At 70.5% G+C, this 114,051-nt stretch carries 101 protein-coding genes and 1 riboswitch (1 of these 102 cut by a window edge); of the genes, 51 read left to right on the top strand and 50 right to left on the bottom strand.

Annotation, left to right across the window (positions count from 1 at the left end; translation table 11 throughout):
• Positions 1-209 precede the first annotated feature (209 nt).
• The gene (gene ubiM, locus WQ53_RS14635; RefSeq protein ID WP_052633439.1) at positions 210-1,436 is read left to right on the top strand and encodes a 5-demethoxyubiquinol-8 5-hydroxylase UbiM; all 1,227 of its coding nucleotides are present in this window, start codon (positions 210-212) and stop codon (positions 1,434-1,436) included.
• A 10-nt stretch (positions 1,437-1,446) separates the two neighbouring features.
• Here the strand turns inward: ubiM and WQ53_RS14630 are convergent, their stop codons facing one another.
• From WQ53_RS14630 to WQ53_RS14605, 6 genes are all read right to left on the bottom strand, one after another.
• A complete protein-coding gene (locus tag WQ53_RS14630; protein WP_052633438.1) occupies positions 1,447-2,001 on the bottom strand; it encodes an NADPH-dependent FMN reductase in 555 nt (184 codons plus the stop codon).
• A gap of 232 nt (positions 2,002-2,233) precedes the next feature.
• Positions 2,234-4,543: a thiamine pyrophosphate-dependent enzyme gene (locus WQ53_RS14625; protein ID WP_052633437.1), complete on the bottom strand. Its 2,310-nt coding sequence runs from the start codon at positions 4,541-4,543 to the stop codon at positions 2,234-2,236.
• A 6-nt stretch (positions 4,544-4,549) separates the two neighbouring features.
• Positions 4,550-5,206, bottom strand: coding sequence for a glutathione S-transferase family protein (locus WQ53_RS14620; RefSeq protein ID WP_052634114.1), 657 nt, complete (start codon positions 5,204-5,206; stop codon positions 4,550-4,552).
• On the bottom strand, positions 5,203-5,751 hold the full coding sequence (locus WQ53_RS14615) for a GNAT family N-acetyltransferase (RefSeq protein WP_052633436.1): 549 nt from the start codon (positions 5,749-5,751) through the stop codon (positions 5,203-5,205). The genes WQ53_RS14620 and WQ53_RS14615 overlap by 4 nt, the downstream gene beginning before the upstream one ends.
• Positions 5,752-5,759: 8 nt before the next feature.
• Entirely contained in the window at positions 5,760-6,923 is a 1,164-nt protein-coding gene (locus WQ53_RS14610; RefSeq protein WP_052633435.1) for an acyl-CoA dehydrogenase family protein, read from the bottom strand.
• A 777-nt stretch (positions 6,924-7,700) separates the two neighbouring features.
• Entirely contained in the window at positions 7,701-8,525 is an 825-nt protein-coding gene (locus WQ53_RS14605) for a glycine zipper 2TM domain-containing protein (RefSeq protein ID WP_052633434.1), read from the bottom strand.
• Positions 8,526-8,678: 153 nt separating this feature from the next.
• Between WQ53_RS14605 and WQ53_RS14600 the strand changes: the two genes are divergently transcribed.
• Both WQ53_RS14600 and WQ53_RS14595 read left to right on the top strand, forming a co-directional pair.
• A complete protein-coding gene (locus WQ53_RS14600; protein ID WP_052633433.1) occupies positions 8,679-8,900 on the top strand; it encodes a DUF6116 family protein in 222 nt (73 codons plus the stop codon).
• 37 nt (positions 8,901-8,937) lie between these two features.
• A complete protein-coding gene (locus WQ53_RS14595; protein ID WP_052633432.1) occupies positions 8,938-9,723 on the top strand; it encodes a TatD family hydrolase in 786 nt (261 codons plus the stop codon).
• Between the two features lie 182 nt (positions 9,724-9,905).
• Here WQ53_RS14595 and WQ53_RS14590 read toward each other — a convergent pair whose 3' ends face one another.
• Positions 9,906-10,703, bottom strand: coding sequence for a tRNA threonylcarbamoyladenosine dehydratase (locus tag WQ53_RS14590; protein WP_052633431.1), 798 nt, complete (start codon positions 10,701-10,703; stop codon positions 9,906-9,908).
• A 93-nt stretch (positions 10,704-10,796) separates the two neighbouring features.
• On the opposite strand from WQ53_RS14590, the gene WQ53_RS14585 reads away from it, so the two are divergent.
• Entirely contained in the window at positions 10,797-11,231 is a 435-nt protein-coding gene (locus tag WQ53_RS14585; protein WP_052633430.1) for a hypothetical protein, read from the top strand.
• A gap of 167 nt (positions 11,232-11,398) precedes the next feature.
• Positions 11,399-11,902, top strand: a complete 504-nt coding sequence (locus WQ53_RS14580; protein ID WP_052633429.1) for a glycine zipper 2TM domain-containing protein — start codon at positions 11,399-11,401, stop codon at positions 11,900-11,902.
• Between the two features lie 123 nt (positions 11,903-12,025).
• On the opposite strand, the gene WQ53_RS14575 is transcribed toward WQ53_RS14580, so the two are convergent.
• A complete protein-coding gene (locus WQ53_RS14575; protein WP_052633428.1) occupies positions 12,026-12,235 on the bottom strand; it encodes a cold-shock protein in 210 nt (69 codons plus the stop codon).
• A 258-nt stretch (positions 12,236-12,493) separates the two neighbouring features.
• Here WQ53_RS14575 and WQ53_RS14570 point away from each other — a divergent pair, with 258 nt between their 5' ends.
• From WQ53_RS14570 to WQ53_RS14555, 4 genes are all read left to right on the top strand, one after another.
• Entirely contained in the window at positions 12,494-12,979 is a 486-nt protein-coding gene (locus WQ53_RS14570) for a DUF456 domain-containing protein (RefSeq protein ID WP_052633427.1), read from the top strand.
• Between the two features lie 34 nt (positions 12,980-13,013).
• The gene (locus WQ53_RS14565) at positions 13,014-14,204 is read left to right on the top strand and encodes a phospholipase A (protein WP_428992253.1); all 1,191 of its coding nucleotides are present in this window, start codon (positions 13,014-13,016) and stop codon (positions 14,202-14,204) included.
• Positions 14,204-14,554: an arsenate reductase (glutaredoxin) gene (gene arsC / locus WQ53_RS14560; protein WP_052633425.1), complete on the top strand. Its 351-nt coding sequence runs from the start codon at positions 14,204-14,206 to the stop codon at positions 14,552-14,554. The genes WQ53_RS14565 and arsC overlap by 1 nt, the downstream gene beginning before the upstream one ends.
• 166 nt (positions 14,555-14,720) lie before the next feature.
• Positions 14,721-15,830 carry a sterol desaturase family protein gene (locus tag WQ53_RS14555; RefSeq protein ID WP_236685866.1) on the top strand — a complete coding sequence of 370 codons (1,110 nt, stop codon included), beginning with the start codon at positions 14,721-14,723 and terminating at the stop codon, positions 15,828-15,830.
• Between the two features lie 34 nt (positions 15,831-15,864).
• On the opposite strand, the gene WQ53_RS14550 is transcribed toward WQ53_RS14555, so the two are convergent.
• The 3 genes from WQ53_RS14550 to WQ53_RS14540 all read right to left on the bottom strand — a co-directional run bounded on the left by WQ53_RS14550 (position 15,865) and on the right by WQ53_RS14540 (position 19,492).
• On the bottom strand, positions 15,865-16,500 hold the full coding sequence (locus tag WQ53_RS14550; RefSeq protein ID WP_052633423.1) for a glutathione S-transferase family protein: 636 nt from the start codon (positions 16,498-16,500) through the stop codon (positions 15,865-15,867).
• Between the two features lie 452 nt (positions 16,501-16,952).
• A complete protein-coding gene (locus WQ53_RS14545) occupies positions 16,953-18,482 on the bottom strand; it encodes a fumarate hydratase (RefSeq protein WP_052633422.1) in 1,530 nt (509 codons plus the stop codon).
• A gap of 125 nt (positions 18,483-18,607) precedes the next feature.
• Entirely contained in the window at positions 18,608-19,492 is an 885-nt protein-coding gene (locus WQ53_RS14540; RefSeq protein ID WP_052633421.1) for a LytTR family DNA-binding domain-containing protein, read from the bottom strand.
• A 153-nt stretch (positions 19,493-19,645) separates the two neighbouring features.
• On the opposite strand from WQ53_RS14540, the gene WQ53_RS14535 reads away from it, so the two are divergent.
• From WQ53_RS14535 to WQ53_RS14525, 3 genes are all read left to right on the top strand, one after another.
• Positions 19,646-20,857 (top strand): acyltransferase family protein, encoded by a 1,212-nt coding sequence (locus tag WQ53_RS14535; protein WP_082113058.1) that lies wholly within the window; start codon positions 19,646-19,648, stop codon positions 20,855-20,857.
• Positions 20,844-21,842: a phosphatase PAP2 family protein gene (locus tag WQ53_RS14530; protein ID WP_052633420.1), complete on the top strand. Its 999-nt coding sequence runs from the start codon at positions 20,844-20,846 to the stop codon at positions 21,840-21,842. The genes WQ53_RS14535 and WQ53_RS14530 overlap by 14 nt, the downstream gene beginning before the upstream one ends.
• A gap of 124 nt (positions 21,843-21,966) precedes the next feature.
• Positions 21,967-23,916, top strand: a complete 1,950-nt coding sequence (locus WQ53_RS14525; protein WP_144409339.1) for a diguanylate cyclase domain-containing protein — start codon at positions 21,967-21,969, stop codon at positions 23,914-23,916.
• 27 nt (positions 23,917-23,943) lie between these two features.
• On the opposite strand, the gene recJ is transcribed toward WQ53_RS14525, so the two are convergent.
• The 12 genes from recJ to WQ53_RS14465 all read right to left on the bottom strand — a co-directional run bounded on the left by recJ (position 23,944) and on the right by WQ53_RS14465 (position 38,664).
• Positions 23,944-25,743: a single-stranded-DNA-specific exonuclease RecJ gene (gene recJ / locus WQ53_RS14520; RefSeq protein WP_052633418.1), complete on the bottom strand. Its 1,800-nt coding sequence runs from the start codon at positions 25,741-25,743 to the stop codon at positions 23,944-23,946.
• 1 nt (position 25,744) lies between these two features.
• A complete protein-coding gene (locus WQ53_RS14515; protein WP_052633417.1) occupies positions 25,745-26,719 on the bottom strand; it encodes a phosphoglycerate mutase in 975 nt (324 codons plus the stop codon).
• A 1-nt stretch (position 26,720) separates the two neighbouring features.
• Positions 26,721-27,197 carry a transcription elongation factor GreA gene (gene greA, locus WQ53_RS14510; RefSeq protein WP_052633416.1) on the bottom strand — a complete coding sequence of 159 codons (477 nt, stop codon included), beginning with the start codon at positions 27,195-27,197 and terminating at the stop codon, positions 26,721-26,723.
• On the bottom strand, positions 27,194-30,436 hold the full coding sequence (carB, locus tag WQ53_RS14505) for a carbamoyl-phosphate synthase large subunit (protein ID WP_052633415.1): 3,243 nt from the start codon (positions 30,434-30,436) through the stop codon (positions 27,194-27,196). Before carB ends, greA begins: the two co-directional genes overlap by 4 nt.
• A gap of 23 nt (positions 30,437-30,459) precedes the next feature.
• Complete coding sequence (locus WQ53_RS14500) at positions 30,460-32,367, bottom strand: alpha/beta hydrolase family protein (RefSeq protein WP_052633414.1); 1,908 nt, start codon at positions 32,365-32,367, stop codon at positions 30,460-30,462.
• A gap of 49 nt (positions 32,368-32,416) precedes the next feature.
• Complete coding sequence (gene carA, locus WQ53_RS14495) at positions 32,417-33,538, bottom strand: glutamine-hydrolyzing carbamoyl-phosphate synthase small subunit (RefSeq protein WP_052634113.1); 1,122 nt, start codon at positions 33,536-33,538, stop codon at positions 32,417-32,419.
• A gap of 188 nt (positions 33,539-33,726) precedes the next feature.
• A complete protein-coding gene (locus WQ53_RS14490; RefSeq protein WP_052633413.1) occupies positions 33,727-34,407 on the bottom strand; it encodes a 4-hydroxy-tetrahydrodipicolinate reductase in 681 nt (226 codons plus the stop codon).
• 332 nt (positions 34,408-34,739) lie between these two features.
• Positions 34,740-35,402: a DUF2058 domain-containing protein gene (locus WQ53_RS14485; protein WP_052633412.1), complete on the bottom strand. Its 663-nt coding sequence runs from the start codon at positions 35,400-35,402 to the stop codon at positions 34,740-34,742.
• A 55-nt stretch (positions 35,403-35,457) separates the two neighbouring features.
• Positions 35,458-35,706 (bottom strand): SlyX family protein, encoded by a 249-nt coding sequence (locus WQ53_RS14480; protein WP_052633411.1) that lies wholly within the window; start codon positions 35,704-35,706, stop codon positions 35,458-35,460.
• Entirely contained in the window at positions 35,703-37,070 is a 1,368-nt protein-coding gene (locus WQ53_RS14475) for a UDP-glucose dehydrogenase family protein (RefSeq protein ID WP_052633410.1), read from the bottom strand. Before WQ53_RS14475 ends, WQ53_RS14480 begins: the two co-directional genes overlap by 4 nt.
• A 9-nt stretch (positions 37,071-37,079) precedes the next feature.
• The gene (locus tag WQ53_RS14470) at positions 37,080-38,012 is read right to left on the bottom strand and encodes an FKBP-type peptidyl-prolyl cis-trans isomerase (protein WP_052633409.1); all 933 of its coding nucleotides are present in this window, start codon (positions 38,010-38,012) and stop codon (positions 37,080-37,082) included.
• 88 nt (positions 38,013-38,100) lie between these two features.
• Positions 38,101-38,664, bottom strand: coding sequence for a glutathione peroxidase (locus WQ53_RS14465; protein ID WP_052633408.1), 564 nt, complete (start codon positions 38,662-38,664; stop codon positions 38,101-38,103).
• A 124-nt stretch (positions 38,665-38,788) separates the two neighbouring features.
• Here WQ53_RS14465 and WQ53_RS14460 point away from each other — a divergent pair, with 124 nt between their 5' ends.
• The 8 genes from WQ53_RS14460 (at position 38,789) to WQ53_RS14425 (ending at position 44,175) form a co-directional block, all read left to right on the top strand.
• A complete protein-coding gene (locus tag WQ53_RS14460; RefSeq protein ID WP_052633407.1) occupies positions 38,789-39,037 on the top strand; it encodes a hypothetical protein in 249 nt (82 codons plus the stop codon).
• Between the two features lie 2 nt (positions 39,038-39,039).
• The gene (locus WQ53_RS14455; RefSeq protein WP_052633406.1) at positions 39,040-39,402 is read left to right on the top strand and encodes a GntR family transcriptional regulator; all 363 of its coding nucleotides are present in this window, start codon (positions 39,040-39,042) and stop codon (positions 39,400-39,402) included.
• The gene (locus WQ53_RS14450) at positions 39,402-40,304 is read left to right on the top strand and encodes an ABC transporter ATP-binding protein (RefSeq protein WP_052633405.1); all 903 of its coding nucleotides are present in this window, start codon (positions 39,402-39,404) and stop codon (positions 40,302-40,304) included. Before WQ53_RS14455 ends, WQ53_RS14450 begins: the two co-directional genes overlap by 1 nt.
• 5 nt (positions 40,305-40,309) lie before the next feature.
• Positions 40,310-41,308 carry a hypothetical protein gene (locus tag WQ53_RS14445; RefSeq protein WP_052634112.1) on the top strand — a complete coding sequence of 333 codons (999 nt, stop codon included), beginning with the start codon at positions 40,310-40,312 and terminating at the stop codon, positions 41,306-41,308.
• 21 nt (positions 41,309-41,329) lie between these two features.
• Positions 41,330-42,157: a DUF4097 family beta strand repeat-containing protein gene (locus tag WQ53_RS14440; RefSeq protein ID WP_052633404.1), complete on the top strand. Its 828-nt coding sequence runs from the start codon at positions 41,330-41,332 to the stop codon at positions 42,155-42,157.
• A gap of 20 nt (positions 42,158-42,177) precedes the next feature.
• On the top strand, positions 42,178-42,852 hold the full coding sequence (locus WQ53_RS14435; RefSeq protein ID WP_052633403.1) for a hypothetical protein: 675 nt from the start codon (positions 42,178-42,180) through the stop codon (positions 42,850-42,852).
• A 12-nt stretch (positions 42,853-42,864) separates the two neighbouring features.
• A complete protein-coding gene (locus WQ53_RS14430; protein WP_052633402.1) occupies positions 42,865-43,647 on the top strand; it encodes a hypothetical protein in 783 nt (260 codons plus the stop codon).
• Between the two features lie 108 nt (positions 43,648-43,755).
• The gene (locus WQ53_RS14425) at positions 43,756-44,175 is read left to right on the top strand and encodes a hypothetical protein (RefSeq protein WP_052633401.1); all 420 of its coding nucleotides are present in this window, start codon (positions 43,756-43,758) and stop codon (positions 44,173-44,175) included.
• Between the two features lie 154 nt (positions 44,176-44,329).
• Here WQ53_RS14425 and WQ53_RS14420 read toward each other — a convergent pair whose 3' ends face one another.
• Positions 44,330-45,712 (bottom strand): class II fumarate hydratase, encoded by a 1,383-nt coding sequence (locus WQ53_RS14420; protein ID WP_144409463.1) that lies wholly within the window; start codon positions 45,710-45,712, stop codon positions 44,330-44,332.
• A 248-nt stretch (positions 45,713-45,960) separates the two neighbouring features.
• Here WQ53_RS14420 and purB point away from each other — a divergent pair, with 248 nt between their 5' ends.
• The 13 genes from purB (at position 45,961) to crcB (ending at position 60,991) form a co-directional block, all read left to right on the top strand.
• The gene (purB, locus tag WQ53_RS14415; RefSeq protein ID WP_052633399.1) at positions 45,961-47,331 is read left to right on the top strand and encodes an adenylosuccinate lyase; all 1,371 of its coding nucleotides are present in this window, start codon (positions 45,961-45,963) and stop codon (positions 47,329-47,331) included.
• A gap of 294 nt (positions 47,332-47,625) precedes the next feature.
• Positions 47,626-48,519, top strand: a complete 894-nt coding sequence (bla, locus tag WQ53_RS14410) for a subclass B3 metallo-beta-lactamase (protein WP_052633398.1) — start codon at positions 47,626-47,628, stop codon at positions 48,517-48,519.
• A gap of 28 nt (positions 48,520-48,547) precedes the next feature.
• Positions 48,548-48,946 (top strand): VOC family protein, encoded by a 399-nt coding sequence (locus WQ53_RS14405; protein ID WP_052633397.1) that lies wholly within the window; start codon positions 48,548-48,550, stop codon positions 48,944-48,946.
• A complete protein-coding gene (locus WQ53_RS14400) occupies positions 48,943-50,244 on the top strand; it encodes a cupin domain-containing protein (protein WP_082113055.1) in 1,302 nt (433 codons plus the stop codon). Before WQ53_RS14405 ends, WQ53_RS14400 begins: the two co-directional genes overlap by 4 nt.
• Positions 50,241-51,140 carry a GNAT family N-acetyltransferase gene (locus WQ53_RS14395; RefSeq protein WP_082113054.1) on the top strand — a complete coding sequence of 300 codons (900 nt, stop codon included), beginning with the start codon at positions 50,241-50,243 and terminating at the stop codon, positions 51,138-51,140. The genes WQ53_RS14400 and WQ53_RS14395 overlap by 4 nt, the downstream gene beginning before the upstream one ends.
• 776 nt (positions 51,141-51,916) lie before the next feature.
• Positions 51,917-54,751, top strand: coding sequence for a 2-oxoglutarate dehydrogenase E1 component (locus WQ53_RS14390; protein ID WP_052633396.1), 2,835 nt, complete (start codon positions 51,917-51,919; stop codon positions 54,749-54,751).
• A gap of 49 nt (positions 54,752-54,800) precedes the next feature.
• Complete coding sequence (sucB, locus tag WQ53_RS14385; protein ID WP_052633395.1) at positions 54,801-56,015, top strand: dihydrolipoyllysine-residue succinyltransferase; 1,215 nt, start codon at positions 54,801-54,803, stop codon at positions 56,013-56,015.
• Between the two features lie 156 nt (positions 56,016-56,171).
• Positions 56,172-57,608, top strand: coding sequence for a dihydrolipoyl dehydrogenase (gene lpdA, locus WQ53_RS14380; protein ID WP_052633394.1), 1,437 nt, complete (start codon positions 56,172-56,174; stop codon positions 57,606-57,608).
• 185 nt (positions 57,609-57,793) lie between these two features.
• Positions 57,794-57,967 (top strand): MFS transporter, encoded by a 174-nt coding sequence (locus WQ53_RS16885; RefSeq protein ID WP_144409338.1) that lies wholly within the window; start codon positions 57,794-57,796, stop codon positions 57,965-57,967.
• A gap of 157 nt (positions 57,968-58,124) precedes the next feature.
• Positions 58,125-58,535, top strand: coding sequence for a hypothetical protein (locus WQ53_RS17120; protein WP_052633393.1), 411 nt, complete (start codon positions 58,125-58,127; stop codon positions 58,533-58,535).
• A gap of 3 nt (positions 58,536-58,538) precedes the next feature.
• On the top strand, positions 58,539-59,132 hold the full coding sequence (locus tag WQ53_RS14370; RefSeq protein WP_052633392.1) for a TIGR00730 family Rossman fold protein: 594 nt from the start codon (positions 58,539-58,541) through the stop codon (positions 59,130-59,132).
• A 279-nt stretch (positions 59,133-59,411) separates the two neighbouring features.
• Positions 59,412-60,410: a YhdH/YhfP family quinone oxidoreductase gene (locus WQ53_RS14360; protein ID WP_052633390.1), complete on the top strand. Its 999-nt coding sequence runs from the start codon at positions 59,412-59,414 to the stop codon at positions 60,408-60,410.
• Positions 60,411-60,487: 77 nt separating this feature from the next.
• A riboswitch (Fluoride riboswitch) is annotated at positions 60,488-60,548 on the top strand.
• 77 nt (positions 60,549-60,625) lie between these two features.
• Positions 60,626-60,991, top strand: coding sequence for a fluoride efflux transporter CrcB (crcB, locus tag WQ53_RS14355; protein WP_052634109.1), 366 nt, complete (start codon positions 60,626-60,628; stop codon positions 60,989-60,991).
• Between the two features lie 51 nt (positions 60,992-61,042).
• Here crcB and WQ53_RS14350 read toward each other — a convergent pair whose 3' ends face one another.
• A complete protein-coding gene (locus tag WQ53_RS14350; RefSeq protein WP_052633389.1) occupies positions 61,043-61,903 on the bottom strand; it encodes a glycoside hydrolase family 16 protein in 861 nt (286 codons plus the stop codon).
• 151 nt (positions 61,904-62,054) lie between these two features.
• On the opposite strand from WQ53_RS14350, the gene WQ53_RS14345 reads away from it, so the two are divergent.
• Together WQ53_RS14345 and pilH are read left to right on the top strand one after the other, a co-directional pair.
• Positions 62,055-62,849, top strand: a complete 795-nt coding sequence (locus tag WQ53_RS14345; protein WP_082113053.1) for a ThuA domain-containing protein — start codon at positions 62,055-62,057, stop codon at positions 62,847-62,849.
• 129 nt (positions 62,850-62,978) lie between these two features.
• The gene (pilH, locus tag WQ53_RS14340; protein ID WP_052633388.1) at positions 62,979-63,368 is read left to right on the top strand and encodes a twitching motility response regulator PilH; all 390 of its coding nucleotides are present in this window, start codon (positions 62,979-62,981) and stop codon (positions 63,366-63,368) included.
• 78 nt (positions 63,369-63,446) lie between these two features.
• Here the strand turns inward: pilH and WQ53_RS14335 are convergent, their stop codons facing one another.
• Both WQ53_RS14335 and WQ53_RS14330 read right to left on the bottom strand, forming a co-directional pair.
• Positions 63,447-64,340 (bottom strand): DnaJ C-terminal domain-containing protein, encoded by an 894-nt coding sequence (locus WQ53_RS14335; protein ID WP_052633387.1) that lies wholly within the window; start codon positions 64,338-64,340, stop codon positions 63,447-63,449.
• Positions 64,341-64,521: 181 nt separating this feature from the next.
• Entirely contained in the window at positions 64,522-64,962 is a 441-nt protein-coding gene (locus WQ53_RS14330) for an Hsp20/alpha crystallin family protein (RefSeq protein WP_052633386.1), read from the bottom strand.
• A gap of 162 nt (positions 64,963-65,124) precedes the next feature.
• On the opposite strand from WQ53_RS14330, the gene WQ53_RS14325 reads away from it, so the two are divergent.
• On the top strand, positions 65,125-65,607 hold the full coding sequence (locus WQ53_RS14325) for a peroxiredoxin (protein ID WP_052633385.1): 483 nt from the start codon (positions 65,125-65,127) through the stop codon (positions 65,605-65,607).
• Positions 65,608-66,066: 459 nt separating this feature from the next.
• On the opposite strand, the gene WQ53_RS14320 is transcribed toward WQ53_RS14325, so the two are convergent.
• From WQ53_RS14320 to WQ53_RS14310, 3 genes are all read right to left on the bottom strand, one after another.
• Positions 66,067-67,095 carry a cysteine synthase A gene (locus tag WQ53_RS14320; RefSeq protein ID WP_052633384.1) on the bottom strand — a complete coding sequence of 343 codons (1,029 nt, stop codon included), beginning with the start codon at positions 67,093-67,095 and terminating at the stop codon, positions 66,067-66,069.
• 76 nt (positions 67,096-67,171) lie between these two features.
• Positions 67,172-69,637 carry a penicillin-binding protein 1C gene (gene pbpC, locus WQ53_RS14315; protein WP_082113052.1) on the bottom strand — a complete coding sequence of 822 codons (2,466 nt, stop codon included), beginning with the start codon at positions 69,635-69,637 and terminating at the stop codon, positions 67,172-67,174.
• Between the two features lie 830 nt (positions 69,638-70,467).
• Positions 70,468-71,616 carry an acyl-CoA dehydrogenase family protein gene (locus tag WQ53_RS14310; protein ID WP_052633383.1) on the bottom strand — a complete coding sequence of 383 codons (1,149 nt, stop codon included), beginning with the start codon at positions 71,614-71,616 and terminating at the stop codon, positions 70,468-70,470.
• A 136-nt stretch (positions 71,617-71,752) separates the two neighbouring features.
• On the opposite strand from WQ53_RS14310, the gene WQ53_RS14305 reads away from it, so the two are divergent.
• The 6 genes from WQ53_RS14305 (at position 71,753) to yeiP (ending at position 78,743) form a co-directional block, all read left to right on the top strand.
• The gene (locus WQ53_RS14305; protein ID WP_052633382.1) at positions 71,753-72,682 is read left to right on the top strand and encodes an ArsR/SmtB family transcription factor; all 930 of its coding nucleotides are present in this window, start codon (positions 71,753-71,755) and stop codon (positions 72,680-72,682) included.
• A 10-nt stretch (positions 72,683-72,692) separates the two neighbouring features.
• On the top strand, positions 72,693-73,787 hold the full coding sequence (locus tag WQ53_RS14300; RefSeq protein WP_052633381.1) for a homocysteine S-methyltransferase family protein: 1,095 nt from the start codon (positions 72,693-72,695) through the stop codon (positions 73,785-73,787).
• Positions 73,788-73,919: 132 nt separating this feature from the next.
• Entirely contained in the window at positions 73,920-76,739 is a 2,820-nt protein-coding gene (metH, locus tag WQ53_RS14295) for a methionine synthase (protein WP_052633380.1), read from the top strand.
• Between the two features lie 151 nt (positions 76,740-76,890).
• Positions 76,891-77,298 carry a DUF4189 domain-containing protein gene (locus tag WQ53_RS14290; protein WP_052633379.1) on the top strand — a complete coding sequence of 136 codons (408 nt, stop codon included), beginning with the start codon at positions 76,891-76,893 and terminating at the stop codon, positions 77,296-77,298.
• A gap of 58 nt (positions 77,299-77,356) precedes the next feature.
• Entirely contained in the window at positions 77,357-78,127 is a 771-nt protein-coding gene (locus tag WQ53_RS14285) for an SDR family oxidoreductase (RefSeq protein WP_052633378.1), read from the top strand.
• 49 nt (positions 78,128-78,176) lie between these two features.
• Positions 78,177-78,743 (top strand): elongation factor P-like protein YeiP, encoded by a 567-nt coding sequence (gene yeiP / locus WQ53_RS14280; RefSeq protein ID WP_052633377.1) that lies wholly within the window; start codon positions 78,177-78,179, stop codon positions 78,741-78,743.
• Between the two features lie 627 nt (positions 78,744-79,370).
• Here yeiP and WQ53_RS14275 read toward each other — a convergent pair.
• From WQ53_RS14275 to WQ53_RS14265, 3 genes are all read right to left on the bottom strand, one after another.
• Complete coding sequence (locus WQ53_RS14275) at positions 79,371-81,218, bottom strand: DUF4105 domain-containing protein (protein WP_052633376.1); 1,848 nt, start codon at positions 81,216-81,218, stop codon at positions 79,371-79,373.
• A gap of 30 nt (positions 81,219-81,248) precedes the next feature.
• Complete coding sequence (locus WQ53_RS14270) at positions 81,249-81,572, bottom strand: DUF2388 domain-containing protein (protein WP_052633375.1); 324 nt, start codon at positions 81,570-81,572, stop codon at positions 81,249-81,251.
• A 91-nt stretch (positions 81,573-81,663) separates the two neighbouring features.
• Positions 81,664-83,052 (bottom strand): FAD-binding oxidoreductase, encoded by a 1,389-nt coding sequence (locus tag WQ53_RS14265; RefSeq protein ID WP_052633374.1) that lies wholly within the window; start codon positions 83,050-83,052, stop codon positions 81,664-81,666.
• Positions 83,053-83,918: 866 nt separating this feature from the next.
• On the opposite strand from WQ53_RS14265, the gene serA reads away from it, so the two are divergent.
• The gene (gene serA / locus WQ53_RS14260) at positions 83,919-85,160 is read left to right on the top strand and encodes a phosphoglycerate dehydrogenase (protein ID WP_052633373.1); all 1,242 of its coding nucleotides are present in this window, start codon (positions 83,919-83,921) and stop codon (positions 85,158-85,160) included.
• Positions 85,161-85,305: 145 nt separating this feature from the next.
• Here serA and WQ53_RS14255 read toward each other — a convergent pair whose 3' ends face one another.
• A complete protein-coding gene (locus tag WQ53_RS14255) occupies positions 85,306-85,851 on the bottom strand; it encodes an NUDIX hydrolase (protein ID WP_052633372.1) in 546 nt (181 codons plus the stop codon).
• Positions 85,852-86,037: 186 nt separating this feature from the next.
• On the opposite strand from WQ53_RS14255, the gene WQ53_RS14250 reads away from it, so the two are divergent.
• The 6 genes from WQ53_RS14250 (at position 86,038) to yddG (ending at position 91,848) form a co-directional block, all read left to right on the top strand.
• Complete coding sequence (locus tag WQ53_RS14250; protein WP_052633371.1) at positions 86,038-87,507, top strand: amino acid permease; 1,470 nt, start codon at positions 86,038-86,040, stop codon at positions 87,505-87,507.
• Between the two features lie 69 nt (positions 87,508-87,576).
• Positions 87,577-88,878 (top strand): amino acid permease, encoded by a 1,302-nt coding sequence (locus WQ53_RS14245; protein WP_052633370.1) that lies wholly within the window; start codon positions 87,577-87,579, stop codon positions 88,876-88,878.
• A 10-nt stretch (positions 88,879-88,888) separates the two neighbouring features.
• Positions 88,889-89,533, top strand: a complete 645-nt coding sequence (locus WQ53_RS14240) for a methylthioribulose 1-phosphate dehydratase (protein ID WP_052634107.1) — start codon at positions 88,889-88,891, stop codon at positions 89,531-89,533.
• Positions 89,534-89,661: 128 nt separating this feature from the next.
• Entirely contained in the window at positions 89,662-90,216 is a 555-nt protein-coding gene (locus WQ53_RS14235; protein ID WP_052633369.1) for a 1,2-dihydroxy-3-keto-5-methylthiopentene dioxygenase, read from the top strand.
• A 58-nt stretch (positions 90,217-90,274) separates the two neighbouring features.
• Complete coding sequence (gene mtnC, locus WQ53_RS14230) at positions 90,275-90,973, top strand: acireductone synthase (protein WP_052633368.1); 699 nt, start codon at positions 90,275-90,277, stop codon at positions 90,971-90,973.
• An 11-nt stretch (positions 90,974-90,984) separates the two neighbouring features.
• Positions 90,985-91,848, top strand: a complete 864-nt coding sequence (gene yddG / locus WQ53_RS14225) for an aromatic amino acid exporter YddG (protein WP_052633367.1) — start codon at positions 90,985-90,987, stop codon at positions 91,846-91,848.
• A 303-nt stretch (positions 91,849-92,151) separates the two neighbouring features.
• On the opposite strand, the gene WQ53_RS14220 is transcribed toward yddG, so the two are convergent.
• From WQ53_RS14220 to WQ53_RS14175, 10 genes are all read right to left on the bottom strand, one after another.
• Positions 92,152-93,756 (bottom strand): calcineurin-like phosphoesterase C-terminal domain-containing protein, encoded by a 1,605-nt coding sequence (locus tag WQ53_RS14220; protein ID WP_052633366.1) that lies wholly within the window; start codon positions 93,754-93,756, stop codon positions 92,152-92,154.
• Between the two features lie 256 nt (positions 93,757-94,012).
• Complete coding sequence (gene hisIE / locus WQ53_RS14215; protein ID WP_052633365.1) at positions 94,013-94,693, bottom strand: bifunctional phosphoribosyl-AMP cyclohydrolase/phosphoribosyl-ATP diphosphatase HisIE; 681 nt, start codon at positions 94,691-94,693, stop codon at positions 94,013-94,015.
• Entirely contained in the window at positions 94,686-95,459 is a 774-nt protein-coding gene (gene hisF / locus WQ53_RS14210; protein WP_052633364.1) for an imidazole glycerol phosphate synthase subunit HisF, read from the bottom strand. Before hisF ends, hisIE begins: the two co-directional genes overlap by 8 nt.
• On the bottom strand, positions 95,453-96,202 hold the full coding sequence (hisA, locus tag WQ53_RS14205) for a 1-(5-phosphoribosyl)-5-[(5-phosphoribosylamino)methylideneamino]imidazole-4-carboxamide isomerase (RefSeq protein ID WP_052633363.1): 750 nt from the start codon (positions 96,200-96,202) through the stop codon (positions 95,453-95,455). Before hisA ends, hisF begins: the two co-directional genes overlap by 7 nt.
• Positions 96,202-96,801, bottom strand: coding sequence for an imidazole glycerol phosphate synthase subunit HisH (hisH, locus tag WQ53_RS14200; protein ID WP_144409336.1), 600 nt, complete (start codon positions 96,799-96,801; stop codon positions 96,202-96,204). Before hisH ends, hisA begins: the two co-directional genes overlap by 1 nt.
• Positions 96,798-97,871, bottom strand: a complete 1,074-nt coding sequence (gene hisB / locus WQ53_RS14195; RefSeq protein ID WP_052633361.1) for a bifunctional histidinol-phosphatase/imidazoleglycerol-phosphate dehydratase HisB — start codon at positions 97,869-97,871, stop codon at positions 96,798-96,800. Before hisB ends, hisH begins: the two co-directional genes overlap by 4 nt.
• A complete protein-coding gene (hisC, locus tag WQ53_RS14190) occupies positions 97,868-98,974 on the bottom strand; it encodes a histidinol-phosphate transaminase (RefSeq protein ID WP_052633360.1) in 1,107 nt (368 codons plus the stop codon). The genes hisB and hisC overlap by 4 nt, the downstream gene beginning before the upstream one ends.
• Positions 98,971-100,317: a histidinol dehydrogenase gene (hisD, locus tag WQ53_RS14185; protein WP_052633359.1), complete on the bottom strand. Its 1,347-nt coding sequence runs from the start codon at positions 100,315-100,317 to the stop codon at positions 98,971-98,973. The genes hisC and hisD overlap by 4 nt, the downstream gene beginning before the upstream one ends.
• A complete protein-coding gene (gene hisG / locus WQ53_RS14180) occupies positions 100,314-101,255 on the bottom strand; it encodes an ATP phosphoribosyltransferase (protein WP_052633358.1) in 942 nt (313 codons plus the stop codon). Before hisG ends, hisD begins: the two co-directional genes overlap by 4 nt.
• Positions 101,252-101,581 (bottom strand): YerC/YecD family TrpR-related protein, encoded by a 330-nt coding sequence (locus WQ53_RS14175; protein WP_052633357.1) that lies wholly within the window; start codon positions 101,579-101,581, stop codon positions 101,252-101,254. Before WQ53_RS14175 ends, hisG begins: the two co-directional genes overlap by 4 nt.
• A gap of 186 nt (positions 101,582-101,767) precedes the next feature.
• On the opposite strand from WQ53_RS14175, the gene WQ53_RS14170 reads away from it, so the two are divergent.
• Positions 101,768-103,555: a sensor domain-containing diguanylate cyclase gene (locus tag WQ53_RS14170; protein WP_052633356.1), complete on the top strand. Its 1,788-nt coding sequence runs from the start codon at positions 101,768-101,770 to the stop codon at positions 103,553-103,555.
• Here WQ53_RS14170 and WQ53_RS14165 read toward each other — a convergent pair.
• Positions 103,552-105,447: an HAL/PAL/TAL family ammonia-lyase gene (locus WQ53_RS14165; protein ID WP_052633355.1), complete on the bottom strand. Its 1,896-nt coding sequence runs from the start codon at positions 105,445-105,447 to the stop codon at positions 103,552-103,554. The two genes, WQ53_RS14170 and WQ53_RS14165, sit on opposite strands and share 4 nt — an antisense overlap.
• Before the next feature lie 39 nt (positions 105,448-105,486).
• Positions 105,487-106,911, bottom strand: coding sequence for a histidine--tRNA ligase (gene hisS / locus WQ53_RS14160; RefSeq protein ID WP_052633354.1), 1,425 nt, complete (start codon positions 106,909-106,911; stop codon positions 105,487-105,489).
• Positions 106,912-107,022: 111 nt separating this feature from the next.
• Between hisS and WQ53_RS14155 the strand changes: the two genes are divergently transcribed.
• On the top strand, positions 107,023-107,766 hold the full coding sequence (locus WQ53_RS14155; protein ID WP_082113048.1) for a Crp/Fnr family transcriptional regulator: 744 nt from the start codon (positions 107,023-107,025) through the stop codon (positions 107,764-107,766).
• A 254-nt stretch (positions 107,767-108,020) separates the two neighbouring features.
• Here WQ53_RS14155 and WQ53_RS14150 read toward each other — a convergent pair whose 3' ends face one another.
• From WQ53_RS14150 to truB, 4 genes are all read right to left on the bottom strand, one after another.
• Positions 108,021-110,987, bottom strand: coding sequence for a TonB-dependent receptor plug domain-containing protein (locus WQ53_RS14150; protein WP_052633353.1), 2,967 nt, complete (start codon positions 110,985-110,987; stop codon positions 108,021-108,023).
• Between the two features lie 310 nt (positions 110,988-111,297).
• The gene (gene pnp / locus WQ53_RS14145) at positions 111,298-113,403 is read right to left on the bottom strand and encodes a polyribonucleotide nucleotidyltransferase (RefSeq protein WP_052633352.1); all 2,106 of its coding nucleotides are present in this window, start codon (positions 113,401-113,403) and stop codon (positions 111,298-111,300) included.
• 184 nt (positions 113,404-113,587) lie between these two features.
• Positions 113,588-113,848, bottom strand: a complete 261-nt coding sequence (gene rpsO, locus WQ53_RS14140; protein WP_052633351.1) for a 30S ribosomal protein S15 — start codon at positions 113,846-113,848, stop codon at positions 113,588-113,590.
• 196 nt (positions 113,849-114,044) lie between these two features.
• Positions 114,045-114,051, bottom strand: the end of a protein-coding gene (truB, locus tag WQ53_RS14135; RefSeq protein ID WP_052633350.1) for a tRNA pseudouridine(55) synthase TruB. 911 nt of this gene lie beyond the right edge of the window; only the last 7 of its 918 coding nucleotides appear in the window; its start codon lies off the right edge, out of view; it ends in the stop codon at positions 114,045-114,047.

The following is a 114,051-nucleotide window of genomic DNA, read 5'->3' as shown; positions in this document are numbered from 1 at the left end:
TATTCGAAATTCGCCGCAAGTGATTGATTCACAAGCAAGGCGAAGTCCGTCATTGGAGTTCGGACCGTGCAGTATAGCCGGCCGGATGCGGGTCTCCGCAGGGCCTCGATGCGTTCCGCTGCGGTCGGGCTTGACCTCGATCAGGGCGCGCGGCGGCGGCGCGCCTAGACTGGCCCGGCCACCCCGAAGGAACGCACAGGAGGATGCAGATGAACCACGACGTCGCCATCGTCGGCGCCGGCCCGGTCGGGCTGTGCCTGGCCCGGGCCTTCGGTCTGCAGGGCCTGCGGGTCGCGCTGGTCGAGCGGCAGCCGCAAGCCGCGCTGGCCGATCCGGCCTTCGACGGCCGCGAGATCGCCCTCACCCACGCCTCGGTCCGGCTGCTGCGCGAACTTGGCGTGTGGCGCCACCTCCCGGCCGGCGAGGCCTACCCGCTGCGCTCCGCGCGGGTGATGGACCGCGACCTGCCGCAGGAGCTGCGGGTCGCCCCGGCCGACGGCGACCGGCTCGGCGAACTGGTCGCCAACCACCTGATCCGCCGCGCGGCCTGGCTGGCCGTGCAGGAGGCGCCCGGGATCGACCTGTACGCCGCGGCCACGCTGCGCTCGATCCACACCGGCGCCGACGCGGCCCGGCTGGAGCTGGACGACGGCACCCGCCTGCAGGCACGCCTGCTGGTCGCCGCCGACAGCCGCTACTCCGAGACCCGGCGCGCGCTGGGCATCGGCGCCGACCTGCACGACTTCGGCCGCAGCATGCTGGTGTGCCGGATCCGCCACGAACTGCCGCACGACCACGCGGCCTGGGAATGGTTCGGCCTCGGCCAGACCCTGGCCCTGCTGCCGCTGTCCGAGCACCTGGCCGGCGCGGTGGTCACCCTGCCCGGCGAGCAGGCCCGCGCCCTGGCCGGCGCCGGCGAGGCCGCCTTCGCCGCCGAACTGCAGCGCCGCTATGGCGGCCGCCTCGGCCGCATCGAACTGGCCGGCAGCCGCCACGTCTATCCGCTGGTGGCGACCTGGGCGCACCGCTTCGCCGGGACGCGCCTGGCCCTGGCCGGCGACGCGGCGGTGGGCATGCACCCGGTCACCGCGCACGGCTTCAACCTGGGCCTGGCCAGCGTGGAGAGATTGTCCGACCTGGCCGCCACCGCGATCGCCCGCGGCCGCGACCTGGGCGATGCGGCGCTGCTGGCCCGCTACGAGCGCCGCCACCGGCGCGGCAGCTGGCCGCTGTTCCAGGCCACCCGCGCCATCGTCGGCCTGTACACCGACGAACGCCTGCCGGCGCGCTGGCTGCGCAGCGCGGCCCTGCGCGCCGGCGCCGGCCTGCCGCCGTTCCGGCGCGCGCTGGCCGCGGCCCTGACCGATGCCAGCCCGGTCGACCCGACCCCGCTGCAGCGGCTGCGCACCGGGCTGGCGCAGCTGCGGCCCGGCTGACGGCGCAGGCTCAGCCGCGCTGGCGGTCGATCCACTCCACGAAGCCGTCGACGAAGTCCTCCAGGAACTCGCGGGTGTCCTGATTGGTCACCCGGCCTTCGTCGTCGATCAATCCGTCCTTGAACTGGAGGTAGGCCTCCGGCTGCGGCAGCACCGCCATGTCCAGGTAGGAGAGGATGTTGCGCAGGTGTTGCTGGGCCATCGCGGTGCCGATCGCGCCGGGCGAGGCGCCGATCACCGCCGCCGGCAGGCCGGCGAAGGCGCTGTCGCCGTAGGGGCGCGAGGCCAGGTCGATGGCGTTCTTCAGCACCCCGGGCACCGAGCGGTTGTATTCCGGGGTGACGAACAGCACCGCGTCTGCGGCGCGGACCTGCTGCTTCAGGGCCACGCCCTCGGCCGGGTAGTCCTCGTCGAAGTCCTGGTCGTAGAACGGCAGGCCACCGATCTCGACATGGTCGAATTCGAGCCGGTCCTCGCCCAGCCGCTCCAGCGCCCGGGCCAGTTGCCGGTTGAACGAGTCCTTGCGGAGGCTGCCGACGAAAACCGCGACCTTGCGAGTGTCCATGGCTGTGCTCCTGTGGGGAGGGTCCATGGATGCTAGGCAGGCGGGTGCGGGCGGCAGGTGAAGATGCGGAAACCCGGCAAATCGAATCTGCCCGTCGTCCCGGCGTGATCAGCCATGACCAGCCATTCGGCTGTTGTGAAGCACCTCGGCTGCTGTAAAGCGCTTCGCGGGGACGACGGCGGCAGGGCGACGCGGAGCCACGATGGGCAATTCCGCATCGCCCGTCCTCGACTCAGCCGGCAAGCTCCGCCGCCGCGGCGACGATGTCGTCCTCGCCCGGGATCACCAGGAACGCGGCGCCGGCCAGCGGCGTGTAGGTGTCGGCGCCGACCACGCGGCGGAACGGCCGCGCGCCGAAGCCGCCCTCGATGATCGCGGTGACCACGCCCTCGCCCACCCCGGCGCTGCGCCGGCCCTCGTCGACGACCAGTATCCGCTTGGCACTGCTCGCCTGGCCGACGATGAAGGCCGCATCGAGCGGCACCAGCCAGCGCAGGTCGACCACGCGCACCTTCCAGCCGTGCGCGGCCTCGATCCGGCGCGCGGCGCGCAGGCTCATCGGCACGCCGTTGCCGTAGGTGAACACCACCAGGTCGTCGGCCCCGTCTTCCGACCCGGACGCGTACACCCGGCCCTCGCCCAGCGCGATTGCCTGGCTGCCCTGCTCCGGGTAGGGGAACAGCCACTGGCCATCGCCGGGCTCGTACAGGTCCTTGGCCATGTACAGCGCGATCGGCTCCAGGAACACCGCCACGCGCCCGTCGACCTTGGCCAGCGCCGCCAGCGCGCGCAGCATGGCGACCGCATCGTCGCCGCGCGAGGGGCAGCCGACCACGATCCCCGGGATGTCGCGCAGCGCCGTGATCGAGTTGTCGTTGTGGAAATGACCGCCGAAACCGCGCTGGTAGCCCAGCCCGGCGATCCGCACGACCATCGGATTGCGGTACTGGTCGTTGCTGAAGAACTGCAGGCTGGCCGCCTCGCCGCGGATCTGGTCGCAGGCGTTGTGGAAGTAGGCCAGGTACTGGATCTCCGGCAGCGGCAGCATGCCCATGTTGGCGTAGCCCTGGGCCAGGCCGAGGATCATGGTTTCGTCCAGCAGGGTGTTGAACACCCGCGCGCCCTTGAACGCCTTCTGCAGGCCCTTGGTCACGGTGTAGACGCCGCCCTTCTGCGCCACGTCCTCGCCGAACAGCAGCGACTCGGGGTACTTGGCCAGCAGCTCGTGCAGGGCCTGGTTGATCTGGATCGCCAGGTGGCGCGGGGCCTGCTTCTCCGGCAGTTTGTCCTCGCCGCCGAAGGCGGCCACCCGCGCCTCGTCCGGCGCGGCGCGCCGCGCCTCGGCCTGCACCGCGTCCGGCGTGTACGGCGCCAGCGGCGCGATCACCTCGGCCAGCGAACCCAGCTTCGGCCGGCGGTCGGCCTCCTCGGCCGCGGCGAAGCAGCGCTGGCGGGTGGATTCGTACAGCGCGAGCAGTTCCCCGGCCGTCATCAGCCCGGATTCCAAGGCGATGGCCGCGCTGCGAAGCAGCGGGTCGGTCGCCTCCACCGCGCACAGTTCCTCGATGCTGCGCCATTCGATCTCGAAGTCGGTGCCGGCGTGGCCCATGATCCGGGTCGTGCGCAGGTGCAGGAAGGTGGGCCGCCGGGTGCGCCGGCAGTGCTCGACCGCCGCCTGGACCTGGCCGTAGCCCGCGGCCAGGTCCAGGCCGTCGGCGGCGAAGTAGTCCAGCCCCGGCATCGCGCGGAAACGGGTGCCGATCCAGCCGTCCGGGGTCTTCACCGAGATGCCGATGCCGTTGTCCTCGCACACGAACAGCACCGGCGCCGGCAGCTTCTGGTAGGCGGTCCAGGCTGCGGCGTTGAACGCGGTCTGCGCGGTGGCGTGGTTGGCGCTGGCGTCGCCGAAGGAACAGATCGCGATGCTGTCGGCCGGCACCGGCAGTTCGTGGCCGATCCGGCGCGCCTGCTCGATCGCCACCGCCGTGCCCAGCGCCTTGGGCAGGTGCGAGGCGATCGTCGAAGTCTGCGGCAGCACCCACAGCGGCCTGCTGCCCCAGACCTTGTGCCGGCCACCGGAGGCCGGGTCCTCGGCGCTGGCGGCGAAGCTCAGCGCCGAGTCCATCACCGGGTCCATCCCCGGCAGCTTGCCGAAGCGCTCGGCCATGAAGCCGCCGCTGCGGTAGTGCAGGAACGCCGGGTCGGTGTGGCGGGTGAGCCGCGCCACCATCGCATTGCCCTCGTGGCCACTGCTGCCGATGGTGTAGAAGACCTTGTTCTGCACGCGCAGCACGCGCGCCATCAGGTCCAGGTGGCGGCTGACCAGCTGCGATTCGAGCAACTCGCGGAAACCGCGCGCGTCCAGCGCGCTGCCCGGCAGGACCGGGTCGCCGTCGCGCGGCCTCGGCGCCGGCGTGCCGCGCCAGGCGCGCACGAACTCGCCGAAGTTGCGGTCGCAGATCTCGGCACGGTTGATGCCCCGTTTCCAGGCAGGAAGGGTCGAGGCCGGAATGGGGCTGCGCTCGTTGCTGGAACCGTTCATGCGAAGTCAGTCCGGAAGGGCGAGCCGCGCCACCGCCTCGTCGTCGAGGTCCGGCATCGGCACGAAACCCGGCGTCGCGCGCACGCGGGCGAGCCAGTCGCCGATGCGCGGGTACGCGGCCAGGTCGAAGCCGCCGTCGGCGGCGCAATGGGTGTAGGCGAACAGGGCGATGTCGGCAATGCCGTAGCCCTGACCGCTGAACCAGTCGGCCGACTGCAGGTGCCGTTCCATCACCGCCAGCGCCTGGTGGCCACGCTCGCGCAGCCGCGGCAGGTCGGCGCGGCGCGGCGAATCGGCCGGGGTCCAGCCGCGGATGAAGCGGGCCACGGCGATGTACGGCTCGTGGCTGTACTGCTCGAAGAACAGCCAGGACAGGGCCTGCGCCTTCAGCCAGGCGTCGTCGGGCAGGAAATTCCCGTGCGGACCCTGGGCACCCTCGGCCAGCCAGCACAGGATCGCGTTGGATTCGGCCAGGACGCGGCCGTCCTCCAGCTCCATGACCGGCACCTTGCCGTTCGGGTTCTTCGCCAGGAACTCCGGGGTGCAGGTGCCGCCGCGCGCGCTGTCGATCTCGACCCAGCGGTAGTCGCGGCCCAGCTGCTCCAGCAGCAGCCGCAGCTTGTAGCAGTTGCCGGACATGGACATGCCGTAGACGGTGATCATCCGCCGCGTTCCCTTCGCGCGGACCACTCCTGGCGCGTCTGGCCCCAGATGTCGATCGTCGCGTCCTCGTACGGCGGCGGCACGCGACCCGGCCCGCGGTTGCGCGAACCCAGGCGCATGGCCAGCCGCCACGACGGCGCGTTGGCCGGGTCGATGCAGTGGATCACCTCGTCCCAGCCCAACTGCGCGAAAGCCCAGTCGATGGCTGCCTCCGCCGCCTCGGTCGCATAGCCCTTGCCCCAGGCATCGGGGTGCAGCGACCAGCCGACCTCGGTGCCCGGCCAGTCTTCCGGGCGCCACGGCCCGACGTGGCCCAGCCAAAGCCCGGACGACTTTTCGACCACCGAGAACATGGCGAAGCCCTGCACCGCCCACGCCCCCGGCATCTGCAGGAACTTGCGCCAGGCCGCCGCGCGCGGCTGGTGGCCGCCTATGTAGCGGCAGGCCTCCTCGTCGGCCAGCAGTTCGGCGTAGCGGTCGAAATCGCCGGCCTGGGGGACGCGCAGGACCAGCCGCTGGGTTTCGATGACCGGAGCGGTCGACATGGCCGGGCTCAGAACGCGTTGATGCCGGTCAGCTCGCGGCCGATCACCAGCTGGTGCACGGTCTCGGTGCCCTCGTAGGTGATCACCGACTCCAGGTTCAGCGCGTGGCGGATCGCGGCGTGCTCGGTGGTGATGCCGGCGCCGCCGAGCAGGTCGCGGCACTCGCGGGCGATGTCGATGGCCATGCGGCAGTTGTTCCACTTGGCCAGCGAGACCTGCGACGGCTGCATGCTGCCGGCATCCTTGAGCCGGCCCAGCTGCAGCACCAGCAGCTGCGCCAGGGTGATGCGGCGGGCCATCTCGGCCAGCTTGATCTGCGCGCTCTGGGTGGCCGCCACCGGGCGCCCGAACAGGATGCGTTCCTTGGAGTAGTTCAGCGCCTCGTCCAGGCAGGCGATGGCGGCCCCGACCGGGCCCCAGGTGATGCCGTAGCGGGCCTGGGTCAGGCAGCCCAGCGGGCCCTTCAGCCCCTTCACGTTCGGCAGGCGGCTGGAATCGGGCACGCGCACGTTGTCGAAGAACAGAGAGGAGGTCACCGACGCGCGCAGGCTCATCTTGTGCTTGATCTCCTGCGCGCTGAAGCCGGGCGTGCCCTTCTCCACCACGAAGCCCTGGATGCCCTCGTCGGTCTGCGCCCAGACGATGGCGATGTCGGCCAGGTTGCCGTTGGTGATCCACATCTTGGAACCGTTGATCACCCAGTCGCCGCCGTCCTTCCTGGCATGGGTCTTCATGTTGCCCGGGTCCGAGCCGCCGTGCGGCTCGGTCAGGCCGAAGCAGCCGATCACCTGGCCGGCGGCCATGTCCGGCAGCCAGCGCCGGCGCTGTTCCTCGCTGCCGTAGGCGAAGATCGGGTACATGCACAGCGAGGACTGCACGCTGACGAAGCTGCGGATGCCGCTGTCGCCGCGCTCCAGCTCCTGGCAGATCAGACCGTAGCTGACCGCGTTGAGCCCGGCGCAGCCGTACTCCTCCGGCAGCGAGGAACCGAGCAGGCCGAGCGCGGCGATCTCCGGCACCAGTTCCTGCGGGAACCGGCCCTGGTCGAAGCAGTCGCCGATGACCGGCAGCACGCGCTCGTCGGTGAAGCGGGCCACGGCCTCCTGGACGGCGCGCTCCTCGTCGCTGAGCAGGGAACGCACGTCGAACAGGTCGTAGGGAGACAGGGCCATGGCGCAAACCGGGTCTGGGAAAGGTTGCGATTGTATCGGCACGCTGCGAGGAGCGGGCAGCGCGTGGCACGGGCAAAGGCCCCCTTCCCGCCCGGTCCGGCCCTCAGGCACAGCCTTCGGGCGTTCATCGGGCCGCACGCCAGTGGCGTGCAAGCAGCCCTCTCCCCCCTTCGCCTGCGGCGAAAGGGGGGCAAGGCCTGCGACGGCGCTGCCTTCTGTAGGAGCCCAGCTTGCTGGCGACCCGGGTGTCGGAACCACGAGGGCGTCGCTTGTGCCGAAGGCGTCGGGTCGCCGGCTGAACCCGGCTCCTACAACAGCCACGGCGCAGCTGCTCTTCATGTAGGAGCTGACTTCAGTCGGCGACACGGGCGTCGGGATCACGAGGGCGTCGCCTGTGCCAATGGCGTCGCGTCGCGGGCAAGCCCGGCTCCTACAGAACGGCGCGGCAGCAAAATGACGGCTGTTGCTTGGGGACGCCGGAACGGAGCCACGACCCCAAAGTTCCCGAAGACGTGGCAGTGCGGGTGTGTTGCGGCAGCGGCCATGGATGGCCGCGTCGGCGAGTCGGCACAGGGATGTGCCGTCGAGACGACCGCAACACACCCGCACTGCCGCGGCTCAGCCCGAAGCCGACCACCCCCGGCGCTCTTGCGGTTGCATTGGCATTGGCTTTGGCCTCTGCTTCCAGCCGTCGCGCCGCATTCCCCCAAACGGGTCAAGAACCAAAAAAGAAGGCCGGCGCGGGGCCGGCCTTCGTTCCGTGCGGGCGCCAGGCGGTTACTGGCGGGCGGTGCCGGTCGGCACCTCGACCACCGCGGTGGAGGTCACGATCTTGCCGTCGACCACCGGCAGCCGGTCGGTTTCCGGCTTCTGGTCCAGGCGCAGGGTGCCCTCCTGGCCGTTGAAGCGGTAGGTCACGTCGTAGCCGACCAGCTTCTCGGTATTGCCCATCGCCACGCGGTTGCCGGGGTTGCTGGCCATGCGCATGGTGCCGGTGGTGCCGTCGGCGTTGCGGTAGGTCACGTTGTAGCCGGTGACCCGGCTGGACTCGGACACCGCCTGCTCGGTGCGGCACTGGCGCTCGGTGCGGGTGACCACCTTGCCGCCTTCATGGCGCTTGTCGACCTGGTTGCCGACCACGCCACCAGCGATGGCGCCGGCCGCGGTGGCGGCCTTCTTGCCGCTGCCGCCGCCGACCTGGTTGCCGAGCAGGCCGCCGATCACGGCGCCGGCCACGGTGCCGCCGACGTTGCCGTCCTTCTCCGGCAGGCGCTCCTGCACCACCACGTCCTCGCAGACTTCCCGGGGCACGGCGGTCTGGGTGGTCTCGCGCACCGGCTCGGTACCGATCACGGTGGCGTAGAGTTTCTCCTTCTGAGTCACCGGTTTGACCCCGACGATCTCGGCGTACTGCAGGGTGTCGACCGGCAACGCGTCATCGGCGGCCGGCGGTGCATCGTCCGCGGCCAGCGCCGGGTCGGCCAGCGCGGGCGCGACGACCGGTTCGGGCTGCTTGTTGCGGTTGTTCATGAAGGCCGCTGTGGCGATGCCTCCGACCAGCAGGGCACCGGCAGCGATCAGGATGGTAGAGGCTTGCTTCATGGCCGTGCTCCTCGCGGGCGGGTCCCGCTGTGTTCGAGCGGATTCCATCATGGCAAAGCTGAACAGGACCCGGAACGCCCGCAACGCCGGTGTTCCGCGGGTCCGTGACGGCCATGGTAGCTTTCCCCCGGGACCTCGAGCGAACCGTCCGTCATGCCCAGCCCCCTGCTGTCGACTTTCATGGAATGGGCGCGCGGCCTGCGCTTCCCGACCCTGTTCAAGGTGACCGCCGCGCTGTTCGCGGTGAACCTGCTGCTGCCCGATCCGGTCCCGTTCGTCGACGAACTCGCGTTCGGCCTGGCCACCCTGCTGCTGGCCAACTGGAAACGGCGCAAGGACCCGCCCTCGCTGCCCGACAACAGCGGACAGCGCTGAACGGCGGAAGGATGCGGCCGTGCCGGAGCCGGACTCCATGCAGCTCGTGGACAGCCATTGCCACCTGGACGCGGACGAGTTCGATGCCGATCGCGCCACCGTGGTCGAGCGCGCCCGCGCCGCCGGCGTGCGGCGGCAGCTCGTCCCGGCGGTGACCGCGGCCAGCTGGCCGAAGCTGCGCGAGGTCTGCCACGCCGCGCCGGGGCTGTATCCGGCCTACGGGCTGCATCCCACCTTCCTCGCCGAACACCGCCCGCACCACCTGGACGAACTGCAGGCCTGGGTCGAGCGCGAACGGCCGCTGGCGATCGGCGAATGCGGGCTGGACTTCTTCGTCGAGGGCCTGGACCGGCAGGCGCAGGCGCGTTATTTCGACGGCCAGCTGCGGCTGGCGCGCGACGCCGGGCTGCCGGTGATCGTGCACGCGCGCCGCGCGGTGGACGCGGTGGTTGCATCGATCCGCCGCATCGGCGGCGACGCGGCGCGGCTGCGCGGGGTGGTCCACAGTTTTTCCGGCAGCCCCGAACAGGCGGGGCAGCTGTGGAAGCTGGGTTTCATGATCGGGCTCGGTGGGCCGCTGACCTACGAGCGCGCGCAGCGCCTGCGCCGGCTGGTGGTGGACATGCCGCTGGAGTTCCTGCTGCTGGAGACCGACGCGCCCGACCAGCCCGACGCTGAGATCCGCGGCCGGCGCAACGAACCGGCACGGTTGCGGCGGGTGCTGGACACCGTGGCGGCGCTGCGCAGGCAGGATCCGGCGGAGATCGCCGCGGCGACCAGCGCCAATGCCGAGCGGCTGTTCGCGTTGCCGGCGGCAGCGTAGGGCCGGATCTGCCGGTGGTGTGCACGCAGGCGCAGGCGACTGGTTCGTGTTTCCGACGCCCGTGCCGCCGACTGGAGTCGGTTCGGCTGTTGTAGGAGCCGGGTTTAGCCGGCGACACGCCACGTCGGCACAGGCGACTCCCTCATTTTCCCGACGCCCGTGTCGCCGGCTGAACCCGGCTCCTACAAGGGAGCGCGGGGCTTGAGCAGCATTTCCAGCGCCTTGCCCGCCGCGGCGAAGGCGAACGCGCCAGTGATGTGGGTGGCCGCGCCCAGGCCCGCGCCGCAGTCGAGCTTGAGCGCGGCATCGGCGCCCAGCTGCGGACGCAGGCCGCAGACGCTACCGTCCGCCTGCGGGTACTTCACATTCTCCAGCGAGTACACCGCCGGCACGCCGAAGTAGCGCTGCGGGTTCTTCGGGAAATTGAACTCGCCGCGCAGCTTCTTGCGCACCAGCGCCAGCATCGCATCGTGCTCGGTGCGCGACAGGTCGCGCACCCGCACCAGGGTCGGATCGGTGCGCCCGCCGGCCGAGCCGACGGTCAGCACCGGCTGCTTGCGCCGCCGGCACCAGGCGATCGCCTCGACCTTGGTGCGGAAGCTGTCGCAGGCGTCGACCACCAGGTCGAAGCCGCCGCCGAGCAGCTCCTCGAGGTTGGCGCCGGTGAGGAAGGCCGGCACCGGCCGCGCCTCGATCAGCGGATTGATCGCCCGGCAGCGCTCGGCCATCGCCTCGGCCTTGTTGCGCCCGTACTGCCCGGCCAGCGCCGGCAGCTGGCGGTTGGTGTTGGACACGCACAGGTCGTCGGCGTCGATCAGTGCCAGGCCGCCGACCGCCGAGCGCGCCAGCGCCTCGGCCACCCAGGAGCCGACGCCACCCAGCCCGACCACGGCCACGCGTCGCGCCGACAGCCATTCCACCGCGCCGCGGCCGTACAGCCGGTCGATGCCGGCGAATCGTTCGAGAACGGATGCATCCATGCGCGCATTCTAGCGGGGCTGTGCCGATGCCCGCGGCCGACCTATCATCCCCGCACGCCATCCACCGTCCGTCGTCCCCAGGGAGCCCGCCGCATGGCCAGCCAGGAACCCCGCCGCCCGAGCCACGCAGGCCGCTACCTGTTCCTTTTCCTGCTCGGCCTGCTCGTCGGTGCGGTCTGCGCGGTGATGGCGCTGCGCGCGCTGCAGGCGCGGATGGATCCGTTTCCCGAGGCACTGATGAACGTGATGCAGCGCCAGTCGGTGGAGCTGCGCAACTCGGCCAAGGCCAATCGCTGCACCGGCAGCGACACCCTGCCGCGGCTGCAGTCGCTGCGCGCGCTGTCCAACGACATCGAGGCCGCGTTCCCGGGCCTGCGCGACGACGCGCGCTTCGGCACCGCCGCCAGCGGACTGCGCGCGACCCTCGACCAGGCGCTGGCGTCGCCTCCTGCGGACTGCGCGCAGCTGGCCGCGGTCAACGAGCGCATCGGCGAGGACTGCAAGGCCTGTCACCGCGATTTCCGCTGAACCGCCGCTGAGGCCGCGGGGCGCGATGCGCACGGCGTCGCGTCCGCTTGGCACTGCATTCACGTTGTGCGGATGACGATGTTCGTGCAGCGCGACGAGGCACACTGGACATCAATCCGCTTCCACCACCCGTCGTATTCCACCACCCGTCATACAGGAGTAGACAGATGAAGCAGCACACTACCGGCACCTATCGAACCGGCGCCTATCGCGCGCTGGGCGTGGCCGCGTTCGGCCTGTTGGCGTTGAGCGGCTGCGCCACCGCGCCGTCGCCGAACTACGGCTACGGCAGCCCGGCCCCGGGCTATCCCTCGCAGGTCCGCTGCGCCGACTGCGGCCTGGTGACCCGGATCGACGTGATCCCGTCCAACCGCAGCGCCCCGTCGGCCACCGGCGCGATCCTCGGCGGCATCGTCGGCGCGGTCGCCGGCCACGAGATCTCCGACCATACCGGCGGCAGCAAGGGCAACCAGAACGTGTCGGCGGTCGCCGGCGCGGCGGCGGGCGCGATGGCCGGCAACGCCATCCAGAACCGCGCCACCTCCGATACCTACAACCTGCACGTGCGCATGGACGACGGCCGCACCGTGGTGATCAACCAGCGCGACCTCGGCGGCATCCGCGAGAACACCTACGTGCGCGTGGTCAACGGCAAGGTGGTCCTGCGCTGAGGCGCCCTGCCCCCGCCCGTCGCGTTGCCCCCCCTTCGCCTGCGGCGAAAGGGAGGGGCGGAAAAGGAACGGCCCGCTACTGGCGGGCCGTTCCGTTTGCAGCAAGTTTTGCGGCAGCGTTTCTCAGGCGGCCTGGACCGCGTCCGCCTGCAGGCCCTTCTGGCCCTGCACGACGGTGAAGGTGACCCTCTGGCCTTCCTTCAGGCTCTTGAAACCCTGCATCTGGATGGCGCGGAAATGCACGAACACGTCCTCGCCGTTCTCGCGACTGATGAATCCGAATCCTTTGGCATCGTTGAACCACTTCACGGTGCCGGTCTCGCGCTCTGCCATTACTGCTGACTCCTCGAACTGTGCTGGGTGGTGGTTACGCCGTTGCCACGGCGGCTGGTTGCAAGGAGAACGCGAGGTGTAACGATTGGTAGCGGACCATCACGATCACACGATCACCTACTCTGGACCTACCGCATCACAGGCCACGGTTCACGGTGACCTTGCCAAGCGCAGCGACCCCAAAGTTACCCCTCGTTCAGGGGAAATGCAATGATGGCAAGGACTTGGCGCACCTCCCCGGAAAGGACCCCCGCGACGATGGACCCCACCCTGTTCTGGTACGCCATCGCGGCCCTGCTGGTCCTGGTCGGGCTGGCCGGGGTGATCCTGCCGGCCCTGCCCGGGCTGCCGCTGGTCTTCGTCGGGATGCTGCTGGCGGCCTGGGCCGGGGACTTCCAGCGGATCGGCCCGCTGGCCCTGGTGGTCCTTGGCCTGCTCACCCTGCTGTCGATCGTCGCCGACTTCGTCGCCACCGCTGCCGGTGCCAAGCGGGTAGGCGCCGGGCCGCTGGCGGTCTGGGGCGCTGCGCTGGGCACCCTGGTCGGCCTGTTCTTCGGTCCGCTGGGCCTGCTGGCCGGACCGTTCCTCGGCGCCCTGCTCGGCGAGCTGTGGCATACCCGGGCGCTGCGCCGGGCCACCCACGTCGGCCTCGCCACCTGGCTGGGACTGCTGCTGGGCACGGTGCTGAAGCTCGCGCTGGCGTTCGCGATGGTCGGGTTCTTCGTCCTGGCCTGGTTCTTCTGATGCCGCGCGCCATGCACGCGGCAGGAGCCTCCACTTGAAAAGACATCGTCCGCTCGCCCCTTACCTGCTCTGCGTGCTCGCCGCGGCAATGGCCGCGCCGCTGGCCGCGCAGGAGATCGTCACCCGGCCCGTGTCAGCCGATGCCTGCCTGTCGCTGGCATCCGATGCCGCGCGCCTGGCCTGCTACGACGCCGCGCTCGGCTATTCGGCGCCGAGCCCGCAGCAGGCCGACCAGGCCGCGCGCGAGGCCGAGGCCAAGATGGACGAACAGCGCGCACAGGAACGGGCGGCAGCCCGGCCCGCCGATGCCGGCATGGCCGAACGCGCGCGCCATCGCACCGGCGAGCTGTTCCGCCGCGACGACCTCGCCTACGACCCGGCCGACCGCGCGACCATCGCCAACGCCGGCCGCGGCTCGCTGCTCGACAGCCGCTGGGAACTGGCCAGGGACTCCAAGCTGGGCATCTTCCAGCTGCGCGCCTACAAGCCGGTCTACGCGCTGCCCGCGTTCTGGACCAGCAAGATCAACGACACCCCCTCCTCGCCCAATCCGAACAACACGGTCACCGAGCCCGAGGAACTGGACAGCATCGAGGCCAAGTTCCAGATCAGCTTCAAGACCAAGCTGGCCGAGAACCTGCTCGGCGACAACGGCGACATCTGGGCCGCCTACAGCCAGAGCTCGCGCTGGCAGGCCTACAACTCGGAGATCTCGCGCCCGTTCCGCGAGACCAACTACGAGCCGGAGGTCATGTTCGTGGTCCGCAACAGCTACCGCCTGCTGGGCTGGAACGGGCGGATGATGGGCGTGAGCCTCAACCACCAGTCCAACGGCCGCAGCGACCCGCTCTCGCGCAGCTGGAACCGGGCCATCTTCAGCGTCGGCCTGGACCGCGAGCACTGGGCCCTGGTGGTCCGCCCCTGGTACCGGTTCAACGAGAGCGGGCGGGACGACAACAACCCGGACATCGAGGACTTCATCGGCCGCGGCGACGCGATGCTGGTCTACAACCGCAACGGCCACGAGCTCAGCCTGACCGGGCGGCACTCGCTGCGCGGCGGCGACCGCTCGAACGGTTCGCTGCAGCTGGACTGGGGCTTCCCGATCAACAACCTGCTGCGGGGCCACGTGCAGGTGTTCGACGGCTACGGCGAGAGCCTGATCGACTACAACCACCGCGCCACCTACATCGGCGTCGGCTTCGCCCTGCTGGAGTGGTTCTGATGGCCGGCGGCGTGACGATCTGGCACAACCCGCGCTGCTCCAACTCGCGCGGTGCGCTGCAGCTGCTGCGCGAGCGCGGCATCCAGCCAGTGGTGGTCGACTACCTGGCCGAGCCGCCGGACACGGCGACCCTGCACCAGGTCGCTGCCGACAGCGGGCTCGGCCTGCGCGGGCTGGTGCGCGAGAAGGAGCCGCTGTTCCGCGAACTGGGCCTGGCCGACGCGGACGAGGCGACGCTGCTCGAGGCGATGCAGAAGCACCCAGTGCTGATCAATCGGCCGGTGGTGATCGCCCCGCGCGGCACCCGGCTGTGCCGGCCGCCGGAAACGGTGCTCGAGCTGCTGGACTGACCCGCTCCTTGTAGGAGCACAGCTTGCTGGCGACGGGGGCGTCGGAATCATGGGCACGTCGCCTGTGCCGACGGCGTCGTGTCGCCGGCTGAACCCGGCTCCTACAGGAGGCGCGGCGCCTGGCGCCGCGTATCATCGGCGCCAGGCCCACGCTTGGGGAAGCGCCTTGCAGCCACACGCAGAGCACTCGTTCATCGCCTACGCCTCGGCCATGCTCGGGCTGCTGAGCCTGCTGGCGGTGCTCTGCTTCCACTTCCCCGAACTGCTGACCAGCCGCGAGTTCCGCGCGGTCTACAGCGAGCAGTTCGCCCGCCGCCTGCTGCTGGTCGGCATGGTCGCCGCGTTCGTGCTGGGCACCCTGGCGGTCATGCGCGGCCGCAGCCGGCGCGTGGCCCTGCTCGGCGTGGGCTCGGCCACGTTGGCGGTACTGCTCGGCGGCACCAACGTGCGCTTCGACGCCATCGGCCAGACCCCGTGGTCGCTGGGCATGGACTGGTTCGTGCTGTCGCTGTTCTTCTCGGCGCTGGTGTTCGTGCCGCTGGAGCGTTACCTCGGCCAGCGCCGGATGTCGCCGCTGCGGCCGGGCTGGCGCACCGACCTGGCCTACTTCTTCGTCGGCCACGTGCTGGTCCAGTTCATCCTGATCCTGGTCACCGCCTGGACCTCGACCATCGCCGGGCTCGCCGCCTTCCCCGCGCTGAAGGACGCCATCCAGGCGCTGCCCGTCTGGGCGCAGTTCCTGCTGGCGGTGTTCGTGGCCGACCTGGCCCAGGCGACCCTGCACCGGACCTACCACAACACCCCGTGGCTCTGGCGCTTCCACGCCGTGCACCACTCCAGCCGGGCGATGGACTGGCTGGCCGGCTCGCGCATGCACCTGGTCGAGATCGTGCTCACCCGCAGCTTCGTGCTGCTGCCGCTGCTGGTGCTGGGCTTCTCCCAGCCGGCGGTGAACGCCTACGTGATCCTGGTCGGCCTGCAGGCGGTGCTGGCGCACGCCAACCTGGGCCTGCGCTTCGGCTGGCTGGAATACGTGCTTGTGCTGCCGCGCTACCACCACTGGCACCATGCTCGGCACCCGGACTACCTCGATGCGAACTACGCCATCCACCTGCCGCTGGTGGACATGCTGATGGGCACCTTCCGCCTGCCGAAGGACGGCAGCTGGCCGGAGGAGTACGGAGTGATGAAGCTGGAAACGGTGCCGCGCGGGATCCTGCACCAGCACCTGATGCCGTTCCGGCGCCGCAAGCACTACGACGAGTACGAGGACTGAGCCGACGTCGCGATCGGCGGTCCCGCCTCCGCCCTCAGGTCCAGTCGCCGATGCCCTCGCGCCGGTAGACCTCGCCGAAGGACGGACGGTCTTTCATCCGCCGCGCGTAGGCGGCCAGCACCGGCCAGGCGTCGGTCGGCCGCGGCATGTTGCGCGACCAGCGCATCAGCATGGTCAACAGGAAGTCGGCCGCCGACAGCCGCGCGCCGAGCAGGTACGGGCCGCCGTCCCGCAGGTGGTCGGCCACCTGCTGCCAGGCCGCCTCCAGTTGCGCGCGTGCCTGCGCCTTGACCGCCTCCTGGTTGCCCGCACCTGCCGGCTCGTCCGGGTAGAACCAGGCACGGTAGGCAGGCTGCAGCGTGTTGGCGCAGAAGAACATCCAGCGGTAGTAGTCGCCGCGCTCGTGCGTGCCCGGCGCCGGCGCCAGCCCGGCCGCCGGGTGCAGTTCGGCCAGATGCGTGGCGATGGCCGCCGCCTCTGTCAGCACCTGGCCGTCGATCAGCAAGGTGGGCACCCGGCCCGCGGGGTTGATCGCCAGGTACTCCGGCGACTTCTGCTCGCGCCGGTCGAAGTCGAGCTGGCGCAGTTCATGGTCGACGCCCAGTTCGATCAGCAGCCAGTGCACGACCAGCGAAGCAGTGCTGGGCGAACCGTAGAGGACGACGGACATGGGCGGCTCCGGGAAAGAAGCCAGATTACCGTCCCTGCCAGGTCGACGGGAGCGACGTACACAACGCAGCCGCGGCGGCTCCGCCGTACCCTCACCCCAACCCCTCTCCCGGAGGGAGAGGAGCTTCAAAGCCGAACACCGCAAAGGTCAAACCTTTGATCGATCGAAGCCACGACCTCATGGCTCCCTAAGAAGCGACGACCCCGAAGCTCCCGAAGACGTGGCAGGCCGGGCGTATTGCGGCAGTGGCCATGGATGGCCACGTCGGCGAGTCGGCACACGGATGTGCCGCCGAGCCGACCGCAATACGCCCGGCCTGCCGCGGCTCAGACCGAAGCCGGCCACGACAGGCGCCCTGGACTTCCTGCTTTGGCCATGGTTTTGGCTTCCTCGAACGCAGAACGGGCCGGCATCGCTGCCGGCCCATCCCATGCACCCAGCCGCGGCGCGCCCTACGCCACCACCACCGGGATCTTGCCGATCCGCGCCTGCCACTCGCGCGGGCCGGTCTTGTGCACCGACTCGCCGCTGGCATCCACCGCCACGGTCACCGGCATGTCCCTGACCTCGAACTCGTAGATCGCCTCCATGCCCAGGTCCTCGAATGCCAGCACCTTCGACGCCTTGATCGCCTTGGACACCAAGTAGGCCGAGCCGCCGACCGCCATCAGGTACACCGCCCGGTTGTCGCGGATCGCCTCGATCGCCGCGTCGCCGCGCTCGGACTTGCCGACCATGCCCAGCAGGCCGGTCTGCTCCAGCATCTGCCGGGTGAACTTGTCCATGCGCGTGGCCGTGGTCGGACCGGCCGGACCGACCACCTCGTCGCGCACCGGGTCGACCGGGCCGACGTAGTAGATGAAGCGGTCGGTGAAGTCCACCGGCAGCTTCTCGCCGCGGTTGAGCATGTCGACCATGCGCTTGTGCGCCGCGTCGCGGCCGGTCAGCAGCTTGCCGTTGAGCAGCAGCACCTCGCCCGGCTTGAACGTGGCCACTTCCTCGCGGGTGATCGTGTCCAGGTCCACCCGGCGCGCGTTCTGCGGGTTGTAGGTCAGCTTCGGCCAGTCCTCCAGCGAGGGCGGATCCAGCGCGACCGGACCGCTGCCGTCCAGCGTGAAGTGCGCATGGCGGGTGGCCGCGCAGTTGGGGATCATCGCCACCGGCAGGTTGGCCGCGTGGGTCGGGTAGTCCTTGACCTTGATGTCCAGCACCGTGGTCAGCCCGCCCAGGCCCTGCGCGCCGATGCCCAGCGCGTTGACCTTCTCGTACAGCTCCAGGCGCAGCTCCTCGGCACGGTTCGATGCGCCGCGGGCCTTGAGGTCGACGATGTCGATCGGCTCCATCAGCGCCTCCTTGGCCAGCAGCATCGCCTTCTCGGCGGTGCCGCCGATGCCGATGCCGAGCATGCCCGGCGGGCACCAGCCGGCGCCCATGGTCGGCACCGTCTTCAGCACCCAGTCCACGATCGAGTCGGACGGATTGAGCATGGCGAACTTGCTCTTGGCCTCCGAACCGCCGCCCTTGGCCGCGACGATCACGTCCACGGTGTTGCCCGGCACGACCCTGACGTTGACCACCGCCGGGGTGTTGTCCTTCGTGTTCCGGCGCTTGCCGGCCGGGTCGGCCAGCACGCTGGCGCGCAGCTTGTTGTCCGGATGGTCGTAGGCGCGGCGCACGCCCTCGTTGACCATCTCCTCCACGCCCATGGTCGCGTCGTCCCAGCGCACGTGCATGCCGATCTCGAGGAACACGGTGACGATCCCGGTGTCCTGGCAGATCGGGCGGTGGCCCTCGGCGCACATGCGCGAGTTGATCAGGATCTGCGCCATCGCGTCCTTGGCCGCGGGCGATTCCTCGCGCTCGTAGGCGGCGGCGAGGTTCCGGATGTAGTCGACCGGGTGGTAGTAGCTGATGTACTGCAACGCGTCGGCGACCGACTGGATCAGGTCGTCCTGGCGGATCGAAACAGGGCTCGACGACACCTGGGCGGAGGACGGGCGGGCAGCGGGGGAAGCGGTCACGGCTGGCTCATGGCGGGCGGGGAACCGGCCCATTTTAAGCCAAGCGGCCGGCCGGCTCGCCTCGACATAGGTCGGTGGGCTCCGTCCTAGCCGGCCTCCCGGCCGTCGATGCGCCCGCGCAGCTCCTGGCGGTGGCGACGGCTGCAGGGCAGCACGGTGCCGTCCTTCAGATGCAGCCGCGCCTCGCCGGCATCCAGCGGCTCGATCGAGGCGACCTGGCCGAGGTTGACGATATAGCTGCGGTGGACCCGGGCGAACAGGCGCGGATCCAGCCGCGCCTCGATCCCGGCGATGGTGCTGCGCAACGGATAGTCGTGCCCGCGCACCCGCAGGTTCACGTAGTTGCCGGAGGCCTGCAGCCATTCGATGTCGCCGGCGGCGACCAGGAACTCGCGGCCGAGCTTGCGCACCAGGAAGCGTTCGGGCAGGTCGACCGGCTCCACCGGCGGGCCCTCGTCCGGCTCGGCCAGCAGGCTGGCCTCGCCCTGCATGCGCCGCAGCAGCAGCCGGTAGAAGCTGATCAGGATGACCATGCTGGCGTAGGTGCGCACGTCCTTGACGTACTCGTAGAGCAGTTCGCGCGGCCAGTCGCCGAAATCGTAGTCCATCCCCTGGCTGGCATAGGCCAGGGTGCGCAGGCCGACCATGCCCAGTACGTGCGCCAGCGAGACCGCCACGCTGGCCAGCAGGTGCAACGGCAGGTGCCGCCGCCAGTTGTCCCAGTGGATCGGGAAGCGGCGGCTGAACCAGGCCACCGGCCAGATCAGGGCCAGCCACAGCAGCCCGCTGGACCATTCCCAGACCACCGGTTCCCAGGTTGCGTAGCCGAGGTCGTTCTTGCGGATGTCGACGACCACCGTGTAGCTGTTGGCGACCGCGTTCACGATGGTCAGCCCCACCCAGAAGCCGACCTCCACCCAGCGGCGCCAGGGCAGGTAGCGTTCGTAGGGCGTGGGACGGGTCGCGGGCATCGGCGCATTCTACGTAAGCGTGCGCGACCGCCCTGCCCGGCCCGTCACTGGGTTCCGCGGTTCGTCCCAGCCGGCCCGCACTCCGTCACCGCGACCTGCCCGCCCCGCGCCGGCAGCAGGCATCGTCGCGCATCCCTCCCTCGGCCACCGACCATGGAACGCCGCTACGACCTCGACTGGATCCGCATCTGCGCCTTCGGCGTGCTGGTCCTCTACCACGTCGGCATGTATTACGTGACCTGGGACTGGCACGTGAACAGCCCGCACGCCGGGCCCGCGCTGGAGCCGCTGATGCGGCTGGCCTCGCCGTGGCGGCTGTCGCTGCTGTTCCTGGTCTCCGGCGCGGCCACCGCCTTCCTGTGGGAGCGCTGCCGCGGCGACGGCCGCAGCTTCCTCGGCCCGCGCTCGTGGCGGCTGCTGCTGCCGCTGGTGTTCGGGATGCTGGTGATCGTGCCGCCGCAGTCCTATTTCGAGGTGGTGGAGAAGCTGCCCGGCGGCTACCACGACGGCTACCTGGCGTTCTGGCGCCGCTACCTGGCCGGGGACGGCAGTTTCTGCCGCGACGACGACTGCCTGGCCCTGCCGACCTGGAACCACCTGTGGTTCCTGGCCTACCTGTGGTGCTACACGGCGGTGCTGTGGGCGCTGCTGCGCTTTGCACCGCGCGCCACCGCCGGCGCGGTCGAACGCCTGCGCGCGCTGCTGGCGCGGCCGGGCGGGCTGCTGTGGCCGCTGGCTTGGCTGGCGATCGCGCGGATGCTGCTGGTCGGGCGCTTCGAGTCCACCCATGCCCTGGTCGACGACTGGTACAACCACGCCCAGTACCTGCCGCTGTTCCTGCTCGGCTGCGCCATCGCCCGGCCCGGGCCGCTGTGGGAGCGGATCGAGGCTGCGCGCTGGCCGGCGCTGGGCGCCGCGCTGGCCGCCTGGCTGTACCTGACCTGGTACTTCGGCCACTACGCCGACGGCATGCCGCCGCCGGAACCGCTGCGCTGGCTGCAGCGGCTGCTCTGGTCCGTGCAGCAGTGGGGCGCGATCGTGGCGATCCTCGGCTTCGCCCGCCGCCTCGCCCCCGGCGACAGCCCGGCGCGGCGCTGGCTGGGCGAGGCGGTGTTCCCGGTCTATATCCTCCACCAGACGGTGATCGTGCTGCTGGCGGTCGGGTTGCAACCGCTGGACCTGTCGCCGTGGATCGAGGGACCGCTGCTGGTACTGGCCACCTTCGCCCTGTGCTTCGCCGCCTACGCGATCATCCGCCGCCTCGGCTGGCTGCGTCCGCTGTTCGGACTCCGGCGCCGGCCGCCACCGCCGCCGCCTCGATCACCACCACCACCACCGCGGGAAGCCGCCGATGTTCGAAGCTGACCCCAATCTCTGGCTGCAGGGTTTCACCGCCGCCTGGTTCTTCCGGGCCATGCAGGCACTGAGCACGGTCGGGCAATCGTGGGTCTACATGCCGGCGATCCTGCTGCTGGCGTTCGGCGTCCGGCTGCGTCCGACCCTGGCCCTGCTGCTGGCATTGCTGCTGGTAAGCACGGCGACATCGGCGCTCAAGCACGGCTTCGGCCTGCCGCGTCCCAGCGAGGTCGACGCGCGGGTGCTGGACAAGGGCCGCAGCGGCAAGCACCTGGTCGAGGACGGCGCGGCGAAGGCGTTCCTGGGCCTGCCCTCGGACGAGGCCATCGCCGCGGCGCGGGCGCAGCAGGAGCGCGACTTCGGCTTCGTCAGCGGCCACACCAGCGCGGCGGCGGCGTTCGCGCTGTCGATCCCGCTGTTCTTCGGCCTGCGCCGGCGCTGGATCTGGGCGCTGGCGCTGGCCTGGCCGCTGCTGATGGGCATCTCGCGGATGTACCTGGGCCGGCATTTCCTCGCCGACGTGCTCGGCGGACTGGCGCTGGGCTGGCTCGGCACGCTGCTGGTCGCGGCCTGGTGGCGGCGCCTGCCGGCCTCCGGGCCGGTGCCGCCGCGGCTGTGGCTGCCGCCGCTGCTGGCCGTCGCGCTGGTCGCCGCCGTGGCCGCCTCAATCGAGGGCGTCGGCCATGGTGCCGTCGGCGACCTGCTCGGCGCGCTGGCGGTGATCGCGGTGCTGCAGTGGCGGGGCTGGCCGGACGACGCCACCGGCCTGCCGCGGCGCATCGCGCGGGTGGCCTGCGCCCTGGCGGTGGGCTATGGCACGACCTGGGCGTTCACCGCGGCCTATGCGGCCGGCGGCTGGGCCGAGGGGCACCCGCTGGCGGCCGTCTTCGCCACCGCCGGCATGCTGGTCGGACTGCTGGGCAGCGTCGCCCTGTGCCGGCTGTTGCGCCTGTATGCGGCGCCGGCGCCCGCCGCGAGGATCGCCCCGGCCTAGGACCCGACCCGGGCCGTCCGCCGGAGGAGAGCGCCTGCTCGGCGGTGCCTTCTGGTGCGATGGCATGGCGCTTGCAAGAGCCGGCCCAGGGCTACCTGTGCCCGCACGCCTGCCGCCGATGTCCATGCCGACCACCCCGCTCCACCGCTGCCTGAAGCTGCTGCTGGCCCCCGCGCTGGTGGTCGCGCTGGCGGCGCCGACCGCCGCGCCGGCGCCGTCCACGGCCGCGACCGGCGCGTCGACCGTCGACGCGATGATCGACCGCTGCTTCGAGCTGCGCCGCAACCGCCCCCGCCAGGCGCTGGAACTGGCCGAGGCGCTGCTGGCCGACGGCACGCTCGACGTCGAGCGCCGGATCAAGACGATGAGCTGCCAGGGCATCGCAGCCGCGCTGGTCGGAGAGGATGCGCGCGCGGTCGCCATCGCCGACCGCATCGCCCAGGAGCTGGAGCGGCATCCGCAGCTGCCGGACGAGTACCGCATGCGCGCCGTGTCCAACCTGGGCGCGATCCTGCACAGCGCCGGCCAGGTCTACCGGGCCGAGAAGGCCTACGCCGAGACCCTGCGCATCGGCGCGCGGATCGGCGGCAAGGATGCGGTCCTGGTCCAGATCAGCATGCTCAACAACATCGGCCTGATCCACGCCGACTACCTGGATTCGCCGCAGGCGGCCGACGGCTACTTCCAGCAGGCCCTGGCGCTGGCGCGCTCGATCGAACACGAGTCCTCGCAGCTGCTCTACAACTTCGCCATCAACCGGCTGCGCCTGGACGAGCGCGAGGCCGCGCTGCGGGCACTGGACGAGGCGGCCAAGGCGGCCGACGAGGCCGGCAGCGTGCTGGTCGGGCTGCGTGTCCGCAGCGCGCGGCTGATGCTGGAGCGCGACCAGCGCCTGCCGGAACTGATCGCCGCGCTGGAGGGGATCCGCGGCCAGCAGTCGAACCTGCCCGACCCCGCCGGCGAGGCCGCCACCCTGGCCCGCATCTCGGTCCTGCTGGACGCCGCCGGCCAGCCTGCGCAGGCCCTGGCCTCGGCGCAGGATGCCTTCGCCATGGCCAGCCAGGGCCACAACCCGCAGGAGACCTACCAGGCGCTGCAGGCGCTGATCGACGCGCACGCCGCGCTGGGCGACACCCGCGCCGCGCTGGAGCACGCCGCGCGCATGCACCGGATGAAGCTGGACGCACTGCGCCAACAGCGGCTGGACATGCTGGCCGACCTGCAGGCGCGCAACCAGGACGCCGTCTCCCAGCGCGAGCTGGAGCGGGTCCGCTACGAGGACCGCATCCATTCGCTGAAGGAGCAGCAGTCGCGGCTGCTGCGCACGGCAGTGCTGGCGCTGTCGATGCTGCTGGCGCTGGCCGCCGTCGCCTTCGGCCTGATGCAGCGGCGTCGGCACCGCCAGCTGCGCGTGGTCAGCGAACGCGACGCGCTGACCGGCCTGGCCAACCGCCACGCCGCCACCGCCGCGCTCAATGCCCTGGCGGTGCAGCGCAGCCGCGACGACGCGCGCCACGTCCTGTTCCTGATCGACATCGACCACTTCAAGCAGATCAACGACACCCACGGCCACCACGCCGGCGACGCGGTGCTGGTGGAGATGTCCAACCGCCTGCGCACGGCGTGCCGGCCGGGCGACCTGGTCGCGCGCTGGGGCGGCGAGGAATTCCTGGTGGCCTGCGCCGACCTGGACCCGGGCCAGGCCAAGGCCATCGCCGGCCGCCTGTGCGAGGCCATGGCGCACACCCTGGAGACCGCCGACGGCACCCGCGCGGTCACCGTGTCGCTGGGACTGGCGCCGATCCCGTTCTTCGACGTGCCGCCCGAGGACCACCTCGCGCGGCGCTGGGACTATGCGCTGCGCATGGCCGACCGCGCCCTGTACGCGGCCAAGGAACAGCGCGACGGCTGGGTCGGCTACTGGGGCGCGCGCCTGCCCGACGATGCCACCGCCGAGGCGGTGCTCGAATACCCGGAAGCGGCCGACGGCATCGTCACCGTGCTGTCCAGCCACCCGCGCGAGCCGGCGCGGCTGCGCGCGCAGAGCCTGCGCGAGGCGGGCGCGCAGCTGTAGCGACCGCGCCACGGTGGGCGCGTCCGCTCAGGCCGGTGCGAAATGCTCGACCAGCAGCTGGATCGCCTGGCCGCCGCGGTAGTCGTCCGGCGCCAGCCGGTAGGCCAGACGCGCCTGCGGATCGGGCGCCCGCCCGCGCCAGCCGCCGAACTGGATCGCCGCCAGCGGCTCGCGGCGGTCGGGATGGCGCAGGGTCAGCTTCAGGTGGCGCTCGCCGACCACGCGCCAGTCCAGCACTTCGAACAGGCCGTCGAACAGCGGCTCGGGGAAGCCCTGCCCCCAAGGCCCGCCGTCGCGCAGCGCCTCGGCGTGGAAGCGGTCGAACTCGCGCGGCAGCAGTTCGCCGTCGCTGAGCAGCTCGGCCTGCAGCATACCGTCGTCCAGGACCGCGGCCGCATGCGCCTGCCAGGCCTGTTCGAAGGCGGCCAGCCGGTCCTTGGCCAGGGTCAGGCCGGCGGCCATCGCGTGCCCGCCGAAACGCTCGATCAGGCCCGGATGCGCGGTGTCCACCGCCGCCAGCGCGTCGCGGATGTGGAAGCCGGGGATCGATCGCGCCGAGCCGCGCAGCACGCCGCTGCCCGGCTCGGCCGGGGCGAACGCCAGCACCGGCCGGTGCAGGCGCTCCTTCATCTTCGACGCGACCAGGCCGATCACGCCCGGGTGCCATTCCGGATCGAACAGGCACGGCGCCAGCGGCGCGCCGGCCTCGGCCAGCGTCGCCCGCGCCAGCGCGGCCTCGGCGTCGTCGGTCATGTGCTGCTGCACTGCGCGGCGTTCGGCGTTGATGCCTTCGAGCAGGCCGGCCAGTTCGCGCGCGCGCTGCGGGTCGTCGGTGAGCAGGCATTCGATGCCCAGCGCCATGTCCTCCAGCCGGCCGGCCGCGTTCAGCCGCGGGGCGATGGCGAAACCGATGTCGGCGGCGGTCAGCCGCGCCGCGTCGCGGCCGCAGGCCTCGACCAGCGCGCGCAGGCCGGCGCAGCCGCGGCCGGCGCGCAGGCGCCGCAGGCCGGCGGCGACCAGCGCGCGGTTGTTGGCGTCCAGCGGTACCAGGTCGGCGACCGTGCCCACCGCGACCAGGTCCAGCAGCGACGCCAGATCCGGCTGCCCTTCTTGAGAAGTGCGGCCATGGATGGCCGCTGCTTGATCTTCGCGATCAGAGCCTGCCCCCGACCTGATCGGGGGACGATCGCAGGAGTACAGCCTTCGCCGCAGCGCCAGCAACAGGTAGAAAACCACGCCCACTCCGGCCAGCGCCTTGCTCGGGAAGGCGTCGCCGGGCAGGTTCGGGTTGACGATGGCGTTGGCGGCCGGCAGCCGCGGCCCGGGCAGGTGGTGGTCGGTGACCACGACCTGCCAGCCGCGCGCGCGCGCTGCCTCGATACCTGCATGGCAGGCGATGCCGTGGTCGACGGTGAGCAGCAGGTCGGGCTGCAGCGCGGCCAGTTCGTCCACCAGCGCCGGCGACAGGCCGTAACCGTGGACCATGCGATTGGGCACCGCGTGCGAGACCCGGCGCGCGCCGAGCAGGCGCAGCCCGCGCACGCCGGTGGCGCAGGCGGTGGCGCCATCGCAGTCGAAATCGCCGACCACCACGATGTGGCGGTCGCCGGCGATCGCCGCGGCCAGCAGCGTGGTGGCCGCGTCCAGGCCGTGCAGGGCATCGGGCGGCAACAGGTCGGCCAGGCGCGGCCGCGCCAGTGCCGGGGAATGCGCGCCGCGCGCGGCGTAGATCCGGCGCAGCAGCGGCGGGATCGCGTCCGGCCAGGCCGCCGGCCCATCCAACGGCGCGCCCACCTGCGGGCGGCGGACGATGCGCGGCGGGGCCATCTCAATCCGCCGGGCGGGCCAGCGCGGCCAGCGGCCGACGCCAGAACTGCCAGCGGCGCTGGCCGTGGTGCAGGCGGAAACCGGCGCCGTCCTCGAAGTCCAGCTGCAGCACGTCGAACTCGCGCCGCGCCATCGCCTGCAGCAGCGGCGGCAACACCTGCACGCCGAACAGGTCGAGGCTGCGCAGCCGGCGCATGTCGACCAGGCTGTCGCCGGCCGGCCCGCCATCGGCCGCCTCCGGCGTGGCGATCGCCGCGCCGGCCATGCGCGCCAGTCCCTGCAGCAGGGTGTCCTGGCTGCGCACGTGCAGGTAGCGCGACTGCACCGCGACCGGCAGCCGGCCCGCGCCCCAGAACCACAGCGCGTTGATCGACGGCCGGCCGCGCGCGGCGCGCTCGCGGTTGCGCGGATGCTGGTGCAGCACCACCTGCGCCTCGGTGATCAGCGCGCGCCAGCGCCGCGCCGCGGCGTCCTCGCCCTGCGGCAGGGCGGCGAACAGGTCATCGCCCAGCGCCTCGTCCGGTCCGGGCAGGGCCGGCAGGCGCGTGCCCTCCGGCAGGCGCAGGTACCAGCGCGCCGGATGCGGCGCGTCCAGGTGGAAGCCGGCGTCGCCGAACAGCGGGCGCAGGGCCGGCAGGAACGCCGCCGCGTCTTCCGCGTCCATGCCGAGCCCTTCACCCCAGCCAAGCAGGCGCGCGCCGTTGAGGTCCGGCGCCACGTGCGCCGGATCGGCGCGCAGCCACAGGTCGGCGGTGTTGCCGCCCAGGTCGCCGCGGACGCCGCCGGCATCGACCAGCCGGGTCAGCGCCGCGATCGGCCAGTGGTCAGGGACCAGGCGGAAATGCCGGCGCAGCTGCGCCTGCCCGCCCGCTTCGCCGTGCTCGCGGTCGGCCCGCGCCAGCACCCGGCCGACCGCCGCCGGCAACGGACCCGGCAGGCGGGTCCGCTCGGGCAGCAGCAGGGTGATGGTCGCCATGTCAGCCGACGTAGTGGACGCCGGCGATTTCGTATTCGCGCTTGCCGCCGGGCGCGTCGATCACGATCGCATCGCCCTCTTCCTTGCCGATCAGCGCGCGCGCCACCGGCGAGGAAATCGCGATCAGGCCCTGCTTGATGTCGGCCTCCAGGTCGCCGACGATCTGGTAGCGGACCTCCTCGTCGGTCTCCACGTCGGCCAGGGTCACGGTCGCGCCGAACACGACCTTGCTGCCGGCGTTGAGCTTGGCCACGTCGATCAGGTCGGCGTGCGAGAGCTCGCCCTCGAGCTGCTTGATCCGGCCCTCGATGAAGCCCTGCTGCTCGCGCGCGGCGTGGTACTCGGCGTTCTCCTTGAGGTCGCCGTGGCCGCGGGCCTCGGCAATGGCGGCGATCACTTCCGGCCGCTTCACCGACTTCAGGTGGTCCAGCTCCTCGCGCAGGCGCTGGGCGCCCTTCAGCGTCATCGGTGCCCTCACGATTGCAGCTCCTTGTGCAGCTCCTGCAGCGACCAGACCGGGCCGGTACCGCGGAATTCGAGCGAATGCACCAGCGCCTTGGCACCGGCGATGGTGGTGGAATAGGTGACGCGCTGCTGCAGCGCCTCGCGCCGGATCGAGAACGAGTCGGCGATCGCCGCGCGGCCCTCGGTAGTGTTGACGATGTAGGCGATCTCGCCGTTCTTGATCGAGTCGACGATGTGCGGGCGGCCCTCGGCCACCTTGTTCACCACCGCGCACTCGATGCCGCGCTCCTGCAGCCACGCCGCGGTGCCGCGGGTGGCGACCAGGCTGAAGCCGCGCTCGAGCAGCGCCTGTGCCACCGGCAGCACCCGCTTCTTGTCGGGATCGCGCACCGACACGAACGCCTTGCCCGGCGTCGGCGCCTTGATCCCGCCGGCCTCCTGGGCGCGGGCGAAGGCGGCGCCGAAGCTGCGGCCCACGCCCATCACCTCGCCGGTGGAGCGCATCTCCGGGCCCAGGATCGGGTCCACGCCCTGGAACTTGGCGAACGGGAAGATCGCCTCCTTCACCGAGTAGTAGTCCGGCACGACCTCGCGGGTCGCGTCCTGCTCGGCCAGGCTGCGGCCGGCCATGCAGCGCGCGGCGATCTTGGCCAGGGCCACGCCGGTGGCCTTGGACACGAACGGCACGGTGCGCGAGGCGCGCGGGTTCACTTCCAGCAGGTAGACGGTGTCGTCACCGTCCTCGTTGGCCTGGATCGCGAACTGGGTGTTCATCAGGCCGACGACATTCAGCGCCTTGGCCAGCTCGACCACCTGCCGGCGCAACTCGTCCTGGGTGGCTGCCGACAGCGAGTACGGCGGCAGCGAGCAGGACGAGTCGCCCGAGTGCACGCCGGCCTCCTCGATGTGCTCCATGACGCCGCCGATCAGGGTGGCGCCGCTGGCGTCGGCGATCAGGTCGACGTCGACCTCGACCGCATTGTCGAGGAAGCGGTCCAGCAGCACCGGCGAGTCGTTCGAAACCTTGACCGCGTCGCGCACGTAGCGGGCCAGGTCGGATTCGCCGTAGACGATCTCCATGGCGCGGCCGCCGAGCACGTAGCTCGGGCGCACCACCAGCGGATAGCCGATCTCGCGGGCCAGCAGCAGCGCCTCTTCGGCGTTGCGCGCGATGCGGTTCGGCGGCTGCTTCAGGCCCAGCCGCTCGACCAGCTGCTGGAAGCGCTCGCGGTCCTCGGCCAGGTCGATCGAGTCGGGGCTGGTGCCGATCACCGGCACGCCGTTGGCCTCCAGCGCGCGCGCCAGCTTCAGCGGGGTCTGGCCGCCGTACTGCACGATCACGCCCTTGGGCTGTTCGAGTTCGACGATCTCCAGCACGTCCTCGAGGGTGAGCGGCTCGAAGTACAGGCGGTCGGAGGTGTCGTAGTCGGTGGACACGGTCTCCGGGTTGCAGTTGACCATGATGGTCTCGTAGCCGTCCTCGCGCAGGGCCAGGGCGGCATGGACGCAGCAGTAGTCGAACTCGATGCCCTGGCCGATGCGGTTGGGGCCGCCGCCCAGGATCATGATCTTGTCGCGGTCCGTCGGCTGCGCCTCGCACTCGTCCTCGTAGGTCGAATACAGGTAGGCGGTGGAGGTGGCGAACTCGGCCGCGCAGGAATCCACCCGCTTGTAGACCGGGCGCACCTTGTGCGCGCGGCGCAGAGCGCGGATGCCGGCCTCGTTGGTCCCGGCCAGCTGGGCCAGGCGCGCGTCGGAGAAGCCGTCGCGCTTGAGCTTGCGCAGGCGCGCGGCGTCGAGCGAGTCCAGGCCCTCGGCGGCCAGCCGCGTCTCTTCCTCGATGATCTCCTCGATCTGGTCGAGGAACCACGGGTCGATGAACGACAGCGCGTGGATGTCCTCCACGCCCATCCCGGCGCGGAACGCGTCGGCGACGTAGAACAGCCGCTCCGGGCCCGGTGCCTTCAGTTCGCGCCGCAGCGTGGCCAGGTCCTGTTCGTCGGCCAGGTCCAGTCCGGTCGGGTCGAAGCCGACCTTGCCGGTCTCCAGCCCGCGCAGGGCCTTCTGCACCGACTCGCGGAAGGTGCGGCCCATCGCCATCACCTCGCCCACCGACTTCATCTGGGTGGTCAGGCGCGCGTCGGCCTGGGGGAACTTCTCGAAGGCGAAGCGCGGGATCTTGGTGACCACGTAGTCGATCGCCGGCTCGAACGAGGCCGGGGTCAGCCCGCCGGTGATCTCGTTCTTCAGCTCGTCCAGGGTGTAGCCCACCGCCAGCTTGGCCGCGACCTTGGCGATCGGGAAGCCGGTGGCCTTGGAGGCCAGCGCCGAGGAACGCGACACGCGCGGGTTCATCTCGATCACCACCACCCGGCCGGTCTGGGCGTTGATGCCGAACTGCACGTTGGAGCCGCCGGTGTCCACCCCGATCTTGCGCAGCACCGCGATCGAGGCGTCGCGCAGGCGCTGGTATTCCTTGTCGGTCAGGGTCTGTGCCGGGGCGACGGTGATCGAGTCGCCGGTGTGCACGCCCATCGGGTCCAGGTTCTCGATCGAGCAGACGATGATGCAGTTGTCCGCGGTGTCGCGGACCACCTCCATCTCGAACTCCTTCCAGCCCAGCACCGACTCCTCGACCAGCACCTCGCCGACCGGCGACAGCTCCAGGCCGCGCTTGACGATGTCCTCGAATTCCTCGCGGTTGTAGGCGATGCCGCCGCCGCTGCCGCCGAGGGTGAAGGACGGGCGGATGATGGTCGGGTAGCCGACCTTGGTCTGGATCTCGACCGCCTGCTCGAAGGTCCTGGCGACCTCGGCCTTCGGGCACTCCAGGCCGATCTCGCCCATCGCCACGCGGAACAGTTCGCGGTCCTCGGCCATGCGGATGGCCTCGCGCGAGGCGCCGATCAGCTCGACCCCGTACTTCTCCAGCACCCCGTGGTCGGCCAGGTCCAGCGCGCAGTTGAGCGCGGTCTGGCCGCCCATGGTCGGCAGCAGCGCGTCGGGCTTCTCCTTGGCGATGATCTTCTCGACCGTCTGCCAGTTGATCGGCTCGATGTACACCGCGTCGGCGGTGTCCGGGTCGGTCATGATCGTCGCGGGGTTGCTGTTGACCAGCACCACGCGGTAGCCCTCCTCGCGCAGCGCCTTGCACGCCTGCGCGCCCGAGTAGTCGAACTCGCAGGCCTGGCCGATGACGATCGGGCCGGCGCCGATGATGAGGATGGTCTGGATGTCGCTGCGCTTGGGCATTTCGTTCTCTGCTCGTTCCCTGCTCAGGGGCTGCCGGCCTGGGCGGTCTTCGCGCCCGGGCCGATGTACTTGTCGAAGAAGGCCAGCATCTTCGTATAGAGGTTCACGTTGTTCTCGAGGTCACGGAAGCCGTGCGCCTCCTTGGGCTCGACCACCACGATCTCCGGCTTCTTGCCGGCCTTCTCCATCTGCGAGACGAGGAAGTTCATGTTGCGGATCGGCACCCGCACGTCCTTGGCGCCATGGACCAGCATCACCGGGATCTTGAGCTTCTCCACCGCGTACGCCGGCGACTGCGCCACCCGCTCGGCCTTGCTGGTCGGATAGGCGTCCTTGAGGTAGTTGCGCCCGGACTCGTGGGCCATGAAATCGGCGTCGCGCTGGATGTCCAGGTCGTACACGCCCACGTAGCCCACGGTGCAGCGGTACAGGTCCGGCTCGCGCACCGCGCTCATCAGCGCGGCATAACCGCCGTACGAGGCGCCGTAGATGCAGATCCGGTCCGGATCGGCGATGCCCTGCGACACCGCCCACTTCACCGCGTCGGTCAGGTCGTCCTGCATGGTGGTGCCCCACTTGCGGTAGCCCAGCCCCTCGAACGCGTTGCCGTAGCCGCCGGAGCCGCGGTAGTTGACCTGCAGCACCGCGTAGCCGCGGTTGGCGAACAGCTGCACCTCCGGGTTGAAGCCCCACTCGTCGCGTGGCCCGTGCGGGCCGCCGTGCGGATTGACGATCATCGGCAGGTTCTTGCCGCTGCTGCCGGCGGGGATGGTGATGTAGCCGTGCAGCGGCAGGCCGTCGCGCGCCTTGAACGAGATCGGCGTCATCGGCGACATCTCGGCCGGCTTGATCCATTCCATGCTGCCGGCCAGGAACTTGGCCTTGTTGGTCTGGCGGTCGAACAGGAAGGCCTCGGAGGGGGCGGTGTCCGAATAGGCACGCATGGCCAGGTAGCGCCCGTCGTCGGACGGACGCAGGAAATACAGCGCTTTGTCCGGGAACGCCTTGAGCAGGCCGGCGTAGGCGATGGTCTCCGGATGGTCCCGGGCGATCCAGTCCCAGATCGGGGTGCCGTCCTCGTACAGCACGCCCAGCAGGGTCTTGCGGTCGCTGCTCCAGACGAAGCCGGACGGGCTGACCGTGCCGTTGTCGGACAGTTCCTTCTCCTCGCGGGTCTGGGTGTCCAGCAGCACGATGGATTCCGGCTTGCCGTCCACGCCCTTGGCCATGTACGCGTGGCGGTTGTCCGCGGCGAAGCCCAGCGGCCAGTAGCTGGCGCCGTTGCGCTCGCTCTCGTGGACCAGGGTCCACTTGTCGCCGTCGCGGCGGTAGGTGACGTTGCGGCCGTCGTTCATCGAACCGGAGACGAAACGCGGATTGCGCTCGTGGTCGACCAGGAAGCGCCCCTGCTCCACCGGCGCGGTCGCCACGGTGGTGATGCGGCCGTTGTAGACGTTGAGCTTGAACAGGAACGCGTTCTCGACCGAGCGCTGGACCAGGATCGTCTGCGGATCCTCGGGCGTCAGGCTGACGATCGAATAGAACATGCCGTTGGGGATGTCGATCCGCCGGGTGCCGTCGATGTTGGAGGCGTACAGGTCGCCCTTGGAGGTCTCGAAATCGAAACGGCCGGTCTTGAACGTCACGTAGAACAGCAGGCGCTCGTCGTTGGCCCACACCACGTCGCGGAAATGGCGGTCCGGGCCGTAGTCCCACTTGCCGACCACGCCGTTGTCGGCCACGCGCAGCACCGCCAGGACCGTGCGGTCCTCCTGCGGGACCGTCACCGCCATGTGCTTGCCGTCCGGCGACAGGCTGATCGAGGTGAACTCCGGATCCTTGAAGAAGTCCCGGATCGGCACTTCCCGCGCCGCGGCGTCGAGTCCGAGCGCCAGCATCAGCACCAGCAGCATCCCTTTCAGCAGTCGCATTCCTTTACTCCTGATCTTTGTGGATCCAGCGCAAGGCACGCGGCGGGCCTCAGCCCGCCATCGACGCCACGAAACGGTCGAACAGCGGCGCCACGTCGTGCGGGCCGGGCGAAGCCTCGGGATGGCCCTGGAACGAGAACGCCGGCGCGTCGGTCAGCTCGATGCCCTGGTTGGTGCCGTCGAACAGCGAGCGGTGGGTGACCCGGACATTGCCGGGCAGCGTCGATTCGTCCACGGCGAAGCCATGGTTCTGCGAGGTGATCATCACCCGGCCGCTGTCCAGGTCGATCACCGGATGGTTGGCGCCGTGGTGGCCGTGGGCCATCTTCACGGTCTGCGCACCGGCGGCCAGCGCCAGCAGCTGGTGGCCCAGGCAGATGCCGAACAACGGCAGCCTGGCGGCCACGAACTCGCGGATCGCGGCGATCGCGTAGTCGCACGGCGCCGGGTCGCCCGGGCCGTTGGACATGAACACCCCGGCCGGCGCCATCGCCAGCACTTCGGCCGCCGGCGTCTGCGCCGGCACCACGGTCACGTCGCAGCCGCGCTCGGCGAGCATGCGCAGGATGTTGAGCTTCACTCCGAAGTCGTAGGCAACCACCTTGAGCCGGGGTTCGGCGGCGGCGAACTCGCCGCTGTCCAGGTCCAGCTGGCCTTCGCGCCACGGGTACGGCTTGTCGGTGCTGACCACCTTGGCCAGGTCCATGCCCTTCAGGCCGGGGAACTTGCGCGCCGCTTCCAGCGCCTGCTCCACATCGACCGTCTCCCCGGCCATCAGCGCGCCGTTCTGGGCGCCGCGCTCGCGCAGGAGGCGGGTCAGCTTGCGGGTGTCGATCCCGGCGATGGCGACTACGCCACGCGCAGCCAGCCAGTCCTGCAGCGGCGCCTCGCTGCGCCAGCTGCTGGGACGGCGCGGCACGTCGCGCACGATCAGGCCGGCCGACCAGACCCTGGCGGCCTCGTCGTCCTGGCCGGTGCAGCCGGTGTTGCCGATGTGCGGGTAGGTCAGCGTGACCAGCTGGCGGGCATAGGAGGGGTCGGTGACGATCTCCTGGTAGCCGGTCATGGCGGTGTTGAACACCACCTCGCCGACCGACAGGCCGCTGGCGCCTACGGATTCGCCCTCGAATACGGTGCCGTCTTCGAGGACGAGGATTGCGGGTTGGGTCACGTCGTTCGCCTTGGTGTGGGGGAGCCCTGTCGCCGGCTCGGCTTCGTCGGAGCCGGGCTGCAAGAAACCACGGACGCGGCATCTCTCCGGTCCGGGGCGTGGGGTAACAGGCGAGCGGGAATTGTACCGGCCGAGTCCCCAAAAGGAAACGCCGGGAATGCTTCGCTGAATACGAAGGCGGCGCGCGTTCAGCCCGCGCCGAACAGCAGCCCGCGCATGCTGTACAGCCCCGGCGGGCGGCCGGCGAGGCGCGTGGCGGCCTGCAGCGCGCCGCGGGCGAAGATGTCGCGGTTGGTGGCGCGGTGGACCAGTTCGATCCGCTCGCCCTGCCCGGCAAACTGGACCAGGTGCTCACCCACGATGTCGCCGGCGCGCAGGCTGGCGTAGCGCGGCTGCGCCCCGCCCCGCTGCGCCGATTCGCCCAGGGTCAGCGCGGTGCCCGAGGGCGCGTCCTTCTTGTGCACGTGGTGCGACTCGACGATGTCGCAGTCCCAGCCCGGCAGCGCGCCGGCGGCACGTTCGACCAGTTCGTTGAGCGCGGCCACGCCGACGCTGAAGTTGGAGGCCCACAGCAGTGGGATGCGCGCCGCCGCGGCCTCCAGCGCCTGGCGCTGCGCCGGCTCCAGGCCGGTGGTACCCGACACCAGCGCATGCCCGCGCGCCACGCACAGCGCCAGCACCGGGTCGAAGCCTTCGGGCAGGCTGAAGTCGACCGCCGCATCGAACTCGGGCACGCCGTGCAGTTCGGCCGCGGCGAAATGCGGCACGCCGTCGACCACCCGCTGCGGCGGCGCGCGCCGGGTCACCGCCGCCACGACCTGCCAGGCGTCGGGGGCGTCGCCGGCCAGGCGCAGCAGGGCCTGGCCCATGCGCCCGGAGGCACCGTGGATGAGGATTCGCAGAGGCGTGCTCATAGGTCGCGCAGGCTAGCCGGCGATGAGGTCGGGGGGCAAGCGAGGGCGGAGATGGGCCGTGCCGCCACATGGACCGCGACGAGCAGACTGCGGGCGGATGCGCCGCACGGTCCGTCGCCGGTGCCGCCGCCAGCCAGACCACCCGGCATCCCGGCGCACGCCGCGAACCGGTTAGGCCTTCATCGGCCGGCGGATGGAGCAAAGACGCTGGGTCCCGGCGTGCGCCGGGACGACGGGGCGAGGGTCGACGAGTCCGCCGGGACTTCCAGCGCGCTCCAACAGGCGACTCACCAGACCAGGTCGTCCGGCACCTGGTAGCGCGGATCGGCATAGGGATCGTCCGCGGCCGGCGCATCGGGGTCCACCCGCAGCGCCACCGCGGCCGGGAACACCGACTCGACCTCGGCCAGCACCGCCGCCTCGACCAGCAGGTAGCGGCCGTTGAGCTGGACCACGCCCAGCGCGCCGGCGTTGAGCGCCTTCAGCTGCACCTCGGTGACGTAGATGCGCTTGATCTTGCCGCCGTACTCGAAGTGGCGGGCGATCTCGGCGGCCGGATCGTTCAGCGCCCTGTCCTGCAGCAGCGGCTCCAGCTTCGCCCGTGCTTCGCGGCGCTGGCGCGCCTCTTCCTGCTTGCGCTGCTCGGCCTCGATCCGCTCGCGTTTCTCCTGCTGCGCGCGCAGGGCAAAGGCCTTGCCCAGGTCCATCTGCGCCGACGGCGCCGGCGAAGGGCCCGGCGCGCGCGGGCCGCGCCCGGCACCCTCGCCCTTGCCGCCGGGATGGCCCTTGCCCTTGCCGTGCGCGGGCCGGCCTTGCGCAGGTCGGCCGTGGGCGCCCTTGGCGCGCGCGTCCGGCGCGCCGCCGCCCTTGTTGCCGCCGGGTTTGCGCTCGGGCGCGGGCGCGGCCTTGAAGCCGAGGTGGAGCAGCTGGTCGCGGAGGCTGTCGGTCATCGTCGATCGTGGGGGCTGTCGTCGGCCGGGCGTCCGCCCGGGGAATCGTCTGCGTTCAGTAGTGCGGCGGCGGCGGCTCACTGGACGGGTCGGCGTACAGGGCGCCGCGCAGTCCGCGCAGGTCCGCCAGCACCGCCTGCAGCAGCGCGTCGCTGCGCGCGCGCTCCAGGCGCGCCTCGGCCAGTGCTTCGCTCAGTTCGGCCAGGGCATGCTCCTGGAACGCCAGGCGGGTCTCCAGCTCGACCAGCCGCTGCTCCAGCCCGCCGCCGCCGAGGCCCGGGAATTCGGTCTGCGCCGGGCTCATCGCGCATGCTCCGATGGCACCCGCACCGAGCGGCCGCGGCCGACGCCGTAATAGGCCAGGCCCGCGGCCTCGACCTCGTCAGGCTCGTACAGGTTGCGGCCGTCGAACACCACCGCGTCGCCCAGTGCCGCCTGCAGCCGCGCGAAGTCCGGGCTGCGGAACTCCTTCCATTCAGTCACCACCGCCAGCGCGTCGGCGCCTTCCAGCGCGGCCTGCGCCGACCCGCACAGCACCAGGTCGTCGCGCTCGCCGTAGATCCGCCGCGCCTCGTCCATCGCCTCGGGGTCGTACGCGCGCACGCTCGCGCCGGCCTCCCACAGCTGCGCCAGCAGGCGCCGGCTGGAGGCCTCGCGCATGTCGTCGGTGTTGGGCTTGAACGCCAGCCCCCACACCGCGAACACCTTGCCGCGCACGCCCTCGTCCTCGCCGCGGTCGTAGTGGTGCTGGACCAGTTCGAACAGGTGGCCCTTCTGCCGGTCGTTGACCGCCTCCACCGCTTCCAGCAGCTGCGCGCCGTGGCCGTGCTGGCGGGCGGTGCGGGCCAGCGCCTGCACGTCCTTGGGGAAGCACGAGCCGCCGTAGCCGGCGCCCGGGTAGATGAAATGCCAGCCGATCCGCGGGTCGGAGCCGATGCCCTGGCGCACCGCCTCCACGTCCGCGCCGACCCGCTCGGCGATGTTGGCGATCTCGTTCATGAAACTGATCTTGGTCGCCAGCATGGCGTTGGCCGCGTACTTGGTCAGTTCCGCCGAACGCACGTCCATCACCACGAAGCGGTCGCGGTTGCGGTGGAACGGCGCGTACAGGCGGCGCATGCGCGCCACCGCGGCCGGGTTGTCGGCGCCGACCACGATCCGGTCCGGACGCATGCAGTCGGCCACCGCATCGCCTTCCTTGAGGAACTCGGGGTTGGAGACCACGTCGAAGGCCACCTCGACGCCGCGCGCCTCCAGTTCGGCGGCGATCGCCGCGCGCACCTTGTCGGCCGTGCCCACCGGCACGGTCGACTTGCCGACCACCACCGCCGGCCGCTCCAGGTGCCGGCCGATGGTGCGCGCCACCGCCAGCACGTACCGCAGGTCGGCGCTGCCATCCTCATCCGGCGGCGTGCCGACCGCGATGAACACGAACTCGCCATGGGCCATGGCCGCGGCCGCATCGGTGGTGAAGCGCAGGCGGCCGGCGGCATGGCTGGCTCGGACCATCGGCGCCAGGCCCGGCTCGTAGATCGGAACCACGCCGTTGTTCAGGCCGTCGACCTTGGCCGCGTCCACGTCCACGCAGACCACCTCGTGGCCGACCTCGGCCAGGCAGGCGCCGGTGACCAGGCCCACGTAGCCGGTGCCGAAGATCGCGACGCGCACGACGGCTCCTTACCGGGCGATGCCCAGCAGCTCGACGTCGAAGGTCAGCGTCGCGTTCGGGCCGATCGTCGGCGGGCTGCCGCTGGCGCCGTAGGCCAGTTCCGCCGGGATCCAGAAGCGGTACTTGGACCCGACCGGCATCAGCCCGACGCCCTCGGTCCAGCCGGCGATCACGCGGTTGAGCGGGAATTCGACCGCTTCGCCACGCTCATAGGAACTGTCGAACACGGTACCGTCGAGCAGCTTGCCCTCGTAGTTGACCCGCACGGTGTCGCTCGGCAGCGGACGCGGGCCGCTGCCCTCGCGCAGGACCATGTATTGCAGGCCCGACGGCGTGGTCAGCACGCCCTTCTGCGAACGGTTGGCGGACAGGAACGCGGCGCCCTCGGCGCGGTTCCTGTCGGCGACGCCCTGCTGCTGGCGGGTCATGAACGCCTGCAGCGTCGCCATCGCCTCCTGCTCGGTCATCAGCGGCGCGCCGCCGCCACCCAGGGTGGTGCGCACCGCCTGCATCATCACGGCCGCGTCGATCTCGCCCTTCAGCGGCAGCAGCGACGGGCCGACCATGCGATCGCCGATCAACAGCCCGACCTGCTCCTTGGACGGCGGCGGCGGCTCGCTGCCCGGCGGCATACCGGGGACGCGCTGCCCGGAACGGGCGGCGACGGCGGCCTGCAGCGCCACGTGGGTCGCCTGCGCCTGGTCCTCCGACTGCAGCGGCTGGCCGCCGGCCAGCGCATTGTCGACCGCGCGCTGCATCGCGGCGAAGTCGATGTCCTGGCCGATCGGCTGGAACGAGCGGGCGACGTCGAGGCCGATCGCGTAGCTCACCTTGTCCTTCTCGCTGGACAGGGTGCTCTTGTCCTGCGCCACAGCCGTACCTGCCATCATGCTCGCTCCCATCACCAGCGACGCCAGCGCGCCGCGCATGCGGTTGTTCATTCGTTGATTCCTGGAGGGTGGTCCGTTCCGGTCCGGCAACGCCGGCGGCCGCGCATTGTCGCACGCACCGGCATCCGGAGTCGGCACTTCAGCGCTTCGGCGGCGGCGCCTTCAGCTCGCGCTCGATCGCCGCGACCAGCGCCGGATCGCCCGGTTCGACCTTGCTCGGCCAGTTGCCGACCACGCGCCCGTCGCGGGACACCAGGTACTTGTGGAAGTTCCAGCCCGGTGATACGCCGGTGGCCTGCTGCAGGCGCTGGTAAAGCGCGGTGGCCTCGGGGCCGGTCACCTGCACTTTCTCGTACATCGGGAACTTCACCCCGTAGGTGAGCGTGCAGAACTCCTGGATCTGCTCCTCGCTGCCCGGCTCCTGGCCCCTGAAGTCGTTGGAGGGAAAACCGAGCACGGAGAAACCGCGCGCGCCGTAGCGCTGCTGCAGCGCTTCCAGGCCCTCGTACTGGGGGGTGAAGCCGCACTTGCTGGCGGTGTTGACGATCAGCAGCACCTTGCCGCCCTGCTCCTCGTTCAGGTTGACCGGCGTCTTCGACGCCAGCGGACGGTATTCCACGTCCAGCAATGCCGGCCCGGCGGCTACCGCCGGCACCGCCGCAGCGAGAAGAAAACCCTTGAGAATCATGGACCTGATCGACATCTGCAGCTCCCTACGAAGAAATATGGCTGGATAGGCCATTGGTTGGGTGACCGGGGTGTTGACTCCCTGTGTTTAGGTGTTATAGTTGAATACAACACCAGTCACCCAACGCAGGACACCCGCAATGAAACGCACCCTGTCCGCCTACCGCTCCTGGTTCATGGCCGTCGGCCTGGCCGTCGCGATCGTGGGAACGACCCGGTGGCTGCCCGACCACGATGGACGCCGTGGTGATTATGGACTTGCCGGGGCCGCCGCGCAGCGCGGCGACACGGACCTGGACGCGGCCGCGGAGCGGCCTGCGCGCAGGCTCCGGGCCTCGTCGACCATGCCCTATTTCTCCTTTGCGCAGTCCCTGCGCTCACGGGGTTGACCATGAGTGACATCCAGTGGAGCGACGGCGCTCCGATCTACCGCCAACTGAAGGACCGCGTGATCGCCATGATGCTCGACGGAATCCTCAAGCCGGGCGAAGCCCTGCCCTCGGTCCGCCAGGTGGCCGCCGAGTACCAGCTGAACCCGATCACGGTGTCGCGCGCCTACCAGGAACTGGCCGACGAGGGCCTGGTGGAGAAGCGGCGCGGCCTGGGCATGTTCGTGACCGAGGAGGCATCCAAGCAGCTGCGCAGCAGCGAGCGCGAGCGCTTCCTCAAGGACGAATGGCCGGCGGTGGTCGAGCGCATCCAGCGCCTGGGCCTGTCCCTGCAAGACCTGCTCAACTCCACGGGGAACCACTGATGAACGTTGCCGATTCCCATACCGGCGCCGCCGCCGCGGCCACCGGCGCAGTCATCTCCGCGCGCGGCCTGCGCAAGGCCTACAAGAACAAGGTCGCCGTCGCAGGGGCCGACTTCGACATCGGCGCCGGCCGCATCGTCGGCCTGATCGGCCCCAACGGCGCCGGCAAGACCACAGCGCTGAAGGCGATCCTGGGCCTGACCCCGTTCGAGGGCAAGCTGACGGTGCTGGGCAAGGATCCCTGCACCCAGCGCGACGAGCTGATGAACGACGTGTGCTTCATCGCCGACGTGGCCGTGCTGCCGCGCTGGATGCGGGTGCGCGAGGCGATCGACTTCGTCGCCGGCGTGCACCCGCGCTTCGACCGGGCCAAGTGCGAGCGCTTCCTGGCCAACACCCAGCTGCACCCGAAGCTGCGCGTGCGCGAGATGTCCAAGGGCATGATCGTGCAGCTGCACCTGGCCCTGGTGATGGCGATCGACGCGCGCCTGCTGGTGCTGGACGAGCCGACCCTGGGCCTGGACATCCTCTACCGCAAGCAGTTCTACCAGCGCCTGCTGGAGGACTACTTCGACGAGGACAAGACCATCCTGGTCACCACCCACCAGGTCGAGGAGATCGAGCACATCCTCACCGACGTGCTGTTCATCCGCGACGGCAGGATCGTGCTGTCCTCGCCGATGGACGAGGTCGCCGAACGCTACACCGAAGTGCTGGTGGGCGCCGACGCGCTCGAGTCCGCCCGTGCCCTGAAACCCATCGACGAACGCGGCCTGCCGTTCGGCAAGACCGTGCTGCTGTATGACGGCACCCCACGGGCGCAGCTGGCCGCGCTGGGCGAGACCCGCAACCCCGGCCTCGCCGACCTGTTCGTCGCCATCATGAAGGGGACTTACGCATGAACGCCCTGAACGGCATCACCTCCACCACGAACCCCTCGCACGGCACCGCGAAGTTCAAGTGGCTGCTGCAGCGCGAATACTGGGAGAACCGCGGCGGCTTCTTCTGGGCGCCGCTGATCACCGGCGCGATCATCGTCGGGCTCAACCTGATCCTGGCGGTGATCGGCAGCATCGCGGCCCGGCGCAGCATGGGCAGCAGCGGATTCGTATTCGACGACGCCGATTCGCACCAGGTCGGCCAGGCGCTGGGCGCGATGGGCGACGGCATGCTGCTGGCCGGCGTGCTGCTGGCCTGCACCGTGCTGGCCTTCGTGGTGTTCTTCTACGCGCTCGGCTCGCTGTACGACGACCGCCGCGACCGCAGCGTGCTGTTCTGGAAGTCGCTGCCGGTGTCGGACTCGCAGATGGTGCTGTCCAAGGCCGCCTGGGCGCTGGTGCTGGCGCCGCTGTGGGCGATCGGCGTGGGCCTGCTGATCGGCGTGGCGCTGTGGGTGATCTCGGCGCTGACCATCACCGTCAACGGGCTGCCGGCCGCGCACGCGGTGTTCACCCAGTCGCACCCGCTGCGGATCATCGGCGGCGTGCTGGCCTCGTTGCCGGTGTACATGCTGTGGGCGCTGCCGACCGTGGGCTGGCTGATGTTCTGCTCGGCCTGGGCCCGCTCCAAGCCGTTCCTGTGGGCGGTGCTGGTGCCACTGCTGGCCTGCGTGGTGATCAGCATGATGACCATCCTGCCCGGCGTGGACGTGCCCCACGACAAGGTCTGGTACACCCTGGTCTACCGCGGCCTGCTGAGCGCGGTGCCCGGCGCCTGGTACCCGGCGATCAGCGGGGTGATCGACACCTCGGTGACGATCAATACCCCCGACGACCTGGCCGGCGCCATCGACCTGACCCGCAGCTGGCACGCCTTCGCCACCGCCGACCTCTGGATCGGCGCGCTGGTCGGCATCGGCTTCATCGCCGCCGCCATCCGCCTGCGCCGCTGGCGCGACGAGGCCTGACCCTAAGCAACGGAGACTCCCATGCGCATCATTTTGACCGGTCTGCTCCTGCTCACCCCGCTGGCGGCGCTGGCCAACGACAACAACTGCCGCCACTCGGCCCCGCGCGAACTCGTGCTGGACCTGGCCGGAGTGAAGACCATCCGCGTCGAGACCCACCAGCACGACGTCCACCTGCGCGCCGCCCCCGGCGGCCAGCACGCGGTCCGCGGCCGCGCCTGCGCCAGCAAGCCCGAGTGGCTGGCCGGCCTGACCGTGACCCAGGAAAGGAAGGGCGACACCCTGGTGGTGCGCGCCCGCCGTGAGGCGCAGGACAGCCTGTCCAGCCTGTTCGGCAACAACTACGCCTGGCTGGACCTGTCCGGCAGCGTGCCCGACGACGTGCTGGTGCAACTGGTGGTCGGCTCCGGCGACGGCTCGCTGGAAGGCGCGGCGGCGGCCAGCGCGGACGTGGGCTCGGGCGATGCGAAGCTGCGCGGCATCCGCGGCCCGGTCACCGCCAAGGTCGGCTCGGGCGATGTCGGGATCGACGGCGCCGGCTCGCTCAAGGTGCTGTCGGTCGGTTCGGGCGACATCAAGGCCCGCAACGTCGGTGGCGCGGTCGAGGTCGGCAGTATTGGCTCTGGCGACTTCGAACTGGTCGGCGCGGGCGGCGACGTGCACGTCGGCTCGGTCGGTTCCGGCGACGCCGACCTGCGCGACGTCTCCGGCGCGGTGCGGGTCGACTCGGTCGGCTCGGGCGACGTGGACGTGCGCGGCGCGGCCAGCCTGTCGGTCGGCTCCATCGGCAGCGGCGACGTCAGCCACCGCGACGTGCGCGGCACCGTCGACCTGCCGCGCAAGCGCTGACACCCACACGGAGAACCGGCATGGACAACACCCGCATCCGCCGCTGCCTGCTACCCCTGCTGCTGGCCGGCCTGCTGCCGCTGGCCGCACAGGCCACCGAACCGCAGGCCGGCGGCATCGCCCGGGAGATCAGCGCGGAACTGGCCGAGGCGCGCAAGGAAGTGCGCCAGGAACTGGCCGCCGCCCGCACCAAGCTGGAAACCGAGAACCTGGAGGTGGGCCAGAGCCTGCGCTTCGGCAAGTCCGGCAAGCGCGCGGACAACGACCGCGAACCGCTGCCCAGGGCGGAAATCACCCCGCGCGGTGACTTCCTGATCGAAGGCAAGCCGGTGGCCGTCGACGACCGCCAGCGCCGGGACCTGCTGGCCTATCGCGGCCAGGTCATCGACATCGCCAAGGCTGGCATCGACATCGGCGAACGCAGCGCGCAGCTCGCGCTCGACACGGTCGACCGCGGCCTGTTCAGCCTGGTGTTCAGCGCCATGACCGGCAGCCTGGAACGCCGCCTGGAAAAGACCATCAAGGAAACCGTCGAGCCGGGCGTGCGGCAGATCTGCCACAGCCTGCCGGCGTTGCTGGACACGCAGCAGCGCCTGGCCGCCAGCCTGCCGCAGTTCCAGCCCTACGCCACCCTGCAGGCGGACGACGTCGAAGACTGCGAAAACGGAATCCGGCGCGAATTCGCCAAGAACTGAGAGGAGCCGACCATGCGCAAGTTCCACGTCCTCGCACTCGCCGCCCTGCTGCCGCTGGCGGCCTGCGGCAAGAGCGACCCGCCGCCGGCGTCCTCCTCGACGGACGCCACGGCCGCCCCGGCGGCCAACACCGCGCTGGGCAGGAAGATCCAGGAAGCCATGACCAAGGCCGGCGAGAAGCTGGCCACCGAGAACGTCAGCGTCGGCGGCAAAGGCGGCAACCACGGGTTCGGGTACCGCAGCAGGTCCGGCGGCAAGGACCTGCCCAAGGCCGAGATCACCCCGCAGGGCGACCTGCTGATCGCCGGCAAGCCGGTGCCGGTGGACGAGGCCCAGCGCAAGCTGCTGCTGGAACACCGCGGGCACATCATCGGCATCGCCCAGGCCGGCATCGCGATCGGGATGCAGGGCGCGGACCTGGGCATCAAGGCCGCCACCGGCGCGCTGAAGAGCGTGTTCACCGGCACCACCGACGACTTCGAGAAGCAGATGGAAGCCGAGGGCAGGCGCATCGAAGCCGAGGCCAAGAAACTGTGCGCCCTGATGCCCGGCCTGCTGGCCTCGCAGAACGCGCTGGCCGAGGCACTGCCGGCATTCCAGCCCTACGCGACCATGGACCAGTCCGATATCGACGACTGCGGCAAGGACGGCAACTACGACTTCGATCTCGACGGTCCGTCCAGCGCGTCCGCCGGCGATGAAGGCGACCGCGACGCCGGCACGCACGCGCAACACATGGACGCAGCCGCCGAGGCCGACGCGGCGGCGAAGGGCTCCTCCACCGGCAAGCAATAGCCCCTCCCCCTGCCGGCAGCCGCTGCGATTGCGGCCGCCGGCAATGCCGGCCCCGGTGCCGATGCGCCGGAAGCTTCCTTGCATCCGACATCGCTACCGGAGACGACCATGCGCACGCTGCTGGCCACCGCCCTGCTGCTTTCCATGCCGGCCGCCCATGCCGCTGCCGCCGGCGATCCGTTGCGCGAACAGGCGTTCCAGGACCACATCGCCTACGTCGCCACGTTCGCCATGCCGGTGCTCATCGAGAAGTGCGCCGCGCTGGACGACGGTTACCTGCAACGCGCGGCACCGCTCTACTTCCACTATGTCAACGCCAACCAGGACCGGATCGAACGCGGGCGGCTGCTGACCCTGGCCGAACTGCGCCCGGACCAGACCGTGTCGGGCTATCGCGAGCAGGTGCTGGCCAGCCGCCTGGGCCGGCTCGACACTGGTACCGCCGAAGAGATACGGCGGATGTGCGAAAGCGCGCTCGGGGTGTTGCAGGGGGCGAAGATCCCCGGAGAGTGGCCGTCGCGGGACTGACTCCGGCGGGCCTCCAGCCATCGCGCGCCGTTCCTCCCGTCACCTGCGGGCCCTGGACAGGACTTGGTGGATCCGCATCTCGAAACCCGCCTGCTGGCCTGCGAACGCAGCCAGCACGGGCTCCGCTCATGGGCTTGCCGGCCCCGCGGGAGCCTCAGCCCCCGCCGCCGCCCGGCTTGCCATGGATCCCGCCATTGGCCAGCACCGCCGGGTCCAGCAGCGGCCGCAGCGTCTTCTCCGGCAGGCCGGTGACCTCCATCGCCACTTCCAGCACCGGCCGGCACTCCTTGTAGGCCTGCTTGGCGATGGCCGCACCCTGTTCGTAGCCGATCACCGGATTGAGCGCGGTCACCAGGATCGGGTTGCGGTCCAGGGCCTCCCTGACCCGCTCGCCGCGCACCTTCAGCCCGGCGATGGCCGAGTCGGCCAGCAGCCGCGAGACGTTGGCCAGCAACTGGATCGAATCGAGCAGGTTGGCCGCGATCAGCGGCAGGGTCACGTTGAGCTGGAAGTTGCCGGTCTGCCCGGCCACCGTGATCGCGGTGTGGTGGCCGATCACCTGCGCCGCGGCCATCACCGTGGCCTCGGGGATCACCGGGTTGACCTTGCCCGGCATGATCGAGCTGCCCGGCTGCAGCGCCGGCAGCTCGATCTCGCCCAGCCCGGCCAGCGGCCCTGCGTTCATCCAGCGCAGGTCGTTGGCGATCTTGATCAGCGCCACCGCCAGCGCGTTGAGCTGGCCGGACAGCTCGACCGCGTCGTCCTGCGCGGCCAGGCCCTCGAACTTGTCCTCGGCGCTCTCGAACCGGGTCCCGGCCAGCGCCGAGATCGCCTTGGCCGCCCTGGCGCCGAAGCGCGGATCGGCGTTGATCCCGCTGCCGATCGCGGTGCCGCCCAGCGGCAGCCGGCGCAGGCGCTTGAGGCTGTCCTCCAGGCGCCCCTCGGCCGAGCGCAGCTGCGAGGCCCAGGCGCCGAACTCCTGCTCGAAAGTCAGCGGCATCGCGTCCATCAGGTGGGTGCGGCCGGTCTTGACCACCTTGCGCAGTTCACGGCCGCGGCGCTCGATGGTCCGGCGCAGGTGCTTGAGCGCCGGCAGCAGGTCCTCGACCACGGCCAGTTGCGCCGAGACCCGGATCGCGGTCGGGATCACGTCGTTGGAGCTCTGTCCCAGGTTGACGTGGTCGTTGGGGTGGACCTTGGCCTTGCCCGCCTTGCCGCTGCGCTGCGCCAGCGCGGCGATCACTTCGTTGGCATTCATGTTCGAGGAGGTGCCCGAGCCGGTCTGGTAGATGTCGACCGGGAACTGCGCGTCGTGCGCGCCGGTGGCGACCTCCAGCGCGGCGGCGCGGATCGCGCCGGCCAGGTTCTTCGGCAGCAGGCCCAGGCCGGCGTTGACCTCGGCCGCGGCGGCCTTGACCAGGCCCAGCGCGCGGATGAAGCCGCGCGGCAGCGGCCGGCCGGACACCGGGAAGTTCTGCACCGCGCGCTGGGTCTGCGCGCCCCACAAGGCGTCGATCGGCACCTGCAGCTCGCCCATGCTGTCGCGCTCGATCCGGGTGCGGGCCGCGGGTGGCGTGGCGGCGGCGGGCGCCTTGGCGCGGGGCCGTGCGGGGGGCTTGCTCATGACCGTCTCCAGCGAGGATGGACTACGGCGGGCGGCCGGCATCGCCGGCGGCTGGCGGGGGCGGCCAGCATACGCCAGCCTCCCGCGCCGCCGGACCGGGGCCGGCGCCGGGACGGGCACGCTAAACTGTCGCGCTTCCCGCCGCCCTGCCCCACGCCCCCATGTCGGATTCCGCCCTGCTCGCCCTGTCCCCGCTCGACGGCCGCTACGCGTCCAAGGTCGATGCGCTGCGCCCGATCTTCTCCGAGTACGGCCTGATCCGCGCCCGGGTGAAGGTCGAGGTCGAATGGCTGCTGGCCCTGGCCGCCGAGCCGGGCATCGCCGAGCTCGCCGATTTCTCCGCCGGTGCCAGGGAGCGGCTGCGCGCGCTGGCGGCCGGCCTCTCGGTCGCCGATGCGGCACGGGTCAAGGAGATCGAGCGCACCACCAACCACGACGTCAAGGCGGTGGAGTACTTCATCAAGGAGCGGCTGAAGGATGACCCCGAACTGGGACCGGCGCTGGAGTTCGTCCACTTCGCCTGCACCAGCGAGGACATCAACAACCTGTCCTACGCGCTGATGCTGCGCGAGGCGCGCGACACGGTGCTGCTGCCGACGCTGGACGGCATCGCCGCCACGCTGCGCCGGCTGGCGCACGAGCAGGCCGCGCAGCCGATGCTGTCGCGCACCCACGGCCAGACCGCCTCGCCGACGACGCTCGGCAAGGAAGTGGCCAACGTGGTCGCGCGCCTGGAGCGGCAGCGCCGGCAGATCGCCGCAGTCGAGCTGACCGGCAAGATCAACGGCGCGGTCGGCAACTACAACGCCCATGCGGTCAGCTACCCGGACGTGGACTGGCCGGCATTCGCGCAGCGCTTCGTCGAGGGCCTGGGCCTGCCGTTCAACCCCTACACCACCCAGATCGAGCCGCACGACAACGTCGCCGAGCTGGGCGATGCGGTGCGCCGCGCCAACACCGTGCTGGTCGACCTGGCCCGCGACGTGTGGGGCTACATCTCGCTGGGCTATTTCAGGCAGAAGCTGAAGGAAGGCGAGATCGGCTCCTCGACCATGCCGCACAAGGTCAACCCGATCGACTTCGAGAACGCCGAGGGCAACTTCGGCCTGGCCAACGCCCTGTTCGAGCACTTCTCGGCCAAGCTGCCGATCAGCCGCTGGCAGCGCGACCTGACCGACTCCACCGTGCTGCGCGCGCTGGGCACCGCCTTCGGCCACACCCAGGTGGCGCTGGACTCGCTGGCCAAGGGCCTGGGCAAGCTGAGCGTGAACCCCGAGCGCCTGGACGCGGACCTGGACGCGGCCTGGGAAGTGCTGGCCGAGGCCGTGCAGACGGTGATGCGCCGCCATGGCCTGCCCAACCCGTACGAGCAGCTCAAGGCGCTGACCCGCGGCAAGGACGGGATCGACGCGGAAGCCATGCGCGCCTTCGTCGCCTCGCTGGATCTGCCGGCCGAAGCGCGCGCGCGGCTGGAGGCGCTGACCCCGGCCGGCTACACCGGCCTGGCCGAGCGGTTGGCGCGCGCCATCTAAAGGAACCTGCGGCTGGCCCGACGCTTCGCTACCCGGCGTATGCACCTCGCAGTCCGGTCAGGCCTTGCGAAAGCCTCCAACTACGGTCATCCCCGCGCAGGCGGGGACCCAGTGACTTTGCTTTGGGGATTGCACCGCACCAGCAATCAAGTCGCTGGATGACCAGCGATCCGGCTGCGGGAAAGCGCTTCCCGCCTTCGCGGGGATGACTGCATGGGGCACCAGGCTCGCGTGGATTGCGCCACCATGGCTGCTAGAGTTGCCGCCTCGCACGCACCGGATCAACCACTCCCCATGCGATTCCTGCTGTCCTGTAGCGCCCTGTCCGCGCTGTTCGCCGTGGCGACCGCCACCGCGGCTCCCGAGGCCACTTCTTCGCCGCAATCCTGCCCGGCCAATGCCGGCTGGGACGACCCATCCCCGCCCCATCGCGTGCACGGCGACACCTGGTACGTCGGCACCTGCGGCATCACCGCACTGCTGGTGACTTCGCCGGACGGCAACATCCTGCTCGACGGCGGCACCGCCAAGGGTGCGGCGCTGATCGAGGCGAACATCCGCACGGCCGGGTTCCGGGTCGAGGACGTGCGCTACATCGTCGGCTCGCACGAACACTTCGACCATGCCGGCGGGATCGCCGCGCTGCAGCGGGCCAGCGGCGCGACCGTGGTGGCGCGCGAACCGGCCGCGGTGGTGCTGGAGAGCGGTCGCAGCGGCCGCGACGATCCGCAGTACGCAGTGCTGGAAGAGATGGCCCCGGTCGCCGGCGTGCGCCGCATCGCCGGCGGCGAAGCGCTGACGTTGGGGCCGCTGGCCCTGGTCGCGCACGCCACTCCCGGCCACACCCCCGGCGGGACCAGCTGGACCTGGCGTTCCTGCGAGGACGGCGGCTGCGTCGACATCGCCTACGTCGACAGCCTGAGCGCGATCTCCGACGACGAATGGCGTTTCTCGGCCCACCCGGACTACGTGGCCACGTTCCGCCGCACGCTCGACACGGTCGCCGCGCTGCCCTGCGATATCCTGATCACCCCGCATCCGGGCGCCAGCGGCCTGTGGTCGCGGCTGGGGCCGCAGGCCGAACGGCCGCTGGCCGGCGACGGCGCCTGCCGCGCCTATGCCGACCAGGCCCGCGCCCGGCTGGACAAGCGCCTGGCCGACGAAGCCGCCGCGACTCCGGCCCGCTGAGTTCCGCCCCACGCCGACGCGATCCGACATGCAGCTGCTGATCAACATCGACGTCGACGACCTGGCCCGCGCCGAGGCGTTCTACCGCGATGCCTTCGGCCTGCTGCCCGCGCGCCGCTTCGGCGACGACGGCCTGGAGCTGGCCGGCGCACCGTTGCCGGTCTACCTGCTGCGCAAGGACGCCGGCAGCGAGGGCGCGGCCGGTTCGGCGCGCGACTACCGGCGCCACTGGACCCCGTTGCACCTGGACATCGTGGTCGAGGACCTGGACGCGGCGCTGGCCCGCGCACTCGCCGCCGGCGCCCGCGCCGAGGGCGTGGTGCGCGAAGCGGCATGGGGCCGCATCGTGCCGCTGGCCGACCCGTTCGGGCACGGCTGGTGCCTGCTCCAGTTCCTCGGCCGCGGCTACGAAGAGATCGCCACATGAGCACCCGCAAGAGTTCTTCCACGCCCGCCAAGGCCACCGCTGCCGCCGCGAAGAAGGCCGCACCCGCCTCCCGCGGCCGCCGCGCCGAACCGCCCTTCGAGGTCGATGCCGCCAGGCTGCCGCCGCTGGGCATGCCGCCCGAGGCCTTCCTGCGCGACTACTGGCACAAGCGCCCGCTGCTGATCCGCAATGCCTTCCCCGGCCTGCAGACCCCGCTGATGCCCGAGGACCTGGCCGGCCTGGCCTGCGAGGAAGGCACGCTGACGCGCCTGATCAGCCTCGACCGCGCCAGCGGGCGCTGGGACGTGCGCACCGGCCCGTTCCAGGAGGAGGACTTCCCCGGCCTGCCCGACCACGACTGGACCCTGCTGGTCCAGGACGTGGACAAATGGGACCCGGACGTGGCGGCGCTGCTGGAGCATTTCCGCTTCCTGCCGCGCTGGCGCATCGACGACGTCATGGTCAGCTTCGCCGCCACCGGCGGCTCGGTCGGCGCGCACGTGGACCACTACGACGTGTTCCTGCTGCAGGCCTGGGGCCACCGCCGCTGGCAGATCGACGCCAGCGCGGCGATGGGCCGACCGGCGCCGGACCTGGAATTCCACGAGGACGTGGCGATCAAGCTGCTGCGGCGGTTCGAGCCGACCCACGACTGGGTGCTGGGCCCGGGCGACATGCTCTACCTGCCGCCGCTGGTGCCCCACCACGGGGTGGCCGAGGACCCGTGCCTGACCTTCTCGGTCGGCATGCGCGCGCCGGCCGCGGCCGAACTGATCGGCGACTGGCTGGACGAGGTGCTGGCCGAGGCCGACGAGGCCATCCGCTACCACGACGAGGACCTGGCACTGCCGGCTGATCCCAACGAGATCGACGCGGCCGCGATGGACCGCGTGGTCGCGGCGCTCAACGCGATCCGGATGAACGACCCGGACCGCCTCGGCGACTGGTTCGGCCGCTTCATCACCACCTACCGCGCCGCCGGCGACGTGGTCCCGCGCGGCGACGAACGGCCGCGGATCGAGCTGGACTGGGACCTGGCCCACGGCGCGGCGCTGCAGCGCCACCCCGCCTCGCGGCTGGCCTGGCGCCGCAGCCGGCACGGCGCCAGCCTGTTCTGCAGCGGCCGCACGCTGGCCCTGCCGATGGCCGACGCCCGCCTGCTGGCCGACGCCCGCCTGCTCGACGGCGCGGCCTGGGACGCACTCTCCGCCGCCGGCCGCGATGCCGCCTACGAGCTCTACCAGGCCGGCCACTACGCGCTGCTGGCCGACGACCCGGACGCGGACAACGACGCGTGAGCCGCGACTTCGCCATCGTCGCCGCCGACTACGCCCGCGACCACGCCCTGCTGCGCGCGGTGCGCGAGACCGTGTTCGTGCAGGAACAGCAGGTCCCGGTCGAGCTGGAATGGGACGCGCTGGACCCGCTGTGCTACCACGTGCTGGCGCTGGATGCCGGCGGCCGCGCGCTGGGCACCGCCCGGCTCACGCCCGAACGGCGGATCGGCCGCATGGCGGTGCTGGCACCCAGCCGCGGCCGCGGCATCGGCGAAGCGATGCTGGCCGCGCTGCTGGAGGAAGCCCGGCGCCGGCAGTGGCCGGAGGTATCGCTGCACGCCCAGTTGCACGCACTGCCGTTCTACGCCCGCGCCGGCTTCGTCCCGGCCGGGCCGCCGTTCGAGGAAGCCGGCATCGGCCACCGCGAGATGCGCCGGCGGTTGCCCGGCGCCAGCGCGGTGGAGGACGCCGAAAGCGCCGCCGCGGTGCTGGTCGCCCTGGCCGGGCATGCGCGGCGCGAACTGGGCCTCTATACCCGGGCCATGGACCCGGGCCTGCTCGACCGCATGGACGTGCTCGACGCGCTGCGCCGCTTCGCGGTCCGTCCGGGCGAGCACCGCATCCGGGTGCTGCTGCAGGACGCCGCCACCCCGCAGCGCGGCGGCGCGCCGCTGCTGCCGCTGGCCCAGCGCCTGCCCAGCGTGTTCGCCTTCCGCGAGGTCCGCGACCCGGTCGACGCCCGCTACCCGTCCGCCTACGCCTTCAACGACACCGGCGGCGCGCTGTTCCGGCCGCTGGGCCACCGCTTCGACGGCGAGGGCGGCGTGGACGACGCGCCGGCCGCGCGCCGGCTGCAGCTGGAGTTCGACCGCGTCTGGGAGCGCTCGCGCCCCTGCACCGAGTACCGCGCCCTGTAGGAGCCGGCCTTGCCGGCGCGACTCGGGCTCCTGGAGATGGTTCTTCGCCCATCCAGGGGTGACCTGCGCCGCGAGGGCAAAAGGCAAGAGGCAAGAGCGTCAGGCGTGGTCGGCTTCGGGCTGAGCCGCGGCAGGCCGGGTGTGTTGCGGTCGTCTCGGCGGCACATCCGTGTGCCGACTCGCCGACGCGGCCATCCCTGGCCGCTGCCGCAACACACCCGGTCTGCCACGTCTTCGAGGCGCTTTGAGGCCGTGGCTTCGTTCGCCGCCGGATTGCCGTCGCACGTTTGCGGCCCCGGTTCCTACGGGAAGGCCAGCATCATCCAGGGTCGCGGTGCCTTTTCACCAGGCAATAGAAGTCACGACCGCAAAGCGCCCGAGGACGTCGTCCCCTCGGGGTATGGCGCAAGTGGCACAGGGATGTACCACGGCCCCGAGTTGAGGGCAGGATGCCCGACCGAGGGGTAAGCCATACCCCGAGGGGACGGCGGCCCCGGACGAAGCGACGCTTTCGCCTCTGCTTCTGCATTCCACCCGGGAACCAGTTGTCCGGTTCCTGCACGCGGGCACCGGTACCGACGCGACCGCCCCGCGAGCCGGGGACCGATCCACGACAGTGTGAACCGCCGCACTCCCGCGGGCCGGCGGCCGGCGCGTTTCGGCCGATGGTCTAGGTCCCCGGGCTGGCGTTGGGGGTTATACTTTTGCGGCTGTCACGCCCGCCACGCCGGGCCTGGGCCGGTCCCGGCCCATCCCCCACCCAGACGCGACTCATCGTGGACAACCTACTCAAGCAGTTTGCGCAGTCTTCGCAACTCGGCAGCAATGCCGCCTTCATCGAGGACCTGTACGAGCAGTACCTGGTCTCCCCCGACAGCGTCGACCCGAAGTGGAAAGCCTACTTCGACGGGTTCAGGGGCCGCGAGGCCGGCGACGTCCCGCACTCGGCGGTGATCGCCCAGGTGGCCGAGGCCGCCCGCCACGCCGCCAACAACGGCTATGCCACGGCGCCGGCCGCCGGCGGCGACGAGCGCGAGCGCAACGTCGGCCGCCTGATCACCGCCTACCGCTCCCGCGGCCACTTCGGCGCGAAGCTCGACCCGCTGGCGCTGACCCCGCCGATGAACCCGCCGGACCTGGGCCTGGCCTTCCACGACCTGTCCGAGCGCGACCTCGACAGCGAGTTCAGCACCGGCGGCCTGGCCGGCCAGCCGCGGATGAAGCTGCGCGACCTGCTGGCGCGGCTCAAGGCGACCTACACCGGCGCCATCGGCGCCGAGTTCATGCACATCTCCGAGGTGGAACAGCGCCAGTGGCTGTACCAGCGCCTGGAGGCGGCCGGCGGGGACTACAACCTCAGCGCCGAGACCCGCCAGCGCGTGCTCGAGCGGCTGACCGCCGCCGAGGGCCTGGAGCGCTACCTGCACACCAAGTACGTCGGCCAGAAGCGCTTTTCGCTGGAAGGCGGCGACGCGCTGATCCCGCTGCTGGACACGGTGATCCGCCAGTCCGGCGTGGACAAGGTCAAGGACATCGTGATCGGCATGGCCCACCGCGGCCGCCTCAACGTGCTGATCAACACCCTGGGCAAGAGCCCACGCAAGCTGTTCGACGAGTTCGAAGGCAAGTTCGAGCACGACGAGCGCGCCCACGCCGGCGACGTGAAGTACCACATGGGCTTCTCCGCCGACATCGCCACCCCCGGCGCGCCGGTGCACCTGGCCCTGGCCTTCAATCCCTCGCACCTGGAGATCGTCGACCCGGTGGTCGCCGGCTCGGTGCGTTCGCGCCAGGAGCGCCGCGGCGACGAGGAGCGCAGGCAGGTCCTGCCGATCCTGATCCACGGCGACGCGGCCTTCGCCGGCCAGGGCGTGGTGATGGAGCTGTTCCAGATGTCGCAGGCGCGCGGCTTCGCCGTCGGCGGCACCGTGCACGTGGTGGTCAACAACCAGGTCGGCTTCACCACCAGCAACAAGGAAGACGCCCGCTCCACCCTGTACTGCACCGACGTGGCCAAGATGGTCGGCGCGCCGGTGTTCCACGTGAACGGCGACGATCCGGAAGCGGTGGTGTTCGTGGCCAAGCTGGCCTACGACTTCCGCCAGCAGTTCAAGAAGGACGTGGTCATCGACCTGGTCTGCTACCGCCGCCACGGCCACAACGAGGCCGACGAGCCGGCGGCGACCCAGCCGGTGATGTACCAGACCATCCGCAAGCACCCGACCACGCGCGAGCTGTACGCCGCGCAGCTGGAGAAGGCGGGCGTGATCGAAGCCGGCGCCGGCAAGGCGCTGGTCGACGACTACCGCGACAAGCTCGACGCCGGCGAGGTCACCACCGAGCTGGCGTCCTCCAAGCCGGAGGACTACGAGCTGACCATCGACTGGTCCAAGTACCTGTCCGGCTCGCTGTCCGACGCGGTCGACACCCGGGTCAAGAAGGGCACGCTGACCCAGCTGGCGAAGATCATCAACACGATCCCGCAGGGCGTGTCGCTGCACCCGCGCGTGGCCAAGATCTACGACGACCGGCTGAAGATGACCGCCGGCGAGATCGGCGGCGACTGGGGCTTCGCCGAGAACCTGGCCTACGCCACCCTGCTGTCCGAAGGCTACGGCCTGCGCCTGGTCGGCCAGGACGCCGGCCGCGGCACGTTCTTCCACCGCCACGCGGTGCTGCACGACCAGAAGACCGACAGCTACTACCTGCCGCTGCGCCAGCTGGTCGAGAGCCCAGAGCAGGCCACCATCATCGACTCGCTGCTCAGCGAGGAGGCGGTGATGGCGTTCGAGTACGGTTTCTCCACCACCGATCCGAACACCCTGGACATCTGGGAAGGCCAGTTCGGCGACTTCGCCAACGGCGCGCAGGTGGTGATCGACCAGTTCATCGCCTCGGGCGAGGCGAAGTGGGGCCGCATCTCCGGCCTGACCCTGCTGCTGCCGCACGGCTACGAAGGCCAGGGCCCGGAGCACAGTTCCGCGCGCCTGGAGCGCTTCCTGCAGCTGTGCGCGCTGGAGAACATGCTGGTCTGCGTGCCGACCACCCCGGCCCAGTGCTTCCACATGCTGCGCCGGCAGATGAAGATGAGCACGCGCAAGCCGCTGATCGTCATGTCGCCCAAGTCGCTGCTGCGCCACAAGCTGGCCGTGTCGACCCTGGACGAACTGGCCAACGGCGAGTTCCAGCACCTGATCCCGGACACCGCCGCCGACCCGAAGAAGGTCAAGCGCGTGGTGCTGTGCTCGGGCAAGGTCTACTACGACCTGCTGGAGGACGCGCAGAAGCGCGGCCTGGACGATGTCGCCATCGTCCGCGTCGAGCAGCTGTACCCGTTCCCGCGCGAGGCGCTGGCCACGGTGCTGCAGACCTACGCCAAGGCCACCGACGTGGTCTGGTGCCAGGAAGAGCCGCAGAACCAGGGCGCGTGGTACCAGATCAAGCACCACCTGCAGGCCTGCCTGGCCAAGGGCCAGGCCCTGAGCTATGCCGGCCGCACCCGCTCGCCCTCGCCGGCCGTGGGCCATTTCGCCGACCACGTCGAGGAACAGCTGAAGCTGGTTGCCGACGCGCTGGTCAATACGCCCGGCAACCAGTTCGTCGCCGAGTAACGAACCACACCGCCTCTTCGCCCCACGACATACGCCCCAAGGACGCCCCATGGCCACCGAAGTCAAAGTTCCGGTCCTTCCCGAATCCGTCTCCGACGCCACCATCGCCAGCTGGCACAAGAAGGCCGGCGACGCGGTCAAGCGCGACGAGAACCTGGTGGACCTGGAGACCGACAAGGTCGTGCTCGAGGTGCCCTCGCCGGTCGACGGCGTGCTCAAGGAAATCAAGTTCAAGGAAGGCGACACGGTGACCAGCCAGCAGCTGCTGGCGATCATCGAGGAGGGCGCGGTCGCGGCCCCGGCCAAGGACGACAAGCCCGCCGCCGGCGCCGAGGAAGTGCAGCCCAAGGCCGCCGCCGCCAAGGCCGAGGCCGCCGCTCCCGCCTCGACCAAGCCGGCCCCGGTCGCCGCCGGCGGCGAACTGCCGCCGGGCGCCCGCTTCACCGCGGCCAAGGAAGGCATCGACCCGTCGCAGGTCGAGGGCACCGGCCGCCGCGGCGCGGTCACCAAGGAAGACCTGGTCAACTACGCCAGGAGCGGCGGCGTGGGCAAGGCCGCCGGCGCGCGCCCGGAAGAGCGCGTGCCGATGACCCGCATCCGCACGCGCATCGCCGAGCGCCTGATGCAGTCGAAGAATTCGATCGCGATGCTGACCTCGTTCAACGAGGTCAACCTGGCCAAGGTCGCCGCCGCGCGCAAGGAGCTGGGCGAGGACTTCCAGAAGGCCCACGGCATCAAGCTGGGCTTCATGAGCTTCTTCGTGAAGGCCGCGGCCAACGCGCTGCAGCGCTTCCCGATCGTCAACGCCTCGGTCGACGGCAACGACATCATCTACCACGGGTACGCCGACATCTCGATCGCCGTGTCCACCGACAAGGGCCTGGTCACGCCGGTGCTGCGTAATGTAGAACGCCTGGGCTTCGCCGAGATCGAGCAGGGCATCGCCGATTACGCCAAGAAGGCGCGCGACGGCAAGCTCGGCCTGGACGACCTGCAGGGCGGCACCTTCACCATCACCAACGGCGGCACCTTTGGCTCGCTGATGTCGACCCCGATCGTGAACCCGCCGCAGAGCGCGATCCTGGGCATGCACACCATCAAGGAGCGCCCGATCGCCGAGAACGGCCAGGTCGTGATCGCGCCGATGATGTACATCGCGCTGTCCTACGACCACCGCATCATCGACGGCAAGGACGCGGTGCAGTTCCTGGTCGACATCAAGAACCAGCTCGAGAACCCGAACCGGATCCTGTTCGGGCTGTGATTCTTGAAGCCCCTCTCCCTCCGGGACTACGTGCCCTCGGGGTAGAGGGGTTGGGGAGAGGGTCGGCTACCTGCGCCGCACCCGGCACCCGTACCCTCATCCGCCCTACGGGCGCCTTCTCCCAAAGGGAGAAGGAAAAGCGTAAGGAATCCCGAAATGGCTGAAAACTTCGACGTCGTCGTCATCGGTGCCGGCCCGGCCGGCTACCACGCCGCGATCCGCGCCGCGCAGCTGGGCCTGAAGACCGCGTGCATCGACGCGGCGCTGGGCAAGGACGGCAAGCCCGCCCTGGGCGGCACCTGCCTGCGCGTGGGCTGCATCCCGTCCAAGGCGCTGCTGGACTCCTCGCGCCAGTACTGGAACATGGGCCACCTGTTCGGCGACCACGGCATCACCTTCAAGGACGCGAAGATCGACGTCGGCGCGATGGTAGGGCGCAAGGACAAGATCGTGAAGCAGTTCACCGGCGGCATCGCGGCGCTGTTCAAGGCCAACAAGGTCGCGCCGTATTACGGCTTCGCCACGCTGCAGCCGGGCAACGTGGTCAAGGTGAAGCAGCACGACGGCTCGGAGGTCGAGCTCAAGGGCACCAACGTGATCCTCGCCGCCGGCTCCGATTCGATCGAGCTGCCGTTCGCCAAGTTCGACGGCGAGGCCATCGTCGACAACGTCGGCGCGCTGGACTTCACCGAGGTGCCGCAGCGCCTGGCGGTGATCGGCGCCGGCGTGATCGGCCTGGAGCTGGGCAGCGTGTGGAAGCGCCTGGGCGCCGAGGTCACCATCCTGGAGGCGTTGCCGGACTTCCTGGCCGCCGCCGACGCGGAGGTGGCCAAGGTCGCGCTCAAGGAATTCAAGAAGCAAGGCCTGGACATCAAGCTCGGCGCCAAGGTCAGCGCGACCGAAGTCAAGGCCAAGGGCAAGAAGAAGGAAGTCATCGTCTCCTACACCGACAAGGACGGCGAGCAGACCCTGGCCGTCGACAAGTTGCTGGTCGCCGTCGGCCGCAAGGCCGCGACCCGGGGCCTGCTGGCCGAGGGCACCGGCGTGCAGGTCAACGAGCGCGGCCAGATCGTGGTCGACGAGCACTGCCACACCGGCGTGGACGGCGTCTGGGCGGTGGGCGACTGCGTGCGCGGGCCGATGCTGGCGCACAAGGGCTTCGAGGAAGGCATCGCCGTGGCCGAGCTGATCGCCGGCCTGCCCGGCCACGTCAACTTCGACACCATCCCCTGGGTCATCTACACCGAGCCGGAGATCGCCTGGGTCGGCAAGACCGAGCAGCAGCTCAAGGCCGAAGGCATCCCGTACAAGGCCGGCAGCTTCCCGTTCGCCGCCGTCGGCCGCGCCGTGGCCATGGGCGAGCCGGCCGGCTTCGTCAAGGTGATCGCGCACGCCGAGACCGACCGCGTGCTCGGCCTGCACCTGGTCGGCGTGGGCGTGTCCGAGCTGGTCCACGAGGGCGTGCTGACCATGGAGTTCAGCGGCTCGGCCGACGACCTGGCGCGGATCTGCCACGCCCACCCGACCCTGTCGGAAGCGATCCACGACGCGGCCATGGCGGTGGACAAGCGCGCCATCCACAAAGCCAACTGAAAGTTGGCTTTGTGGATGCAGGATTCTGCGCAGCAGAATCCTGCATTGAGTGCTGCCACACCCGCCGTTCCGCGCCTGTGGCGCGGACCGCCCCTTACTAAGGGGCTACGGCAACGAAGCCGGGCATTGCCCGGCTTCTTGATTTCGGGAACCCTGCTTTCCGCCTACCAGCAACAGGAGTGACCATGCCATCGAAGGGATTGCCACCTCGCGTCGCCGCCGGGCTCTACATTGCCGCCGGCGCGATGTTCATCGTTGGGGCGCTGACCAGCCGGCAGATCGCCTTCAGCGGCGTCGGCGTGGCCTTCATCGCCCTGGGCGTGGTCATGCTGGTGCGCCAGCGCAAGGGCCAGGACTGATCCTCCCCTCCAGAGTCGACCGATGAAATCGATCTGCGTCCAGTGCGGTTCCAATGCAGGCAGCATGCCCGCCAGCACCGGGCGCGCGATCGCCTGCCACTCGGGTACAAGCAAGGCCCGGGCATTGCCCGGGCTTTCGCCTTTTAGGAAACGGCGAATGCCACTGCCATCGCGCACTATCCTGCTGTCCGTCTTCGCCCTCGCCGCTTCCGCGACCGCCATGCCGATCAACCAGGCCACGCCCAATACCAGTCCCGCAGAGGACGACACGCCCGTCCATGTCCGTTGCGCGCAGCTGCGGCCGGGCATGAACTACCGCGAGGCCCTGGCGCTGATGGGCCGCGAGCCGGACAGCACCCTGTCGGCCCACAGTGCCGCCGGACCGGAGGGCGATCCACCGGCAGGCAGCTACGCGGTCGATTTCTGGAACGGCACCGATGCGCAGGGGCAGGCCGTCGTTTCCAGCGTCCGCTACAGCGGCGGCATGGTGGAGTCGGTGGAGTGCGGCCGTACCACGCGCTCGCCGGAACCGCCCCAGGCATCTTCTCCATCCTCGTCCGGAACCTGATCCATGCGTTCGATCTGCGTCTATTGCGGCTCCAACGCCGGCAGCAAGCCGGCCTATACCGAGCGTGCCATCGCCCTGGGCGACCGCATCGCCAAGGAAGGCCTGCGCCTGGTCTACGGCGGCGGCAACGTCGGCCTGATGGGCACGGTGGCCAACGCGGTGCTGGCCGCCGGCGGCCAGGTCACCGGGGTGATCCCGAAGCAGCTGGCCGACTGGGAAGTGGCGCACCGCGGCCTGACCGAACTGGAGATCGTCGGCTCGATGCACGAACGCAAGTCGCGCATGTTCGACCTCGCCGACGGCTTCGTCGCCCTGCCCGGCGGCTTCGGCACGATGGAAGAGATCTTCGAGATGCTGACCTGGCGCCAGCTCGGCATCGGCAACAAGCCCTGCGCCTTCCTCGACGTCGAGGATTTCTATGCGCCACTGATCGGGATGATCGACCGCATGGTGGAGGAGCGCTTCCTGCACCCGGACCAGCGCGCGGACCTGTGGTACGGCGGCGACATCGAGGCGATGCTGGGGTGGATGCGGGCGTATAGCCCGGCGCAGGCGTCCAAGTGGATAGACGAGAAGCGGCGGGACGCCTTGCGGTAGGAATTGCTGGCACGTGGCGACGCGGCATACCTCGCCAGCGCCCATGGGCATTCCCGGCGCGGTACGAGGTCCACGAAAGCATGGAATCGGCCATCGGCCGCGAAAAAGTGCTGAAGGAATGGAAACGCCGCTGGAAGATCGGACTGATCGAGGCCGGCAACCCCTACTGGCGCGACCTGTATCCCGACATCCTCTGACGCGCTTTGATTTCTTGCAGCCGGCCGGCAAGAATCGAAGGCACTGGGTCCCGGCGTTCGCCGGGACGACGGAGAATGATCGATGTCCCTCCCCGCCACCTTCCCCGCCTTCCGCATCCACAACGACGACGCCGGCTACCGCAGCGGCATCGAAGCGCTGTCGCTGGACGACCTGTCGCCCGGCGAGGTGGTGGTCAAGGCCGCCTGGTCCTCGGTCAACTACAAGGACGCGCTGGCCGGCACCGGCCAGGGCAAGATCCTGCGCCGCTTCCCGCTGGTCGGCGGCATCGACGTCGCCGGCCACGTGGTCGCCTCCACCGATCCGAAGTTCCGCGAGGGCGATCCGGTGCTGGTCACCGGCTGCGGCCTGAGCGAGACCCGCGACGGCGGCTACGCCGCCTACGCGCGCCTGCCGGCCGAATGGGTGGTCGCCCTGCCCCGCGGCCTGGACCTGCGCGAGAGCATGGTCCTGGGCACCGCCGGCTTCACCGCGGCGCTGGCCCTGTACCGGATGCGCGAGAACCGGCAGCGCCCGGAGCTCGGCCCGCTGGCGGTCACCGGCGCCACCGGCGGCGTCGGCTCGCTGGCGGTGGCGATCTTCAGCAAGGCCGGCTACGAGGTCCATGCAATCAGCGGCAAGGCCGACCAGGCCGGCTACCTGCGCTCGCTCGGCGCCAGCGAGGTGCTGGGCCGCGAGGTGCTGGAGGCGAAGCGGCCGCTGGAATCGATCCGCTTCGGCGGTGGCCTGGACAACGTCGGCGGACCGATGCTGGTCAGCCTGCTTGCGCAGACCGCGCCCTACGGCAACGTCGCATCGGCCGGCCTGGCCGCCACCCCGTCGCTGGATTCGCTGACGGTGATGCCCTTCATCCTGCGCGGCGTCTCGCTGCTGGGCATTGGCTCTGCGGGAACCGCGCGCGACATCCGCGACGACATCTGGGCGCTGCTGGCGGACGAATGGAAGCCCACGCAGCTGGATGCGATCTGCACCCGAGAGGCGACGCTGGAAGAACTGCCGGCCGTGTTCGGCACGATGCTGGCCGGCGGCTCGCTGGGACGCACCGTGGTGCGGCTGGGCTGACCGGCCGCATCGGTCCAGCGGGCAGCCCAAAGCGTCATTCGCCGGCTGCCGGCCAGAGCGGCGCCCATCCGGTAACATGGGCCAACGGGAATGGGGCTTCCCGCGAACCGCCTTCGGGCTGATAGCTCCTACACACCGGGCGCGATGTCCGTTGGGTAGGCCATGCCGACTCTGCACCCATCGCCGCCCGGATCAACTCCAACGAGGGCATGGCGATGAATTTCCTGGTGGTGTTTCTGGGTGGCGGCATCGGCTCCATGCTGCGGCATGGAATCAACCTGACCGCACTGCGGATGGTGGGAGTCGGGTTTCCGTACGGGACACTCTTCATCAACGTGGCCGGTTCATTGCTGATGGGCGTGCTGGTCGAGTACTTCGCCCTGCGCAGCGGTGTATCGGCGGCCACGCGGCTGTTCTTCACCACCGGCGTCCTGGGCGGGTTCACCACCTTCTCGGCGTTCTCGCTCGAAGCCGCGCTTCTCTACGAGCGCGGGCAGACGGGCCTGGCAGTGCTCTACGTAGCCGCTTCCGTCGTCCTGTCGATCGGCGCCCTGTTCCTGGGAATGGCGATGGTCCGATAACCGGGCCGAGGTCCGGCCGGCAGGCCTTCGCCCACCTGCGGAACGGCAACGCTACTGCTCCACCAGCGGGTACACCCGCACGTAGTCGACTTCCATCCACGCCGGGAACGCGGCCTCGTCCACGCCCTCGGCGCCGCCCCAGTCGCCGCCCACGGCCAGGTTCATCAGCAGGTGGAACGGCTGGTCGAACGGCCAGGCGTCCGGTCCCGTGCCTTCGTTGGCGAACTCGAACACCGGTGCGTCGTCGATGTAGCCGCGGATCCAGTCCGGGGTCCAGTCCACGCGGTAGAGGTGGAACTGCGTGCTCGCATCCCTCACGTGCGTCTGCGTGCCGCGCTGGGTCTTGACCATGTGGTTGTACGCCTGGGTGTGCACCGTCACGTGCACCTGGCCCGGGTCGTGGCCGACGTGCTCCATGATGTCGATCTCGCCCGAGCGCGGCCAGTGGCCGTAGCGGCTCTCGGTCGGCAGCATCCACAACGCACCCCAGGTGCCACGGCCGACCGGCAGCCGCGCGCGGAACTCGATGCGCCCGTACTGGAAGTCGCCCTTGCCGCGCGAGACCAGCCGCGCCGAGGTGTAGGTGTTCTTGCCGGCCTTCTTGAACCGGCGCGCGACGATCGTCAGCACGCCGTCTTCGACGAAGGCGTTGGCCAGCCGGTTGGTGTAGTGCTGCAGCTCGTTGTTGCCCCAGCCCTTGCCGCCGATGTCGTAGCCCCACTTCGCCGGATCGGGCAGTCCCTGGTAGTCGAACTCGTCCTGCCAGGACGGCGTGTCCGCGAACGTCCAGGACCGGCCCCGCGCCGCACCCGCGTCTTCGCTCCAGGCGTATGCAGCCGGAACGGAGAGCGCGACCAGCGCGCACAGCCGCGTTCCGATGCACGCCAGTCCCGCCCTGATGACCCTGTCCATCGCCACCCTCCTCTCCCGGATGCCGCGATCGAGCGGCGCACCGATTCTAGGCAACGCGGCCCCCGCCGGCACCTCGTCCATCGCCAACGTCGCCGTCACCAGGCCAATCCGCGGCCTGGAAAACACACCGCGCGCGCACTAGCCTGTCGCAATGACGATCCGTTTCCCACGACGCAGCCGCCTGGCATCCGCGGCTGCGCTGCTCGCATCGATCCTGCTCTTTTCCTCCGCCGTTGCCGCCGGCGGCCTCCCGACGGAAGAACACGCACCGGCCGCCACCGCGCCGCGTCCAGCCATCCTGGTATTCACCCGCACCCTGGGATGGCGCCACGATTCGATCCCGCAGGCGGTGGAGACCCTGCGCGGACTCGCCGCGCAGGCCGGCTTCGAAGTCGTGCACAGCGAGGATCCGGCGCTGTTCGACAACGGGCAGCTCGCGCGATTCCGCGCCGTGGTCTTCGCCAACACCACCGGCGAGGTGCTCGATGCCGCGCAGCGCGCGGCCTTCGAGCGCTACATCGCCGCCGGCGGCGCCTTCATGGGCGTGCACTCGGCCGCCGACACCGGCAAGGCCTGGCCGTGGTACGGCGAGCTGGTCGGCGCCTGGTTCAAGGACCATCCGCCGGGCCTGCAGACCACCGACGTGCATTTCGAGGACGGGCGCGGCCCCGACGGGCTCGAACGCTGGCGCGTCACCGACGAGCTCTACAACTACCGGCGCAATCCGCGGCCGGCGGTGGTGGTGATCGCCACGGTGGACGAGTCCGGCTACGAGGGCGGGACCATGGGCACCGACCACCCGATCGCCTGGTGCCATGCCGCGGCCGGCGGCCGCGCCTGGTACACCGGCCTGGGCCACGCGCAGGCGGTCTACGCCGACCCGGTCTTCCGCGCCCACCTGCTGCGCGGCCTGCGCTACGCCACCGGCCTGTCCGGCGACTGCTAGCCGCGGCCCACGCCGGCCACAGTGTGCGCACGGTCAAGCTTCGCCGCGGCCGGCACGCACGCGGAGGCTTCCGGCGGCTGCGCGCACCGACTACACTCCGGCGTAGGGGAAACACACCGGGGACGCACCATGGCACGGATCCTGATCGTGGACGATTCGCCTTCCCAGCTCATGGGAATCCAGCGCATCGTCGAGAAGCTCGGCCACGAGACCCTGACCGCCGAGGACGGCGCGGCCGGCGTCGAGGTGGCCAAGGCCGAGCTGCCGGACCTGATCCTGATGGACGTGGTCATGCCCAACCTCAACGGCTTCCAGGCCACGCGCACGCTCAGCCGCGAGTCCACCACCCGCGACATCCCGGTGGTGCTGGTCACCACCAAGGACCAGGACACCGACCGCATGTGGGGCATGCGCCAGGGCGCGCGCGCCTACCTGACCAAGCCGTTCTCCGAATCCGACCTGTCGGACGTGATCGGCCGCCTGCTCGGCGACGAAGCCAGCCTCCTGCCCGAGGCCTGAGCCCTCCTGGGCCGCGGATTCTGGACGCCCGGTCCCGGGATCCGGCATCGGCCCGGTTTCGCGGTTTTCCGCCCCGCCTCAGTCCCCGAACGCGCCGGCCAGGTCGCGGTAGGCCTGGCGCTGGGCCTCGGTCGCCGGCGCCGGCGCCTGCACCTCCAGCTCCACGATCTGGTCGCCCGCCTGCTCGCTCGACATGCCGCCCGGCAGGCCTCGGCCACGCAGGCGCAGCTTGCGGCCGGCATCGGAACCGGCCGGGATCTTCAGCTCCACCGACCCGCCCAGGGTCGGCACGCTGGCCGTGGTGCCCAGCGCCGCCTGCCAGACCGGCAGCGGCAGCGTGTACAGGATGTTGCGCCCGTCGACCTCGAACTGCGGGTGCGCCTGGTATTCGATCTCCAGCAGCAGGTTGCCGCCGCCGTTGCCCTGTCCGGCCAGGCGGATCGCCTGCCCGGCGCGGATGCCCTTGGGCACCCTCACGTCCAGCTGGCGGCCGTTGAGGGTGATGCGCACGCTGTCGCCGCGGTACACCGCCTCCAGCGGCACCGCCAGCCGCGCGCGGGTGTCGCCGCGCGGCTGCGGGCCGGCACCGGGGCGCGCGCCGCCGCGCTGGCGCGCGAACAGGCTTTCGAAAAAGTCGCTGAAGCCGCCACCCGCGCCGCCGCCGCGGCCGCCCATGTCGCCGAAGATCTCGTCGAAGTCGTAGCCGGCGCCGTCGAAACCGCCCGGCGGCGGATGGAACTCCTGCCCGGGACGGTAGCCGCGCGCGCGCAACTGGTCGTACGCGGCGCGCTTGTGCGGGTCGCGCAGCGCCTCGTAGGCCTCGCCGACCGCCTTGAACTTGTCCTCGGCGTCGGATTCCTTGCTCACGTCGGGGTGGTACTTGCGCGCCAGCCGGCGGTAGGCCGACTTGATCTCGGCCTCGCCGGCGCTGGGTTCGACCCCGAGGATCGCGTAGTAGTCCTTGAATTCCATCCGTTCACCACTGGCAGGCTGCGGCGCCGGCGCCCCGGCCGGGCGCGGCGCCGGAAAACACGGCGACCCGCGGCGCGGACGCCACGGGCCGGATTCTAGGCGGTCTCCTGCCGGGTGCGCGAACCGCGCCGCGGCAGTTGAGGCGCCGGACCGCTCGCGGCGGACCGGCGCCTGTCGCGGGTCACTGCACCTGGATGCGGCGCGGCGTGGCCTGCGGACGCTTGGGGATGTCGATCCGCAGCACGCCGTGGCGGCCGCTGGCGGTGATGCCGTCCGCATCGGCGCTGTCGGGCAGCGCGAAGCGACGATGGAAGGCGCCCCAGGCACGCTCGCGGCGCGAGTAGCCCTGGCCTTCCTCGGACGCCTCGCTGGAGCGCTCGCCCTTGAGGGTGAGGATGCCCTTGTCCATCTGCACCTCGATGTCCTTCGGGTCCACCCCGGGGATGTCGGCGAAGATGACGAAGCGCTCGGCTTCCTCCTTGATGTCAACCCGCGGCGCCCACTGGCTGGTCACCACGTCGGACGGGTCGGCGCCGGACTCGCCGAAGAAGCGTTCGAACACCTGGCGGAACTCGTCCTGCAGGTGGCGTCCCGGGACACTGTTGTAGCGCACGATGGCCATGTCGTTCTCCTTGCTTGCGATGCCGCGGCACTGGCGCGCGGCGATGCACGGGAAATGGGTTCGTGCCCAGCGGTTTCAAGCGCTGCCACGCGGCCGACACGCGGCTGCGGCTAGACTGTGTTCAGCCTCCGGCCACGCCCGGCCCTTCCCCCAGGAGTTCCCATGACCATCCAGATCGGCGACCGCATCCCCGAAGTCGTGCTCAAGCGCATCCGCGAGGGCGTGGAGAGCGTGGACACCCCGAGCCTGTTCGAAGGCCGCAACGTGGTGCTGTTCGCGGTGCCCGGCGCGTTCACCCCGACCTGCTCGGAAAAGCACCTGCCGGGGTTCATCACGCGCTTCGAGGACTTCCGCGCCCGCGGCATCGAGGTGATCTGCGTGGCGGTCAACGACCCGTTCGTGATGCAGGCCTGGGGCAAGACCCTCGACGCCCCGGACGGCCTGCAGCTGGTGTCCGACGGCAACGCCGACCTGACCAAGGCCCTGGGCCTGGAGATGGACGCCAGCGGCTACGGCATGGGCATCCGCGCGCGCCGCTTTGCGCTCTACGCGGAGGATGGCGTGGTGCGGCAGCTGTTCGTCGAGGCGCCAGGGGAATTCAAGGTGTCTTCGGCCGATTACGTGCTCGAGCACCTCGAGCAGTAGGCGCCCCTTACAGAAGATTCTTCGAGGGATAGGCCCGCCCCGCGGCGGTCAACGGCAACGGCAACAGCGTTGGGCGTGGTCGGCTTCGGGCTGAGCCGCGGCAGGCCGGGTGTGTTGCGGTCGTCTCGGCGGCACATCCATGTGCCGACTCGCCGACGCGGCCATCCATGGCCGCTGCCGCAACACACCCGGCCTGCCACGTCTTCGGGCGCTTCCGAGTCGTGGCTCCGTTCGCAGGCGAACGACCAGCGCACCTGCGACACACCCTTGTGTAGGAGCCGGGCTTGCCCGCGACCCGACGCCGCCAACACGGGCTTTGCTTTCCGCTGCCTGGACGCGCACAAGATGGGTGTCTGTCGGGACACCGGTTGCCTTGCTCCGGCGCCGGACGAACAACCCACAGGAGCAGGAGTGGTACCTGGCCGTCCGCAGAGGGAAAGCAAGTGCAGTCGGCGCCTGCTACTCCGGAAACGCTCGCACCAGCCACTCCGGCACCGGCAGGTCCTTGTCGCGCAGGAACGCCGGGTTGAACAGCTTGGCCTGGTAGCGGGTGGCGGCGTCGGCCAGCACGGTGACGATGGTGCAGCCCGGCCCCAGTTCGCGGGCCAGCCGCACCGCGCCGGCCACGTTGACGCCGCTGGAACCGCCGGCGTTGATCCCTTCCTCGTGGATCAGCGCGTGCACCCAGGGCACCGACTCGGTGTCCGCGATCGACCAGGCCAGGTCGATCGGCGCACCGTCGAAGTTGGCGGTGACCCGGCTCGAGCCGATGCCCTCGCTGATCGAGCCGCCCTCGGCCTTCAGCTCGCCGGTGTTGACGTAGCTGGCCAGCGCCGAGCCGGCCGGATCGGCCAGGGCGATGGCGATCTCCGGGTTGCGCGCCTTCAGCGCGCGGCCCACCCCGGCCAGGGTGCCGCCGGTGCCGGTGGCGCAGACGAAGCCGTCGATGCGGCCGCCGGTCTGCTCCCAGATCTCCACGCCGGTGGTGGCCTCGTGGAAGTCGCGGTTGGCGGTATTGTCGAACTGGTCGGCGAACCAGGCGCTGCCGGGATCGGCCTGGTTCATCGCCTCGGCCAGGCGCCGCGCCTGGTGCGCGTAGTGCTCGGGATTGGCGTAGGGCACCGCCGGTACCAGCCGCACCTCCGCGCCGGTGACCCGCAGCGCGTCGATCTTCTCGCGGCTCTGGGTCTGCGGCATGGTGATGACGGTGCGGTAGCCGCGGCTGGCGCCGAGCAGGGCCAGGCCGATGCCGGTGTTGCCGGCGGTGCCTTCCACGATCGTGCCGCCCGCCCGCAGCAGGCCGCGGCGCTCGGCGTCCAGCAACAGGCCGAGCGCGGTGCGGTCCTTGATCGAGCCACCGGGATTGACCGACTCGACCTTGGCCAGGATCTCGCAGCCGGTCCGCGCCGAGGCTAGGCGCAGGCGCAGCAGCGGGGTATGGCCGATCGCCTCGGCCAGTGCGGTGGCGATCGCCGGGCGTGGGGTCATCGGCGTGTCTCCTCGTCGCGCGTCCGGCGCGGACCGGCAGCATAGCCGCATGCACCATGCCGCGGCGCGGCGGCGCCTATTCCGCGCCGGCAACCGGCCCGGCGTCACCGGCACCGACGGCGAGCGCATCCGTGGCCGGCAACGCTGCGCCGCCGGCCCCGGCCACCCGGAACCGCACCTGCGCCCAGGCGCCGGTGTCGGCCAGCGCGGTCAGCACGTGCTCGCCGCGACCGGCGGCAGCGTAGTCATGCTCGAAGCCGCGCGCGCCCTCGGTGCGGGCGATCGCGCGGCCGTCGAGCAGCCACTGCACCGGCGCGGCGGTGCCCAGCGCGCTCACCTGCAGGCGCAGCCCGCGCCCGCTGCCCGGCGGCGGCGCCAGCGTGGCGCGGTCGGCGATGCCTTCGATGCGCAGCGACTCGACCGCGTCGCGGCCGTCGGCCGCGCAGTCGGGTGACAGCGGCGGCGGCCGCGAAGCGCGGCGCAGGTCGGCCGGCAGCCAGGGCGACAGCAGCGCCGGCCAGCGCGCGATCTCCAGTTCGCGCGACGCGTGCGGCAGCGCGCAGTCGGCCGACAGGCGCAGGCCGCTGGCCGCGTCGACCTGGAAGCGCTCGCGCCCGGCATGCCACAGGCGCGCGTCGCGCTCGGCGAAGGTCGGCGGCACCGCGCCGTCCAGCCGCCAGGCCTGGAAGCGGCGCTGGCACAGCGAAGCCGACGTGTCGGCGGCGGCCAGGCCCAGCGGCCAGCACACCTCCGCAGCGTCCACCGACGCCGGCCGCGGCAACGGATCGGCGTCGCCCGGCGCGCGCGGCAGGCCGTCGATGGTCTCCAGCAACAGCGGCAGCGCGGTGATCGCGCCGTACTGCCCCGGCAGCGGCGTGCCGTCCGGCCGCCCGACCCAGACCCCGACCGTGTAGCGGCGCGTCCCGCCGACCGCCCAGGCGTCGCGGAAGCCATAGCTGGTCCCGGTCTTCCAGGCCACCTGCGGCCGCGTGCCGGTCGCGAACACCGCGCCGGCGTGGCCCGGGCGCGGGTTCGCCTGCAGGACGTCGCGCACGATCCAGGCCGCGCCCGGCGAAAGCAGGCGGCGCTCGACCAGCGCCTGCTCCGGGGTGTAGCGCACCTGCGCGGCCACCCCGCCGCGCTGGAACGCGGCGAACGCGCCGACCAGGTCCTCCAGGCGCACGCCGGTGCCGCCCAGGATCAGCGCCAGGTTCGGCCGGGTGCCGCGCGGGAAGCGCAGCGGGACGCCGGCGTGGTCCAGGCGCGCGGCGAAGCGCGGCGGGCCGACCCGGTCGAGCAGGTCCACCGCCGGCACGTTCAGCGACAGCCGCAGCGCGGTGGCCGCACCCACCGGGCCGTTGAAGGCCTCGCCGAAGTTGCCCGGCCGGTAGCCGCCGAAATCCTGCGGCGCGTCCACCAGCAGGCTCTCGGAGTGGATCAGCCCGTCGTCGAGCGCCATCCCGTACAGGAACGGCTTGAGCGTGGAGCCGGGCGAACGCCAGGCGCGGACCATGTCGACGTGGCCCAGCCGGTCGCGGTCGCCGAACGCGACCGAGCCGACGTAGGCGCGCGCCTGCATCGTGGCGTTGTCCACCACCAGCAGCGCGGCCGAAGTCCTCGGTGGCAGGGTGGCGAAGTACGCAGCCACCCGCTCCTCCAGCGCACGCTGCAGGTCGGCATCCAGCGTGGTCGCGATGCGCCGCGCGCGCGGCTGTTCCTGGCGCAGCCGCTGCGCCAGCAGCGCGGCATGCACCGGCACCTGCAGCGAACGCGCCACCACCGGCTCGATCCGGGCGTCGTCCACCTGCTCCGGCGTCCACGTGCCCAGCGCCTGCATCCGCGCCAGCACCTTGTCGCGCGCAGCGCGCGCCGCCTGCGGATGCCGGTCCGGGCGCAGCCGGCTGGGCGCTTGCGGCAGCACCGCCAGCAGCGCGGCCTCGGCATGCGACAGCTGCGAGGCCGGCTTGCCCAGATAGGCCCAGCTGGCCGCCTCCACGCCCTCGATGGTGCCGCCATAGGGCGCGCGCTCCAGGTACAGCTGCAGGATCTGCTGTTTCGACAGGCGCGCTTCCAGCTGCAGTGCGCGCGCCATCTGCCGCAGCTTGCCGACCGGGCTGCGCGTGTCCCGGCCTTCGAGGATGCGCACGACCTGCATGGTCAGGGTCGAGCCACCCGACACGATCCCGCCGCTGCGCAGCCACTGCCTTGCCGCGCGCAGCAATGCGAACGGGTTCACCCCGGGGTGGTGGCGGAACCAGCGGTCCTCGTAGCCGAGCAGCGCCTGCAGGTAGAGCGGCGAGACCGACTCCGGCGCGACCGGGTAGCGCCATACGCCCTCCGCGTCGGCGAAGGCGCGCAACGGGGTGCCATCGGCGGCAGTGACCACGCTGGCGGCGCCCGTCCCCTCTTCGGGCAGCGGCGGCGGGAACGTCAGGTCCAGGACGAGGACGGCGACCAGCACGGCCACGGTGCCCCAGCGCAGCCAGGGCAATACGCGGCGCAGTGCTGCGCGGCCTCGCCCTGTTGTGGTGGTCTGGGTCATCGACGTCCGTTCCGCGCGTGTTGCCTCGCCTATTTGAAGCGATTGCGGGTCTGGGCAAAAGCACCAGGTTCGTGGGTGGTCGCTCGATTGGCGTTTGAAGCAAAAGCGCTGGTGAAGCAAAAGCGTCGGCTCCGGAAGGGGCCGCCGTGCCCAGGGGGTCTGGCGCATCGCTCCGCTGCGGCGTCCTGCCTCCGAGTCGCGACCGCAGCACATCCCTGTGCTGCTTGCGCCAGACCCCCTGGGCACGACGGCCTCGGGTAGCTTTGAGGTCATGGCTTCGATCTGGGGAGCAAGAGCAAGGTCACCACTCCCCGGCCCTCCCAGACGGCACTGCCTTCTGTAGGAGCGGGCATGACCGCGACACGGGCGTCGGAATCACGGGGGCGTCGCCTGGGCCGACGGCGTCGGGTCGCGGTCATGCCCGCTCCTACAAAAAGGCCGTGCGCTGCTCATCGCCTGTGAACGGAGCTACGACCTGGACGCTCCCGAAGACGTGGCGGGCCGGGGGTATTGCGGCAGTGGCCATGGATGGCCACGTCGGTGAGTCGGCACACGGATGTGCCGTCGAGACGACCGCAATACCCCCGGCCTGCCACGGCTCAGACCGAAGCCGACCACGCCCGGCGCTTTTGACTTTGCGGTTGCGGTTGCGGTTGCGGTTGCGGTTGCGGTTGCGGTTGCGGTTGCGGTTGCGGTTGCGGTTGCGGTTGCGGTTGCGGTTGCGGCCAATGCTGCCATCGCGACCGATCTCGCCAATGCAGACCGAGAAAAAGAAACGGGGCCATGAGGCCCCGTTTCCAGTTCACCTGTTCCCCACGGAACCACGCGCCTCAGCGCAGCCCAGTCTCCGCGCGCGCGATGACCAGACGCTGGATCTCGCTGGTGCCCTCGTAGATCTCGGTGATCTTGGCGTCACGGAAATAGCGCTCCAGCGGCATCTCCTTGGAGTAGCCCATGCCGCCGTGGATCTGCACCGCCTGGTGGGTGATCCACATCGCCGCCTCCGACGCGGTCAGCTTGGCGATCGCCGCCTCGGCCGAGAACGGCTTGCCCTGGCCCTTGAGCCAGGCCGCGCGCAGCGTCAGCAACAGAGACGCGTCCAGCTTGCACTTCATGTCGGCGATCTTGGCCTGGGTCATCTGGAACGTACCGATCGCCGCGCCGAAGGCCTTGCGCTCCTTCGCGTAGGCGATGGTCGCCTCGTAGGCCGCGCGGGCGATGCCGATGGCCTGCGAGGCGATACCGATGCGGCCCGAATCCAGCACGCCCATCGCGATCTTGAAACCCTCGCCCTCCACGCCCAGCACATCGGCCGGCTGCGCCACGTAGTCGGCGAACTCGATCTCGCAGGTGGCCGAAGCGCGGATGCCGAGCTTGGGCTCGGTCTTGCCCCGGTGAAAACCCGGCCGCGCGGTGTCGACGATGAACGCGGTGATGCCGCGCGCGCCCTTGTCCGGCTCGGTCACCGCGAACAGCACGATGTACTTGGCCACCGGACCGGAGGTGATCCAGCTCTTCTTGCCGTTGATCACGAAGGTGCCGTCCGCCTGCTTGACCGCGCGGCAGCGCATCGAGGTCGCGTCGGAGCCGGACTGCGGCTCGGTCAGGGCAAAGGCGCCGATCTCGCGGCCTTCCGCGATCGCGCGCACGTAGGTCTGCTTCTGCTCCTCGGTGCCGTGCTTGAGGATGCCGGCGCTGAACAGCGAGTTGTTGACCGACATGATGGTCGAGTGCGCGGCATCGCCGGCGGCGATCTCGATCATCGCCAGCGCGTAGCTCACCGGGTCCATGCCGGCGCCGCCGTACTCGGCCGGCACCTCGATGCCCATCAGGCCGTTCTCGCCGAGCAGGCGGATGTTGTCCAGCGGAAACTCGCCGTTACGGTCGAAATGCTCGGCGCTCGGCGCGATCACGTCCTGGGCGATGCGGCGCGCGACGTCCTGCAGCATCAATTGTTCTTCGGTGAAGCTGAAATCCACGGCTGACCCCTCCGGTCATGGTCAATGACGCCAATTGTAACAACTGCAACCGCTTCGCCATTCGCAGGCGTATGCAGCTTGACCGGTCCGGGCGCGCACATCCACAATATCTCTATATCGCGATAGGAAGATATTTATGGACCTCGAGGACTGGTCGACCCGGCTGAAGGTCTTCGCCGACGCCACCCGAGTGCGCCTGCTGGCGCTGCTGGAACTGGAGGAGCTGACCGTGGCCGAGCTGTCGTCGATCACCCGGCTGGCGCAGCCGCGCGTGTCCACCCACCTGGCCAGGCTCAAGGAGGCCGGCCTGGTGCGCGACCGGCGCGCCGGCGTGTCGGCCTACTACCGCTTCGACGAGGCCGCGCTCGATCCCGCCCAGCGCGCATTGTGGCAGGCCCTGAGCACCGGCAGCGACGACCCGCTGCTGCGCCAGGATGCCGAGCGCCTGCCTTCGGTGCTGGCGGCGCGCGCCGCCGACCAGAACTGGGCCGACAGCGTGGCCGGCGACATGGAGCGCCACTATTCCCCGGGCCGCACCTGGGAAGCGCTGGCGCGCAGTGCGCTGCCGCTGCTGGAGACCGGCGACGTGCTCGACATCGCCTCCGGCGACGGCGTGCTGGCCGAACTGCTGGCACCGCACTCGCACCGCTACGTCTGCGTCGACACCAGTGCGCGGGTGGTCGCCGCGGCCAGCGAGCGCTTGCGCCGGCTGCAGAACGTGGAGGTGCGCGAGGGCGACATGCACGCGCTGCCGTTCAAGGACGCCAGCTTCGACCTGGTGGCGCTGATGCACGCGCTGACCTATTCGGCCAAGCCGGCCCAGGCCGTGGCCGAGGCCGCCCGCGTGCTGCGCAAGGGCGGCCGCCTGCTGCTGAGCAGCCTGGCCCGGCACGAGCACAAGGCGGTGGTGGAGGCCTACGGCCACCTCAACCTCGGTTTCCCGGCGAAGGAGTTGAGGAAATTCGCCGAGAAGGCGGGGCTGGAGGTGACCAGCCTGGAGACGGTGACCCGCGAGCGGCGCCCGCCGCATTTCGAAGTGATCTCGCTGATCGCCCACAAGCCCTGAGTCCACGAAGATGAAAACCCTGCCCTGGCTGCATCCCGAACGCGTCGCCCTGCTCGAACAAGGGCTGCGCGAACGCATCCTGGTCATCGACGGCGCGATGGGCACGATGATCCAGCGCCACGACCTGCAAGAAGCCGACTACCGCGGCGAACGCTTCGCCGGGGGGTTCGACCAAGCCCACCACCCCGACCATGATGGCCACGGCCCGCACTGCGGCCACGACCTCAAGGGCAACAACGACCTGCTGCTGCTGACCAGGCCGGAAATCATCGCCGGCATCCACCGCGCCTACCTGGAGGCCGGGGCCGACCTGGTCGAGACCAACACCTTCAACGCCACCTCGGTCAGCCAGGCCGACTACCACCTCGAACACCTGGTGTACGAGCTCAACAAGGCCGGCGCGCGTGTCGCGCGCGAGGCATGCGACGGGATCGAGGCGCAGACCCCGGACCAGCCGCGCTTCGTGATCGGCGTGCTCGGCCCGACCAGCCGCACCGCCTCGATCAGCCCGGACGTCAACGATCCCGGCTTCCGCAACACCAGCTTCGACGAGCTGCGCGCGACCTACCGCGAGGCGGTCGAGGGACTGATCGACGGCGGCGCCGACACCCTGATGGTCGAGACCATCTTCGACACGCTCAACGCCAAGGCCGCGCTGTATGCGATCGAGGAAGTGTTCGACGCCCGCGGCGGGCGCCTGCCGGTGATGATCTCCGGCACCATTACCGACGCTTCCGGCCGCACCCTCTCCGGGCAGACCGCCGAGGCCTTCCATGCCTCGCTGGCCCATGCCCGGCCGCTGTCGATCGGCCTGAACTGCGCGCTCGGCGCCAAGGACCTGCGCCCGCACGTGGAGGCGCTGTCGGACGTGTCGCCCTACTACGTCAGCGCCCACCCCAACGCCGGCCTGCCCAACGCCTTCGGCGGCTACGACGAGACCCCGGAGGAGATGGCCACGGTGCTGCGCGAGTTCGCCGAATCGGGCCTGCTCAACCTGGTCGGCGGCTGCTGCGGCACCTCGCCCGACCATATCCGCGCGATCGCCGAGGCGGTGCGCGGGCTGCGGCCGCGGGTGCCGCAGGGTGCGCTGGAGCGGGCGGCGTGAACGTTCATCCCGTCGTCCCCGCGCAGGCGGGGACCCAGCGACTTTCTCCCGACGTTCCGGCAAGTCACTGGATCCCCGCCTGCGCGGGGATGACGAGTGGCTTGTCGCTGCGCAATGACTGAACCGCCACCGATGTCTACGCCCACCTACCGCCCCACCCGCCTCTCCGGCCTGGAACCGCTGGTCATCACCCCGGAGCTGCTGTTCGTCAACGTCGGCGAGCGCACCAACGTCACTGGCAGCGCCCAGTTCCGCAAGCTGGTCAAGGAGGACCGCTACGCCGAGGCGGTGGAGGTGGCGCGCCAGCAGGTCGACAGCGGCGCGCAGATCCTCGACGTGAACATGGACGAGGGCCTGATCGACTCCGAGAAGGCGATGGTCCGCTTCCTGAGCCTGATCGCCTCCGAGCCGGACATCGCCCGGATTCCGGTGATGGTCGATTCCTCCAAGTGGAGCGTGATCGAGGCCGGCCTGAAGTGCCTGCAGGGCAAGGGCGTGGTCAATTCGATCTCGCTCAAGGAAGGCGAGGACATCTTTGTCGAGCAGGCGCGCAAGATCCTGCGCTACGGCGCGGCCACCGTGGTGATGGCCTTCGACGAGCAGGGCCAGGCCGACACCTGCGCGCGCAAGGTCGAGATCTGCACCCGCGCCTACCGGATCCTGGTGGACGAGGTCGGCTTCCCGCCGGAAGACATCATCTTCGACCCGAACATCTTCGCCATCGCCACCGGCATCGAGGAGCACGACAACTACGCGGTGGACTTCATCGAGGCCACCCGGATCATCAAGGCCACCCTGCCGCACTGCCACGTGTCCGGCGGCGTGTCCAACGTCAGCTTCTCCTTCCGCGGCAACGAGCCGGTGCGCGCGGCGATCCACTCGGTGTTCCTGTACCACGCGATCAAGGCCGGCATGGACATGGGCATCGTCAACGCCGGCGCGCTGCCGGTATACGACGACCTGGACCCGGACCTGCGCGAGCGGGTGGAGGACGTGGTCCTCAATCGCCGCCCGGACGGGACCGAGCGCCTGCTGGAGATCGCCGAGAAATACCGGGGCACGAAAGGCGAGAAGAAGACCGAGGACCTGGCCTGGCGGTCCAAGCCGGTGCGCGAGCGCCTGGCCCACGCCCTGGTGAACGGCATCGACGCCTTCGTCGAGACGGACACCGAAGAGGCGCGCCAGCAGTCGACGCGGCCGCTGGACGTGATCGAAGGCCCGCTGATGGACGGCATGAACGTGGTCGGCGACCTGTTCGGCGCCGGCAAGATGTTCCTGCCGCAGGTGGTCAAGTCGGCGCGGGTGATGAAGAAGGCGGTAGCCTACCTGTTGCCCTACATCGAGGCAGAGAAGCTGCGCACCGGCGACGCCGGCAAGTCCAACGGCCGGATAGTGATGGCCACGGTCAAGGGCGACGTCCACGACATCGGCAAGAACATCGTCGGCGTGGTCCTGGCCTGCAACAACTTCGAGGTCGTGGACCTGGGGGTGATGGTTTCCGCACAGACCATCCTCGACAAGGCGCGCGAGGTGCAGGCCGACCTGATCGGCCTGTCCGGGCTGATCACGCCCTCGCTGGAGGAGATGAGCCACGTCGCCCGCGAGCTGCAGCGGCAAGGCTTCGACACACCGTTGATGATCGGCGGCGCCACCACTTCGCGTGCGCATACCGCGCTGAAGATCGACCCGCACTACCAGGCGCCGACGGTCTGGGTGAAGGATGCCTCGCGCGCGGTCGGCGTGGCACAGTCGCTGATCAGCGTGGAACTGCGCGGGAAGTTCGTCGCCGCCAACGACGCCGACTACGCCGAGATCCGCACCCGCCACCGCAACCGCGGCGACGCCAAGCGGCTGGTGTCGCTGGAGAAGGCGCGCGGGCAGAAGTTCGACAGCGGCCGGGATGGCCACCTGCCGCCCGCGCCCAACCGCACCGGGGTGCATGCATTCGACGACTGGCCGCTGCAGGACCTGCTGCCGATCATCGACTGGACACCGTTCTTCCAGGCCTGGGAGCTGGCCGGCAAGTATCCCGCGATCCTCGAGGACGAGGTCGTCGGCAGGCAGGCCAGCGAGCTGTATCGCGATGCGCGGGCGATGCTTGAGAGGATCGTCGCGGAGAAGTGGCTGACGGCGAAGGCGGTGTTCGGCATCTGGCCGGCGTACAGCGTCGGCGACGACGTAGTGCTTTCCCTTCTCCCTCCGGAACCAAGTGCCCTCGGGGCAGAAGGTGCCCGAAGGGCGGATGAGGGTACGACGGAGTCCGCCACGTCCGGGGCCGCGCCGGCACCCCCTACCCTCTCCCCAACCCCTCTCCCGGCGGGAGAGGGACTCACAGCGACGCTTCACTTCCTGCGCCAGCAAGTGGACAAGCCGGTCGAACGCCCCGACTTCTGCCTGGCCGACTTCATCGCGCCGAAGGACAGCGGCGTGCAGGACTGGATCGGCGCCTTCGCCGTGACCGCCGGCATCGGCATCGAGCCGCACGTGGCCCGCTTCGAGGCCGCGCACGACGACTACAACGCGATCCTGCTCAAGGCCTTGGCCGACCGCCTGGCCGAGGCGCTGGCCGAGCGCCTGCACCAGCGCGTGCGCACCGAGTTCTGGGGCTATGCCACCGACGAGGCGCTGGACAACGAGGCGCTGATCGCCGAGCGCTACCGCGGCATCCGCCCGGCTCCCGGCTACCCGGCCTGCCCGGACCACAGCGAGAAGGCGACCCTGTTCCGCCTGCTGGACGCCGGGACCAACGCCGGCATGTCGTTGACCGAGAGCTTCGCGATGCTGCCCACCGCGGCGGTGTCCGGCTACTACTTCAGCCATCCCGGCAGCCAGTACTTCGTCGTCGGCCGCCTCGGCAAGGACCAGGTCGCCGACTACGCCCGCCGCAAGGGCGTGTCCCTGGCCCAGGCCGAGCGCTGGCTGGCGTCGAACCTGGACTACGATCCGGAGTGACGCGCCAGCGACTGCGGCGATCGCGGCGATGCACGGCGCTTCATGGCGACCACGCACGCCGGCGCTCGCCGAAAGACACGGCGCGAGCCTGACATCGGGGGCCGTCCGATGCCATCATCCGCGCAACAATCAAGGGAATGGAGCTGGCACGATGTGGAACTTGGTCCTCGTCGCCCTCGGTGCGCTGGTGCCTGCGTACAGCCATGCGGCCTCCGCCGTGGTCCACGACCCGGATTCCGGAGCCTTCGGCTACTCGTTCAACCAGCCGAGCGTCAGCTTGGCGGCACGGGATGCCGTTGGGCATTGCGTCCGGCGCTCGCTCAACTGCAGCCAGCTCGCCACTACCAGCGAGCCAGGCTACTCCGCCTTGGTGACGGGTAGCCGGTCCATCGGCTATGCCCTGTCCCAGCCCAACGACGAGCAGGCGAGGGACAAGGCAATGGCCATGTGCCGCCGCCGGTCGGACAATTGCGTCCTGCACTTGGTCTGGCACGAAGTCCCGGGCGAAAGCACCCGCATTCCCCCCGCGCCCCCGGCGCCGACGGTGACCCTTCCCTGAGCCCCTCGCCGGGCTCTCGGCTAGAATTGCAGGCCCTGTTTTACCCGTGGAACCTGCCATGCAGCTTTCCTGTGTCCGCGCCGTCGTCACCGGTGGCGTCTCCGGCCTCGGCTTCGCCGTGGCCCAGCGCCTGGTCGCCGACGGCGGCAAGGTCGCCCTGCTCGACGTTAACGACGACAAGGGCGCCGAAGCCGTCGCCGCCCTCGGCGAGGCCAACGCACGCTACTTCCGCACCGACGTCACCGACGAGGCCGGCGTCGTCGCCACCCTCGAAGCCGCCCGCGACTTCCTCGGCGGCCTCAACGCCGCCATCAACTGCGCCGGCATCCTCGGCGCCGGTCGCGTGCTGGGCAAGGAGGGCCCGATGCCGCTGGACGGCTTCGCCCGCACGGTGATGGTCAACCTGGTCGGCAGCTTCAACGTGGCCAAGGCCGCCGCGGCGCTGATGCAGCACAACGAACCGGGCGAGGACGGCGAGCGCGGCGCGATCGTCAACACCGCCTCGGTGGCCGCCTACGAAGGCCAGATCGGCCAGGCCGCCTACTCCGCCTCCAAGGGCGGCGTGGTCGGCATGACCCTGCCGATGGCGCGCGAGCTGGCCCGCTTCGGCATCCGCGTATTGACCGTGGCCCCCGGCGTGTTCTGGACGCCAATGGTCGACGGGATGCCCGAGTCCGTGCAGCAGTCGCTGGCGGCGACCATCCCCTTCCCCGCCCGCCTCGGCCGGCCGGAGGAGTTCGCCGACACGGTGGCCTTCATCCTGCGCACCCGCTACCTCAACGGCGAGACCATCCGCCTGGACGGCGCCACCCGCCTGGCACCGAAGTAATCCCACCAACCGCCGCGCGCGGGCAACGCTCACCAACGAAGAACCACCCATGAGAGCCAGCGAAATCAAGAAGGGCAACGTCGTCGAGTACAACAACGGCGTCTACCAGGTCCGCGACATCGAGCGCAGCTCGCCGCAGGGCCGCGGCGGCAATGTCCGCTTCCGTTTCATCATGTACAGCGTGCCCGGCGGCAACAAGCTGGACGCCAGCTTCGACGCCGACGACAACCTGGTCGAGGTCGAACTGCTGCGCCGCCAGGCCACCTTCTCGTACAAGGACGGCGACGCGTTCGTGTTCATGGACGACGAGGACTACACCCCGTACACCCTGGATCCGGATGCGATCGGCGACGCCGCCGGCTACATCACCGACGGCCTGGCCGGCATCTACGTGCAGGTGATCGACGAGCAGCCGGTGGCGATCCAGCTGCCGCAGCACGTGACCCTGGAAGTGGTCGAGACCCCGCCGGAGCTGAAGGGCGGCACCGCGACCAAGCGGCCGAAGCCGGCCACGCTCAGCACCGGCATCGAGATCATGGTCCCGGAGTACATCACCACCGGCGAACGGATCCTGGTCAACACCACCACCGGTGAGTTCGGCGGCCGGGCGGACTGATGCACCAGTTGTCTGCGGCCGTATCCGGCGGATGCGGCCGCAGCATTCTGTTGCAGCAGCCGGGCCGCGGCCGCGACAGGCCACGCTGGCACACCTGACCGCCTCGCCGTTCCGGCGCGCGTGTCGCCTATGAATGGGCTCCTACAGAAGCGCCGAGGCCGTGCAGGTGCCGGGCTTGCCCGCGACACGGCGCCGTCGGCGCAGGCGACGCCCTCATAATTCCGACGCCCGTGTCGCCGACTGAAGTCAGCTCCTACAGAAGAGCGACCGCGGCGACGTGGCTGTTGTAGGAGCCGGGTTCAGCCGGCGACCCAACGCCGTCGGCGCAGGCGACGCCCTCATGATTCCGACGCCCGTGTCGCCGACTGAAGTCAGCTCCTACAGAAGAGCGACCGCGGCGACGTGGCTGTTGTAGGAGCCGGGTTCAGCCGGCGACCCGACGCCGTCGGCACAGGCGACGCCCTCATGATTCCGACGCCCGTGTCGCCGACTGAAGTCAGCTCCTACAGAAGAGCGACCGCGGCGACGCGGCTGTTGTAGGAGCCGGGTTCAGCCGGCGACCCGACGCCGTCGGCACAGGCGACGCTCCCATGATTCCGACGCCCGTGTCGCCAGCGAGCTGGGCTCCTACAAGGACGCCCGCGGCGGTTCGGCGAACAGTTCACGCAGGCGGTCGCCGACCAGCACTACGTTGGCCTCGGCCCCCGCCAGGGCATCGCGCCGCGCTGGCGACAGCAACTGGCGGACGCCGGCCTCCAGCGCGCCGGCCTGCGCCTGCCGGCTCGCCGCGTCCTCGTGCACACGCGCCGCCAGCACCGCACGCTCTTCCGCCTGCGGCAGGCCGTAGCCCGCGACGTCCTCCAGCCATGACGCCGGCCGGCTGAACGCACCGCCCAGGCGCAGGAACTCCCGCAGTGGCCCGGCGATCTCCACGCCGGCATCGGCCAGTCCGTGCGGATCGCGCAGCCAGCGCCGCTTGAGCTCATCGCGCGCCAGCATTTCCTGCCGGCGCAACGCCGCCGATTCCAGCACCAGCAGCGCCGCTGCGGCGCGCTGGCCGGCACGCTGCAGGGCCGCCGTACGCAACTGCGGAGGCAACGCCAGCCATGCGGCCGCATCCGGTTGCGGCAGGCCCAGTTCGCCGCGCGCGATCGCATACATCGCCTCGTATTGCGCGCTGGCCGGCTCGAAGTGGTAGCCGAGCCTGACCTGCCCGGCCGGATCGGCGGGCACACCCGCCTCGGCGGTCGCGCCGGCGGCGCGCAGCCGCCGCAGCAGTCCGTTCGGGGTGATGCCGGACAACTCCATCGCCGCCAGCCGCGGCACCGCGTCGTGCAGCAGCTTCCAGGTCTCCACCGCGCAGTTGTTGGACACGAAGTAGTAGCGGCCGTCATAGCTCCAGTGCAGCTGCGCCGCGCGCCCGGCCAGCGCGGCGACCTCCCCGTGCGACAGCGCCAGCGGCACCGAACGCAGGCCACGCAGCTCCACCTTGGTGTACTCGTCGATCACCTGCCCCAGCGGCAACACGAACAGCCGCGACGGATACGAGCCGGTCAGCCCGCGCCAGTTCGAGATCTGCACGTCGCCGACGAAGGCGCGGAACGACAGCACCAGGTGGTGCTGCAGGTCCAGCCGGCAGTCCGGGCCACGCGGGCGGTCCGGCGCGCACACCACCAGCCGCAGCATGCCGTGACCCCAGCGGCTCATCGGCCGCTCGTTGCCTTCCGCCAGCAGGTAGTCGATCTCGAGGATCCGCTCGGGGTCCAGTTCGCCCAGCAGCCGCTGTGGGTCGTCGGAGCGCACTTCGTCGCGCACGAACGGCAGCCCGGGGGCACACGCCTCCCGGTCCGGCGGCAACCAGCCGAAGTGCGCATCGAAGTACTGCGCCAGCATCGGCCGGCGGCAGGCGTAATCCGGATCGAGCAGGTAGTGCTCGAGGTTGACCGCCACGTATTCGCGCGGCGACGCCAGTTCGTACGGGTCCGGCGAGCGGTCGCGGAAGTCGTTGCGCGCGCGCCGGCCCGGCCCCAGCGCGGCGACCTGCCAGCCCGCCAGGTCGAGCAGGCGCGGGTCGCGCGACAGGCCGCCGGCGGGCGTGCGGTCGTACAGGTGCGCCAACTCGTGCAGCAGCGCCGCCAGCGCGGCGCGGGTGGCCGGATCGTCGCCGCCGGCGGCGACCGGGCGCGCCATCCAGTCCGCCAGCAGCCGCCGGTCCAGTGAGATGCGCCAATGCTTCGCCCGGCCATGCACGCCATCGGGCAGGTCGTCGCGCCAGGCGAAATCAACCGGGCGGTCCAGTGCGACGGACCACGTCGGCGGCAACTTCGCCGTGCCCTGCTCCAGCAGTTCCAGCGTGGCGGCACGCTCGGCCGGCGCCATGTCCGCGGCGAGGTGGAACGACGGCACGGCGGCCTGTGCCCGCCCGCCGGCCAGGCAGAGCAGCAGCGCCGCCAGCGCGGCAAGGAAGCGGATCATGGCCACGGGGCCATGCGGTGTGGCGACGGACTACTCGCGGGCGAGGATCGCCCGCGCCAGCGCCAGGTCGCTGGCCTCGCGCGCGGCCGCGTCGCGCTCGCGCATCACCCGCAGTGCCGCCTCCAGCCGCGCGGTGCGCACCTGGCCCTCGCTGGCGACGAAGCCAGCCGCATCCTCGCGCGCCTCGCGCACCAGCTTGTCGTCGCCGGAGGTGCTGTTGGACGAAGCGGAGGTACCGGCGGAAGAAGCGCCGGCCGAGGTGCCGGCGGAGGTGCCGGCGAAACTGCCGGCCAGGGCGTTGGGGGCCAGCGCGCACAGCAGGACCAGCGCGGCGGAGGGAGCGAAGGATTTCATCGTCGATCGGATCGGTGGCTGCCGCGGGGACGCGGCCGGTGCGCAAAGACTAACCCGTCCGGCCACCGCCGCGCCGGCATCCGGTCGCGGATCAGGCATCCAACAGCTTGCCCGGGTTCAGGATCCCGTTCGGGTCGAACACCCGCTTGACCCCGCGCATCAGCGCGACCTCGGCATCGCTGCGGGTACTGCCCAGGTAGGGTTTCTTGACCAGGCCGATGCCGTGCTCGGCCGAGATGCTGCCGCCGTGGGCCTGCAATGCCTGCGCCAGCAGCTTGGTCACCTGCTCGCACTGGGCCACGAACTCGGCGTCGGCGGTGTCGTCCGGCTTGAGCACGTTGATGTGCAGGTTGCCGTCGCCGATGTGACCGAACCAGACCACCTCGAAGTGCGGGTAGGCCTGGCCCAGCAGCGCCTGCGCCTGGGCCAGGAACGCCGGCATCGCCGAGATCCGCACCGACACGTCGTTCTTGTACGGCTTGTAGCGCGCCACCGCCTCGGTAATGCCCTCGCGCAGCCGCCAGATCTGCTGTGCCTGGGCTTCGCTCTGGCTGATCACGCCGTCGGCCACCCAGCCCTGCTCCATGCAGTGCTCGAAGGCGGCCATCGCCGCGGCCTCGGTGGCTTCGTCGTCGCTGGCGAACTCGGTGACCACGTAGTACGGGTACTCCTGGTCCAGCGGCTTGTGCGCGCCGTGGGCCAGCACGTGGCGCAGCGCGTGGTCGGTGAAGAACTCGAACGCCTCCAGCCGCAGGCGGCCGCGGAACTCGGCGAACACCCGCATCAGCACCTCGAACGAGGGCAGCGCCAGCAGCATCACGTTGGTCGGCGGCGGCGGATCGGTCAGGCGCAGGATCGCCTCGACCACGATGCCGAGCGTGCCTTCCGAACCGATCATCAGCTGGCGGAAGTCGTAGCCGCTGGAGTTCTTGACCAGGGCACGGTTGAGTTCGAGCACCTCGCCGGCGCCGGTGACCACGGTCAGGCCGGCGATCCACTCGCGGGTGTTGCCGTAGCGGATCACGCGGATGCCACCGGCGTTGGTGGCGATGTTGCCGCCGATCGAACACGAGCCGCGCGCGCCGAAATCCACCGGGTAGACCAGGCCGTGTTCGCGCGCGGTGTTGTGCACGGCCTCCAGGGCGATGCCGGCCTGCACGGTCAGGGTGCGATCGACGGCATCGAAGTCCAGCACCTTGTTCATCCGCTCCAGGCTGAGTACCAGCTCGCCGTTGGCCGCCACCGCGCCGCCCGACAGGCCGGTGCGGCCGCCGGAGGGGACCACCGCCACGCCGTGCCGGTTGGCCCACTGCACGACCGCCTGCACCTCGGCGACAGTGCCCGGCAGGGCGATCGCCAGCGGCGCCGGGGTCCAGCGCCGGGTCCAGTCGCGGCCGTAGTGCTCCAGGTCGGCGGCGTCGGTCTTCAGGCGCAGGTCGGGCACCGACTGCAGCAGGTCGGCGAGGCGGGGATCGGTCATGGGGGGCCGGGGAAATAGCGCGGATGAGGGGAGGCGCAAGCGTGCCAGTGATGCGGAGGAGCGTCCAGCAGGCAAGCAGTGCGTTGGCGTCGGGGGGCCACCGCTCTCTGAAACTTTGTAGAGCAGCAGAAGCGCTGGCTTCGGAGGGGGCCGTCGTGCCCAGGGGGTCTGGCGCATCGCTCCGCTGCGGCGTCCTGCCTCCGAGTCGCGACCGCAGCACATCCCTGTGCTGCTTGCGCCAGACCCCCTGGGCACGACGGCCTCGGGAGCTTTGAGGGCGTGGCTTCGATCGGACGAGCAACGGCAAAGGCCCCCCTCCCCGACCGGGAGGTGGCAAACCCACGACGCTGCTTCTGTAGGAGCGGGCATGACCGCGACACGGGCGTCGGAATCACGGGGGCGTCGCCTGGGCCGACGGCGTCGGGTCGCGGTCATGCCCGCTCCTACAAAAGCCGTGCGCTGCTCATCGTCTGTGAACGGAGCCACGACCCCAAAGCTCCCGAAGACGTGGCGGGCCGGGAGTATTGCGGCAGTGGCCAGGGATGGCCACGTCGGCGAGTCGGCACATGGATGTGCCGTCGAGACGACCGCAATACTCCCGGCCCGCCGCGGCTCAGCCCGAAGCCAGCGCCCTGCTCGGCTTTGGCTTTAAATCGGGCACGGCTTCGATCCGTCACCTTCGACTCCCCACTGCCTCCCCGTACATCCCGTTTCAGCGGCAACTTTCGCCACGCGTGCATTGCCCCGGATCGCCGCACACGGTGTTCCGCCATATCCGCGAAAACCCCATGCCGCAGTGCGGAAAACCGGCATCGCATCTGGCATAGTTCGCGGCTCCCGCCACGTTCCACCGGAAGCCGACGCGAATGTCGCCCAAGAAGACCTCGTACCCGAAGCAGGACATCCGCGTATTGCTGCTGGAAGGCGTCAGCCCGACCGCGGTGGAAACCTTCCGCGCCGCCGGCTACAGCCAGATCGAGTTCCACGAGAAGTCGCTGCCGGAGGACGAACTGAAGGCGCGCATCGCCGAGGCGCACATCGTCGGCATCCGCTCGCGCACCCACCTCACCGCCGACGTGCTGGCCGAGGCCAAACGCCTGATCGCGGTCGGCTGCTTCTGCATCGGCACCAACCAGGTCGACCTGGACGCGGCCGAGCTGGCCGGCATCCCGGTGTTCAACGCGCCCTATTCCAACACCCGCTCCGTGGCCGAGCTGGTGGTGGCGCAGGCGGTGTTGCTGATGCGCGGCATCCCGCAGAAGAACGCCGAATGCCATCGCGGCGGCTGGTCCAAGTCGGCCGCCGGCAGCCACGAGGTGCGCGGCAAGACCCTGGGCATCATCGGCTACGGCCACATCGGCACCCAGGTCGGCGTACTGGCCGAGGCGCTGGGCATGCACGTCATCTTCCACGACGTGGAGACCAAGCTTTCGCTGGGCAACGCACGCCCGGCGTCCAGCCTGGGCGACCTGCTGGCGCGCTCGGACGTGGTCACCCTGCACGTGCCGGAGACTCCGGCGACGAAGAACATGTTCGGCCCCGCCCAGATCGCGGCGATGAAGCGCGGCGCGCACCTGATCAACGCCTCGCGCGGTACCGTGGTCGACATCGACGCGCTGGCCGCGGCGCTGCGCTCGGGCCAGGTCGGTGGCGCGGCAGTGGACGTGTTCCCGGTCGAGCCCAAGGGCAACAGCGAGGCCTTCGTCTCGCCGCTGACCGAATTCGACAACGTGATCCTGACCCCGCACGTCGGCGGCAGCACGCTGGAGGCGCAGGACAACATCGGCGTGGAGGTGGCGGCCAAGCTGGTCCGCTACAGCGACAACGGCAGCACCCTGTCGGCGGTGAACTTCCCCGAGGTCACCCTGCCCGGACACGAGGACAGCCTGCGCCTGCTGCACATCCACCGCAACGTGCCGGGCGTGCTGTCGAAGATCAACGAGATCTTCAGCCGCCACGCATTGAACATCGACGGCCAGTTCCTGCGCACCGACCCCAAGGTCGGCTACGTGGTGATCGACGTGTCCGCCGACGAGGCCCAGGGCGCGGCGCTGCGCGAGGAACTGGCGGCGATCCCGGGGACGCTGCGGACGCGGGTGCTGTACTGAGCCAGGCCGGCGCGCCTCTTGGGCCTTTGTAGGAGCTGGCTTCAGCCGGCGACACGCCACCTCGGCACAGGCGACTTCCTCAGTATTCCCGACGCCCTGTCGCCGGCTGAACCCGGCTCCTACAACAGCGGGGCGCGGCAGGGGGTCAGCCCCGCGCCAACCACTTGCCAGCCATGCGCCGCATCGATTCGTCGCTGGACGGATCGGCGGCGACGGCCGCGACCTCCCGCCACGCCAGGTCGTTCGACTCCTCGCTGACCACGAAACACTCGTCCGTTCCCGCCCGCACCACGTAGCGCACGTCGTAGTGCCAGTGTCCGGGCACCTCGCCGCGCGCCGGGATCCAGTGCCGGTCCAGATCGAAGATCGCCCCGTCCTCCAGCCGCAGGCCGGCCACGCCCGTCTCCTCCTCGGCCTCGCGCAGCGCCACCCGGGCCAGGTCGGCATCACCGTCGGCATGGCCGCCCGGCTGCAGCCAGCGGTCGAGCTTGCGGTGGTGGGTCAGCAGGGTGCGGTGGCCGTCGGCGCTGACCACCCAGGCCGAACCGGTGAAATGCCCGGCCAGGCGCTCGCGGACGAAGGGCGGCCACGGATCGGCCAGCAGGGCGAGGAAGGCGTCGACCGTCTCCGATTCCTCGCACCAGCGCTGCCGATATTCGGCCAATGCGCCGGCAAGTGCCGCGTCATGCATCGATTCCTCGCCTGTTGCTGCCTTGCACCATGGAAGGTGCGCATTATCCGCCAGCGTGACCGGCCACGCTTGTGATCCCCGGGCCGCTTTGGCAAGGTACGGCGCTTGGGCCGTCCGCCGGGGGCGACAGCGGCAACCATCACCATCAGGCGCATCGGACGGCCGCTTTCCGGGGAAAACCACGCAATGTCCAAGGGTCTATTCATCGTCAAGCCGGTCGAACCGGCCGGCCACGTAGACGCCGGCGAGCCGGTCGAGGGCAGCCTCCAGGGCGAAGCCACGCTCAAGCGCACCCTGACTGCCCGCCAGCTGGTGCTGCTGGGCATCGGCGCGGTGATCGGCGCCGGCATCTTCGTGCTCAGCGGCCATGCCGCGGCCGAGCATGCCGGCCCGGCGGTGGTGCTGAGCTTCGTCATCGCCGGCATTGCGTGTGCGCTGGCCGGCCTGTGCTACGCCGAGTTCGCGGCGATGCTGCCGGTCTCCGGCAGCGCCTATTCGTACTCGTACGCGACCCTGGGCGAGTTCGTGGCCTGGTTCATCGGTTGGAACCTGGTGCTGGAATACATGTTCGCCGCCTCGACGGTGGCGGTGGGCTGGTCGGGTTACCTGAACAGCCTGCTGACCCAACTCGGCCTGGGCCTGCCGGCCTCGCTGGCAGCCGCGCCGCTGAACGTGGTCGACGGCGCCATCGTCCACACCGGCGGCCTGATCAACCTGCCGGCAGTGGCGATCATCGCCGCGATCAGCGGCCTGTGCTACGTCGGCATCACCCAGTCGGCCTTCGTCAACTCGATCATCGTGGCGATCAAGGTCACGGTGATCGTGTTGTTCGTGGCCTTCGCCGCCAAGTACGTGAACCCCGAGAACTGGACCCCGTTCATTCCCGAGAACGAGGGCCCGGGCAAGTACGGCATCGATGGCATCATCCGCGGCGCCTCGGTGGTGTTCTTCGCCTACATCGGCTTCGACGCGGTCTCCACCGCCGCCGGCGAGGCCAAGAACCCGCAGCGCGACATGCCGATCGGCATCCTCGGCTCGCTGGTGATCTGCACCATCATCTACATCGTGATGGCCCTGGTCCTGACCGGCCTGCTGCCCTACACGCTGCTGAGCACGCCCAAGCCGGTGGCCACCGCGCTGGAGACCTACCCGTCGCTGGCCTGGCTCAAGTACATCGTCGAGATCGGCGCGATCGCCGGCCTGTCCTCGGTGATCCTGGTGATGCTGATGGCGCAGCCGCGCATCTTCTACTCGATGTCCAAGGACGGCCTGCTGCCGAAGTTCCTGGCCAAGGTCCACCCGAAGTTCCAGACCCCGTACGTGGGCACGATCCTGGTCGGCATCTTCGCCTCGCTGCTGGCCGGCTTCCTGCCGATCGGCCTGCTCGGCGAGCTGGTGTCGATGGGCACGCTGCTGGCCTTCGCCACGGTCTGCATCGGCATCGTCGTGCTGCGCCGCACGCGCCCGGACCTGCCGCGTCCGTTCCGCGTGCCGCTGTACTGGCTGATCGCCCCGCTCGGCGCCGCCGCGTGCCTGTACCTGTTCTGGCAGCCGTTCCGCGACCACTGGTACCTGATGGTCGGCTGGACCATCCTCGGCATGCTCATCTACTTCGCCTACGGCTACCGGCACAGCAAGCTGCGCAACCGCGGCTGACCCCTGCAGCCCGCAACGCGGCCGGCCCCAGCGCCGGCCGCTTCGCTTCCATTCCCGGGACAAGCGCAGATGAGCGTCACCACCGCACGCAAGATCGGTCCGGTCCTGGCGACCTTCGTGGTCGCCAACAACATGATCGGCTCGGGGTTCTTCCTGCTGCCGGCGACGCTGGCCAAGTCCGGCGGCGTGACCGCGCTGGCCTGGCTGCTGTGCACGGTGCTGGCGATGATGCTCGGCGGCGCCTTCGCCCGCCTGGCCCGGCACCACCCCGACCTGCAGTCGCCCGACGACTACGTGCGGCCCTCGCTCGGCCGCGACGCCAGCTTCCTGGCCACGACCATGTACTGGGTATCGTCGTGGATCGGCAACAACGCCATCGCCGTGGCCGCGTTCGGCTACCTGGTGATCCTGCTGCCGATCGACGACAGCCCCGGCGTGCGCCTGGGCGGGCAGATCGCGCTGATCTGGCTGATGTTCGCGCTCAACCTGCTGGGGCCGCGGCCGATCGCCCGCTTCCAGTCGCTGTGCGTGGTGTTCGGCCTGCTGCCGGTGGCGCTGATCCTCACCGCCGGCTGGGCGCATTTCGACCCGGACCTCTACCGCGCCGCCTGGAACGTGTCCGGCCGGTCCGACCTGTCGGTGGTCATGCACTCGCTGGCACCGATCTTCTGGGCCTTCGTCGGCCTGGAAACCGGGGCAATGGTCGCCGGCGTGGTCGACGACCCCGACCGCAACGTGCCGCGCGCCACCCTCGGCGGCATCGCCATCGCCGGCGTGGTCTACCTGGTGTCCTCGGTGCTGATGATGGGCATCGTGCCGGTGGCCGACCTGGCCGACTCCGGCGCGCCGTTCGCGCTGGTGGCCGGGCAGATGTTCGGCCCTTGGGCGATCCCGCTGATCGCCGCGGCCGCCGCGCTGAAGGCGACCGGCACCCTCGGCGGCTGGATGCTGGTGACCGGCGAGTCCGGCGCGCGCGCGGCCCAGCGCGGCTTCCTGCCGCCGGTGTTCGGGCGGCTGCGCGCCAACGGCTCGGCGGGGACGGGACTGTTCATCATCGCCTCGGCGATGACCCTGCTGGCGGTGCTGACCCTGTCGCCAACCGTGTCCGGCCAGTTCGAGATCCTGATCGAGATGGTGGTGATCCTGGTGGTGATGGCCTACGCCGCCGCCGGCCTGAGCCTGCTGCTGGGCACCCCGGAGCGGCCCTCGACCCGCAGCGAGCGCGTGCTCGGCATGGGCGCGCTGGTAGCCTGCGGCCTGCTGGTCTATTCCACCCCGGGCAAGACCCTGGTCGGTGGCCTGGTGATCGCGCTGCTGGCCTGGGCGGCGTACCGCGGCTTCGTGCGCCGGCCGGCGACGCCCGCAGGCTAAGATGCGCGGCATGAACAAGGCCCTGCCCTACGATCCGGCCCTGCTGCGCAAGCGCGCCGAGTCGATCATCGCCAACGTCCGCGAACTGTCGCAGCTGGGCTGGACCCCGGCCACCAGCAGCAACTTCTCGCTGCGGCTGGATGGCGCGCACGCGGCCATCACCGTATCCGGGCGCGACAAGGGCAAGCTGGTGGAGGACGACATCATGGTCGTCGACTTCGACGGGCGCGCGGTGGGCCGGCCGCTCAAGCCGTCCGCCGAAACCCTGCTGCACACCCAACTGTACCGGCGCTTCCCGGACATCGGCTGCGTGCTGCACACCCATTCGCTGGTGCAGACCGTCGCCTCGCGCCTGTACGCGGGCGCCGGCCACGTCCGCCTGGAAGGCTACGAGCTGCTCAAGGCGTTCGAGGGCAACAGCACCCACGAGGCCGCGATCGACGTGCCGGTGTTCGCCAACACCCAGGACATGAACGTGCTGGCCGCCCAGGTCGACGCCCTGCTCGACCGGCAGAGCCTGTGGGGCTACCTGATCGACGGACACGGCCTGTACGCCTGGGGCCGGACCATGGCCGAGGCCCGCCGGCACCTGGAGGCATTCGAGTTCCTGTTCGGCTGCGAGCTCGAGCTGCGCAAGCTCGGCGTGCGCGGCTGAGGCCGCCATCCCGGCTCATTCCACCGGCGCCGGCCACCGTTGCGCCGGCGTTATCAGTGGCGCCGGCCGCAGCTGGTAACCTTGGCGATCCACGCGGCGCCCTCCGCGCCACCGCAGGAGACACCCCCATGAGCCGACTGCGCATCTTCAACGACAACGCCCCGGACCAACCCCTGTTCGACAGCCGCGACGGGCAGGCCATCGCCGCCGAGCTGGAGAAGATCGGCGTGACCTTCGAGCGCTGGCAGGCCGGCCAGCCGATCGAGCCCGGCGCCACGCCCGAGCAGGTCATCGACGCCTACCGCGCCGACATCGACCGGCTGGTGGCCGAGCGCGGCTTCAAGACCGTGGACGTCGTCAGCATCGCCCCGGACAACCCCAACCGTGCCGAGATGCGCAAGAAGTTCCTGGACGAGCACTTCCACAAGGAGGACGAGGTCCGCTTCTTCGTCGCCGGCTCGGGCCTGTTCACCCTGCACGTGGACGGCAAGGTCTACGAGATCGAGTGCGTGAAGGACGACCTGATCGCGGTGCCCGACGGCACCAAGCACTGGTTCGACATGGGCGAGTCGCCGAGCTTCGTGGCGATCCGCTTCTTCACCGAGCCGGACGGCTGGGTCGGGCATTTCACCGGCACCGACATCGCGCAGAAGTTCCCGCGCTACGCGCCGGAAGCGGCCTGAGCCGCCCGGCACCCGACTCCCGCCCCTCCACGGAGGGGCGCTGTTTTTGCAGGCTCCCATGACCCGCGCCATCCTCACCGACATCGAAGGCACCACCAGCAGCATCTCGTTCGTCCGCGACGTGCTGTTCCCGTACGCGCGCCGTGCCCTGCCCGGCTTCGTCCGCGAGCACGGGCAACGGCCGGAGGTGCGGCGCTGGCTCGACGCGGTCGCCACCGAGGCCGGCGGCCTGTGCCAGGACGGGATGGTCGTGGAGACGCTGCAGGGCTGGATCGACCAGGACCGCAAGCACACCGCGCTCAAGGCCCTGCAGGGACTGGTCTGGGAGGCCGGCTACCGCAATGCCGACTTCACCGCGCCGATCTACCCCGACGCCGCGCAGACCCTGCGGCGCTGGCACGCGCTGGGGCTGCCGCTGTACGTGTACTCCTCCGGCTCGGTACCGGCGCAGAAGCTGTTCTTCGGCCACAGCGACGCCGGCGACCTGACCGGGCTGTTCTCCGGCTGGTACGACACCGAGGTCGGCGGCAAGCGCGAGGCGGACAGCTACGCGCGGATCGCCGCGGCCATCGGCGTGGAACCGCACGAGATCCTGTTCCTGTCCGACGTGGTCGAGGAACTGGACGCGGCGCGCGCGGCCGGGCTGCACACCGTGCTGGTCGACCGGCTCGAGGACTACCCGCAACCGCGCCACGGCGATGCGGCGCACGGGCATACGCACGTGGCCAGCTTCCTCGAGATCGAGTTGCCGCTGTAGGCCCGCGCCGCATGGACGCTTCGCGCAAGGCGACCCTCGCCGGCCTGCTGGCGATCCTGCTCTGGTCCTCGCTGGCCCTGCTCACCGTGGCCACCGTGGGCCTGCCGCCGTTCCAGGTGCTGGCCATCGCCTTCTCCGTCGCCGGCACGCTGGGGCTGCTGCGCGCCGCCCTGCGCGGCGACGCCGGCTGGGCCGAACTGCGCCAGCCGCCCGCGGCGCTGGCGCTGTCGACCGCCGCGCTGTTCGGCTACCACGCGCTGTACTTCATCGCGCTCAAGCGTGCGCCGGCGGTGGAAGCCAACCTGCTCAACTACCTGTGGCCGTTGCTGATCGTGGTCTTCGCCGGCTTCCTGCCGGGCGTGCGGATCCGTCCGCTGCAGTGGCTCGGCACCCTGATGGGCCTGGCCGCGGCGGTCCTGCTGGTGACCGGCGGGCAGCGGCTGCAGGTCGACGCCGGCTACCTGCCGGGCTACCTGGCCGCGATCTCGGCGGCCGTGGTCTGGGCCAGCTATTCGGTGCTCAACCGGCGCCATGCGCAGGTGCCCAGCGCGGCGATCACCGTGGCCTGCCTGGCCGTCGCGTTGCTCGGCGCGCTCGTCCACCTGCTGGTCGAGCGCACCGTGGCGCCGACGCCGTGGCAGTGGGCGGCGCTGCTGGCGATGGGCATCGGCCCCACCGGCGCGGCCTTCTGGCTGTGGGACAACGGCACCAAGCGCGGCGACATCGCCCTGCTCGGCAGCCTGTCCTACCTGGCGCCGCTGCTGTCGACCGTGCTGCTGGTGCTGTCGGGCCGGGCGCAGCCGCATCCGCTGCAGGCCGTGGCGCTGGCACTGCTGCTGGCTGGCGCCTGGCTGAGCACGCGCGCCTCGCGCTGAGAATGCTTCGCGTTTGAACGGCACCCGGCGGCGCTGGCTAGACTGCGCGCCACGTAGCCAGCACGCACCGCGCGCCAGCCACGCAATCCACCGCCAGCCAGCAATCGCCAGCCCGCCGTGGACATCTCCGGACGCCCCGCAAGGGGCGTTTCGTTTTTCTGCACCGTCGTGCCGCGCCTTTTGTAGGAGCGGGCATGACCGCGACACGAGCGTCGGAACCGTCAGGGCGTCGCCTGTGCCGACGGCGTCGCGTCGCGGTCATGCCCGCTCCTACAAAGATCGATTCGCAGTGCCTTGCCTGCCTCAATCCGCCGCGTCCTGCAGGACGTAGGTGGTGGATGCGACCACTTCGCCGCGCCAGCGGCCGAAGGCGCGCACCTCGACCCGGTGTTCCCCTGCGACCAGGTCGGTGGCCAGGGCACCGCGCCACAGGTGGGTGGACGGCACCGCCTCGGGCGAACGGTCGAAGCCGCGCAACGACGGGGCCAGGTCGTCGGCCACGTTCTCGACCAGCAGACGCGGGTCGGCGCGCTCCACGCGCCGCATCGGCTTCCACTGGCCACCGTCGATCCGGTATTCGACGCGGGTCTCGGCATCGCCCATGAACACGTTGGCGAACACGCCCCAGGCCGGATACGCGCCGCGCCGCAGCGCGCGCGGCGCATGCAGCGCCATCGCCGCGGTGAACGCCGGATCGCCGGTGGGCGGACGCGCCGGATGGTAGGCCAGCGCGTATGCGCCGTCGCCCTGTACCGACAGCACCGCATAGCCGTTCGGCGTGCCGTCGGCCATGGTCGCGTCCGGGATGCCCTCGGCGTCCGGCGCGCCCGACCAGTACGCGCCGCAGGCCGCGCCGAGGTTGTACTCGTGCAGCGGCGCGGCGCCCCGCCAGCCGTCGGCCTCGCCGTGCCAGTAGTGCTGCTGGACGTGGCTGTGGCCGCTGAGCAGCAGCACCCGCGGCCGATCCTGCAACAGCGCGAACAGGCGCGCGCGGTCGCCGGCGCGGAAGGTCCGGCGGCCGCCGGTGTCGAACACCGGGATGTGCATGCCCAGCACCAGCAGGCGCTCGTGCGGCAGTTGGGCGAGGTAGTTCTCGAGGAAGCGGAACTGGTCCTCGCGCAGGCCGCCGACGTAGCCCGGTCCCTGGCCCGGCTGCACGACCACGTCGTCCAGGAACACGAACGCCGCTCCGCCCTCCTCCACCGCGTAGGTGTCCGGGCCGTACACCGCGCTCCAGCTGGCCAGCGATCCCTCGTCGGAAGGCGAGCCCGGATCGACGTCGTGGTTGCCCGGCACGTGGAACCAGGGCACGCCCAGCTGCGCGGTGACCGCGTTGAGCGCCGGATACAGGTGCATCTGGTCGTCGACCAGGTCGCCCAGGGTCACGCCCAGTGCGGCCGGGTGCCTGCCGACGATCGGCGCGACGATGTCGCGGTGGTAGTAGTCGACGTCGCGTTCGCTCTTGACCTGGGTGTCGGTGAACAGCAGCGCCTCGAACGCCTTCGATCCGGGCACGGCCGCGACGGGGCGGGTTCGCGCCAGCAGGCCGAAGTCGACGTCCGCGCCTGCGGCGGCCGGCACCCGATGCCAGAACGCCGGCAGTCCGTCGGCGCCGGCGACGAACCGGTAGCCGTCGGGCTTGATCACGAACACCGCCTGGCCCGGTCGCGCGCCGATGCGAAAGCGTCCCTGCGCATCGGTGCGGACGATGTCCACGCCGTTGGAGACCGCCACGCCGGGCAGCCCGGGTTCGCTGGGATCGCGCCCGGCCCTGCCGTCGCGTTCCAGGTGGACATGGCCGGAGACGGTTGCGGTATCGGCGCCTGAAGCATCGGCGGCGCGCGCGGCAGCGCCCTGCGCGGCGACAACGCAGGCCAGCAGGATTCCCGGCAGATGGCGGATCGACATGGCGGCTCCGTTGTGGGTCGCCGGGGATTCTAGGCCGTGTCGGCGTCCGTCCGGCAACGTCGGAGCGGCCGATGCGCTGCACGCACACGACCGTCGTCCCGGCGAACGCCGGGACCCAGTGACTTTTTTCCTTCCAGCGACCGCCCAGACACATGCAAAGACGCTGGGTTCCGGCGTTCGCCGGGACGACGGAGTTGATGGTGGCACTGGTACCGCGCTGTCGGCGTCGGTGGCGCTGCCCCCGGCCAGGCAGCACTCAACCCTTGTGTCGCTGCTCCAGCACCTCCACCGCATCGGCCAGCGACAGGCCACGCGAATGCAGCAGCACGGTCAGGTGGTAGATCAGATCAGCCGACTCGCCCAGCAGCTGCTCATCGTTCTGGGCCACGCCGGCCAGCGCGGTCTCCACGCCTTCTTCGCCCACCTTCTGCGCGATCCGGCGTATCCCGGCCTCGAACAGGCGGGTGGTGTAGCTGCCTTCGGGCCGTTCGCGCGCGCGGGTGGCGACCAGCGCGTCGAGTTCGCCGAGGAAACCCACGTCGGCCGATACGACCACCGGCACCTCGGCAAGCGCCGGCGCGTGGTCGAAGCAGCTCGCCCGCTGCAGGTGGCAGGTCGGCCCGCGCGGGTGCGCCAGCACCAGCAGTGCATCGGAATCGCAGTCGGCTTCCACTGAGACCAGTTCCAGCACGTGGCCGGAGGTCTCGCCCTTGGTCCACAGCCGCTGCCGGCTGCGGCTGTAGAAGGTCACAAGGCGGTTGGCCAGGGTCGCGCGCAGCGCGTTGACGTCCATGTAGCCGAGCATCAGCACGCGCAGGCTGTCGGCGTCCTGCACGATCGCCGGCAGCAGGCCGCCGCCCTTGTCCCAGTCCATCGACTCGGGCAGCAGGGTCGGGCTGCGCGGCAGGCGCGGCGCGTCGGTGGAAGGCTCAGGCATCGCGCACCTCGATTTCCCGCTGGCGCAGGAAGCGCTTGAGGGCGGGGATGGGAATGGTACCGGCGTGGAACACGCTGGCGGCCAGCGCACCATCGACGTCGGCCTGCTCGAACGCCTCGGCGAAGTGCGCCATCTCGCCGGCGCCGCCGGAGGCGACCAGCGGCACGCCGCACACGGCACGCGCCTGGCGCAGCTGGGCGATGTCGTAGCCACGGCGCACGCCGTCGCTGTCCATGCAGTTGAGCACGATCTCGCCGGCGCCCAGCCGCTGCGCCTCGGCGATCCAGTCCAGGGTGCGCACCGGCAGCGCCCGGGTCTTGTCCGGGTCGCCGGTGTTGGTGCGCACCCGCCACTGGCCGTCGGCCTCGCGCACCGAATCGATGCCGACCACCACGCACTGCACGCCGAAGGCGTCGGCCAGTTCGGCCACCAGCGCCGGCCGCTCCAGCGCCGGCGAGTTGACCGAGATCTTGTCGGCGCCGGCGTGCAGCACGTCGCGCGCGGTCTCCACGTCGCGGATGCCGCCGGCCACGCAGAACGGGATGTCGATCAGCCGCGCCACCCGCTCGACCCAGGCATAGTCGACCGAGCGTCCTTCCGGGCTGGCGCCGATGTCGTAGAACACCAGTTCGTCGGCGCCCTGGTCGCGGTAGCGCAGCGCCAGTTCGACGATGTCGCCCATGTCGACGTGGTCGCGGAAGCGCACGCCCTTGACCACGCGGCCACCGCGCACGTCCAGGCAGGGGATGATCCGGCGGCTCAGCACGGCAGCGCCTCCTGGGCCAGCGCATCGGCCAGCTCCAGCCGGCCTTCGAGCAGGGCGCGGCCGAGCACGGCGCCGGCGCAGCCGACCTGGCGCGCGTTGCGCACGTCGTCGGCGTCGCGCACGCCGCCGGAGGCCTGCACCGCCACGCCGGGTGCCAGCGCGTGCAGGTGCGCGTACAGGTCCAGGTTCGGCCCGGACAGCATGCCGTCGCGGGCGATGTCGGTGCACAGCAAGTGGCGCAGGCCGGCGCGCTGGTAGTGCGGCAGCAGCCCGTCGAGGTCGGCGCCGGCGTCCTCGGTCCAGCCGTGCACCGGCAGTTTCCAGCGGCCGTCTGCGTCTTGGCGCGTGTCCAGGGCCACGGTAATGCGCTCACCTCCGAACTCGGCCAGCCACGCGACCACCGTCTCCGGCTCGCGCACCGCCAGCGAGCCCACCACCACCCGCGCCGCGCCGGCATCGAGGATCCGGGCCACGTCCTCGCGCGAGCGCACGCCGCCGCCGGTCTGCACGCGCAGGCCGGTGCCGCGCGCGATCGCGGCGAGCAGCGGCAGCAGGGTGTAACCGCCGGCCTTGGCCGCGTCCAGGTCGACCAGGTGCATCCAGCGTACGCCGCCGGCGGCGAAGGCGCCGGCGCGCGGCAGCGGATCGTCGCCGTAGTCGGTCTGGCGCGCATAGTCGCCCTGCGCCAGCCGGACCACGCGGCCGTTGCGGATGTCCAGCGCGGGATAGACGGTGAAACCCATCAGAAATCCATTTCGATGAAATTGCGCAGGATGCGCGCGCCGGTGGCGGCAGAGCGCTCGGGGTGGAACTGCGCGCCGCACAGGCGTCCGCGCTGGACCACAGCCGAGAACAGGCTGCCATGATCCGTGGCGGCCACGGTGTCGGCTGTGATGGGTGCCGCATAACTGTGCACGAAATAGGCGTTGGCGCCCTCGGCCACACCGTCGAGCAGGGTCGAGTCGCGCATGCGGCGCAGGGCGTTCCAGCCCATGTGCGGGATTCGGATGCCCGGGGCCGCCGGCAGCTTGCGGACCACGCCCGGCAGCAGGCCCAGACACTCCACCTCGCCCTCCTCCGAGCGCTCGTACAGCAGCTGCATGCCGACGCACACGCCCAGCAACGGCGCGTCCAGGCCGCGCAGCGTGTCCACCAGTCCCAGTTCGCGCAGCCGGCCCATCACCTGCGCGGCCGTGCTGACCCCGGGCAGCAGCACCCGGTCGGCGGCGCGGATGGCGCCCGCATCGGCGGTCACCTCCGGCTCGATCCCCAGCCGGTTGAGCGCGTAGCACACCGACCCCAGGTTGGCGCCGCCCGCGTCCACCAGCGCCACCCGCATCACAGCGCTCCCTTGGTCGAGGGCAGGTCCGCCCCCTCGCGGCGGATGGCCTGGCGCAGCGCGCGCGCCAGCGCCTTGAAGCTGGCCTCGATCTTGTGGTGGTCGTTGTCGCCGTCCACCTTGATGTGCAGGTTCATGCCCGATGCGTCGCACAGCGAGCGGAAGAAGTGCGGCACCAGTTCGGTCGGCATGTCCCCCACCCGCTCGCGCCGGAATTCGCCCTCGTAGACCAGGTACGGCCGGCCGCTGAAGTCCAGCGCGGCGCTGGCGTGGGTCTCGTCCATCGGCAGGGTGAAGCCGTAGCGGCCGATCCCGCGCTTGTCGCCCAGCGCCTCGCGCAGCGCCTGGCCCAGGGCCAGCGCGGTGTCCTCGATGGTGTGGTGCTCGTCGATGTGCAGGTCGCCGTCGGCATGGACCTTCAGCGCGAAGCCGCCGTGCTTGCCGATCTGCTCGAGCATGTGGTCGTAGAACGGCAGGCCGGTGTGGACCTGCGGGTCGGCGGCGCGGTCCAGGTCGACCTCGACCCGGATCCTGGTCTCCTTGGTGTCGCGCTGAACCACGGCGCGGCGCGGCGCGTCGGCCAGTTCGTGCGCGATCCCGGCCCAGTCCCACTCGCCGCCGAACTGCGGGGTCTTCAGCTGGAACGCGCGGATGCCGAGGTTGTCGGCGAACTGGTTGTCGGTGGGGCGGTCGCCGACCATGGCCGAACGCTTCCAGTCGATGCTCCGGTCCTGGATATAGGGCAGCACCAGGCCGATGCCGGGCTTGCGCGTGGGCTTGTTCTCGTGCGGCCAGCTGCTGTCGATCAGCACGTCGCGGAAGACGATGCCCTGGCTCTCGAGCACCTGCATCATCAGGTTGTGGGGGCCGTCGAAGCTGGCCTGCGGGTAGTTCTCGGTGCCCAGCCCGTCCTGGTTGGAGACCATCACGAATTGCCAGCCGGCGTCGCGCAGCTTCAGCAGCGCCGGGATCACGCCGCGGACGAAGCGCAGCTTCTCGTAGGCGTCGATCTGGAAGTCCTCGGGCTCCTCGATCAGGGTGCCGTCGCGGTCGATGAAGAGGATCGGCGTCATGCGGCGGCTTCCTTCGCGTCCAGTGCGGCCAGCACGCGGTCGTTCTGTTCGGGCGTGCCGACGGTGATGCGCAGCGCGTCGGCCAGCTGCGGTGCGGCGCGCTGGTCACGCACCACCACCCCGGCGGCCAGCAGCCGCTCGAATGCGGTTTTCGCGTCGGCGAAGCGCACCAGCAGGTAGTTGCCGTCGGAGGGATACACGCGCCGCACGCCTGGCAGCGTGGCCAGCGCATGCTGCAGGCGGGCACGCTCGCCGCGCAGCTGGGCCACGCGCGCGGTGGTTCGGGCCAGCGCCTCGTCCGACAGCGCGGCCACGGCCAGCTCGGCGCACGGTGTGGGGACCGGGTATGGGGCCTGGCAGGCGCGCAGCACGCGCACCAGCGCCGGTGCGGCGACCAGCACGCCGATGCGCGCGGCGGCCAGCGCGTGCGCCTTGGACAGGGTGCGCAGCACGGCTACGTTCGGATGCGCGTCCATCAGCGTGGTCGCCGAGGGCTGGTCGGAGAACTCGCCGTAGGCCTCGTCGACCACCACCAGCGCGCGGCCGGCGAGCCGGGCGGCCAGCGCGGCGATGCCGGCCAGCGGCACGCTTCCGCCGGTCGGGTTGGACGGCGAACACAGGAACACCAGCTTGGCTGCGCTGCGCTCGGCGGCCTGCGCGACCGCCTCCAGGTCCACCTCGAAGCCGGCCTCACCGTCGACCAGCGGCACCTCGAGCAGCGGTGCATCCTGCAGCCGCGCGCTGACCGCGTACATGCCGAACACCGGCGGGGTCACCAGCACCGCGTCGCGGCCGGGCACGCACAGCGCGCGCACCAGCAGGTCGATCGCCTCGTCGCTGCCGCGGCCGACCAGCAGCTGCTCCTGGCGGCAGCTGTAGAGCCGTGCCAGCGCCTCGCGCAGCGCCGGCGGCTGCGGCTCCGGATAGCGCCGGCTGCCGCCGCCGGCATCGGCCGGGTTGGCCCAGGGATTCTCGTTGGCGTTGAGCCAGACCTCGCCGCGCAGGTCGTGGGTGCGCGCCGAGGCGTAGCCGGCGAAGCCGCGCAGGTCCTCGCGGACCAGCCGCAGCAGCGCCTCGTCCGCTGCCTGACCGCTCGCGCTCATGCCGCTGCTCCGCGCAGGCGCAGTACGACCGCGTTGGCATGCGCGTCCAGCCGCTCGGCACGCGCCAGGGTGACCGCGCAGTGGCCGATGGCGCGGATGCCTTCGCGGCTGGCCGCCTGCACGCTGACCGTGTTCTGGAAGCTGGCCACGCTGACCCCGCTCCAGGCGCGCGCCGCACCGTTCGTGGGCAGCACGTGGTTGGTGCCGCTGCAGTAGTCGCCCAGCGCCTCCGGCGTCCAGTCGCCGAGGAACACCGAGCCGGCCGCCTCCACCCGGTCTAGCCACGCGCGCGGTTCGCGCAAGGCCAGGATCAGGTGTTCGGGCGCATAGGCGTTGCTGATCGCGAACGCCTGTTCCAGCGTTTCGACCCGGACCAGCCGCGATGCCGCCAGCGCCCGCCGCGCGATCTCCGCGCGCGGCAGCGCCTCCAACTGCGCGGCCAGTTCGACCTCGACCCGGTCGATCAGCGCGGCGCTGTCCGACAGCAGCAGCACCTGCGAATCGGGGCCATGCTCGGCCTGCGACAGCAGGTCGGCGGCAACGAAGGCCGCGTCGGCACCGGCGTCGGCGATCACCAGCACTTCCGAAGGCCCGGCCGGCATGTCGATCGCCGCCGCGCCGGACCGGGCAACCTGGCGCTTGGCCTCGTCGACGTAGCCGTTGCCGGGGCCGAAGACCTTGTCGACCTTGGGCACGCTGGCGGTGCCGAAGGCCAGCGCGGCGATCGCCTGCGCGCCGCCGAGCTTGAACACCCGGCCGACGCCGGTCAGGCGCGCGGCCACCAGCACCGCCGGATCGGCGCGGCCGTCGGCGCGCGGCGGCGTGCACAGCACCACTTCGCGGCAACCGGCCAGGCGCGCGGGCACGCACAGCATCAGCGCGGTGGACGGCAGCGGCGCGCTGCCGGCGGGCACGTACAGGCCGACCCGCGGCACCGGCCGGATGATGCGCTCGCAGACCACCCCGGGCGCGGTCTCCAGCGCGTAGCCGCCGGCCATGCCGGCGCGGTGGAAGGCCTCGATGCGCTGCGCGGCGTCGAGCATGGCCTGGCGCAGCTCCGGCGCCACCACGGCCTCGGCCGCGGCGAACTCGGCCTCCGCCACCTCGAAGCGCTCCAGTTCGACCCGGTCGAAGCGCGCGGTCAGTTCGCGCAGCGCATCGTCGCCGCGGGCGCGCACCGCGCCGAGCACGTCGGCCACGGCCTCGCGGGTGGCCTGGGCCACGATCTGCACCGGCCGGGTCAGCGCCTGCGCGCGCGCGGCGGCATCCAGCGCCGCCCATTCCAGGCGGTTCCAGGCGCGGGCGGCGCCGGACACGGCGATGTCGGCGGGATCGGCGCTCATGCCAGCGACCTCTCCACCGTCAGCACCATCAGTCCGCGCGCGCCGGCGCGCTCCAGTTCCTCCAGCTGCTGCCAGCTAACCGCGCCTTCGCACATGGTCTGCAGCGACAGCGCGCCGTTCTGGCCGGACCCACCTTGGGCGGGCCCGCCTTGAGTGGGCACGATCACCAGCGGGCCGGCGTCCTGCAGCAGCCGCTCCAGCGCCGGCAGCGACTCGCGCGCGGCGCTGAACATCAGCAGCTTGCGGTCCTTGAGCTGGAGCACGCCGTCGACCCGGCGCAGCAGCATCTGCGCCAGGCCGGCGCGGGCGTCGTCGAAACCGCCGGCCGGACCGGCCAGCACCGCCTCGCTGTCGAGCAGGTTCTCCACCGGCTTGAGGTGGTTGGCAGCGAGCGTGGCGCCGCTGGAGACCAGATCGCAGATCAGGTCGGCGGTGCCCAGCCGCGGCGCGATCTCCACCGAGCCGGACAACTCGACCACGTGCGCGTCGATGCCCTGCCGCTGCAGCCAGCCGGCCAGGATCGCCGGATAGCTGGTGGCGATGCGCAGGCCCTGCAGCTGCTGCGGACCCTGCCACTCCCACTCCTCCGGCACCGCCAGCATCAACCGGCACTGGCCGAAGCCCAGGCCGTGCAGTTCGCGGTAGGCCGGCGGCAGGCCGTTGCGGGCGCGTTCGCCGGCCTGCTCGTCCAGTTCGTTGCGGCCGACGACGCCCAGGTCGCAGACACCGTCGGCGATCAGCCCGGGGATGTCGTCGTCGCGGACCAGCAGCAGGTCCACCGGCAGCGACTCGCCGTAGCAGAACAGCTTGTCGCGGCTCTCGCGCCAGCTCAGCCCGCAGGCGGCCAGCAGGCTGCGCGCCGGTTCGGCCAGGCGACCGCTCTTCTGGATCGCGATGCGCAGGCGGTCGCGGGTGGCGGTACCCAGGGGGGGAGTCATCGTGCTTCCTTGGCGCTGGCCGGGGGGAAGTCTGGCCGCAGGGCCAGCGCATAGCCGCCGGTGCCGCGCTCCAGCGTGCGCGCGACCCGGCCGATGGTGGTGACGCTGACCTGGGTCAGGTCGTGGATCTCGCGGTACGGCACGCCCTGTTGCAGCAGCGGCACCACCCGCCAGCGGTCGGTCATCGCCTCCAGCTCGGCCGGCGTGCACAGGTCCTGCAGGAAGGCGCGGACCGCATCGGCGTTGTCCAGGGCCGCCAGCGCCCGGGCCAGCGCATCCAGCCGATCGTCCGCCTCCCCGCCGTTGCCCTGCATCCGCCGCTTCATGGCCGTCGATCCAATGTATTAACGCGTTAACACATTAGACCAGCGGTCAGCGACCCGGGTCAACCCCTGGCCTGCCCGGTACACTGCGGCGTACCGTCCATGCCGGTCAGCATGGAGGGACCTTCCGGGGGGCGCATGGAGCAGCGGCAGTACTGGAGGACCTGGAATATCTGGATAGGGGGCTGGATGCTCCTGCTGCTGGCCGTCGCCATTCCGGCCCTGGCGCAGGCGCCTGCGCGGCTGGACACGGCCCAGCCGCAACTGGCCCTGGGCCCGCATACCCGCTACCTGCACGACGAGTCCGGCGCGATCGACGCCACCCAGGCCTGGCGGCAGCTGGAGGCAGGCGACTTCGCGCCGCTGCCCGACGCCGGTGCCGCCTTCGGCTTCCAGCCGGGTGCCTACTGGTTCCATGTGGTGCTGGAGAACGCGGACCCCGACCAGCCGCACTGGCTGCTGGTGCAGGACTATCCGCTCAGCGACCGGCTCGACCTGTACCTGCGCCACCCCGACGGCCGCGTCCTGCACCAGGCCGGCGGCGACCACCTGCCGTTCGACGCGCGCAGCGTCAGCTACCGCCATCCGAACTTCCTGCTCGACCTGCCGGCCGGCAGCCGGGTCGAGGTGCTGCTGCGGGTGCAGAGCCAGAGCTCGATGCAGGTGCCGCTGACCCTGTACACGCCGGCCGCGTTCATCGAGATCTCGCGCGACGCGCAGTTCGGCATCGGCCTGTACTACGGCATCCTGCTGGCGCTGTTCTTCTACAACCTGGTGCTGTGGCTGGCCCTGCGCGAGGCCAGCTACTTCTGGTACCTGTTCCACCTCAGCGCCTTCGGCCTGGTGCTGATGACGCTCAACGGCCTGGGCTTCGAATACCTGTGGCCGAACTCGCCGTGGCTGGCCGACCTGTCGGTGCCGCTGTCGATCTGCCTGGCGCAGATCGGCATGCAGCAGTTCGCACGCGTGTTCCTGCGCCTGCGCGCGGTATGGCCACTGGGCAACTGGATCTCGCTGGGGATAATCGCGTTCTACGTGGTGCTGGGCACGGCCGCGTTCTGGTTGCCGTACCGCATCGCCACCCCGCTGGCCGCCGCCTCGGTGTTCTTCAGCATCGGCTGGATCCTGACCGTGACCCTGGTGGCGATGCGCCGCGGCGACCGCTCCGCGCGCCTGTTCCTGCTGGCCTGGAGCATGTTCCTGCTCGGCACCGGCATGTACACGGCGCTGGCCTTCGGCCTGCTGCCCAAGTCGTTCGTGACCGTGTACGGGGTGCAGATCGGCTCGGCGCTGGAGATGCTGCTGCTGTCGATCGCGCTCAGCTATCGCTATGCGGCGCTGCGCAACGAGAACGAGCGGATCGTGCGCCGGGCCAAGCTGCAGCTGGAGTCGCAGGTGCTGGAACGCACCGGCGAGCTGCGCAGCGCGCTGGCCCAGCTGGAGACCGCGCACGCACGGCTGCGCGAGGCAAGCCGCCACGACGCACTGACCGGCCTGTACAACCGCGGCTGGTTCCGCGAGCGCTTCGATTCGCTGCTGGAGGCCGCGCGCCTGCAGGGGCAGCCACTGTCGCTGCTGATGGTCGACCTGGACCACTTCAAGGACATCAACGACCGTTACGGCCACCTGGTCGGCGACGACTGCCTGCGCCGGAGTGCGCGGGTGGTCGAAGGCATCCTGCATCCGTACGGCGCGCTGGTGGCGCGCTACGGCGGCGAGGAATTCATCGCCGCCCTGCCCGGCGTGGACATCTACAAGGCGCGGGACCTGGCCGAGGAGATCTGCATGCGGCTGCGCGAGGAGCCGATGCGCACCCGCGGCCCGGCGGTGACCGTCACCGCCAGCATCGGCGTGCATGCGGTGGATACCGGCGCCGACGAGGATCTGGCCACCGACCAGGCGCTGCAGGTGGTGGACAACGCCCTGTACGCGGCCAAGTCCGGCGGCCGCGACCAGGTGCGGGTCGCGGACGGCTAGGCGCCCGCTCCCGCCGCCGGCAGCAGCGCGCCGGAAGCGACCAGGGCGACCATCGCCGCGACCTCGCCATCCAGCGCGCGGTCGCGCTCCAGGAACGGCACCGCGGCGCGGATCCGCGCGTGCGCTGCGGCCACCGCCGTGCCCGGGTGGAAGGCCTCGGCCTGCGCCAGCTGCGCGCGCAGCGCCTCGACTTCATCGAGGAAGCGCTCGCGGCCGGCGCCGTCGGCGGCCGGGCTGCCCTGCACCTTGGCCGCCAGCGCCGCCGCGTCGGCGCGGCGCGCCAGCGCACGTGCGGCGTTGATCATGTCGCGGCGCAGGTCCAGCGCCTGCGCCGCGGTGTACAGCTCCAGCGCCAGTACCTTGCCCAGGTCCTCGACCATGGCCAGCACGTGGCGCGCCTCGTTGGCGCCCATCGACACGTGGTCTTCGGCATTGGCGCTGGTCGGCACCGAGAACACCGAGGCCGGATGCGCGCGGCTGGCCAGGTCGTTGACGATCGCCGCGGCGGTGTACTGCACGATCATGTGCCCCGACTCGGTGCCGTCCTCGTTGCCGATCAGGAACGCCGGCAGGCCGTCGCTGGTGGCCGGGTCGACCAGCTTGTTGAGCCGGCGCTCGGAGATCGAGGCCAGGGTCGGGATCGCCGCCTTGAGGTAGCTCAGCGCCAGCGCCAGCGGCATGCCGTGGAAGTGGCCGGCGGAGATCACCTGCTGTTCCACGTACTCGGCATCGGCCTTGTCCGGGAACACCAGCGGGTTGTCGGTGACCGCATTGAGCTCGATGTCGAGCACGCGCGCAGCCTGGGCGGCGGCGTCGCGCACCGCGCCGTGCACCTGCGGGATGCAGCGCAGCGAATAGCTGTCCTGCGGCTGGTGCTTCTTGCCGCCGCGGAACGGCAGGAAGCGCAGGTAGAACTTCTCGCGTCCGTGGCGCTGGTCGGCCGGGACCCAGTCCCAGCCGATGTCGAAGCGCAGCTCGCGCGACTCCTGCGTATCCCAGCTCGACGGCAACCACGACCGGAACCTCGGCACCAGGTGGTAGGCGATGTCGGCCAGGGTCGAACCGGCCAGCAGGTTGCGCAGGTTCGCGGCGACTTGGACCTGGCCCGGGTGCGGGCGCAGCGCATGCACTTCCTCGGCGAAAGCGCCCAGGCGGCCGGCGAAGGCATCGATGGTCATCGCCGCGGCCAGGTCGGCGGTATCCAGCATCTGTTCCAGCCGGTGAAGCGCCAGCACGCCCATCGCCAGCATCTGCGCGGTGCCGTTGTTCAGCGCCAGGCCTTCCTTGTACGACAGCGACACCGGCTGCAGGCCGGCGCGGCGCAGCGCCTCGGCACCGGGCAACCGCTCGCCCTCGAGGAAGGCCTCGCCGCCGCCGAGCAGCACGATGGCCAGGTGCGACAGCGGCGCCAGGTCGCCGGAGGCGCCGACCGAGCCCAGCTGCGGCACCACCGGCACGATCCCGGCGTTGAGCAGCGCGGTGAGCGCCTGCAGCGTCTCCACGCGGATGCCCGAATGGCCCTTGAGCAAGGTGTTGATGCGGATGCACAGCATCGCCCGGACCACGTCGGCGGCCATCGGCTCGCCCACGCACACCGCGTGGGTGACGATCAGGTTGCGCTGCAGTTCCTCGTGCAGCGAGCGGCCCGAGGGGGTGGCGCCCGGCAGTTCGTCGCGCAGCGGGTGCGCCCCGAGCAGCTTGTCGGCGTTGCTGCCGAAGCCGGTGGAGACGCCGTAGATCGGCTCTTCCCGCCGCACCTGCTCGGCGAGGAAGTCTGCGGCGCGCTGCACCGCGGCCAGCGCGCGCGGGTCGAGTTCGACCGGGGCGCCGTGGGCGACCGCGACCAGGCGGTCGCGGGTCAGGGATTGTCCGTCGAGGCGGATCGTCTGCATGTTCGTGTTCCGTGTTGCGTACCGCGCGGCGCGCGCGGCTCAGCGGCCGGCCAGCGCCCGCGCCTGTTCCAGTTCAACCCGCAGGGTGCCGGCCAGTTCCTCGCGCGGCACGTCGAACTGCTGCTCGCGGACCAGGTCCTTGACCGCGACCACGCCGCGCGCCAGTTCGTCCTCCCCGGCCAGCACCACGAAGCGGATCCCGGCGCGCGAGGCGTACTGGAACTGCTTGCCGACCTTGCGCGGCTCCATCTGCACTTCGGTGTTGATGCCGCCGGCGCGGAGGTGGCGGGCGATGTCCAGCGCCTGCGGCAGCTGCGACTCGTCCATCAGCGCGACCATCGCCTGCACGCTGCTTTCGGCGGCGCCCTCGATCAGCCCGGCCTCGCGCAGCTGCCAGAACAGCCGGCTCAGGCCGATCGAGATGCCCACGCCCGGCAGCTTCGACTTGGTGTAGTGGCTGGCCAGGTCCTCGTAGCGGCCGCCCGAGCAGATCGAGCCGATCCCGGGATGGTCGACCAGCTGGGTCTCGTAGACGGTGCCGGTGTAGTAGTCCAGGCCGCGGGCGATGGAGAAGTTCAGGCAGTAGGCCGCCTCGGGCACGCCCAGCGCCTTGACCAGCTGCAGCACCTCGCGCAGCTCGGCGGCGCCGGCGCGCAGGACCTCGCCGGCGGCGTCGCCGGCCTCGGCCAGGACCGCGTCGATCTTCGCCAGGGCGTCGTCGTGCGATTCCGAGCGCACCTCGACGAAGGCCAGGATCCGCGCCACAGCCTCGGCCGGCAGGCCGAAGTCCGGGCCGGTGAGCGTCTCGCGCACGTAATCGGCGCCGCGCTTGTCGAGCTTGTCGACCTCGCGCAGGACCAGCGCCTGCCGCTGCGGGTCGGCCACGCCCTGGGCCTCGAAGAAGCCGCGCATCAGCTTGCGGTTGTTCAGCTGCACCCGGAACGCGCCGATCCCCAGTTCGGAGAACACCGCGTGGATCACCGCCAGCACCTCGGCGTCGTAGCGGATGCTCAGCGCGTCCTTGCCGATCACGTCGATGTCGCACTGGTAGAACTCGCGGAAGCGGCCGCGCTGGGCGCGCTCGCCGCGGTACACGCGCTGCATCTGGTAGCGGCGGAACGGGAAGCTCAGCTCGTGCTCGTGTTCGGCCACGTAGCGGGCCAGCGGCACGGTCAGGTCGAAGCGCAGGGCCAGCTCGGGTAGCCCGCCCTCGCCCTTGCCGGCCTCCGCGTCGGCCGCGGCATTGGCCAGCGCGCCGGTGGACTGGACGAAGTACACCTGCCGCTCGGTCTCTCCGCCGGACTTGGTCAGCAGCACGTCGGACAGCTCGAACACCGGCGTCTCCACCGGCAGGAAGCCGAAGCGCTCGTAGTTGCGGCGGATCACGTCCAGCATGCGCTGGAACGCGATCTGCTCGCGCGGCAGCAGCTCCATGACGCCGGGCGGGGTGCGGGGCCTGATCAAGCGGAAAACTCCTGCTGAACGCACTGGGGCGGCAATTCTACCTTGGGCGAAGACGGCCCCGCGGCCCTCTGCACGCCGCTATCATGGGTCCAACCGCACCGTGGCGCGCTCATGTCCTGGCCCCCGTTCGACAACCCCTGCCTGAACCCGCCACCGGAAGACGCCGGTCCGATGGGCCCGTGCCTGCACTGCCAGGTCCGCCACCTGGCGGTCTGCTCGGTACTCTCGCGCGAGGAAATGCGGGCGCTGGACTCCGCCGCCGCGCTGCAGGTGCTGGCCCCCGGCGCGGTGCTGGTGCGCCAGGGTGAACCGCGCAGGCACGTGTACACCGTCACCCGCGGCGCCCTGCGCCTGGTGCGGCTGTCGGCCGACGGCCGCCGCCAGGTGGCCGGCTTCGCCCTGCCGGGCGACTTCGTCGGGCTCAGCGGCGCGGAGCTCAACCAGCACGACATCGAGGCGCTGGGCGAGACCGAGTTGTGCCGCTTCGGCGTGGACGCCATGCAGCGCCTGGGCACGCAGTACCCGCACCTGCAGGGCAAGCTGCTGGAGCGGGCCTGCACCGAGCTGGATTCGGCGCACGAACGGATGATGGCGCTGGCGCGGATGAACCCGACCGAGCGCCTGGCCGACTTCCTGCTGACCCTGGCCGAGCGGCAGGCGCGCGCCGGCATCGCCGGCCCGTCGATCGACCTGCCCATGCCGCGCGCCGACATCGCCGATCACCTCGGCCTGACCGTGGAGACGGTCAGCCGCTGCCTGACCGCCCTGCGCAACCGCGGCCTGATAGCCCTGCCCGGCACCTACCGGGTCGACATCCTCGACCTGCGCGGGCTGGAGACGCTCAAGGCGGCCTGAGCGGCCTGAGCGGCCTGAGGCATCCTGCTGGCGATACCGGCGACGGGACGCGAGTGCGTCGCCTGCGCCGGGCTTGTGTGCCACCGGCCCGGGCTCCGCTTCCGCGTGGCGGAGCACCCGGTCGAGCCTGTAGCCACCGTCGCTTCTCCCCGATGCAAGCCATGCTGGCCCACCACCGGTCGGCCCAAAAAAACAACGGCCCCTTGCGGGGCCGTTGTCCGTGGGTCGGAACCCACAATGCCGTTGGATCTGCCTCAGAAGTTCTGCTGGTAGTTCATGTAGAAGAACTGACCGGGGACCAGGTACTGGGCGTCGAACGAGTTCGCGAACGCATCCGACGAGAACGGCGGGTTCTTGTCGAACAGGTTGCGGATGCCGAGCGTGACCTTGCCCTTCCACGGAGCCGTCCAGCCCGCCTGCACGTGCGTGTAGGTGGTGCCGCCGAGCATGTTCACCGGCCGGCGCGCCGGATTGGCGACGACGTCCTGGGTACCCGGAACGAACGTGTAGTCGTTGATGATCCGGTCCGGATCGGAGCAGAGGTTGACCAGGTCGCGGTAGGACGGATCGACCGCGGCCAGCGCGTTGGCGGTGTTGTACACGTTGTTGCAGCTCTCGCGCACGCGGCTCCGGTATTCCATGGTCACCGATGCGTCGAACGCGCCATACTGCCAGTTGGCGGTCAGGTTGGAACGCAGGCGGTGACGCGGAGCGCCGGTGGACGAGCCGGCCGGCAGCTGGCCGGCCGTGTTGCCGGACGAGATGCGGCCGTCGCCGTTGAGCTCGCCGCGCGACGGCTGGCCGACGTCGCCGTAGTAGCTGACGTAGGTGCTGTCCAGGCGGAACTGGAACAGGCCCCAGTCGTCGGTCTCGAACCGGTAGGAAGCGCCGAAGTCGAAGCCCTCGGTCTCGATGCCGCCGACGAAGTTGCGGTTCTGCGCAATGATGGCCGAGATCTCGCCCGGGTTGCCGTTGACGGCGCCGACGGTGTCGCGGGTGATCAGGGCGCAGCTGCCGGCATTGGCCTGCAGGTAGCACTCGTTGATGATGGTCTGCGCGGCGAGCGAGCCGATCGAGTTCTCGATCACGATGCTGTACCAGTCGACGTAGGCGTCGAAACCGGACAGCCACGACGGCGAGTACACGAAGCCCAGGGTCTGCGACTCGGAGGTCTCCGGACGCAGGTCCGGGTTGCCGCCGGTGGTCGCGAAGGTCTGCGACAGCTGGCTGCGGAAGCCCACCGGAACGCCGGTGTTGTAGCACGCCTGGCGCACGGCGGCGCTGCCGACGAAGTTCGGGTTGTTGTCGCTGCAGACGTCCTGGAACGCCGGACGGCCGGTGGCGAAGCCCTGGTACAACTCGGAGACCGAAGGCGCACGGAAGCCCTCACCCCACGAGCCGCGCACCAGCATCTGCTCGTTGATCTGCCAGCGCAGGCTGGCCTTGGGGTTGGTGGTGGTGCCGAAGCTCGAGTAGTCGGAGTAGCGCGCGGCCAGCGACAGTTCCAGCGAATCGGCAAAGGCCACGTCCGACAGCAGCGGGATCTGCAGCTCGAGGTAGGCTTCGTCGACGCTGTAGCTGCCGCGGGTCGGCAGGAACGGGTTGTCGCCCAGCACCAGGCCTGCGGCGGTCAGCGGGTCGGGCTCGTTCGAACCGAATTCCTTGCGGTGCTCGAGGCCGAACGCGAACGCCATCGTGCCGCCCGGAAGCGAGAACAGGTCGCCGGACAGGTTGGCGGTGATCGCCTCCTGGGTGGCCTTCTGCAGGTTCTTCGGGTTGACCGCGATCCAGTCGAACATTTCCTGGGTGAAGCCGGTCGGGCCGCCCATCACGTTCATCGGGACGCAGCCGGCGATGATCGCAGTCGGCGTGCCGCAGCGGGCCACGCCCGAGCTGTCGATGAACGACGGACCGGTCGCCTGGTTGACCCGGGTCGAGAAGTAGAAGCCGTTCTTCGGCTGCAGCTGCTTGTTCTCGGCGTAGGTATAGCCGACGTCCCAGGCGAAGTAGCGATCGTTGATGTCGAAGTGGCCATCAAGCGCCGCGTTGAAACGCCAGGTGTCCTGCTCCTGACCAAACACGCGCGGGAAGTTGGTCGGGCGGAACGCGCCACCGGTGACGTTGACGCCGAACGGGTTGTAGATGCTCTGGGCGGAGATCGTCAGCGGCGACAGCGGCTGGGCCGCAAGCTGCGCGTCACCCACACGGTTGGTGTAGAACACTTCGCTGCTGAAACGAACTTGGTCGAACAGCTGGTAACCGACCTGGCCGAACACCGAATAGGTCCGCTGCGGCTGGATCAGATGGTTGTCCGGCGCGAAGTTGTAGCCGTCGGTCAGGAAGTTGAACGGACGGAAATCACCGGCGGTACCGGGTGCGCAAACCTGACCGGGCTGACAGCCGGGGCGGCTCGGGTCGAGGATGATGTTGCCGAGACCGGTCACGGTGTAGTTGCCATAGGGCCCGACCGGGCTGGCGCGACCCGGGGTGGAGACATTGGCCGGGAAGCCGTACAGCGGAATGGCGGAAATGTCGCGGTCGCCGGCGGAGACGGCACCCTGCTCGGTGAAGGCGAGGTTCAGCAGGCCGGAGAAGCGGTCGGTGTTGCCGCCGACGGTGAAGTCGTAGGCGTCACGGACGCCGTCGCCCTGGCTGTACTGGCCGCGGTAGGCGTTGAACTGGGCGCCGTCGAAGTCGGACCGGGTCTGGATGTTGATCACGCCGCAGATCGCGTCGGAACCGTACAGCGCGGAGGCGCCGTCCTTCAGCACGTCGATGCGCTCGACGGCGGCCATCGGGATCGAGCTCAGGTCGACCGCACCGGCCAGGCCGTTGTCGGTGACCCAGCGGCGGCCATTGACCATCACCAGGGTGCGGTTGGAGCCGCAGTTGCGCAGGTTGATGCTGGAGTTGCCGCTGGTGTTGCCGTTGTTGGTGTTCAGGCTCAGCGACGGGCCGGCCACGCTGATCTCGCGCAGCACGTCCGCAACCTGGGTCAGGCCCGTGCGCTGCAGTTCCTGGCGGGAAATCGAGAGCACCGGCAGGGCCGTTTCGGCCTCGGCGCGCTTGATGCGGGAACCGAGCACGTCGATGCGATCGAGCGTCTGCGGCTGTCCGCTGGTTTCTTGAGCTAGCGCTACGCCGGTTCCGGCGGCAGCGGTGGCGCACACAGCGAGCGCGAAGGTGATCGCGTCGCGGAGCTTGGTGGTCTTCAAAGTCATCTCTCTCTCCAAGTAAGTCTTGGGTTTAATCCCCTGGGAACCCGCCGACCAGGACCGGCAAGTTGCGCCCGATACTAGTCGTCCTTGAAGAGAAATTAAAGTGTCGTTAACAAATGGTCTGCTTTGCGTGATGACGGCAGGCTCGCGATAGCGGGCAGACTGGCGGGATTCCTAGCTCATATCAGAGACATACATCACATTTTGTCCGCCGTCTCATGCCATGGCGAGATCGGTCTTGCAAGATCCCCCAAAAAAAAGGGAGCGGGCATAAGCCCGCTCCCTCATGAAACCACGCAATGTGCGTCCGGGTTCAGCCGGCCACGTCCTCGCCTTCCTCGACGGCCTTGATCGACAGGCGGATGCGGCCCTGCTTGTCGACTTCCAGCACCTTGACCTTGACCAGGTCGCCTTCCTTCAGTGCGTCGCTGACCTTCTCGACGCGGTCGTTGGAGATCTGCGACACGTGGACCAGGCCGTCCTTGCCCGGCAGGATGGTGACGAAGGCACCGAAGTCCATGATCTTGGCGACCTTGCCCTCGTAGATCCGGCCCGGCTCGACGTCGGACGTGATCTGCTCGATGCGGGCCTTGGCGGCCTGGCCGGCGGCACCGTTGACCGAGGCGATGGTGATGGTGCCGTCGTCCTGGATGTCGATCTGGGTGCCGGTTTCCTTGGTGATGGCCTGGATCACCGAACCGCCCTTGCCGATCACTTCGCGGATCTTGTCGGGGTGGATCTTGATGGTGATCAGGCGCGGCGCGAACTCGCTCAGCTCCTGGCGCGGCGACGTCAATGCATTGGCCATCTCGCCGAGGATGTGCAGTCGGCCGGCCTTCGCCTGCGACAGCGCCTGCTTCATGATCTCTTCGGTGATGCCTTCGATCTTGATGTCCATCTGCAGGGCGGACACGCCCTCGGCGGTGCCGGCGACCTTGAAGTCCATGTCGCCCAGGTGGTCTTCATCGCCCAGGATGTCCGACAGCACCACGAAGTCGTCGCCTTCCTTCACCAGGCCCATCGCGATGCCCGCCACCGGCGCCTTGATCGGCACGCCGGCATCCATCAGCGCCAGCGAGCTGCCGCAGACCGAGGCCATCGACGAGGAACCGTTGGACTCGGTGATTTCCGAGACCACGCGGATCGTGTACGGGAAGGCTTCCATGGTCGGCATCACCGCCAGCACGCCGCGCTTGGCGAGGCGGCCGTGGCCGATCTCGCGGCGCTTCGGGCCCATCATGCGGCCGGCTTCGCCCACCGAATAGGGCGGGAAGTTGTAGTGGAACAGGAAGTGGTCCTTGTACTCGCCGGCGACGGCGTCGATGACCTGGCCATCGCGCGCGGTGCCCAGGGTCACGGCCACGATCGCCTGCGTTTCACCGCGGGTGAACAGCGAAGAGCCGTGCACGCGCGGCAGCACGCTGACCTTGGAGGTGATCGGACGCACTTCGTCCAGCGCACGGCCATCGATGCGGACCTTGGTCTTGAGGACCGAGTTGCGCATGGTCTGGTATTCCTGCTCGCTGAACTCCTTGGACAGCTCGCCCGGGCTCCAGGCATTGCTTTCGGCTTCCGGCGCAAGCGTGCCCAGGATGGCCTTCTTCAGGCTGGAGATGGTGTCGCGGCGCTCCAGCTTGTCGCGCACTTGGAAAGCGCCGGCCAGGCTGTCGCCCACGGCGTGGCGCAGCGCTGCGATCAGGCCTTCGTTCTTGGCCGGCGGCTGCCAGTCCCACTTCGGCTTGCCGGCTTCGGCGACCAGTTCGTTGATGACCGCGATGACCTTCTGCATCTCGCGATGGCCGAACATCACCGCGCCCAGCATCACCTCTTCCGACAGCTCGGCGGCTTCGGATTCCACCATCAGCACGGCGTTGGCGGTGCCGGCGACGACGAGCTCCAGCTTGGAGGTCTTCAGCTCGCTCACGGTCGGGTTCAACACGTATTCGCCGTTGATGTAGCCGACCTTGGCGGCACCGATCGGGCCGTTGAACGGCGCGCCGGTCAGGGCGACGGCGGCGGAAGCACCGATCAGCGCCGGGATGTCGCCGTCGACTTCCGGGTTCAGCGACATCACCGTGGCGATGACCTGCACTTCATTGCGGAACTCTTCCGGGAACAGCGGACGCAGCGGGCGATCGATCAGGCGGGAGATCAGCGTCTCCTTCTCGGTCGCGCGACCTTCGCGCTTGAAGAAGCCACCCGGGATGCGGCCGCCGGCGTAGAACTTCTCCTGGTAGTCGACCGTCAGCGGGAAGAAGTCCTGCCCTTCGCGGGCCGACTTCGCCGCCACGGCGGTGACCAGCAGCACGGTGTCATCGAACTTGACGACGACGGCACCGCCGGCCTGGCGGGCGACTTCGCCGGTTTCCAGGGTGACCTGGTGCTTGCCGTACTGGAAGGTTTTGGTGATTTTTGCCACGTTGATTCCTTGAGGATGCTGCTGGCGGATAGACCGGATGCGACCCCTGCCGCATGCGGGTGGCCGGAAAGCCCGGCCGCTGGCGGATGTTGCGCTCCGGCGGGGCCGGAGTGACGTCGGAATTCTTTGCCGATGCCCGAAATGCAAACCGCGGCGCATCTCTGCGCCGCGGCGGGGTCTTGCATCAGCGACGCAGGCCGAGCTTCTCGATCAGGGCCTTGTAGCGCTCGTTGTCCTTGCGCTTGAGGTAGTCGAGCAGGCTGCGGCGGCGGTTGACCAGCTGCAGCAGGCCACGACGGCTGTGGTGGTCCTTCTTGTGGGTCTTGAAGTGCTCGGTCAGCTGCTCGATGCGGCCGGTCAGCAGGGCGACCTGGACTTCCGGGGAACCGGTGTCGTTGGTGCCGCGCGCGTTGTCGGCGATGATCTTCTGGGTGTCGATGGACATGGTGTGTTCTCGTGGATGCGAGGCCGGCAGGAACGCGCTGCGCGCACCGCCTGACCCGCCGCTTGCGGAAGACCGCCCCGCCCCCGATGGGAATGGGGGTAAAGGACGGAAAGGATTGCCCGGGAAAAAGGCGCGCGAATTGTACCTGCCGGCGCCTTGCGGGACAAGGCGTTGGCCGTGCACGCGCAGCCTGCGCTCAGGCC

This window comes from Pseudoxanthomonas suwonensis, assembly GCF_000972865.1.
GTDB classification, from domain to species: Bacteria; Pseudomonadota; Gammaproteobacteria; order Xanthomonadales; family Xanthomonadaceae; genus Pseudoxanthomonas; species Pseudoxanthomonas suwonensis_B.
The sequence above is the reverse complement of the archived record's forward strand: the minus strand, read 5'-3'. Positions and strand labels throughout refer to the sequence as shown.

Coding starts and splice junctions, on each gene's coding strand:
- WQ53_RS14350 (WP_052633389.1), bottom strand. CDS start 61,903: ATGGACAGGGTCATCAGGGCGGGACTGGCGTGCATCGGAACGCGGCTG.
- WQ53_RS14325 (WP_052633385.1), top strand. CDS start 65,125: ATGACCATCCAGATCGGCGACCGCATCCCCGAAGTCGTGCTCAAGCGC.
- WQ53_RS14275 (WP_052633376.1), bottom strand. CDS start 81,218: ATGATCCGCTTCCTTGCCGCGCTGGCGGCGCTGCTGCTCTGCCTGGCC.
- WQ53_RS14630 (WP_052633438.1), bottom strand. CDS start 2,001: ATGGACACTCGCAAGGTCGCGGTTTTCGTCGGCAGCCTCCGCAAGGAC.
- serA (WP_052633373.1), top strand. CDS start 83,919: ATGTCGCCCAAGAAGACCTCGTACCCGAAGCAGGACATCCGCGTATTG.
- WQ53_RS14470 (WP_052633409.1), bottom strand. CDS start 38,012: ATGAACAACCGCATGCGCGGCGCGCTGGCGTCGCTGGTGATGGGAGCG.
- hisA (WP_052633363.1), bottom strand. CDS start 96,202: ATGGGTTTCACCGTCTATCCCGCGCTGGACATCCGCAACGGCCGCGTG.
- WQ53_RS14165 (WP_052633355.1), bottom strand. CDS start 105,447: ATGCAGACGATCCGCCTCGACGGACAATCCCTGACCCGCGACCGCCTG.
- yddG (WP_052633367.1), top strand. CDS start 90,985: ATGGACGCTTCGCGCAAGGCGACCCTCGCCGGCCTGCTGGCGATCCTG.
- carB (WP_052633415.1), bottom strand. CDS start 30,436: ATGCCCAAGCGCAGCGACATCCAGACCATCCTCATCATCGGCGCCGGC.
- rpsO (WP_052633351.1), bottom strand. CDS start 113,848: ATGTCCATCGACACCCAGAAGATCATCGCCGACAACGCGCGCGGCACC.
- purB (WP_052633399.1), top strand. CDS start 45,961: ATGTCGGATTCCGCCCTGCTCGCCCTGTCCCCGCTCGACGGCCGCTAC.
- WQ53_RS14490 (WP_052633413.1), bottom strand. CDS start 34,407: ATGGGCCAGGCCCTGCTGCGCCTGGCCGGCGACGCCCCCGACGCCTGG.
- WQ53_RS14305 (WP_052633382.1), top strand. CDS start 71,753: ATGGACCTCGAGGACTGGTCGACCCGGCTGAAGGTCTTCGCCGACGCC.
- WQ53_RS14500 (WP_052633414.1), bottom strand. CDS start 32,367: ATGCGACTGCTGAAAGGGATGCTGCTGGTGCTGATGCTGGCGCTCGGA.
- WQ53_RS14575 (WP_052633428.1), bottom strand. CDS start 12,235: ATGGCAGAGCGCGAGACCGGCACCGTGAAGTGGTTCAACGATGCCAAA.
- WQ53_RS14515 (WP_052633417.1), bottom strand. CDS start 26,719: ATGGCGACCATCACCCTGCTGCTGCCCGAGCGGACCCGCCTGCCGGGT.
- bla (WP_052633398.1), top strand. CDS start 47,626: ATGCGATTCCTGCTGTCCTGTAGCGCCCTGTCCGCGCTGTTCGCCGTG.
- hisB (WP_052633361.1), bottom strand. CDS start 97,871: ATGACGCCGATCCTCTTCATCGACCGCGACGGCACCCTGATCGAGGAG.
- WQ53_RS14175 (WP_052633357.1), bottom strand. CDS start 101,581: ATGAAGCGGCGGATGCAGGGCAACGGCGGGGAGGCGGACGATCGGCTG.
- WQ53_RS16885 (WP_144409338.1), top strand. CDS start 57,794: ATGCCATCGAAGGGATTGCCACCTCGCGTCGCCGCCGGGCTCTACATT.
- hisC (WP_052633360.1), bottom strand. CDS start 98,974: ATGAGCGCGAGCGGTCAGGCAGCGGACGAGGCGCTGCTGCGGCTGGTC.
- WQ53_RS14460 (WP_052633407.1), top strand. CDS start 38,789: ATGAAACGCACCCTGTCCGCCTACCGCTCCTGGTTCATGGCCGTCGGC.
- WQ53_RS14345 (WP_082113053.1), top strand. CDS start 62,055: ATGACGATCCGTTTCCCACGACGCAGCCGCCTGGCATCCGCGGCTGCG.
- hisIE (WP_052633365.1), bottom strand. CDS start 94,693: ATGCCTGAGCCTTCCACCGACGCGCCGCGCCTGCCGCGCAGCCCGACC.
- WQ53_RS14600 (WP_052633433.1), top strand. CDS start 8,679: ATGCCCAGCCCCCTGCTGTCGACTTTCATGGAATGGGCGCGCGGCCTG.
- pbpC (WP_082113052.1), bottom strand. CDS start 69,637: ATGACCCAGACCACCACAACAGGGCGAGGCCGCGCAGCACTGCGCCGC.
- WQ53_RS14320 (WP_052633384.1), bottom strand. CDS start 67,095: ATGACCCCACGCCCGGCGATCGCCACCGCACTGGCCGAGGCGATCGGC.
- WQ53_RS14170 (WP_052633356.1), top strand. CDS start 101,768: ATGCTCCTGCTGCTGGCCGTCGCCATTCCGGCCCTGGCGCAGGCGCCT.
- WQ53_RS14430 (WP_052633402.1), top strand. CDS start 42,865: ATGCGCAAGTTCCACGTCCTCGCACTCGCCGCCCTGCTGCCGCTGGCG.
- WQ53_RS14330 (WP_052633386.1), bottom strand. CDS start 64,962: ATGGCCATCGTGCGCTACAACAGTGTCCCGGGACGCCACCTGCAGGAC.
- WQ53_RS14590 (WP_052633431.1), bottom strand. CDS start 10,703: ATGGATGCATCCGTTCTCGAACGATTCGCCGGCATCGACCGGCTGTAC.
- hisG (WP_052633358.1), bottom strand. CDS start 101,255: ATGACTCCCCCCCTGGGTACCGCCACCCGCGACCGCCTGCGCATCGCG.
- WQ53_RS14550 (WP_052633423.1), bottom strand. CDS start 16,500: ATGTCCGTCGTCCTCTACGGTTCGCCCAGCACTGCTTCGCTGGTCGTG.
- pilH (WP_052633388.1), top strand. CDS start 62,979: ATGGCACGGATCCTGATCGTGGACGATTCGCCTTCCCAGCTCATGGGA.
- WQ53_RS14420 (WP_144409463.1), bottom strand. CDS start 45,712: ATGGGCGAGCTGCAGGTGCCGATCGACGCCTTGTGGGGCGCGCAGACC.
- WQ53_RS14580 (WP_052633429.1), top strand. CDS start 11,399: ATGAAGCAGCACACTACCGGCACCTATCGAACCGGCGCCTATCGCGCG.
- mtnC (WP_052633368.1), top strand. CDS start 90,275: ATGACCCGCGCCATCCTCACCGACATCGAAGGCACCACCAGCAGCATC.
- metH (WP_052633380.1), top strand. CDS start 73,920: ATGTCTACGCCCACCTACCGCCCCACCCGCCTCTCCGGCCTGGAACCG.
- WQ53_RS14300 (WP_052633381.1), top strand. CDS start 72,693: ATGAAAACCCTGCCCTGGCTGCATCCCGAACGCGTCGCCCTGCTCGAA.
- WQ53_RS14530 (WP_052633420.1), top strand. CDS start 20,844: ATGTTCGAAGCTGACCCCAATCTCTGGCTGCAGGGTTTCACCGCCGCC.
- WQ53_RS14270 (WP_052633375.1), bottom strand. CDS start 81,572: ATGAAATCCTTCGCTCCCTCCGCCGCGCTGGTCCTGCTGTGCGCGCTG.
- WQ53_RS14570 (WP_052633427.1), top strand. CDS start 12,494: ATGGACCCCACCCTGTTCTGGTACGCCATCGCGGCCCTGCTGGTCCTG.
- WQ53_RS14585 (WP_052633430.1), top strand. CDS start 10,797: ATGGCCAGCCAGGAACCCCGCCGCCCGAGCCACGCAGGCCGCTACCTG.
- WQ53_RS14405 (WP_052633397.1), top strand. CDS start 48,548: ATGCAGCTGCTGATCAACATCGACGTCGACGACCTGGCCCGCGCCGAG.
- recJ (WP_052633418.1), bottom strand. CDS start 25,743: ATGGCCCCGCCGCGCATCGTCCGCCGCCCGCAGGTGGGCGCGCCGTTG.
- WQ53_RS14540 (WP_052633421.1), bottom strand. CDS start 19,492: ATGCCCGCGACCCGTCCCACGCCCTACGAACGCTACCTGCCCTGGCGC.
- WQ53_RS14610 (WP_052633435.1), bottom strand. CDS start 6,923: ATGGCCCTGTCTCCCTACGACCTGTTCGACGTGCGTTCCCTGCTCAGC.
- WQ53_RS14595 (WP_052633432.1), top strand. CDS start 8,938: ATGCAGCTCGTGGACAGCCATTGCCACCTGGACGCGGACGAGTTCGAT.
- WQ53_RS14425 (WP_052633401.1), top strand. CDS start 43,756: ATGCGCACGCTGCTGGCCACCGCCCTGCTGCTTTCCATGCCGGCCGCC.
- WQ53_RS14155 (WP_082113048.1), top strand. CDS start 107,023: ATGTCCTGGCCCCCGTTCGACAACCCCTGCCTGAACCCGCCACCGGAA.
- WQ53_RS14480 (WP_052633411.1), bottom strand. CDS start 35,706: ATGAGCCCGGCGCAGACCGAATTCCCGGGCCTCGGCGGCGGCGGGCTG.
- WQ53_RS14220 (WP_052633366.1), bottom strand. CDS start 93,756: ATGTCGATCCGCCATCTGCCGGGAATCCTGCTGGCCTGCGTTGTCGCC.
- ubiM (WP_052633439.1), top strand. CDS start 210: ATGAACCACGACGTCGCCATCGTCGGCGCCGGCCCGGTCGGGCTGTGC.
- yeiP (WP_052633377.1), top strand. CDS start 78,177: ATGAGAGCCAGCGAAATCAAGAAGGGCAACGTCGTCGAGTACAACAAC.
- WQ53_RS14250 (WP_052633371.1), top strand. CDS start 86,038: ATGTCCAAGGGTCTATTCATCGTCAAGCCGGTCGAACCGGCCGGCCAC.
- WQ53_RS14605 (WP_052633434.1), bottom strand. CDS start 8,525: ATGAAGCAAGCCTCTACCATCCTGATCGCTGCCGGTGCCCTGCTGGTC.
- WQ53_RS14620 (WP_052634114.1), bottom strand. CDS start 5,206: ATGATCACCGTCTACGGCATGTCCATGTCCGGCAACTGCTACAAGCTG.
- lpdA (WP_052633394.1), top strand. CDS start 56,172: ATGGCTGAAAACTTCGACGTCGTCGTCATCGGTGCCGGCCCGGCCGGC.
- WQ53_RS14400 (WP_082113055.1), top strand. CDS start 48,943: ATGAGCACCCGCAAGAGTTCTTCCACGCCCGCCAAGGCCACCGCTGCC.
- WQ53_RS14465 (WP_052633408.1), bottom strand. CDS start 38,664: ATGTCGATCAGGTCCATGATTCTCAAGGGTTTTCTTCTCGCTGCGGCG.
- sucB (WP_052633395.1), top strand. CDS start 54,801: ATGGCCACCGAAGTCAAAGTTCCGGTCCTTCCCGAATCCGTCTCCGAC.
- WQ53_RS14370 (WP_052633392.1), top strand. CDS start 58,539: ATGCGTTCGATCTGCGTCTATTGCGGCTCCAACGCCGGCAGCAAGCCG.
- WQ53_RS14290 (WP_052633379.1), top strand. CDS start 76,891: ATGTGGAACTTGGTCCTCGTCGCCCTCGGTGCGCTGGTGCCTGCGTAC.
- WQ53_RS14360 (WP_052633390.1), top strand. CDS start 59,412: ATGTCCCTCCCCGCCACCTTCCCCGCCTTCCGCATCCACAACGACGAC.
- WQ53_RS14535 (WP_082113058.1), top strand. CDS start 19,646: ATGGAACGCCGCTACGACCTCGACTGGATCCGCATCTGCGCCTTCGGC.
- WQ53_RS17120 (WP_052633393.1), top strand. CDS start 58,125: ATGCCACTGCCATCGCGCACTATCCTGCTGTCCGTCTTCGCCCTCGCC.
- WQ53_RS14450 (WP_052633405.1), top strand. CDS start 39,402: ATGAACGTTGCCGATTCCCATACCGGCGCCGCCGCCGCGGCCACCGGC.
- WQ53_RS14240 (WP_052634107.1), top strand. CDS start 88,889: ATGAACAAGGCCCTGCCCTACGATCCGGCCCTGCTGCGCAAGCGCGCC.
- WQ53_RS14625 (WP_052633437.1), bottom strand. CDS start 4,543: ATGAACGGTTCCAGCAACGAGCGCAGCCCCATTCCGGCCTCGACCCTT.
- WQ53_RS14615 (WP_052633436.1), bottom strand. CDS start 5,751: ATGTCGACCGCTCCGGTCATCGAAACCCAGCGGCTGGTCCTGCGCGTC.
- WQ53_RS14455 (WP_052633406.1), top strand. CDS start 39,040: ATGAGTGACATCCAGTGGAGCGACGGCGCTCCGATCTACCGCCAACTG.
- WQ53_RS14255 (WP_052633372.1), bottom strand. CDS start 85,851: ATGCATGACGCGGCACTTGCCGGCGCATTGGCCGAATATCGGCAGCGC.
- WQ53_RS14265 (WP_052633374.1), bottom strand. CDS start 83,052: ATGACCGATCCCCGCCTCGCCGACCTGCTGCAGTCGGTGCCCGACCTG.
- WQ53_RS14150 (WP_052633353.1), bottom strand. CDS start 110,987: ATGACTTTGAAGACCACCAAGCTCCGCGACGCGATCACCTTCGCGCTC.
- hisD (WP_052633359.1), bottom strand. CDS start 100,317: ATGAGCGCCGATCCCGCCGACATCGCCGTGTCCGGCGCCGCCCGCGCC.
- WQ53_RS14285 (WP_052633378.1), top strand. CDS start 77,357: ATGCAGCTTTCCTGTGTCCGCGCCGTCGTCACCGGTGGCGTCTCCGGC.
- WQ53_RS14485 (WP_052633412.1), bottom strand. CDS start 35,402: ATGACCGACAGCCTCCGCGACCAGCTGCTCCACCTCGGCTTCAAGGCC.
- arsC (WP_052633425.1), top strand. CDS start 14,204: ATGGCCGGCGGCGTGACGATCTGGCACAACCCGCGCTGCTCCAACTCG.
- WQ53_RS14440 (WP_052633404.1), top strand. CDS start 41,330: ATGCGCATCATTTTGACCGGTCTGCTCCTGCTCACCCCGCTGGCGGCG.
- crcB (WP_052634109.1), top strand. CDS start 60,626: ATGAATTTCCTGGTGGTGTTTCTGGGTGGCGGCATCGGCTCCATGCTG.
- WQ53_RS14435 (WP_052633403.1), top strand. CDS start 42,178: ATGGACAACACCCGCATCCGCCGCTGCCTGCTACCCCTGCTGCTGGCC.
- WQ53_RS14245 (WP_052633370.1), top strand. CDS start 87,577: ATGAGCGTCACCACCGCACGCAAGATCGGTCCGGTCCTGGCGACCTTC.
- WQ53_RS14525 (WP_144409339.1), top strand. CDS start 21,967: ATGCCGACCACCCCGCTCCACCGCTGCCTGAAGCTGCTGCTGGCCCCC.
- WQ53_RS14235 (WP_052633369.1), top strand. CDS start 89,662: ATGAGCCGACTGCGCATCTTCAACGACAACGCCCCGGACCAACCCCTG.
- WQ53_RS14335 (WP_052633387.1), bottom strand. CDS start 64,340: ATGGAATTCAAGGACTACTACGCGATCCTCGGGGTCGAACCCAGCGCC.